At 60.0% G+C, this 115343-nt stretch carries 104 protein-coding genes and 7 pseudogenes (2 of these 111 cut by a window edge); 64 read left to right on the forward strand and 47 right to left on the reverse strand.

The genetic code is table 11. From position 1 onward, the window contains the following. Positions 1–362 carry the 5' portion of an ABC transporter substrate-binding protein gene (locus tag ACGYLY_RS22550; protein ID WP_395285029.1) on the reverse strand. 973 nt of this gene lie to the left of the window's left edge, so only the first 362 of its 1335 coding nucleotides appear in the window; it begins with the start codon at positions 360–362; its stop codon lies beyond the left edge, outside the window. Positions 363–523: 161 nt separating this feature from the next. On the opposite strand from ACGYLY_RS22550, the gene ACGYLY_RS22555 reads away from it, so the two are divergent. Together ACGYLY_RS22555 and ACGYLY_RS22560 are read left to right on the forward strand one after the other, a co-directional pair. Further along, complete coding sequence (locus ACGYLY_RS22555; RefSeq protein WP_395285030.1) at positions 524–1630, forward strand: TrmB family transcriptional regulator; 1107 nt, start codon at positions 524–526, stop codon at positions 1628–1630. Beyond that, the gene (locus ACGYLY_RS22560) at positions 1630–3531 is read left to right on the forward strand and encodes an MGH1-like glycoside hydrolase domain-containing protein (protein ID WP_395285031.1); all 1902 of its coding nucleotides are present in this window, start codon (positions 1630–1632) and stop codon (positions 3529–3531) included. Before ACGYLY_RS22555 ends, ACGYLY_RS22560 begins: the two co-directional genes overlap by 1 nt. Here ACGYLY_RS22560 and ACGYLY_RS22565 read toward each other — a convergent pair whose 3' ends face one another. Continuing rightward, positions 3532–4692: an MFS transporter gene (locus ACGYLY_RS22565; protein ID WP_395285032.1), complete on the reverse strand. Its 1161-nt coding sequence runs from the start codon at positions 4690–4692 to the stop codon at positions 3532–3534. It lies immediately after the preceding gene. A gap of 174 nt (positions 4693–4866) precedes the next feature. On the opposite strand from ACGYLY_RS22565, the gene ACGYLY_RS22570 reads away from it, so the two are divergent. From ACGYLY_RS22570 to ACGYLY_RS22585, 4 genes are all read left to right on the forward strand, one after another. Further along, positions 4867–5883, forward strand: a complete 1017-nt coding sequence (locus tag ACGYLY_RS22570) for an alcohol dehydrogenase (RefSeq protein WP_395285033.1) — start codon at positions 4867–4869, stop codon at positions 5881–5883. A gap of 593 nt (positions 5884–6476) precedes the next feature. Further along, the gene (locus ACGYLY_RS22575) at positions 6477–7343 is read left to right on the forward strand and encodes a ParA family protein (RefSeq protein ID WP_395285034.1); all 867 of its coding nucleotides are present in this window, start codon (positions 6477–6479) and stop codon (positions 7341–7343) included. Between the two features lie 140 nt (positions 7344–7483). Next, the gene (locus tag ACGYLY_RS22580; RefSeq protein ID WP_395291286.1) at positions 7484–7714 is read left to right on the forward strand and encodes a hypothetical protein; all 231 of its coding nucleotides are present in this window, start codon (positions 7484–7486) and stop codon (positions 7712–7714) included. 66 nt (positions 7715–7780) lie between these two features. Further along, on the forward strand, positions 7781–8020 hold the full coding sequence (locus ACGYLY_RS22585; RefSeq protein ID WP_395285036.1) for a hypothetical protein: 240 nt from the start codon (positions 7781–7783) through the stop codon (positions 8018–8020). Positions 8021–8097: 77 nt separating this feature from the next. Here ACGYLY_RS22585 and lonB read toward each other — a convergent pair whose 3' ends face one another. Together lonB and ACGYLY_RS22595 are read right to left on the reverse strand one after the other, a co-directional pair. Continuing rightward, entirely contained in the window at positions 8098–10149 is a 2052-nt protein-coding gene (gene lonB, locus ACGYLY_RS22590) for an ATP-dependent protease LonB (RefSeq protein ID WP_395285037.1), read from the reverse strand. Positions 10150–10290: 141 nt separating this feature from the next. Further along, positions 10291–11259 carry an ABC transporter permease gene (locus ACGYLY_RS22595; RefSeq protein WP_395285038.1) on the reverse strand — a complete coding sequence of 323 codons (969 nt, stop codon included), beginning with the start codon at positions 11257–11259 and terminating at the stop codon, positions 10291–10293. A 170-nt stretch (positions 11260–11429) separates the two neighbouring features. Here ACGYLY_RS22595 and ACGYLY_RS22600 point away from each other — a divergent pair, with 170 nt between their 5' ends. The 5 genes from ACGYLY_RS22600 to ACGYLY_RS22620 all read left to right on the forward strand — a co-directional run bounded on the left by ACGYLY_RS22600 (position 11430) and on the right by ACGYLY_RS22620 (position 17680). Next, positions 11430–12620 (forward strand): ABC transporter permease, encoded by a 1191-nt coding sequence (locus ACGYLY_RS22600; protein ID WP_395285039.1) that lies wholly within the window; start codon positions 11430–11432, stop codon positions 12618–12620. Further along, positions 12621–13691 (forward strand): ABC transporter ATP-binding protein, encoded by a 1071-nt coding sequence (locus ACGYLY_RS22605; protein WP_395285040.1) that lies wholly within the window; start codon positions 12621–12623, stop codon positions 13689–13691. It abuts the gene before it with no gap. Further along, positions 13688–15037 (forward strand): ABC transporter ATP-binding protein, encoded by a 1350-nt coding sequence (locus ACGYLY_RS22610; protein ID WP_395285041.1) that lies wholly within the window; start codon positions 13688–13690, stop codon positions 15035–15037. Before ACGYLY_RS22605 ends, ACGYLY_RS22610 begins: the two co-directional genes overlap by 4 nt. Positions 15038–15087: 50 nt before the next feature. After that, on the forward strand, positions 15088–16536 hold the full coding sequence (locus ACGYLY_RS22615) for an RtcB family protein (RefSeq protein WP_395285042.1): 1449 nt from the start codon (positions 15088–15090) through the stop codon (positions 16534–16536). A gap of 85 nt (positions 16537–16621) precedes the next feature. Then, positions 16622–17680 (forward strand): hypothetical protein, encoded by a 1059-nt coding sequence (locus ACGYLY_RS22620; protein WP_395285043.1) that lies wholly within the window; start codon positions 16622–16624, stop codon positions 17678–17680. 257 nt (positions 17681–17937) lie between these two features. Here ACGYLY_RS22620 and ACGYLY_RS22625 read toward each other — a convergent pair whose 3' ends face one another. After that, positions 17938–18699, reverse strand: a complete 762-nt coding sequence (locus ACGYLY_RS22625) for a hypothetical protein (protein WP_395285044.1) — start codon at positions 18697–18699, stop codon at positions 17938–17940. A gap of 136 nt (positions 18700–18835) precedes the next feature. On the opposite strand from ACGYLY_RS22625, the gene ACGYLY_RS22630 reads away from it, so the two are divergent. The 4 genes from ACGYLY_RS22630 (at position 18836) to ACGYLY_RS22645 (ending at position 21981) form a co-directional block, all read left to right on the forward strand. Then, positions 18836–19216 carry a hypothetical protein gene (locus ACGYLY_RS22630; RefSeq protein ID WP_395285045.1) on the forward strand — a complete coding sequence of 127 codons (381 nt, stop codon included), beginning with the start codon at positions 18836–18838 and terminating at the stop codon, positions 19214–19216. A 247-nt stretch (positions 19217–19463) separates the two neighbouring features. After that, positions 19464–20675 (forward strand): kelch repeat-containing protein, encoded by a 1212-nt coding sequence (locus ACGYLY_RS22635; protein WP_395285046.1) that lies wholly within the window; start codon positions 19464–19466, stop codon positions 20673–20675. Between the two features lie 353 nt (positions 20676–21028). Further along, positions 21029–21547, forward strand: coding sequence for a transcriptional regulator (locus ACGYLY_RS22640; protein ID WP_395285047.1), 519 nt, complete (start codon positions 21029–21031; stop codon positions 21545–21547). Between the two features lie 89 nt (positions 21548–21636). Continuing rightward, entirely contained in the window at positions 21637–21981 is a 345-nt protein-coding gene (locus ACGYLY_RS22645; protein WP_395285048.1) for a hypothetical protein, read from the forward strand. 212 nt (positions 21982–22193) lie between these two features. Here the strand turns inward: ACGYLY_RS22645 and ACGYLY_RS22650 are convergent. Both ACGYLY_RS22650 and ACGYLY_RS22655 read right to left on the reverse strand, forming a co-directional pair. Beyond that, a pseudogene (locus tag ACGYLY_RS22650) lies at positions 22194–23066 on the reverse strand (thiolase C-terminal domain-containing protein); the annotation flags it as partial. Between the two features lie 80 nt (positions 23067–23146). Further along, positions 23147–24322: a CaiB/BaiF CoA transferase family protein gene (locus tag ACGYLY_RS22655; protein WP_395285049.1), complete on the reverse strand. Its 1176-nt coding sequence runs from the start codon at positions 24320–24322 to the stop codon at positions 23147–23149. Positions 24323–24427: 105 nt separating this feature from the next. Here ACGYLY_RS22655 and ACGYLY_RS22660 point away from each other — a divergent pair, with 105 nt between their 5' ends. The 7 genes and pseudogenes from ACGYLY_RS22660 (at position 24428) to ACGYLY_RS22690 (ending at position 31233) form a co-directional block, all read left to right on the forward strand. Next, on the forward strand, positions 24428–25264 hold the full coding sequence (locus tag ACGYLY_RS22660) for an amidohydrolase family protein (protein WP_395285401.1): 837 nt from the start codon (positions 24428–24430) through the stop codon (positions 25262–25264). Positions 25265–25377: 113 nt separating this feature from the next. Continuing rightward, the gene (locus tag ACGYLY_RS22665) at positions 25378–26994 is read left to right on the forward strand and encodes a glycosyltransferase family 39 protein (protein ID WP_395285050.1); all 1617 of its coding nucleotides are present in this window, start codon (positions 25378–25380) and stop codon (positions 26992–26994) included. 39 nt (positions 26995–27033) lie between these two features. After that, positions 27034–27672, forward strand: coding sequence for a helix-turn-helix domain-containing protein (locus ACGYLY_RS22670; RefSeq protein ID WP_395285051.1), 639 nt, complete (start codon positions 27034–27036; stop codon positions 27670–27672). A 260-nt stretch (positions 27673–27932) separates the two neighbouring features. Continuing rightward, positions 27933–28079 (forward strand): DUF2080 family transposase-associated protein, encoded by a 147-nt coding sequence (locus ACGYLY_RS22675; RefSeq protein WP_231186616.1) that lies wholly within the window; start codon positions 27933–27935, stop codon positions 28077–28079. A gap of 3 nt (positions 28080–28082) precedes the next feature. Further along, positions 28083–29297, forward strand: a pseudogene (locus ACGYLY_RS22680) (RNA-guided endonuclease InsQ/TnpB family protein). A 76-nt stretch (positions 29298–29373) separates the two neighbouring features. After that, the gene (locus tag ACGYLY_RS22685) at positions 29374–29733 is read left to right on the forward strand and encodes a group 1 truncated hemoglobin (protein WP_395285052.1); all 360 of its coding nucleotides are present in this window, start codon (positions 29374–29376) and stop codon (positions 29731–29733) included. 219 nt (positions 29734–29952) lie between these two features. Further along, positions 29953–31233, forward strand: coding sequence for an MFS transporter (locus ACGYLY_RS22690; RefSeq protein ID WP_395285053.1), 1281 nt, complete (start codon positions 29953–29955; stop codon positions 31231–31233). A gap of 58 nt (positions 31234–31291) precedes the next feature. On the opposite strand, the gene ACGYLY_RS22695 is transcribed toward ACGYLY_RS22690, so the two are convergent. Next, positions 31292–31702 (reverse strand): hypothetical protein, encoded by a 411-nt coding sequence (locus ACGYLY_RS22695; protein WP_395285054.1) that lies wholly within the window; start codon positions 31700–31702, stop codon positions 31292–31294. A 156-nt stretch (positions 31703–31858) separates the two neighbouring features. Further along, positions 31859–33019: pseudogene (locus ACGYLY_RS22700) on the reverse strand (RNA-guided endonuclease InsQ/TnpB family protein); the annotation flags it as partial. A gap of 227 nt (positions 33020–33246) precedes the next feature. Between ACGYLY_RS22700 and dpsA the strand changes: the two are divergent. Then, a complete protein-coding gene (gene dpsA / locus ACGYLY_RS22705) occupies positions 33247–33792 on the forward strand; it encodes a DNA starvation/stationary phase protection protein DpsA (protein ID WP_395285055.1) in 546 nt (181 codons plus the stop codon). A 69-nt stretch (positions 33793–33861) separates the two neighbouring features. Here the strand turns inward: dpsA and ACGYLY_RS22710 are convergent, their stop codons facing one another. Further along, positions 33862–35166 (reverse strand): orc1/cdc6 family replication initiation protein, encoded by a 1305-nt coding sequence (locus ACGYLY_RS22710; protein WP_395285056.1) that lies wholly within the window; start codon positions 35164–35166, stop codon positions 33862–33864. Between the two features lie 922 nt (positions 35167–36088). Then, complete coding sequence (locus tag ACGYLY_RS22715; protein ID WP_395285057.1) at positions 36089–36253, reverse strand: hypothetical protein; 165 nt, start codon at positions 36251–36253, stop codon at positions 36089–36091. Between the two features lie 142 nt (positions 36254–36395). Here ACGYLY_RS22715 and ACGYLY_RS22720 point away from each other — a divergent pair, with 142 nt between their 5' ends. The 3 genes from ACGYLY_RS22720 (at position 36396) to ACGYLY_RS22730 (ending at position 39516) form a co-directional block, all read left to right on the forward strand. Continuing rightward, positions 36396–37175, forward strand: coding sequence for an SDR family NAD(P)-dependent oxidoreductase (locus tag ACGYLY_RS22720; protein ID WP_395285058.1), 780 nt, complete (start codon positions 36396–36398; stop codon positions 37173–37175). Positions 37176–37350: 175 nt separating this feature from the next. Beyond that, positions 37351–38949 (forward strand): class I adenylate-forming enzyme family protein, encoded by a 1599-nt coding sequence (locus ACGYLY_RS22725; protein WP_395285059.1) that lies wholly within the window; start codon positions 37351–37353, stop codon positions 38947–38949. Positions 38950–39153: 204 nt separating this feature from the next. After that, positions 39154–39516 carry a hypothetical protein gene (locus ACGYLY_RS22730; RefSeq protein ID WP_395285060.1) on the forward strand — a complete coding sequence of 121 codons (363 nt, stop codon included), beginning with the start codon at positions 39154–39156 and terminating at the stop codon, positions 39514–39516. Between the two features lie 36 nt (positions 39517–39552). Here ACGYLY_RS22730 and ACGYLY_RS22735 read toward each other — a convergent pair whose 3' ends face one another. After that, on the reverse strand, positions 39553–40527 hold the full coding sequence (locus ACGYLY_RS22735; protein ID WP_395285061.1) for a lysostaphin resistance A-like protein: 975 nt from the start codon (positions 40525–40527) through the stop codon (positions 39553–39555). Positions 40528–40648: 121 nt separating this feature from the next. Beyond that, positions 40649–41305, reverse strand: coding sequence for a CHRD domain-containing protein (locus tag ACGYLY_RS22740; RefSeq protein ID WP_395285062.1), 657 nt, complete (start codon positions 41303–41305; stop codon positions 40649–40651). Between the two features lie 184 nt (positions 41306–41489). Between ACGYLY_RS22740 and ACGYLY_RS22745 the strand changes: the two genes are divergently transcribed. Both ACGYLY_RS22745 and ACGYLY_RS22750 read left to right on the forward strand, forming a co-directional pair. After that, positions 41490–42386 (forward strand): SDR family oxidoreductase, encoded by an 897-nt coding sequence (locus ACGYLY_RS22745; RefSeq protein ID WP_395285063.1) that lies wholly within the window; start codon positions 41490–41492, stop codon positions 42384–42386. Between the two features lie 62 nt (positions 42387–42448). Beyond that, a complete protein-coding gene (locus ACGYLY_RS22750) occupies positions 42449–43033 on the forward strand; it encodes a cysteine hydrolase family protein (RefSeq protein ID WP_395285064.1) in 585 nt (194 codons plus the stop codon). A 33-nt stretch (positions 43034–43066) separates the two neighbouring features. Here ACGYLY_RS22750 and ACGYLY_RS22755 read toward each other — a convergent pair whose 3' ends face one another. Beyond that, a complete protein-coding gene (locus ACGYLY_RS22755) occupies positions 43067–43960 on the reverse strand; it encodes a hypothetical protein (RefSeq protein WP_395285065.1) in 894 nt (297 codons plus the stop codon). A gap of 162 nt (positions 43961–44122) precedes the next feature. Next, positions 44123–44569: a DUF4112 domain-containing protein gene (locus ACGYLY_RS22760; protein WP_231186600.1), complete on the reverse strand. Its 447-nt coding sequence runs from the start codon at positions 44567–44569 to the stop codon at positions 44123–44125. A 401-nt stretch (positions 44570–44970) separates the two neighbouring features. On the opposite strand from ACGYLY_RS22760, the gene ACGYLY_RS22765 reads away from it, so the two are divergent. Next, entirely contained in the window at positions 44971–45453 is a 483-nt protein-coding gene (locus ACGYLY_RS22765; protein WP_395285066.1) for a hypothetical protein, read from the forward strand. 27 nt (positions 45454–45480) lie between these two features. On the opposite strand, the gene ACGYLY_RS22770 is transcribed toward ACGYLY_RS22765, so the two are convergent. From ACGYLY_RS22770 to ACGYLY_RS22800, 7 genes are all read right to left on the reverse strand, one after another. Beyond that, positions 45481–45765, reverse strand: a complete 285-nt coding sequence (locus ACGYLY_RS22770; RefSeq protein ID WP_395285402.1) for a serpin family protein — start codon at positions 45763–45765, stop codon at positions 45481–45483. Next, entirely contained in the window at positions 45762–47015 is a 1254-nt protein-coding gene (locus ACGYLY_RS22775; RefSeq protein WP_395285067.1) for an RNA-guided endonuclease InsQ/TnpB family protein, read from the reverse strand. The genes ACGYLY_RS22770 and ACGYLY_RS22775 overlap by 4 nt, the downstream gene beginning before the upstream one ends. A 94-nt stretch (positions 47016–47109) precedes the next feature. Further along, complete coding sequence (locus tag ACGYLY_RS22780; protein WP_395285068.1) at positions 47110–48312, reverse strand: serpin family protein; 1203 nt, start codon at positions 48310–48312, stop codon at positions 47110–47112. Positions 48313–48390: 78 nt separating this feature from the next. Continuing rightward, a complete protein-coding gene (locus ACGYLY_RS22785; RefSeq protein WP_395285069.1) occupies positions 48391–48858 on the reverse strand; it encodes a MaoC family dehydratase in 468 nt (155 codons plus the stop codon). A 62-nt stretch (positions 48859–48920) separates the two neighbouring features. Further along, positions 48921–50375: an MDR family MFS transporter gene (locus ACGYLY_RS22790; protein WP_395285070.1), complete on the reverse strand. Its 1455-nt coding sequence runs from the start codon at positions 50373–50375 to the stop codon at positions 48921–48923. Positions 50376–50463: 88 nt separating this feature from the next. Further along, positions 50464–50904, reverse strand: a complete 441-nt coding sequence (locus ACGYLY_RS22795) for a universal stress protein (RefSeq protein WP_395285071.1) — start codon at positions 50902–50904, stop codon at positions 50464–50466. A gap of 126 nt (positions 50905–51030) precedes the next feature. Then, a complete protein-coding gene (locus ACGYLY_RS22800) occupies positions 51031–52425 on the reverse strand; it encodes a sodium:calcium antiporter (protein WP_395285072.1) in 1395 nt (464 codons plus the stop codon). Between the two features lie 282 nt (positions 52426–52707). Here ACGYLY_RS22800 and ACGYLY_RS22805 point away from each other — a divergent pair, with 282 nt between their 5' ends. The 4 genes and pseudogenes from ACGYLY_RS22805 (at position 52708) to ACGYLY_RS22820 (ending at position 56213) form a co-directional block, all read left to right on the forward strand. Beyond that, entirely contained in the window at positions 52708–52893 is a 186-nt protein-coding gene (locus ACGYLY_RS22805; protein WP_231186592.1) for an HVO_2922 family protein, read from the forward strand. 455 nt (positions 52894–53348) lie between these two features. Then, positions 53349–54614 (forward strand): orc1/cdc6 family replication initiation protein, encoded by a 1266-nt coding sequence (locus ACGYLY_RS22810; RefSeq protein ID WP_395285073.1) that lies wholly within the window; start codon positions 53349–53351, stop codon positions 54612–54614. Between the two features lie 165 nt (positions 54615–54779). Then, entirely contained in the window at positions 54780–54950 is a 171-nt protein-coding gene (locus ACGYLY_RS22815) for a hypothetical protein (protein WP_395285074.1), read from the forward strand. Positions 54951–54989: 39 nt separating this feature from the next. Continuing rightward, positions 54990–56213, forward strand: a pseudogene (locus ACGYLY_RS22820) (RNA-guided endonuclease InsQ/TnpB family protein). A 787-nt stretch (positions 56214–57000) separates the two neighbouring features. Here the strand turns inward: ACGYLY_RS22820 and ACGYLY_RS22825 are convergent. After that, positions 57001–57984, reverse strand: a complete 984-nt coding sequence (locus ACGYLY_RS22825; protein ID WP_395285075.1) for a BtrH N-terminal domain-containing protein — start codon at positions 57982–57984, stop codon at positions 57001–57003. Positions 57985–58231: 247 nt separating this feature from the next. Between ACGYLY_RS22825 and ACGYLY_RS22830 the strand changes: the two genes are divergently transcribed. Then, positions 58232–59056 (forward strand): M99 family carboxypeptidase catalytic domain-containing protein, encoded by an 825-nt coding sequence (locus tag ACGYLY_RS22830; protein ID WP_395285076.1) that lies wholly within the window; start codon positions 58232–58234, stop codon positions 59054–59056. A 97-nt stretch (positions 59057–59153) separates the two neighbouring features. Here ACGYLY_RS22830 and ACGYLY_RS22835 read toward each other — a convergent pair whose 3' ends face one another. Beyond that, the gene (locus ACGYLY_RS22835; protein ID WP_395285077.1) at positions 59154–60428 is read right to left on the reverse strand and encodes a sulfite oxidase; all 1275 of its coding nucleotides are present in this window, start codon (positions 60426–60428) and stop codon (positions 59154–59156) included. Positions 60429–60724: 296 nt separating this feature from the next. On the opposite strand from ACGYLY_RS22835, the gene ACGYLY_RS22840 reads away from it, so the two are divergent. Both ACGYLY_RS22840 and ACGYLY_RS22845 read left to right on the forward strand, forming a co-directional pair. Next, positions 60725–61549, forward strand: a complete 825-nt coding sequence (locus ACGYLY_RS22840) for a M99 family carboxypeptidase catalytic domain-containing protein (protein WP_395285078.1) — start codon at positions 60725–60727, stop codon at positions 61547–61549. A 399-nt stretch (positions 61550–61948) separates the two neighbouring features. Then, positions 61949–62083: pseudogene (locus ACGYLY_RS22845) on the forward strand (RNA-guided endonuclease TnpB family protein); the annotation flags it as partial. A gap of 116 nt (positions 62084–62199) precedes the next feature. On the opposite strand, the gene ACGYLY_RS22850 reads toward ACGYLY_RS22845, so the two are convergent. From ACGYLY_RS22850 to ACGYLY_RS22865, 4 genes are all read right to left on the reverse strand, one after another. Then, entirely contained in the window at positions 62200–62637 is a 438-nt protein-coding gene (locus ACGYLY_RS22850; RefSeq protein WP_395285079.1) for a VOC family protein, read from the reverse strand. Positions 62638–62659: 22 nt separating this feature from the next. Continuing rightward, positions 62660–64273, reverse strand: a complete 1614-nt coding sequence (locus tag ACGYLY_RS22855; RefSeq protein ID WP_395285080.1) for a long-chain fatty acid--CoA ligase — start codon at positions 64271–64273, stop codon at positions 62660–62662. 130 nt (positions 64274–64403) lie between these two features. Further along, a complete protein-coding gene (locus ACGYLY_RS22860; RefSeq protein ID WP_395285081.1) occupies positions 64404–65720 on the reverse strand; it encodes a hydroxyacid-oxoacid transhydrogenase in 1317 nt (438 codons plus the stop codon). Between the two features lies 1 nt (position 65721). Beyond that, complete coding sequence (locus tag ACGYLY_RS22865) at positions 65722–66525, reverse strand: N-acyl homoserine lactonase family protein (RefSeq protein WP_395285082.1); 804 nt, start codon at positions 66523–66525, stop codon at positions 65722–65724. 210 nt (positions 66526–66735) lie between these two features. Between ACGYLY_RS22865 and ACGYLY_RS22870 the strand changes: the two genes are divergently transcribed. The 4 genes and pseudogenes from ACGYLY_RS22870 to ACGYLY_RS22885 all read left to right on the forward strand — a co-directional run bounded on the left by ACGYLY_RS22870 (position 66736) and on the right by ACGYLY_RS22885 (position 71681). Beyond that, positions 66736–67362: a trimeric intracellular cation channel family protein gene (locus ACGYLY_RS22870; protein WP_395285083.1), complete on the forward strand. Its 627-nt coding sequence runs from the start codon at positions 66736–66738 to the stop codon at positions 67360–67362. Positions 67363–67489: 127 nt separating this feature from the next. Then, positions 67490–67699 (forward strand): hypothetical protein, encoded by a 210-nt coding sequence (locus tag ACGYLY_RS22875; RefSeq protein WP_395285084.1) that lies wholly within the window; start codon positions 67490–67492, stop codon positions 67697–67699. A gap of 367 nt (positions 67700–68066) precedes the next feature. After that, positions 68067–69229, forward strand: a pseudogene (locus ACGYLY_RS22880) (RNA-guided endonuclease InsQ/TnpB family protein). A 157-nt stretch (positions 69230–69386) separates the two neighbouring features. Next, on the forward strand, positions 69387–71681 hold the full coding sequence (locus ACGYLY_RS22885; RefSeq protein ID WP_395285085.1) for an AAA domain-containing protein: 2295 nt from the start codon (positions 69387–69389) through the stop codon (positions 71679–71681). A 120-nt stretch (positions 71682–71801) separates the two neighbouring features. On the opposite strand, the gene rdfA is transcribed toward ACGYLY_RS22885, so the two are convergent. Both rdfA and ACGYLY_RS22895 read right to left on the reverse strand, forming a co-directional pair. Next, entirely contained in the window at positions 71802–72419 is a 618-nt protein-coding gene (rdfA, locus tag ACGYLY_RS22890) for a rod-determining factor RdfA (protein ID WP_395285086.1), read from the reverse strand. A 220-nt stretch (positions 72420–72639) separates the two neighbouring features. Then, positions 72640–73257 (reverse strand): class I SAM-dependent methyltransferase, encoded by a 618-nt coding sequence (locus tag ACGYLY_RS22895; protein ID WP_395285087.1) that lies wholly within the window; start codon positions 73255–73257, stop codon positions 72640–72642. 159 nt (positions 73258–73416) lie between these two features. On the opposite strand from ACGYLY_RS22895, the gene ACGYLY_RS22900 reads away from it, so the two are divergent. Further along, positions 73417–73632 carry a hypothetical protein gene (locus tag ACGYLY_RS22900; RefSeq protein ID WP_395285088.1) on the forward strand — a complete coding sequence of 72 codons (216 nt, stop codon included), beginning with the start codon at positions 73417–73419 and terminating at the stop codon, positions 73630–73632. Then, positions 73629–74036, forward strand: a complete 408-nt coding sequence (locus tag ACGYLY_RS22905) for a metal-dependent transcriptional regulator (RefSeq protein ID WP_395285089.1) — start codon at positions 73629–73631, stop codon at positions 74034–74036. Before ACGYLY_RS22900 ends, ACGYLY_RS22905 begins: the two co-directional genes overlap by 4 nt. A 176-nt stretch (positions 74037–74212) precedes the next feature. Here ACGYLY_RS22905 and ACGYLY_RS22910 read toward each other — a convergent pair whose 3' ends face one another. Further along, positions 74213–75028: an IclR family transcriptional regulator gene (locus tag ACGYLY_RS22910; protein ID WP_395285090.1), complete on the reverse strand. Its 816-nt coding sequence runs from the start codon at positions 75026–75028 to the stop codon at positions 74213–74215. Between the two features lie 526 nt (positions 75029–75554). Continuing rightward, positions 75555–76811, reverse strand: coding sequence for a Zn-dependent hydrolase (locus ACGYLY_RS22915; RefSeq protein WP_395285091.1), 1257 nt, complete (start codon positions 76809–76811; stop codon positions 75555–75557). Between the two features lie 156 nt (positions 76812–76967). Here ACGYLY_RS22915 and ACGYLY_RS22920 point away from each other — a divergent pair, with 156 nt between their 5' ends. The 9 genes and pseudogenes from ACGYLY_RS22920 (at position 76968) to ACGYLY_RS22960 (ending at position 86503) form a co-directional block, all read left to right on the forward strand. Beyond that, on the forward strand, positions 76968–78608 hold the full coding sequence (locus ACGYLY_RS22920) for an ABC transporter substrate-binding protein (RefSeq protein ID WP_395285092.1): 1641 nt from the start codon (positions 76968–76970) through the stop codon (positions 78606–78608). 14 nt (positions 78609–78622) lie between these two features. Then, positions 78623–79582, forward strand: coding sequence for an ABC transporter permease (locus ACGYLY_RS22925; protein WP_395285093.1), 960 nt, complete (start codon positions 78623–78625; stop codon positions 79580–79582). Beyond that, positions 79582–80469, forward strand: a complete 888-nt coding sequence (locus ACGYLY_RS22930; RefSeq protein WP_395285094.1) for an ABC transporter permease — start codon at positions 79582–79584, stop codon at positions 80467–80469. Before ACGYLY_RS22925 ends, ACGYLY_RS22930 begins: the two co-directional genes overlap by 1 nt. Further along, on the forward strand, positions 80466–82598 hold the full coding sequence (locus tag ACGYLY_RS22935; RefSeq protein WP_395285095.1) for a dipeptide ABC transporter ATP-binding protein: 2133 nt from the start codon (positions 80466–80468) through the stop codon (positions 82596–82598). Before ACGYLY_RS22930 ends, ACGYLY_RS22935 begins: the two co-directional genes overlap by 4 nt. A 252-nt stretch (positions 82599–82850) precedes the next feature. Further along, entirely contained in the window at positions 82851–83888 is a 1038-nt protein-coding gene (locus tag ACGYLY_RS22940) for an NAD(P)-dependent alcohol dehydrogenase (RefSeq protein WP_395285403.1), read from the forward strand. Between the two features lie 229 nt (positions 83889–84117). After that, positions 84118–84261: a hypothetical protein gene (locus tag ACGYLY_RS22945; RefSeq protein ID WP_395285096.1), complete on the forward strand. Its 144-nt coding sequence runs from the start codon at positions 84118–84120 to the stop codon at positions 84259–84261. Further along, positions 84236–85474: an RNA-guided endonuclease TnpB family protein gene (locus ACGYLY_RS22950; RefSeq protein ID WP_395285097.1), complete on the forward strand. Its 1239-nt coding sequence runs from the start codon at positions 84236–84238 to the stop codon at positions 85472–85474. The genes ACGYLY_RS22945 and ACGYLY_RS22950 overlap by 26 nt, the downstream gene beginning before the upstream one ends. A gap of 28 nt (positions 85475–85502) precedes the next feature. Continuing rightward, a pseudogene (locus ACGYLY_RS22955) lies at positions 85503–86081 on the forward strand (RNA-guided endonuclease TnpB family protein); the annotation flags it as partial. 32 nt (positions 86082–86113) lie between these two features. Beyond that, positions 86114–86503 carry a hypothetical protein gene (locus ACGYLY_RS22960; RefSeq protein ID WP_395285098.1) on the forward strand — a complete coding sequence of 130 codons (390 nt, stop codon included), beginning with the start codon at positions 86114–86116 and terminating at the stop codon, positions 86501–86503. Positions 86504–86539: 36 nt separating this feature from the next. Here the strand turns inward: ACGYLY_RS22960 and ACGYLY_RS22965 are convergent, their stop codons facing one another. Next, on the reverse strand, positions 86540–86944 hold the full coding sequence (locus ACGYLY_RS22965) for a hypothetical protein (RefSeq protein ID WP_395285099.1): 405 nt from the start codon (positions 86942–86944) through the stop codon (positions 86540–86542). A gap of 143 nt (positions 86945–87087) precedes the next feature. On the opposite strand from ACGYLY_RS22965, the gene ACGYLY_RS22970 reads away from it, so the two are divergent. Both ACGYLY_RS22970 and ACGYLY_RS22975 read left to right on the forward strand, forming a co-directional pair. Beyond that, positions 87088–87453: a hypothetical protein gene (locus ACGYLY_RS22970; RefSeq protein WP_395285100.1), complete on the forward strand. Its 366-nt coding sequence runs from the start codon at positions 87088–87090 to the stop codon at positions 87451–87453. Positions 87454–87565: 112 nt separating this feature from the next. Then, positions 87566–88600, forward strand: coding sequence for an LLM class flavin-dependent oxidoreductase (locus ACGYLY_RS22975; protein WP_395285101.1), 1035 nt, complete (start codon positions 87566–87568; stop codon positions 88598–88600). Positions 88601–88619: 19 nt separating this feature from the next. Here the strand turns inward: ACGYLY_RS22975 and ACGYLY_RS22980 are convergent, their stop codons facing one another. After that, positions 88620–88754 carry a transporter gene (locus ACGYLY_RS22980; RefSeq protein WP_231186562.1) on the reverse strand — a complete coding sequence of 45 codons (135 nt, stop codon included), beginning with the start codon at positions 88752–88754 and terminating at the stop codon, positions 88620–88622. Between the two features lie 127 nt (positions 88755–88881). On the opposite strand from ACGYLY_RS22980, the gene ACGYLY_RS22985 reads away from it, so the two are divergent. Next, complete coding sequence (locus ACGYLY_RS22985) at positions 88882–90645, forward strand: exonuclease SbcCD subunit D (RefSeq protein ID WP_395285102.1); 1764 nt, start codon at positions 88882–88884, stop codon at positions 90643–90645. A gap of 21 nt (positions 90646–90666) precedes the next feature. Here the strand turns inward: ACGYLY_RS22985 and ACGYLY_RS22990 are convergent, their stop codons facing one another. Beyond that, positions 90667–91626: an acetamidase/formamidase family protein gene (locus ACGYLY_RS22990; protein ID WP_395285103.1), complete on the reverse strand. Its 960-nt coding sequence runs from the start codon at positions 91624–91626 to the stop codon at positions 90667–90669. Positions 91627–91735: 109 nt separating this feature from the next. Here ACGYLY_RS22990 and ACGYLY_RS22995 point away from each other — a divergent pair, with 109 nt between their 5' ends. Then, complete coding sequence (locus ACGYLY_RS22995; protein WP_231186559.1) at positions 91736–91882, forward strand: hypothetical protein; 147 nt, start codon at positions 91736–91738, stop codon at positions 91880–91882. Here ACGYLY_RS22995 and ACGYLY_RS23000 read toward each other — a convergent pair whose 3' ends face one another. Further along, the gene (locus ACGYLY_RS23000) at positions 91883–93010 is read right to left on the reverse strand and encodes a CobW family GTP-binding protein (RefSeq protein ID WP_395285104.1); all 1128 of its coding nucleotides are present in this window, start codon (positions 93008–93010) and stop codon (positions 91883–91885) included. Positions 93011–93489: 479 nt separating this feature from the next. Here ACGYLY_RS23000 and ACGYLY_RS23005 point away from each other — a divergent pair, with 479 nt between their 5' ends. The 6 genes from ACGYLY_RS23005 to ACGYLY_RS23030 all read left to right on the forward strand — a co-directional run bounded on the left by ACGYLY_RS23005 (position 93490) and on the right by ACGYLY_RS23030 (position 100044). Continuing rightward, entirely contained in the window at positions 93490–94260 is a 771-nt protein-coding gene (locus ACGYLY_RS23005; protein WP_395285105.1) for an IclR family transcriptional regulator, read from the forward strand. 126 nt (positions 94261–94386) lie between these two features. After that, positions 94387–95388: a Bug family tripartite tricarboxylate transporter substrate binding protein gene (locus tag ACGYLY_RS23010; RefSeq protein ID WP_395285106.1), complete on the forward strand. Its 1002-nt coding sequence runs from the start codon at positions 94387–94389 to the stop codon at positions 95386–95388. Positions 95389–95408: 20 nt separating this feature from the next. After that, positions 95409–96827 carry an FAD-dependent tricarballylate dehydrogenase TcuA gene (gene tcuA, locus ACGYLY_RS23015; RefSeq protein ID WP_395285107.1) on the forward strand — a complete coding sequence of 473 codons (1419 nt, stop codon included), beginning with the start codon at positions 95409–95411 and terminating at the stop codon, positions 96825–96827. Next, positions 96824–97357 (forward strand): tripartite tricarboxylate transporter TctB family protein, encoded by a 534-nt coding sequence (locus tag ACGYLY_RS23020; RefSeq protein ID WP_395285108.1) that lies wholly within the window; start codon positions 96824–96826, stop codon positions 97355–97357. The genes tcuA and ACGYLY_RS23020 overlap by 4 nt, the downstream gene beginning before the upstream one ends. Continuing rightward, the gene (locus tag ACGYLY_RS23025) at positions 97357–98865 is read left to right on the forward strand and encodes a tripartite tricarboxylate transporter permease (protein WP_231186553.1); all 1509 of its coding nucleotides are present in this window, start codon (positions 97357–97359) and stop codon (positions 98863–98865) included. The genes ACGYLY_RS23020 and ACGYLY_RS23025 overlap by 1 nt, the downstream gene beginning before the upstream one ends. Positions 98866–98901: 36 nt before the next feature. Then, positions 98902–100044 carry a PrpF domain-containing protein gene (locus ACGYLY_RS23030; protein WP_395285109.1) on the forward strand — a complete coding sequence of 381 codons (1143 nt, stop codon included), beginning with the start codon at positions 98902–98904 and terminating at the stop codon, positions 100042–100044. Positions 100045–100167: 123 nt separating this feature from the next. On the opposite strand, the gene ACGYLY_RS23035 is transcribed toward ACGYLY_RS23030, so the two are convergent. From ACGYLY_RS23035 to ACGYLY_RS23050, 4 genes are all read right to left on the reverse strand, one after another. Then, positions 100168–101571: an RNA-guided endonuclease InsQ/TnpB family protein gene (locus ACGYLY_RS23035; RefSeq protein ID WP_395285110.1), complete on the reverse strand. Its 1404-nt coding sequence runs from the start codon at positions 101569–101571 to the stop codon at positions 100168–100170. Then, on the reverse strand, positions 101571–101963 hold the full coding sequence (gene tnpA, locus ACGYLY_RS23040) for an IS200/IS605 family transposase (RefSeq protein ID WP_395285111.1): 393 nt from the start codon (positions 101961–101963) through the stop codon (positions 101571–101573). The genes ACGYLY_RS23035 and tnpA overlap by 1 nt, the downstream gene beginning before the upstream one ends. A 288-nt stretch (positions 101964–102251) precedes the next feature. Next, on the reverse strand, positions 102252–102434 hold the full coding sequence (locus ACGYLY_RS23045) for a hypothetical protein (protein WP_395285112.1): 183 nt from the start codon (positions 102432–102434) through the stop codon (positions 102252–102254). A gap of 98 nt (positions 102435–102532) precedes the next feature. Beyond that, positions 102533–102961: an OsmC family protein gene (locus ACGYLY_RS23050; protein WP_395285113.1), complete on the reverse strand. Its 429-nt coding sequence runs from the start codon at positions 102959–102961 to the stop codon at positions 102533–102535. 172 nt (positions 102962–103133) lie between these two features. On the opposite strand from ACGYLY_RS23050, the gene ACGYLY_RS23055 reads away from it, so the two are divergent. Then, positions 103134–103895 carry an IclR family transcriptional regulator gene (locus ACGYLY_RS23055; protein ID WP_395285114.1) on the forward strand — a complete coding sequence of 254 codons (762 nt, stop codon included), beginning with the start codon at positions 103134–103136 and terminating at the stop codon, positions 103893–103895. 683 nt (positions 103896–104578) lie between these two features. On the opposite strand, the gene nagZ is transcribed toward ACGYLY_RS23055, so the two are convergent. The 4 genes from nagZ to ACGYLY_RS23075 all read right to left on the reverse strand — a co-directional run bounded on the left by nagZ (position 104579) and on the right by ACGYLY_RS23075 (position 109804). Next, positions 104579–106210, reverse strand: coding sequence for a beta-N-acetylhexosaminidase (nagZ, locus tag ACGYLY_RS23060; protein WP_395285115.1), 1632 nt, complete (start codon positions 106208–106210; stop codon positions 104579–104581). A gap of 4 nt (positions 106211–106214) precedes the next feature. Then, positions 106215–107381 carry an exo-beta-N-acetylmuramidase NamZ domain-containing protein gene (locus ACGYLY_RS23065; protein ID WP_395285116.1) on the reverse strand — a complete coding sequence of 389 codons (1167 nt, stop codon included), beginning with the start codon at positions 107379–107381 and terminating at the stop codon, positions 106215–106217. Positions 107382–107518: 137 nt separating this feature from the next. Beyond that, positions 107519–108694 (reverse strand): hypothetical protein, encoded by a 1176-nt coding sequence (locus ACGYLY_RS23070; protein ID WP_395285117.1) that lies wholly within the window; start codon positions 108692–108694, stop codon positions 107519–107521. A gap of 63 nt (positions 108695–108757) precedes the next feature. Continuing rightward, positions 108758–109804: a serine hydrolase domain-containing protein gene (locus ACGYLY_RS23075; protein WP_395285118.1), complete on the reverse strand. Its 1047-nt coding sequence runs from the start codon at positions 109802–109804 to the stop codon at positions 108758–108760. Between the two features lie 93 nt (positions 109805–109897). Between ACGYLY_RS23075 and ACGYLY_RS23080 the strand changes: the two genes are divergently transcribed. Next, complete coding sequence (locus tag ACGYLY_RS23080) at positions 109898–110578, forward strand: HAD family hydrolase (protein WP_395285119.1); 681 nt, start codon at positions 109898–109900, stop codon at positions 110576–110578. A gap of 544 nt (positions 110579–111122) precedes the next feature. Here ACGYLY_RS23080 and ACGYLY_RS23085 read toward each other — a convergent pair. From ACGYLY_RS23085 to ACGYLY_RS23095, 3 genes are read right to left on the reverse strand one after another with little or no spacing between them, the layout of a single operon-like run. After that, entirely contained in the window at positions 111123–112295 is a 1173-nt protein-coding gene (locus ACGYLY_RS23085) for an anhydro-N-acetylmuramic acid kinase (RefSeq protein ID WP_395285120.1), read from the reverse strand. After that, complete coding sequence (locus tag ACGYLY_RS23090) at positions 112292–112531, reverse strand: hypothetical protein (RefSeq protein WP_395285121.1); 240 nt, start codon at positions 112529–112531, stop codon at positions 112292–112294. The genes ACGYLY_RS23085 and ACGYLY_RS23090 overlap by 4 nt, the downstream gene beginning before the upstream one ends. Further along, the gene (locus tag ACGYLY_RS23095) at positions 112518–113363 is read right to left on the reverse strand and encodes an SDR family NAD(P)-dependent oxidoreductase (RefSeq protein WP_395285122.1); all 846 of its coding nucleotides are present in this window, start codon (positions 113361–113363) and stop codon (positions 112518–112520) included. Before ACGYLY_RS23095 ends, ACGYLY_RS23090 begins: the two co-directional genes overlap by 14 nt. 118 nt (positions 113364–113481) lie before the next feature. On the opposite strand from ACGYLY_RS23095, the gene ACGYLY_RS23100 reads away from it, so the two are divergent. Next, positions 113482–115343: the 5' portion of an ABC transporter substrate-binding protein gene (locus ACGYLY_RS23100; protein ID WP_395285123.1), read on the forward strand. The gene runs 115 nt beyond the window's last position; only the first 1862 of its 1977 coding nucleotides appear in the window; the start codon lies at positions 113482–113484; the stop codon falls past the right edge of the window.

A 115343-nucleotide genomic window follows, 5' to 3' on the forward strand; every position in this document is an offset into this window, starting at 1 on the left:
GAGAGGAGACCCCCGCTGCCAAGTTTTTGCATCGGCGAGAGGCCGAACTCCGCGACCGTCGGGAGCGTGTCGGATGCGCGGGCGGACGAAATCCGGGTCGGCAGGTCGTCTTCCTTGACCGCGTTCATCGTGACCTTCGCCTCGTGGCTCGATTCGAACGAGTCGAGGACGCCGTTGATGACCTTCTTGCGGTCGTTCTCCACGTTGCTCGTCCAGAACGTGATGTCCTTGGATTCGCCGTCACTGCCGCTGCCGCCGAGACTGCCGAGACAACCGGCGAGAGCCGTTACGCCGGCCGCTCCGCCGAGTGATTTCAGAACCGTACGCCGCGTTTTTTCCCCGTGTTTGTGGTCTCCTGTCATAGGAACTCTGTCCTACTCAACCATGAAGAATAAGACATATATAAATCTTGCTCATAGGTTTGATACAGGAGTGAATATGAGAATTCGTATGGTCGGCACGAGGGACAATTCCGAGATCCGGTTGGAAGATTCAACACGATAGGATGGCAAGGAATACACAGATGGACACCGACGAACTTCGCAACGGACTCCGAGAGACGGGGCTGTCGACGTACCAAATCGACGCGTACGTCACCCTTCTCTCCCTCGGGAGCGCGTCCGCGACGTCCCTCGCCGAGCAGGCGGACGTTCCGCGGTCACGGATTTACGACGTGCTTCGGGACTTGGAGGAGGACGGTTACGTGGAAACGTACAAACAGGACGCACTGCGTGCGCGGGCCAGCGAACCGACGGACGTGCTCCAGAACCTCCAATCGCGGGCGGAAACCCTCACGAACACGGCCACCGAGATTCGAAACCGGTGGCAACAGGCGGGCGTCGGCGGCCACCGAATCAGCGTCCTCAAACGGGTCGAGACGGTCATCGAACGGGCCGAGGAAGCGATACGTGACGCCACCAATCAGGTGCAACTGTCGGTGACGCCCGAACAGTACGAAACGCTCGCCCCCGCCCTCGAAACCTGCCGCGAGAACGATGTCTTCGTTTCCGTGTCGCTCAACACGAGCCACGAGCAACCGACGGACCTCCCGAGCGAGGAGGCGTTGAACGGCGTCGTCACGGAAGCGCGCCACCGCCACCTCCCCGCGCCGTTCCTCGCTCTGGTGGACCGGAAGATAACCTGCTTTGCGCCGCACACCGACCCGGTGGAGCAGTACGGCGCGGTGTTCGAAGACGAGACGCTCTCGTACGTCTTTCACTGGTACTTCGAGGCCGCGCTCTGGGAATCGTGGCCCGTCGTTCACACGAGCCACAGTGAGACACTACCCGCCGAGTACGTGAACATTCGGCGCTGCATTCGAGATATCGCACCGCTCCTCAAGGAGGGGGCGACCATCACTGCCACGGCCAGAGGCCGGGAAATGGGAAAACGAAACGTCGTGGCGCTCACCGGGGAAATCACGGACGTGTTGTACCCCAACGGGGACCTTCTGGACGCGACACAGACGCCCTCGCTCTCCTCGCTCGCGGGGCAAGCGACTATCGTCATCGAGACGGACGAGGGCGAGTACGGTATCGGTGGCTGGGGTGCCGTCCTCGAAGACGTGGAAGCGGACAGGATAATCATCGAAACGGTGAGTTATCCCGACGACGAGGAGGCGGATGCTTAATGCTACCCGACGACTGTGCGCTCGCCGTGGATTCCGGCCGACAGATCATCGTGGACTCGCGGGGGGACGTCACCCCCGAAACGCCCGAAACCGGCGTGTACGAGTCCGACCACCGGTACCTCTCCACGGTGGAAATCGAGGTCGGAAACGGCGAGGAGTGGACCGTCCTCGGCCGCGAGTCCCGCGATCGGGGCGTGACGACGACGCTCGCCAGTCCGACCGTCGGAACCGGCCGTGGCGAACAGCGACCGTGGACGCTCGGCAAACGACTCGAACTGACGGAGACGGGCGTTACCGCCACGGTTCGACTCACGAACAACACGCAAACCGCACGGGAGACGGACCTTGCGTTCGACCTCACACCCGATTTCGGCCACGTCTTCGAGATTCCGGCGTTCTTCTCGCCGCGGAAAAACCAAGACAGGCCGATAACGGTGGAAGAGGACGCGACCGGTTGTACGTTCGTGGGAACCCTTGCGGACGGAACGGAACGACGGGTGAAAGTCGGATCGGAGTCCGACTTCGAGGTGTCCCTTTCCGACGAGTCGGCGACGTTTTCGGCCGCCGTGACGGTTCCCCCCGCATCGACGCACGCGGTCGAACTCGACATCGTCCTCCCGGCCGGCCGGCGAGACACGCCCGAAATCGAAGCGGACGTCGATTACCCGCAGTACGATTGGCTCGTTGAACGGGCTGCAGAAACGCTCGGCGCGCTGCTGCTCCCGTGCGGCGTCCCGGCGGCGGGCGCGCCGCGATTTCTCGCGCCGTTCGGCCGGGACTCGATAGTCGTTAGTTATCAACTGCTCCCGTACGATTCGAGCGTCGCGAAGCGAACGCTCCGGTTCTTGGCCGACGAGCAGGGGACGGAAACCGACGATGCCACCCTCGAAGCGCCCGGCCGCATCATGCACGAGAAACGACACGGCGACCTTCCGGCCATCGGCGAGAGCGTCCGAACGCCCTACTACGGAACGGTCGACGCGACGCCGCTGTTCGCCGCGCTGTTCTCGGACACGGTGGCGGAAACCGGCGACGATTCGCTGTTCGATTCGGTGTACCCCCACGCCAAGGCGGCCGTCGAGTGGACCCTCGGCGAACTGGACGAGGAGGGTCTCCTCTTCTACGAACCGCACGACCACCCGCGAGGACTCACCCATCTCGGGTGGAAGGACAGCGCGGAGGCGCTCTCGTATCCCGACGGAACGCGCGCACGGGGGGCGATTGCACTCGCAGAGGTTCAAGGGTACGCCTTCCGAGCGCTGACGCGGTTCGCGCCGCTCGCCGAGCGTCGGGACGATTTGACGCTCGCCAGGACGTGCGACGACGCCGCGAAAACGCTCGCCGCGACGTTCGAGGAACAGCTGTGGCTTCCCGAGGAGGGATGTTACGCGCTGGGAATCGACGGCCGAGGCGTCATCCCGAGCATCGCGTCGAATCAGGGACACGCGATTTGGGGCGGATTGGGGAGCGACGAGCGAGTCACAGAGGTAGCGGAGCGACTGACGGGCGACGACATGCTCACGTCGGCAGGGCTTCGAACGTTTTCGGCGTCACACGATTCGTTCGACCCGCTCTCGTACCACCGCGGGAGCGTCTGGCCGCACGACACGAGCATCGCCGCGATGGGGTTCGCGGAGCGGGGCCACCACGAAGCGGCCGAATCGCTCGCCGTATCGGGGCTGACGGCACTGTCCGACACTGTTCGGGCGGACTTTCCGGACCGTCTCGGCTTCCCGGAACTCATGGTCGGCTTCGACGGGGACCTGTCGGTAGGGACGGTTCGCCACCCGGACGCGTGTATCCCGGCGGCGTGGAGCGCTGGGAGCGTGTTCGGCTTTCTGCAGATTGTAGCGGAGTCGAACAGGGAAACGGCAGACGCGATAGCCGAATTGGTCCGGTAGTCACGCCGAACGACGGACGACGAGGAGGAGTATCGCCGCGACGCAGGTAAATCCGGCCAACAATTCCCACCCGGTTCCGTAGCCCGACCGTTCGACCAGCAAACCGAAGACGGGCGGAGCGACGAGGCCGCCGACGTTGATGGCGGTCTGCCCGCCCGCCGTCGCGGCCCCGATGTCATCGTCATCGACGAGGTTGCTCAGACAGGAGTAGAACACGCCGGTCGAACCGTATATGGAGAGGCCGAGTCCGGCGAAGACGACGAGCGCGAGTGAAAACGACGAGATGCCGACGGCGAGCGCGGCAAACAGGACGACGCCGCCCGCGATTTGCACGAGGGCAACGGTCGCCGACCCGCGGGCACCGCCGAGTCTGTCGGCGGCGGTTCCGGCACCGACGCGGGCGGCGCTTCCCGTGACCTGCGTGAGCGCCAACACGATACCGCCGACGGCGGTCGTTTTGCCGAGTCCATCCACGACGTAGAGTACAATGTAGCCGAGCATGGCGAAGATGGACGCACCGAGGAAGAACCCGGCGGCGACCAGCAACAGGTACGTCCCGTTCGACCTGAGTTCGGAGAAGTCCGGCCGCGACATCTGCCCGTCGCCGGACGACCCGCCGTAGACGGTGGCGAACCCGAGCGCATAGCCACCCGCGATGACCGCGATGACCCAGAAGCCGAGTTGCCACGCCGCGACGGCTGCGACGCCGGTAATGACGAGCGAGGCGACTCCGCTCCCGGCCGTAACGCCGACCTGTTTCAGCCCCATGGCGAGGTTCTGTCGCCCGTTCGGGGCGCTGGCGATGATGCCCCGATTCGACGCGGGCATCGCGGACGAGTAGGCCGCACCCAACGCGACGCCCGCGACCAGCAACCACGCGTACGAGGTGGCGACGGAAACGCCGACGGTGGCGACGGCGAGACCGACCAATCCCACGACCATCACGCGTTTTTCGCCGTAGCCGTCAACCGCGACGCCGCTCGGAAACAACGCGAGCGTGTAACCGAACAACGCCGCCGTCAGGAAAAAACCAACACTCGAGGCTGACAAGGAGAAGGCGTCGCGGACGACGCCCGTCGCGGCGAAGATACTGTAATAGCAGAGGCTCGCCGCGGTTTGCCACCCGGTAACCGTCGCAACCGACCGCCAGCTTTTCGACACGAAAGTAGATTCCTCGTCGAAAACCACTCGCGGCGGGGCGGTAAATTTGACGACAGCGGCCAACGATGTACCGTTCTTCCGACGCGGAAATCGACGGAAATCGGTCGATATTTCCGGTTTCCGACGAGATTGGCATTTCCACTTATCCGTCTCGGAGCCGTGGATCGAGGTGGTATGTCAGAGACAATGCGAGCGATCGAAGTGGACGAACCGGGAGGAGAGTTCGAACTCGTGGAACGCGATGTTCCCGAACCGAATGCCACCGAGGTCCGCGTCGAAGTGGAAGCCTGTGGCGTCTGCCACAGCGATTCCTACGCGAAGGAGGGCGGCTATCCCGGCCTCTCCTATCCGCGAATTCCGGGCCACGAAATCGTCGGTCGGGTTGATTCGGTCGGCGAGGACGTGGAGCTGTGGGAGGAGGGCGACCGTGTGGGGGCAGGATGGCACGCGGGTCACTGTTTCGTCTGTGAGGCCTGCCGTCGCGGCGAGTTTCAACAGTGTGAGAACGAGGAAATTCACGGCGTGACGGTAGACGGCGGATACGCCGAATACGCCATCGTCAACGCCGAAGCGATCGCGGCCGTCCCCGACGAACTCGACTCGGCGGACGCCGCGCCGCTCCTCTGTGCTGGAATCACGACGTACAACGCGCTCCGGCACACGGACGCCAGACCAGGCGATCTGGTCGCGATACAAGGCATCGGTGGTCTCGGCCACCTCGGCGTGCAGTACGCCCGACAGGCCGGGTTCGAGACGGTCGCCATCTCGCGCGGCATCGACAAGGAGGAGTACGCCCGCGAGTTGGGTGCCGACCACTTCATCGACGCCGAAGCGAACGACCCGGCGGAGGAACTCCAGAAGTTGGGCGGTGCGAAGGTCGTCCTCGCAACCGCACCGAACGCCGATGCGATTTCGTCGGTCATCCCCGGCCTCGACACGGACGGGGAAGTCGTCGTCGTCGGCGTCCCCGGTGAACCCATCGACGTTTCCGGGGCCGCCCTCGTCGGGAGCCGTGGCGGAGTGAGAGGATGGGCCTCCGGTCACGCTCGCGAGTCACAGGACACCTTGGAATTCAGCGCGCTCCGGGACATCACGCCCGAAGTGGAGACGTTCGACCTCGTCGACGCCGACGACGCCTACGAGCAGATGATGGAAAACGAGGTTCGGTTCCGCGCCGTATTGGAACCCTGAGCCGGGTCCATTTTACGGACAGTCCGAGCGGACCTTCGGTTCGACAGGTCTCGACGCGACTGCGAACACGAACCACGAATCGCGAGCAAAACCCATCTGGGAAGACCAACCGATGGTACTGTTCATAAATACTATAAAGTAATATTTAACAGTAATACTAACCAGGGACACTGTCCAAAAATACTGGCTGACACTGTTTGGAGACTCTGAACGAGAAATCAAACGGTCGGGCCACATGAACACATAGAGCAGTGAGACTTGGGCCGTGTGACGAGCCGAATGACTGGGAAAGTGATGAAACGAAACCGACCGGAAAGCGTCCAAAACATCCAAAATCCAAGAGTAGAGAGATAATACTCCCGAGACAGATGGGAGAGAAACACTGTCCAGTAATACTGAAAGAGCAGGACGTTCGAGAGCACGATTCAGTAAGGGAGTTGAGGGAGTGTCGAAAGACCACCCACTCAACAGCACTGACGAGAGACAACGACCAGTAATACTTTTCAACAATTCTGTGTGAAATTACTATCCAGTAATACTGCATGGTGCGTCTGACTAGTGTTTTTATGGGTTGCTTACGATGGGATTCGTGTATGATTCCGTATACGGTTTGGTCGGAGGCGGGAGGAGTCGGGAAGACGACGTTCTCCGTGAACCTCGCGGCCGCACACGCCCGGCGGGGACAACGGGTGCTCGTCATCGACATGGATCCACAGGAGGGTGGACTGACACACCACTTCGGCGCGGACGAGTATCGCTCGGACGCGAGCGTGGACAACATCGTCCGACATATGGTCGAGCGGCCGAACGGCGAGTTCGACGACCTCATCGTGAACGTCGGTGAGAACTTGGACCTCGTTCCGGGCCACAACATGCTCGGGTCGCTCGAACAGAACCTCACGCGTGCAGCCGAGATGGAACAGTCGATGCACGATGCGAACTACCGCTGGCCGAAGGAGAAACAACTTCGACGCGTGCTCACCGATGCGAACGTTCCGTCAACCTATGACGTACTCATCATCGACCCCCCGGCGACGGTCGGACAACACATCTATAACTCGATCTACGCGACATCGAACCTCCTCATCCCAGCTGAGCTCAGCGCAAAAGGTGAGCAGAGTGTCGAGGGGCTTCGGGATGTGGTGAGCAATATAGAGGATACGCTCGGCGACATCGAAGTCGGCATTTTGGGAGTAGTTCCGAACAAAGTCAGTGGGACGAATGTCCAGCGGTCGGTACTGGATGAGCTCAACGAACAGGACCTTCCCGTCGCACCCGTCTCAATACGTGAACGAGGGTCAATGCTCGGCGAAGCATGGCAGAACCAAGTAAGCATTTTCGAGTTAGCAGACAGCGACGAGTTCCGGTTGCGGGAGTACGAGGAAACCACGCTCAAAAAGTTCGATGAGCTGGCAGCGTTCATCTCTGAGCAGTTTACCACACAGGAGACGGTAGCATGAAAACCGGTGCATCCGATCCATTTGGCGACGACGAAACGGAGATAGAAGAATCGAAAATGGCTGACAAAGAAGGTGTGACTGAAGAGCAGACCGAATCAGAAACACCAGACAGTAATACCGTTCAGTTTGAACGATCAGACTTGCCGTTAATACTTCGTCGAGACACTGTCAAGGACGAACGCGAGAGCGTCCACCAGCTGTTCGTGCAAGACTCCACCGACGGGCATGCCAAGGACGCTGAGCGGGAGTTGGAGTCGCTCATCGGCGACGACGTCTACCGACTCGACGCCCGGGAGGCGATCTACCTCGCCGGCATGCGGAACCTCGACACCGCGGCGGACATCCTCCGTGAGTGGGGTTACGACCTTTAACGCTGGAATATTAGTACACTCTGTTAGCCACAAAGAGAATATACGTTCGACATGAACAGAACGGACATGGCAACGCTCAGTGACGAAGACGAAGGGAAGTTTCTGATGGACGCGGACGGCGAACAACTCGGAATCGTGACCGAGGTGAAGGACAACACGGCTTACGTCGACCCGGACCCCGGTCTCGGGGAAGCGTGGTTGGAGGCGTTCGGATGGGGAAGCGTCGATGACGATGACCTGACCGTTCCCGGGGAGGTTATCGATACCGTGACCGACAAGGAACTCCGCGTCGAAGCGGACCTCTGAGAGCGGGAAATTCGGTCGCGGAATCGACAGTCGGTCTTTTGTAATGTTCGGAAAAAGCGATGGCTTGTCAATCGACGTCAGGGACTTGGATTCGGCGAGCCGTGGTCCACGGATGAGTCGAGTGCCGTTCCAGTGATGTTCCGAACCTTGGCGGTGAGTCGTTCAATTTTGGACTCCCCGACGAGCGCGACTTCGAGGACTTCGCTGATGTGCGAGACGGGGACGATATCGACCATCTCCTCGTACTCTTCTTCTATCATCACGTCCTGCTCGTTGGCCTTCGGGATGATGACCGTCTCGATACCGGCCTTCGCGGCGGCCTCGATTTTGTGCGTGACGCCGCCGACCGGGAGCACGTCGCCGCGGACTGACAGGGAACCGGTCATGGCGATGCTCTGGTCGATGGGAACGTCTTCGAGCGCGCTGATGACGCCCGTCGCCATCGTCACCGACGCCGAATCACCTTCGACACCACTGTAGGTTTGGACGTACTGGATGTGGATGTCCTTCCCCTCGATACTCTCGTCGCTGAACTTCTTGATGATGGCGCTGACGTTTTGGACCGCCTCCTCGGCTATCTCCTGCAGTTTCCCGGTGGCGATGACCTGACCGGGACCCTGTGATGGCGCTATCTCGGTCATGATGGGGAGAACGCGGCCACTGTCTTCGCCCATGACGGCCAAGCCGTTCACGCGACCGACCACGTCGCCGCTGGCGACGGTGAGGTCGTAATCCTTCCGCCGTTCGATATGCTGGTCAGCGATCTGCTGTTCGATGGAGCGCGAACGCTGTTTGGCCTGCAACACGTGGTCGCGCGTCGTGTTCTCTGCGTCCTCCGCGCGAGCGATGTCGCCCGCGACGCGGACCAGTCCACCGAGGTCACGCAGTTTCAGCGTGAGGTGGTCCTTGCGCATCGCCCGGCGCTGGGCTTCGTGAATAACCTCCTCAATACCGGCCCGGGTGAAATGTGGAAGATTTCCGTCCTTTTCGACCTCTTGGGCGACGAAACGCGCGTACTTGCGGCGCATCTCCGGCGTGTCGTCGATGGTGTCGTTCATGTACACTTCGTAGCCGTATCCTTTGATACGCGAACGGAGCGCCGGATGCATGTTCTCCATGGCGTCGAGGTTCCCCGACGCGACCAGAATGAAATCGGTCGGGACGGGTTCGGTGTGAACCATCGCGCCCGAGGAGCGCTCGGACTGACCGGTGATGGAGAACTCGCCCTCTTGAATCGCCGTCATCAGCTTTTGCTGACTGCGGATGTCGAGCGTGTTGATCTCGTCTACGAACAGGACACCTTTATTGGCTCTGTGGATGGCACCCGGTTCCACGCGATCGTGGCTCGGCGTTTCCATCCCGCCGGACTGGAACGGATCGTGGCGCACGTCGCCCAGCAGCGCACCCGCGTGGGCTCCGGTTGCGTCTTCGAACGGGACGGTGGTTGTCTCGGAGTTGTCGACCAACAGGTTCGGAATCACGCCGTCGGTTCCACGTGAGTTGTAGTTGAACAGGAGGTAAATGAGCGCAATCGCGATGATGCCGTACAACGGTTCGCCGGCGAGGAATATGGAGTATCCGGCGACAATGGCGATGACCGTCCACATCAGGAACGTGCGCATCCGACCGCGTTTTCGAAGCTCCTCCCTGTGGGCGTCCATTATTTGCCTGCCTTTTCCAGCGGGAACGGTTCGGACCAACGGTTCGTTTCCGTCGTCAGGATTGTGGTAGACGAGAACGTCCTGTAATTCCTCTTTCGGAAGCAACTGACTCATCGCTTTGGCCAGCATTGATTTGCCGGTTCCGGGCGTCCCAATCATCATCACGTGGCGGCGTTGTGTTGCTGCCTTCACCACGGTGTCCCGTGCCGCATTTTGGCCGATGACCTGGTCGACCAATCGGTCGGGAATCGGAATCTCCTCGCTCGTTTCGACATCTAGTCCGCCGAGAAGGTCGTCGTCCGTTTCGGGGTCGAAGTCGTCGGCGACCAGTGCATCATCGATGTTTTTTCCGAGGACGTCACCGTCCGTCGCGGAGTCGGGTTCGTCATCGGGGTCGGACTCCTCACCGGCGGGGTCGGGCACCGTCTCCGACGGGGAAGGGTCGTCAGTATCGTTTGAGTGCCTCATACTACAATATCGTTGATATAATATCCGTAACGACGACAGATATACTTTCTGAAAGGAGTGGTGTTTCGTTGATACTTTACTTCCGAACGGGAGAACACGAACGCTCGAATCGTGACGATGGCGGAGAGGATAAACCGCCCGTCACTCAGAATCCACGCGCGGGTCGAGACCCAAGTACGCGAGGTCCTGGAGGAGATTGCCGACGATGCCTGCGAAAGCGATGACCATGGCGATGCCAAGAATGAGTGGGAGGTCACGTGCCTGAATCGCCCGCAGTCCGAGAGAACCGATGCCCGGAATGCCGAGGACGGATTCGAGGACGAATACGTTCACGACGAGTGTTCCGATGAGGTCCGCAAAGAACAACGAGAGAAGGGGAATCGCGGCGTTTCGAAGAATGTGTTGTGCGACAAGCCAGTTCGTCGCCCCCTTCGCTCGAAGCAGTTTAATGAACTCGCGGTAGATGTGTTCGCGTGATTCCGCCCGAGCGTATCGCAGCTGCCCGGCGAGGAGGCTTGTCCCCAAGATGACCGTGGGGAGAGCATATCGTACGACATCCGCCGGGACGAACTGGGTGGCGAATGTTGTGACACCGAACAGGCCAGCGGCGACGGCGAGCCAGTAGTTCGGAATCCCGAACCCGATGTAGGAACCAGCGGTTACGATCCGTTCGATCGCAGTACCGGGGTTCAATGCGGCGTACACGCCGAGACCGATGCCGCCGATGAGCGCAAATAGCATCGCCGGAACGACGTATTTGAGCGTCGCCGGAATCGCTTCTGCAAGAACAGTCAGCACGGGCGTGTGAAGCGAGTACGAACGCCCCCACTCGAGCGTCGTGATATCGACCATCCAGTCCACGTAGCTCTGCCAAATGGGCTTGTTCAGGTCGTGTTCGGCCTTGTACTCCTCGATGGCCTTCTGTACCATCTCTTGGCGCTCGGACATGTTTGCGCGCTCGGAAGCGGCCTGTCGTGACGCTCCGTGGGCGACCGAGGCGATGCCGGGATCCGCAGTGAGCGCGATGAACCCGAACGTGACCGACAGCACAAGATAGAGGGCGAAAATGGAGAACGCGGCCCGTCTGATGACGTAGGAGCGACGACTCATGGAGTTCGACATCGAACGATTATGTGAAATATACATAACCGTTTTGGACCGGAAACGTGTAAATTCGATATCTTTTTACCGTGAGGAAAGATATCACGGCGTACTACGGCTATGTCATTACCCACGACTCGTAAATCGAAACCCTCCTCACCGCGTTACGGTGACGATTCGTGAGTGCAGACGCGGGTTCATCAACGGGCGAAACCCCGCTCGACTCCATCGACTGGGAGAGTCTCGAAGGGAGGAGTCGAACGGTCCCGTGGCGTCTTTTCGCCTTCGTGGTCGGACTCGTCGGATTGTATCTGCTCTACCGCCACACGAGTTCGCACAACGTTGGCCTCATCTACTGGTGGGAACCGACGAAGTTAACATGGCTGTTCAGGCTGAGCCTGCTCGTACTCGTCTGTTTCGCCGTTCCGTCCTTCCTTCGGAACTCCGCGAGAAACCGTCGATACTGGCGGCAGTTCCGCACCAACAAGGTAGCAGTCGTCTGTCTCGCGTATTTGCTCGTGTTTGTCCTCCTCGCGCTGGTCGGGCCGTCGTTGATGGGGCGGCCACGAACCCACATCAACGCGGCCCGTCAACCGCCGTTCCTCTTCAGTGCCAAGGAGGGAATGGTCACTGCCGATTGTATCGGCCACAGCGTCGGTGGCTACTGTCAAGGGTCGCTGACCTATCCCCTCGGAACGAGCACGCTGGGACAGGACATGGTCGAACTCGTCCTCTCGGGAATGCACGTCAGCCTCCAAGTCGCCGTTATCACCGCCGTATTCATGATACCGCTGGCAACGGCGGTCGGTCTCGTCGCGGGCTACAGTGGAGGCGCCGTCGATACGGTTCTCATGCGATACGTGGACGTCCAACAGTCCGTTCCGACGTTCGTCGTCTACCTCATCCTCGTTTTTCTCACCGGGCCGAGCCTCTTCGCGTTCGTCGTGGTTTTCGGCCTCTTGAACTGGGGAAGTATCGCTCGCCTCGTTCGAAGCGAGGTGATCCAACGACGCGAAGAACCGTACATCGAAGCCGCGAGGAGCGCCGGAGTGAGTCGCCTGACCGTCCTCCGAAAGCACCTCCTACCGAACGTCTCGAACACGGTCCTCATCGGAACAACCCAAAAGATTCCGCAACTCGTTCTCCTCGAAACGGCGCTCACGTTCATCGGAATCGGGGATGTCGGCCGATGGATGCCGTCGTTCGGGGAGACGATATCGGTCGGCATCAACTCCCATTTCTACACGGAGCCGATGCAAGTCTGGTGGATATGGACGGTTCCCGTTGTCGTCCTTGTCGTCACCGTCGTCGCGCTGAGCGTCGTCGGCGATACGCTCCGCGATGCGTTCGACCCGCGGGGTGACGTGTAGATGGCTCCCCTCCTCTCGGTCAACGACCTCCGAGTGACGTTCGATACAGATCGCGGACTCGTCCGGGCACTCGACGGCGTGCAATTCGACGTGAATCGCGGTGAGACCGTCTGTCTCGTCGGCGAAAGCGGGTCTGGGAAAACCGTCGCCTGCGAGTCGTTGACGCGACTTGTTCCGACGCCACCGGCACGGCTCTCCGGGATGGTGGCGTTCGACGGCCGTGATCTGTTGTCCGCCGAGCGATCCGTCCTCGAATCAATTCGAGGTAATCGAATCGCGTACGTCTTTCAGAACCCACAGGACGCGCTCGACCCGGTGTATACGGTAGGAAGTCAACTGGTGGAGACCATCCGGCTCCATCGAAATGTCTCAAAAAAGCGCGCACGGCGTCGGGCGATGGAACTTCTCGACAATGTCGGGATTCCGAATCCAACCGAACGGTTCGACGAGTACCCGCACGAATTCTCCGGCGGGATGAAACAACGCGTCGTCATCGCCATGGCGCTGTCGTGTGACCCCGACCTGCTCGTCGCCGACGAACCGACGACGGCGCTCGACGTGACGACCCAATCCGGAATTCTCCACCTCCTCCAGACGCTGCAAGCGGAACACGACATGGCGATTCTGTTCGTCACGCACGACCTCGGCGTCGTCGCCCAAATCGCCGACCGCGTGGTCGTCCTGTACGCCGGGAAAGTGATGGAGCGGGGCGACGTCTTCGACATCTTCGACCGACCGGCCCACCCCTACACGCGGGCGCTCCTCGAAAGCGTCCCGAGAAGGGGTGTAACCCCGAAACCCATCGACGGATCTCTCCCTGATCCGACTGACCCGCCCGAAGGGTGCCGGTTCCACCCCCGATGTTCGCACGCGACGGAGGACTGCCGGACCGGAGATTCCCCCGTCGTGCGGTCTGTGGACGGAGACAGCCACGAAGTGTCGTGTGTGTACTACGGCGAGGGTTACGACATGAGTGAACTGAGTGACGCGGACGGAGCGCACGGCCGAGCGAACATGAATCAAGCCACTTCACGGTCCGACACCACCGAACTCGGCAGTGATAAACGATGAAGGGAACCGAGAAATCGAACGAGCGAGCGATGCGAACGGTGGAAGACGTCCTCCTCTCCGTTCGAGGACTGAAAAAACACTATCCCATCACGACGGGGTTGTTAGCTCGCGAAACCGGTCGCGTCCGTGCGGTCGACGGTATCGATTTCGACCTTCAGCGGGGCGAGACGCTCGGACTCGTCGGCGAATCCGGCTGTGGCAAATCGACCGTCGCTCGGACCGTCGTTTCCCTCGAAACGCCAACGGAGGGGCGGATAGAGTTTCAGGGACGGTCGCTCGAATCGCTAACAAAGGGCGAGCGAAAACGACATCGGCGACGGGTGCAGATGGTGTTCCAAAATCCGGCCTCCAGTTTCGACCCGCGGATGACCGTCAGCGAGTCCATCGCTGAACCGATGGTCACCCACGGCCTCACCGACACCGAGCGGTTGTCGGAACGAGTCGCGACGCTGTTGGATCTCGTCGGGCTTGCCGAGACAAAGCGGGAGCGCTACCCACACGAACTGTCCGGCGGCGAAAAGCAGCGTGCTGCATTGGCGCGAGCCCTATCACTGAATCCCGACCTGCTCGTGTTGGACGAACCCGTCTCGGCGCTTGACGTGTCCATCCAAGCCGAAATCCTCTCGCTCGTCGAGCGGTTGCAGGATGCCTTCGACCTCTCGATCCTCCTCATCAGCCACGACATGAGCGTCGTTCAGCAGCTCTGTGACCGCGTCGTGGTCATGTACCTCGGTGAAGCCATCGAGGACGGGCCGACAGAAACTCTGTTCGAGGACCCGAAACATCCGTACACAAGGGCGTTGCTCGAAACGGTTCCGCGACCCGACCCCCACCACAGAAGCGAGATGGTCGAACTGTCCGGCGATGTCCCGGACCCTGCCTCACCGCCGCCAGGATGCCGCTTTCACACGCGGTGTCCGAAGGTCATCCCGCCGGAGGAATGGTCGCTTTCGCAACCGACGTGGAACGCGGTGTTTTCGCTCCACGTCGCACTCAGGGACGACGAGTTCAGCCTCGAATCCGTCCGTGGACGGGCGGCCGGAGGAACTGATGGGAGAGACTCCGTTTCGCGGGAGGACCTCGAATCGGAAATCCGGCGGGAATACGGGATTCCCTCCACGCTCGATGGACAGGACGAGGAGGCGGTCATTTCCAACGTCATCGAAACTGCAATCGATGGGAGAGCCTCCGACGCGGCAGAACTGCTCGCCGAGCGGTTTTCAACGGTGTGCGAACGGACACATCCGGAACGACGGGGAGTGGACGGACGGGCCGTCGCATGCCATCTGTACGATAGCGATAGGGACGTGAGCGACCCCGACTTCGAGCCGGGAGAGACGTGGTGACACACCTCAGCTACCTTGATGGCGCTGCGACGTTTCGAATCGGATAGAGAATGCCTATCGAGTTGAACGGGTCACGGACAACTGCCCGCGTGATGGTCGAAGACGAACAGCTCGTCGAATCGGGGTGTTTAGCCCAAATTCAGGAGCTCATCGATCATCCGGCGTTCACCGAACCGGTGCGGATAATGCCGGACACTCACTGGGGCGCGGGCGCGCCCATCGGATTCACGATGCCGCTCCCGGACCGCGTGGTACCGAACATCGTCGGCGTGGACGTCGGCTGTGGAATGTGCGCGACAAACCTCGGCGACGACCTCCCCCTCGCGGATGCGGAGCGCGAACGCCGCGTCCGCGACGTCGTTCCGATGGGCCGGGACGTTCACGACTACGACGACGCGCCACATCTCGTGAACGAGTTCCCCTTCAAGCGGGCGAACGAGGTGTTTGATGGGTTCAACGCAGCCTACCGAGAGCGCTTCGGTCGGGACATCGACCCCATCTCGTTCGACTTCGACGGCTACGGCGCGGCGTACTTCAAAACCCTCTGTGAGCGCGTCCTCGCCGGACAGCGGCAGGGAATGGGCTACGTCATCAAGAGTGCCGGGACGCTCGGTGGCGGCAACCACTTCGTGGAGTTCGCACGCAGTCAGGAGTCGGGTGACTACTGGCTCGTCATCCACAGTGGGTCGCGCTACCTCGGCATGGCCGTCGCCCAACACTGGCAGGGACGCGCCTCGGATTACCGCGCGGCCGAACAGATACGGGACGCAATTCCGGACGGCTACGAAGAATTCCTCAAGTTCGACCCCGAAAGAGCAGGCGACGGCGAAATCTTCACGTGGGTCACGGGCGGCATGGGCGAATCGCACATCCGTGCCGAACGGATTCGGGAGGCCTTCGACGGCGGCGACATCGAGGACGCCTTCGACACGCTCTCAGGGTCGAATCTCCGCCCCGATATGGAACGAAACGATGACCTCGACTGGCTGGACGGCCGGGAGGCACACGGCTACTACGTGGACATGCTGTTCGCCCAGCAGTACGCCCGCTGGAACCGGGAACTGATGAGCGACGCCATCTGTAGCGCGATCGGCGTCGAACCGATCGAACGCTTCCAATCGACGCACAACTACATCGACTTCCGCGACATGACGATTCGGAAGGGCGCGACGCCTGCCCGCGAGGACCAGCGACTCGTCGTCCCGTTCAACATGGCCGACGGGTCCGTCATCGCCCGCGGGAAGGGTAACGAGGAGTATCACTCGACTGCCCCGCACGGCGCGGGTCGGACGATGAGTCGCGGTGACGCTTTCGACACGATTTCGATGGCGGAGTTCGACGAGGCGATGGACGGCGTCTACTCCGAATCGGTGGTCGAGTCGGTCCGCGACGAAGCGCCGATGGCGTACAAACCGGCCGACGCGATTCGAGAAGCAATCGAACCGACCGCCGAAATCGAGGAGCGGTTGGACGTCGTCCACAACCTGAAAGCGAAGTAAACGATCACGGGTCGGATGGCCCGAGGGATTCTGCCTTCCGTGCGTATAGAACTAATAGGGCCCCAACGAATCGCCCACCAGGGAAATGACATCTTCGAATACTTCCTTCGACTCGATTCCCGGTCTACCGCGACTTCGACGGTCAGCACACCGAATCGCGCCAGCAATCGGACTCGCCTTCCTTTCTCCGCTCGTCGGGGAGTATCTCCTCGGGAATACATCGATCGTCGCACTCGTCGACATCTGGTTCTTTCTGCCGATTTACGGCGGTGGGGCGGTCCTCATACGCGAAATCACGCGCCGTTCGGGGCGTGGATGGCCGACCGTCCTCCTGCTGGGGTCGGTCTTCGGAGTGATACTAGCCGGACTCATCGACCATTCACTATTTCATCAGGACTTTCAGGGACGGATCGTCCGGAGCCCGGCATACATCCCCGCGGTAGGGATTAGTGCCGAGAACGCCCTCGTCTTCGTGGTCGGTCACGTCGTCTGGAGTATCGGCATTCCGATACTCCTCGTCGAATCGTTCCTTCCGGAACGACGAACGACGCCGTGGATCGGCAAAACCGGATTGGTGATTACGGGCCTCCTGTTCCTCGTCTTCGGGACTCTTCTCGAATACGGAATTCGACTCGAGGAGGGATTTTTTCCGTCGACACCGCAGGTGGTTGGAACGGTCATCGTAGCCGTTGTCGTGAGCGTGGTCGCCTTCACGGCCGACGGGCGGTTCGTTGGACGGAACGATCGGCAGGCACCGAACCCGTGGGTGGTCGGTATCGTCGCGTTCGGTGCCTCCAGCCTCTGGATGGTACGACCCGATATCGTCTCGGTTACCACATCGGCTCTCCTGATTGAATCCGTTCAGGAGTGGCTGGCCGTCGCGTTCGGGATACTATTGATTGGAGCGATGATACTCCTGATCGGAAGCTGGTCGCAACGAACGGACTGGGGTGAGATCCATCGGATCGCCCTCGCGGGTGGAGCGATGCTAACCTACGCTTGGATCAGTTTTGTATTGGTTCCGTACGGTGGAGTTTCGAAGACGGTCGATTTGGTCGGTGACGTCGTGTTCACTCTCGGTGCGGTTCTCCTCATCATCGTCGCCGCTCGTAGGGTGCGTCGGACGGCAGAAGAGAAGCTCTGATTCACTCGCCCACCCCGTCGTACAGAACGATCCAACCCACCGAGTTGGACGACGACCACCCCTTCTCAGGTGGTTCCGTTCCTCTCACTTCGTTCACTCCGGTACCTGCGGGCGATAGCCGTCGTTCAGCGAGACGCAAAGCGTCTCGCCAGCCCCAGTCCTCGCCCGCTTCACCGAAACGAGACGACCGATAGATGGTCGCCTCGTTTCGCCAACGCGCGCCACGATAGAAGTCCGAAACAAGCGAACTGAAGGCGTTACTCCTGCGATTCCGGCGCGTAGGTATCCCCGGTGATGAAGACGGGGAGATCGGTGTCGCGCGCTTCGCGGTCGATGCCGTCGAGCCAGGTTCGCACCTTCTCGTGGAGGCCGCGTTTCGTCCGGAAACCGTCGTACTGCACGTCGTAGCCGTAGGGTAGTTCGTTCACCGTCGCGCTGCTGAACGTCTCGTCCAGATAGAGGCCGATTCGCTGGCCGGGTTTGTGCGTCGTCGCCGGATTGCCGCGCCGGAGGTGAAACTCGCCGAGGATGGCACCGGTTTCGGTTCCGACGCCGGTCGTGAGGCCGCCCCGCGTGAACAGGAACAACACGGCGTCGCTGTGGGCCGCGAACGCGACGGATTGGGCGAGCGGGTCCATTCCCTCGGCGGCGTCACCCGCCGCATTCGCTTCGCCCGCCTGTTCGTGTGTCGGGATGTCGATGTCGGTGGCGATGAACGCCCGGCAGTCGTGGCGTTCGCGGAGTTCCCGACAGAAATCGCGGAGCGCGCGTTCCATATCACCTCGGCCGTCGTCGGTGACGTGGCGGTCGGGGTCGAACAGCGGGTCGTCCTGAAACGGCGTCTTCAGTTCGTCGCCGTCGTCGTAGGCGTAGACCGCATTGAACGCGGTGTAGGGACCCATAACGTACACCGTGAAATCGTTGTGGCTTCCGAAGTTCGGCGGAGTCGGTGCCTGCTCCGCCAAGATGTCGGCTATCGGCCGACCGTCGTACCGAAAGTTCGTCTCTCCGTCGAACATTTATTCGTGGTTTCGAGGAGGCGAGGAAATAGCTACCGACAGCGGAATCGACAACCAAATATGACATTAAAAAACAAAGAAAAAGTTCAGTTTAATCGGTAGGCTGATGTGTCCCGGCGTTCTATGTACATCCATCATGGCCGCAGAATCGACACCGACCCCGGACGACGAACGGGACATCGAAGAGTACGTGGACCAACGACTGTTCGGCGACAGTTTCGGCACCCTTGCCGACCACGTCGCACGCAAAGCGGCCCTCGGCGACGCGCGGCGCTACTCCGTGCTCTTTCTTCTCTACGAGCGCGAGGAACTCTCGCGCAAGGCGCTCGCGGACGCCATCGACGACCCGAGTTTCGACATCACCCACCACATGTGCGAACTGATAGACGCGGGTCTCATCGCCCGGACCGGTGCCCCGGAGGGTGCAGACGGTCGGCAGACGTTCTACAAAATCACGCATCCCGGTCGGCAGGAAATCGAATCGGATTACGAAAACGTCACGGGACACGCCCCGTAGCGCCCGCTGTAATCGAGCGAGCCATCCGGCGCAGAAGGGACTGATAACCGAAACGAAATCGACGATAGTTCTTGCAGTTCACCGTCATCGACCGTCCGTTCATCGTCGGGACATTCTGGAGATTACACGCAGATATCGTCAATGTTCAAAAATAAAATCAACGCGTCCCGCTAGTTTCAGCATTAATTTCAAGATAGAACGATTAGAAATCGAAACCGTCAATGCACACCGCTCGGTGTATATGCCGATGCGTTCCAGACGCCGTTTCCTGCAGGCGGTGGGAGCAGGTGTCGCCGTCGGGATAGCGGGCTGTAACACCGAACGGCGAGACGCCCCGAGGACGAAAACGGAAACCACCACGTCAGAGACCACCACGACGGATACCACTACCACGACCACTACGGCAGGGGAGGAGACCACGGACCCGTCGAGCCGGCTCGGTTGGTCTGCCGCCGCGCCGCTCCCAAGGCCACAGAGCGACGTCGGAAGCGGCGTCATCGGCGGAACGTTGTACGTGTTCGGCGGTATCGAATCGGACCAAGGGCTCGCCGCGGTCGCACGGACGTACGCTTTCGACACGGCGACTGAGGAGTGGAAACGCGAAGCGGATCTCCCCCGGGCGCTGTGGGGGAACGCCGGGGTTGCCACCGAGGACGAGCTCTTCAGTTTCGGCGGCGCGCCCGCTGACAGCCCGTACGAAACCGGCGAGCCGCCATCGGACGAGATTTTCGTGTTCCGGCCCGGCGACGGGTGGGAGAACCTCACCGAAGCGATGGACTGTCGCTGCCCGTATCGGAATTTCGGGATGCGCGGTGTGTACAACCCCGAAGACGGCCTCATCTACTGCGTCTCCGGGGGAACGGACGTGAGTACGCGTGATACCGCCACGAATCACGGCGCGCCGTACGGGAGCGTTGGAGCATACGACGAGTACCGCGTTTGGACGTTCGACCCAGAGCGCCTTCGGGTCGTGGACGACGAGTTCACACGATTGCCGGAAGCGAAGCGATGGTCGTCAATCGCGTTGGTCACCGACGACGACGGACCCGCGATTTACGCCATCGGTGGCTGGCGCGGGAACAGCGGGCCGACGGACTCGAACGTCCGAATCGACCCGCGCACCGGCGAGGTGACGGCGATGCGGCGAACGCCGCTCCCGGGCATGTACTCGGCGAACACGAACCCGGTCATCGACGGACAGGTGTTCCTCTCGCACGGCCTCTTCACGCGGGGAGGGTACACGATGGACAGCTATCGAGTGTTCTGCCACCGCTACGACCCCATGAACGACGAATTCCACACGGACCTTCCGAAAGCGTCGCACATCCGAGTGGGCGCTGCGGACGGCGTAATCGACGGCATCCTACACATCGTCGGCGGTCACATCAAGCCGTTTCAGGGCGACAAGGGGCACGACGCCGTGACGTACCACGAACGGTTTCGCCCGGAAAACGACTGAATCAATCGTATGTCGCGATATTATCGGGACGAAGATGAACGGTAGTGTTTGGGCGATACTCTACCAGTAGTAGTTCAACAGGGCTGCTATCTTTCAAAAGACAGTTCTATGTGGATTGCTGGATACACAGCCTGTAGTCACCACTAGCCCTACTTATCACCCCATTCATGCATAAGCTTATATTTTTATTATTATTATTATTTAGAAGAGGTCTGAAACTGACATTAGGTATAGATGTCGAACGTACCAGCCTCTGAGCACATACAGGAGATTCGTCTCCAAAGGATCAATTGGATCTCCAATATATGTTGGCCGAAGAAAGAAATATATGTGTCACACTCATTGTATGGGGTATGACGGACGACACTCACCGCGATGGTCCACCCCCGTTCGATAGGCCCTTCGAGGGTGAAGATACGAAACAACGCATGTACAGCGCGGTGCTGCATGCCCGAGAGCCGATGACCGTCTCGGAGATTGCCGAGCGGGCAAACTGCTCGGAAGAATCAGCGCGGACACACCTGTCCTTCTACGCCGACCTCGGCATCGTCATTCACCATGAGGGCCGGCCAGTTCGGTACGAGCGTAATAATGACTATTTCGAGTGGCGGCGAGTCAACATACTGGCACGGGAGAACACCGTTGACGAATTACAGGCCCACGTGTCAGAACTGACCAACCGAATTGAGGAGTACCGTGACAAATACAACGCTGACTCACCTGCCGAAGTCAACGCCCTCGAATTCGACGCGACACAAATTGACGACGTATACGTGGACCTCGGCGACTGGGCCACCGCTATCGAGGAGCGCCACCTAAACGAACGTGCTCGGAGAAAGGTCGCAGGGTCCACGGCCCCATCACACAGCTGACGATGGTGCCAGTAGATGACGGCGCGAGCCCAGCGCCGATAGACCGGTCGGTGTTAGAGCGAATGCAGTCTCGATTCGTTGGCAGTCGTATGATTGCGTCCGCAGAGATAGTCGAAGAGGGAAACCTGTACCTCCATGTTCAATTATCCCGAGAGTATTACCCGGGAGAGGTATCAGCTTGCTTTGAGATTCGCTGGTACCGAAACGATGACTTCAACGTCCACTACCAAGAACAGCGGCGGGATACCGAGTGGAAATGTCGATGGGACCGGCATCCGAACACGCACAACTCACGCGACCACATCCATCCGCCGCCGGCCGCGAGCCGTAATGATGCTGAAGACGCTCAGTGGCCGTCGGATCATCGGGATGTGAGCCGCCTCGTCTTTGATCGCATTGAGAAACGTATAGAGACACTTTGGGAGCAGCGATAGGAGATGGACTTTCTCGTCGTTTTTAAGGAGGACGCTGGTAGAATATATTCACATCTACTTACCGAAAATCTGTTTTCGATTGTAGCTCTCGGACTGAATAAAGAAATCGCGCTACTAACTACTATTGATTAGCAATGTGTTCACTTAATGGTTTGTACCCCTGCCTATCGGATTCAACCCCGGGGTCAAGCCCCGGGGCATTCTCCTAAACCGCCTGTAAAGCAGTCGTGGACTTCGGCGACGTCGACATCGTCCACGGTGACTCCGGCCTGTCCGTAGGCCTCCACGGCGGCGTCACGGGCGGCCCGCGTTTCGGGAAGCGACACCTTGTCCGCCAGCGGCACCGCGTCGGTTCGGTGTCCGATGCCGGTAACGGACACCGGTTCCCCTGAGAAACTGTCCGCGAGATCGTCCGAGACGACGAGGACGGCCGAGGCACCGTCGGAGAACGGACAACAGTCCATGAGGTGGAACGGGTCGGCGACGACCGAACTCTCCAGCACCGATTCGACGTCGGTGTCGCGGCCGAAGTGTGCCTTCGGATTGAACTGCCCGTGGTAGTGGTTCTTAACGGCGACTTCGGCGAGTTCCGCCTCCGTCGTGCCGTATTCGTGCATGTGGCGCTTCGTGAGCAGCGCGAACACGCCGGGGAACGTCAGCCCGGTCGGTTGTTCGTACTGACGGTGAGACGCGCCCGCGAAGATACGCGTCATCTCGCCGGTTCCGAGCCCCGTTTTCGGGGTACAACGTTCGACGCCGCCGACCAAGACGACGTCGTGGATTCCCGATTCGACCGCCTGCACGGCGTGTTTGAACGCGTTCGAGGAGGTCGCACACGCGTCCTCGAACCGCTGGCAGGGAATTCCCTGTAGCCCGGTGTGCGTCGCCAGTTTCGGCGCGAGGTGGGTGTCGGATTCCGTTTGCCCGCCCAATGCGTTTCCGAGATAGAAGGCGTCGATTTCATCTCCCGCGATACCCGCATTGTCCATCGATGCGAACGCGGCGTCCGCGAACAGTTCCTCCAACGGCCGGTCATGCGGGCCGAACGGCGTCATTCCGCCCCCGACGATGGTAGCTCGTGTCACTACACCCCTTTCCCTCGAGGAGTGTCAATAACCCACCGACCCACCGTGTGGAGTAGAGCGAAAAACAAGGGCAAATCCCGTCAGTTCTCCTCGAGCTCCTGGGTCAACCCTACAATCGTGTCAGCCGAAATCCCCGCCTCGCGGAGGATGCTTTCGGTGTGTTCTCCGTGTTTCGGGAATTGCATCGGAACCGACGGACCGTTCGGGTTGAACACAGGAAATCCAATTCGAGGTGGAACGTTACCAGTCTCGTCATCTGATTTGACGGCCATTCCACGTGCATGTGCCTGTTCGTGGTTGAATGCTTCAGAAACCGTGTAGACGCCGCCGACAGCCGTGTCCACGTCGTTCAGTTCATCGAGCCATTCCGCCATTGATTTCTCCTCGAACACCCCGCAGAGGGTGTCCCGCACAGCCGTGCGAACCGCCGAGTCGTCGCTCAGGTGCCGGTCCACTAATTCGGGGTGGCCGACGGCCGAACAGAGCGCCTCCCAAAACTTCGGTTCGAGCGCGGCGACCGTGAGGTAGCGGTCGTCGGCGGTACGATAGATATCATAGCAGGGAAATTGGCCGGTTAACATCGTTCGTCCCGGTCGTGGCGTCGTTCCGGCGAGCGCGCCACTGGCGAATACCTGTGCGAACGATAGAATCACGTCGGTCATCGCCACGTCGAGGTATGTCCCGCTGGTTCCGTGTTCCCGCGATAGCAGCGCGCTCACGATGCCGAACGCGGCGAACAGCCCGCTCGCCATGTCGACCATCGGATAACCCGGAATTGTCGGTTTCGAGTCCTCGTCCGGGCGCGTCATGTCGAGAAGGCCGGTGAGTCCAGCATAGTTCAGGTCGTGACCAGCCCGACTCGCGTTCGGTCCTGTCTGACCGTACCCCGAGAGTGAGACGTAGACGAGGTTCTCATTGTACTCAGTCAGCGTCTCGTAGTCGATTCCCAACCGCTCCGTGACGCCGGGACGGAACGTCTCGAAGACGACGTCCGCCGTCTCGACCAGTCCGTAGAATGCCTCGCGCCCGGCGTCGTCCGAGAGGTCGAGGGAGACGCTCCGCTTGCCTCGGTTGACCGCCTCGAAAATCTCCCCGAACCCGCTCTCGCCGATGGGTTCCATCGACCGGGCGTAGTCGCCGCGTCCCGGTTCCTCGATTTTGACCACCGTCGCGCCGAGGTCGGCGAGGAGTTGCGTCGCGTACGGGCCGGGCAGGAGTCTGGAGCAGTCGAGAACGCGCACGTCATCGAGTCGCATACGGGGAGAAAGCGGGGGAGCGATAAATCGTTCAGGGTCACGGGCCGGCGGAGGAGAAATGTGATGAACCCAATCCTTCAAACGATTCGCCCCCAATCGTGGTGTATGGCCGTTTCGGGAACCATCGACGCACACGTTCACCTCATGCCACCGGGACTGATGGCGGCGATTCGGGAGTCCCTCTCCCGGGAGGCTGGGTGGACGTTCGACCATCCGACGGAACGCGAGGCGATGGAAGCACACTTGCGCAAGGCGGGAATCGAACGGTACGTCGCGCTTCCCTATGCGCATAAACCGGACATGGCGGCGGAGTTGAACGATTGGGTGCTGGCGGAAACGAACGCGTCGGAGATGGGGATTCCGTTCGCCACGGTACACGGAGAGGACGACGTCGAACGCGTCGTGAAGGAAGCGTTCGAGTCGGGTGCGCGAGGGCTGAAGTTCCAGTGTCCGGTACAGGAGTGCGGCCCGGCGGACCCGCGCCTTGACCCGGCGTTCGAGTTGGCCGCCGAGTACGACCGACCCATCATGTTTCACGCCGGGACCGCACCGATGTTCGAATCGAGTCCCCACGTCGGGGCAGACCAGTTCGAGGAGTTCGTCGAATCATACCCCGAAGTGCGCGCCTGTGCGGCCCACATGGGTACGTTCGAGGCGGACTCCTTCATGGACTTCGCGCGGGACCACGAGTCGGTGTTTCTGGACACGACGATGGCGCTCTCGCCGCGCTCCGCGGACGTGTTGGGGTTCGACGCCGACGAGATCCCCGACGAGGCGTTGGTCGAACTCTCCGAATCGGTCATGTTCGGCACGGACTTCCCGAACGTGCCATATCCGTACGAGGAGGAACGGCGGGGACTGATGAAGCGTGAGTTACCCGCGGACACGTACGAGGACGTCTTCCGCCGAACCGCGGAGCGGTTTTTGGGTGAACGGGCGTAAAAAACGATCGTGAGAAGGGAAGTAGCAAGCGGACGGCGACCCGTGCCAAGCGTTCCCACAATCGGTCAGCAGCGTTATTGTATGCCGCTGTCTCCTCCCGCGTAGAGTCCCGAATGAGTCCCTCACGCAGCATGGATAGCAGACTTCCCGGCGACGACACACCCACTCGGTCGGACCGTTTGTGGCTCGGTGTCGCGCTGGGAGTCGGCATGGCCGTGTTCGTCTCCTATCTCCTCCTCTACCGCTATCCCGCACACGGTGCGGGACTGTACTTCGCGATGGCAGACCAAATTCGCTCGCATGGCTATCGAATCCCCCATACGATTTCCGGGTACACTGCCGATGGCGTCCCGTTCGCGTATCCGCCACTCGTCCCGTACCTCATCGCCATGGTCCGCGATACGACGGGACTTGACCGCATCACGCTCGCTCGGTACGTGCCGGGACTGCTGACGGTCGCGTACCTCGTTCCGTACTACTATCTCGCGCGGGAACTCCTCGAGTCGAAGTCGAGCGCCGGTATCGCCGCGGTCGTTCTCGCGACGACGCCCGTCGCCCTCAAGTGGCACCTCGCCGCCGGCGGCATCCTCCGTTCGGTGGGGTTCCTCTTCACGCTAACAGGGCTGTACGCGGGCGTTCGGATGTACAAGCACGGAGAGGAACGATGGCTCCTCCCGTCGATGGTGCTGTTCGGCCTCACGGTACTCACCCACCCGGTGTACACGACGTTCTTCGGGGTGAGCTATCTGCTTCTGTTCCTCTCCTTCGACCGGTCGCGTCGCGGGTTGGTGTCCGGTGTCGCCGTCGCAGTCGGCGGAATCGCGCTCGCGTCGCCGTGGTGGGTTCACGTCGCTTCGGTTCACGGCCCGGGGACATTCACCGCCGCGGCCGGAACGCACGCCGGGCTTATAGGGGGGATTCCGCGACTCCTCGGCTCGTTCGTCTATCCGCTGTTTCCGAGCGTCGACTGGCCGTTCTACGTCCTCGCGTTCGGCGGAACGGTGTGGCTGTGTTACCGACGGCGCTTTTTCCTCCCCGTCTGGTTGGTTGCGACGGGCTACCTGCTGCGGCAGAACCGGTTCCTCTTCGTCCCTGGCGCGATGGCCGCCGCGGTTTTCGTCGTAGATGTCGGCGTTCCGATGGTGCAAGAGAAGGCTGGGACGAGAATCGGCACGCCGTCCCGCCGTCACTTGCTCCCGTTGTTGTTGCTCGTCTGTTTCGGCATCGCGGCCGTCGGGAGCGGGGCGGTCACGACGGGCGATGCGGGTCCGGCGGTCAGGAAGGGCGGAGCGCTCCCGGCACCGTACATGAACCAAAACGACGAGCGGGCGATGGAGTGGGTGACGAAAAACACCCCGCGTTCGGCGCGGTTCGTCGTGCTGGGCGACGCCGCCGAGTGGTTTCCGGCGTTCACCCACAGAACGAGTCTCGTCAGTCCGTGGGGCGTCGAGTGGCGGGGGAAAGAGCGATTCGAACGCCAGAAGGAACTGTACGACACCATCTCGGCCTGCGGAAACGCTACCTGTCTCTCGCGGAAGCTGGCTACCGAGAACGTCCGACCGGACTACGTCTACGTTCCCAAGGGTAGATACACGATACGCCGCGATGACCGCGTCCAGTCGGCGGCGATGCGGCGAACGCTCGTCGAATCGGAGGAATATCGCCTCGCGTACGAAAACGACGGCGTGATGATATTTCGGACGAGCGGTCGTCGGTCTGGAGAGCGATGAACTGATTCGCTTTTAGGTTCGCGGTGGATTCGTCTACATATGGTCTCCGGAATTTACGTCCAACTCGCGGTGAGCGACGCGGACGGGTGTCCCGCCGCAGCCATCAGCGAGGGGGCGGAAATCGAGTCCTTGACCGTGGACCGACACGCCACCCGGACCGCGACCGAAGTCGTGGGTGAACTAACTGTGGACGATGCAGATAGCCTCGGTACCGAACCGGACGGAGCGACGGAGGTGTTCGCCGACGACACGAAATCCGTGTATCGGTACAGCCACGACGACAAGTGTCCGTGTCAGCGCCTGCCGAATCACGGGTGTCCCGTGCGCACCCTCCGGGCGGAGTCAGGACGCCTCCTCGTGTCGTTCATCGCTCCGGACCGCGAAACGCTTCGCGGAGTCGTCGCCGACCTGCGTTCGTGTTGTGGGAGCGTCTCGGTGAACCGCCTGACACAGTCTGGGGATACCACCGAACCGTCGTTGCTGTCGGTGGACCGCGCGGCGTTTACCGACCGACAGTACGAAGCGCTCGAAACGGCCCACGAGATGGGATACTTCGAATCGCCGAAGGGGGCGACCGCCGAGGAGGTCGCGTCCGAAATCGGGATCGCCGCACCGACGTTCCTGGAACACCTCTCGGTCGCTCAGACGAAACTTCTCGACCAGTTGCTGTCGACTTAGGATGGGGGGGACGTGCCGTGTTCCCAACCAACTCGGTTCGAATGCGCATTCTGTTAACTGAATAAAGGAACTAAGTCCCCTTTTCAAAGAGCAACGCGAACGAGTAGGGAAGGGGTACAGAATTCACAAGAGTGACGCTCTGTACGCAAACGAGTCCCTCGAGTCTCGTCGACGCTGTTATCGTCTATCTTACACTGTACTTCAGCAGTTCTACAGACCTACCGGTATCTTAATATTTATCTATAGTCTATACAATAATAATAGATCGGTTTGAAATTGAGGAACATGAAGTCCTGGACGGTACCGCCAAACCGTCCGGAAACAGCGCCCACGTCATCATTCCTACACGTTGGCGTGGAGCCGACGTGAAAGTCGTTCGTGTCTCTCACCCCGATTCCGACGAATAGTCCATGCAGTACAATTACAAATATCGACTCGAACCACCGAACGGCATCTGCCAAGAGCTTTTGCGTCATGTCGATATTTGTAGGCAACTGTACAACCATTGCTTGTTCAAACTCAACGGATCCAACGACATTCCTGCCCGATACAAGCTACAGGGGCAACTCCCCGGCCTCAAATCGTGGTGGGATGACCTCCGGGACGTTCACTCGAAGGTGTTACAGATGGTCGTCAAACGCGTCTACGACAACCTTTCGACGCTGAAAGCGCAGAAAGAGAACGGACGCGCTGTCGGGATGGTCAAGTGGAAGCGACCTCGGGACTATCGTTCGCTCACATACAATCAAACCGGCTTCAAGCTCAAGAATACGAGCGGTCGGCCAACATTATGGTTGAGCAAACTCGGTGAGATACCGATTCATCTCCACCGAGATATTCCCGAGAACGCAACCATCAAACAGATCACAGTCAAGCAAGAACCGACCGGCAATTGGTTTGCCACGTTCGCGGTTGATATTGGTGAAGAAACGCCCGAGAAACCGGACATTCCCGAGAAGTGTGTTGGTATTGATGTCGGCATAGTCAAGTACGCCCACGACACCGATGGTCACGCTGTCGAATCGCTTGACCTTCGGGACGAACGTGAGCGATTGGAACGTGAACAACGGAAGCTCTCTCGGAAGCAACACGGATCAAACAACTACGAGAAACAACGACGGCAGGTGGCAAAGTGTCACGTCAATATCCGTCGGAAACGTCGAGATTTCTTGCACAAGTTGTCAAACTATTACGCCCGAGAGTATGATCTTGTAGCCGTCGAAGACCTGAACATCGCCGGAATGATGCAGTTCGATTCGAACTCGCGCAATCGAGCGGCCGCCGCATGAGGTACGTTTCTGCGGATGCTCAACTACAAGTGTGAACGCGAAGGAACGCACTACGTTGCTGTAGACCCACGAAACACAACGAAAGAATGTGCGTCGTGCGGTATGAAGATAGCCAAACCGCTGTGGGTGCGTGAACATTCGTGCCCATCGTGTGAATTTGAAGCGGATAGAGACGCGAATGCGGCATGGAATATCCTTGCCCGCGGTCTGAAGAAGGTAGGAGTGGTTCACTCCGATTCAATGCCTGTGGAGACTGCGCTCCCTACGGACACCGTCGTGTCTGCAAAGCGCGTCATCGAAACAGGAAGCCCCCTCTGCAACGCACAAAGTGCGTAGGGTGGGGTAGTTCATATAAGCCCGTGTATGGTAGTGAAAGGCGTCTTCGGAATCCGCACCCACGCTAGCGGTGACGATGTCACAATCAGTCTATCGCGAAATCGGTGGCCGAAGCGCGGTCGAAGTCGTCGTCGCGGATTTCTACGACCGAGTGTTATCCGACGAGCGATTGATTCCGTACTTTGACGGAATGGACATGGACGAACTGCGCGCTCATCAAATCCAGTTCATCAGTTCGGTCGCGGGCGGGCCGGTGGAGTACTCGGGTGCGGACATGCGCGAAGCACACGCTCACCTCGACATCGACGAAACCGACTTCGAAGCGGTCGGCGCGCACCTCGAAACCGCGCTCCGGTCGAACGACGTGAGTGAGGAGAACATCGAGAAGGTCATGGACGAAGTCGTCGCGCTCAAAGAGCCGATTCTCGACCGATAGTCGTCGCATCACGCCGGTAGCTTGGTCGGAAAACCGACGGGAGGGCGATGGAATGACGACGGACGACAGTGGGGAGACGGGAAGACCGACAAATACCGTCACCGAAACTGCCGTAAACCGTCCGTTTATCCCTCCGAACGGATTGTCTCTAGCCATGAACGGAGATTCGTTTTCGCGCTGTTCGAACACGACGGAAATCGGAACGACGGTGGGTACGGAGTGAGCAACGACCACGACACCCGAACGGTCGTGCTCAGCCTCATCGCGGGCGTCTTCTTCGGCGGCGTCGGCGGCGGTGTCGCCTTTCCGACGCTCCCGCGCCTCGGTAGCCTCCTCGGTTTTTCGGCGCTGACCGTCGGTATCATCCTCGCAATCAATCGCTTCACCCGAATGCTGTTGAACACCCCCGCCGGGACGATTCTCGACCGGTTCGGAACCCGGCGACCCATGCTCGTCGGCTTCACGCTCCAGGGGCTCGCACCGTTCGGCTACGTCCTCGGACTGACGGACTCGTGGACGAACGGAGTCACCGGAGTCCTCCCGCTGACGGCGACCGCCGCGAGCGCCACGACGTTCGCCGGGTCGCGCGTGCTGTGGGGCATCGGGTCCGCGTTCGTCTTCGTCGGCGCGTTCAGCACGGTGACGAAGGTGACGACGCGGGAGAACCGCGGAAAATGGACGGGGTACCTTCGCGGCGGCCAGAGCCTCGGTTTCCCCGCGGGGTTGGTCGTCGGCGGACTCGTCGCGAACCTGTACGGGTTCACTCCGGCGTTCCTCGTGGCAGGAGTTGCCGGGTTGTTCGCCGCGCTCGTGGCGTTTTTCGTCCTTCCGGATTTGAACCCGACCGTCGAGAACGACACCGGACTCCGCGAGATTCCGGGTATCGTGGCCGCCGACGTTCGCGTCCTCTCCGTGGGCGTGGTGAACTTCGTCGTCCGATTCCTCTTCGCAGGGGTCCTCCTCTCGACGGTCGTCGAGTACGCTGCCGTCGTCGGCATCCGCATCGGCTTTCTCGACGCGACGGGAATCAGCGGCGTCGTGATGGCCGTCAGCGTGCTGTTTTCCAGCGGAACCACGCTGGTAGCCGGACCGGCGTCCGACCGCGTTTCCAACCGCGCGTTCGTCTCGATTCCGTCGCTCGGCTTTCTCGCCGTCGGGTTCGGTCTGCTCGCACTCGTTCCGTCCCTCCTCGGAACGTTCGTCGGCGTGGCCGTCATCGGCATCGGCGTCGAGGCCGTGAACATCCCCCTCCTCGCGTATCTCGGCGACATCAGCCCCGAGGACGACGTGGGAAAACTCGGCGGCGTGTACAACGTCTTCGGCGACTTCGGTTCGACGGTCGGCCCGCTCGTGGCGCTCCCCTTCGCGGTTCGGTTCAGCTACACCACGGAGTATCTGGGTTGTGTGCTGTTGGTGGTTCTGACGGGAGTTCTCGCTTCGCTCACGTTGCTCGGTAACGAAGGCAGCCAGCGCCCCATCTCCGTCCCCAGCGACGACTGAGGGCGGTTTCAGTCGGTCGGTTCGACCGTTGTTCGGTCGGTTCGACCGTCTTCTTGGGTCAGGTGTCCCGCACCGCCGTCCGAAGGAGTCCAGCGGAATCGGACTCCGACGGAGTTCGTATCGATAGCCGCAACTCCCAATCGTTGGCATCGACCGAGCGCGCCCACTCTATCGACACCGAACCGGAGTGAACGCGGCGGAGTTCGATGGCGAGCGGAAGCGTCGGGAGATACCGGTCGTCCCCGTTCAACGCGTACTCGGTGAGTCGGACGAGCCAGTCGCGTGAGGATGTCGCGATGTCCACGGCGGTAAGTCTGTAGTCGGAGACGATTGACACCGAAACGAGATATTCGAACACGGTCTCCATCGTCGCCCCGTTGTCGACGGTCGGCGGCAATCCGTCCGCCGCCGCCGACAGCACGCGACCCTGTTCGTCCTCGGAAAGCCGGTCGGTCAGCTCCTCGACCATGCTTTCGAGCAGGACGAGACAGAACTCGTCGCGGTCGGTAATGGACTCGGCGGCGTCGAGATAGACGTCCTTGACATCCCCCTGTGCCTTTAGGCGTAGGAATCCTCACGTTGGGGGTCTCGGCTCATGCCGATTCACCACGTAAGCGACTTTCCGCTATACCGGGAGCGTACTCTGGTGTGTGCGCACTTCTTTGGAACTGTCGTGAGGGTATGGCGTCCCCGACCACTCGTGGTCGTTCCACTCGAATCGCACGGGCCGTGCCATCGGCCTTGGTTCGTGTTCTTCGTCTTGCTGTCTCAGGAACGTCTCTGACGCGGCGAGGTCGGCGTGACCGTCGAATCCACATGGGCAGGTGAGCGAATCTCCCTCTCGGATCGTCCGATCAGTTGATCTACACGCCGGACATGTCTGAGAGGTCCACGCTTCCGACGCTTCTTCGACTCGGATTCCGTACTCCTCGGCGGTACATTTGAGGCGCTCGATGAACGCACGAAACGCCCAGAAGTTGTGCGTCTTTGCGTTCGCTCGCACCGACCAGTGAGTCGAAAGTACTCCCGTGAGCTTGCCTACCCAGATCGTCGAGACTCCCTCGTCGTACAATCGCTCGACAAGGTCTCGGATGAGTGCGTTCTGCAGATGGTCACGCCTGTTCGTCCGACCGCGATACAGCGACCGAATCCGCTTTGATGAGTAGCGTTTCTCGGTGAGTTTTGACTGTAGTCGAGCGATTTCGAGTGTCGTCTCTCGAAATCGCTTGAATTGGTCGCGTCCGTGGTAGAGGTACTGCTTTCCAGTCGTTGTACTGCAAGCGACGAGGTTGTTCGCACCAATGTCCAGAGCAGCGGTTTCGTCCGCTAATAGTGTTCCAAGTCGAGAATGAGAATCCGCCACCTCGACCGGCTGAAATGCCCTGTATTGATCCGATACTTCGTCATACTTGATCTCCAACTGGCACTGCTTCCCCTCCCACCGTGGTTCGCCCGCAACTTCGAGGCGAAGGCGCTCTTGATATCCAAGGCCGTACTTGTCTTTCAGGTCTTCGCCGACAGGGATTTCGAGACGCGACCGATCGCTGAACTCCAGCGTGTAGGAATCGTTGCGGATGTGAATCATGAGCATCCGCCCGTCCTCTTCGTTGCCGCGATACCCCGGCAGATTCGCATCGGGGTTATCCTCATCGAAAAACGACCGCCATGCTTGGTCGTTCTTGCGAATGACGGTTCGAGTCGTCGCGGCTCCGAGGACGTTGTTGTAGCGACCGTAGCAGTCGTCGGCGTCCCAGACGCTGTCGCCGTCGAAGAAGTGTTGTCGGCGGTTGGCCGATTGTGCTTATCGCTTGACCTCCACCTAAAGACGCAGGTATGCGCTCGTATTCATATCAACCGACCGAATTCAACATATATGAGGTGTCCAAAACGGAGAGATAGCAACCCACAGACGTTCGAATAAGTTTAGGCTATCCAAAAAATCTTAGGTCATCCAGAAAAAAACTTTTGACTTTAGAAAGGTATATGTGTCTGGCGCACGCAGTATTAGTTGCAATGAGCATTCAGGAGGAAGTTCGGCAGGAAGCCGGTACGGTCGAGGAGAACCCGCTTCGCCTCGACGTCGACAAGGCAGAACAGGTGATCGACGCGTTGAATACGGACCTCGCGGACGCATACGTTCTCTACCACCAGTTACACAAACACCACTGGAACGTCGAAGGTGCGGAACACCTCCAGATCCACCTCTTCCTGCAGGAAGCCTACGAGGAAGTCGAGGAGGCAGCGGACGAAATCGCGGAGCGCGTTCAAGCGCTCGGCGGCGTTCCCCACGCGAGCATGACGGCGCTCTCGGCGGCTTCGACGGTTGAACCCGAGGACGAGGACGTCTACGACATTCGGACCTCGTTCCGGCACGACTTGGGCATGTACGGCGACATCATCGAGAGCTACCGCGAACACATCGAACTCGCGAACGGACTCGGTGACTACGCAACCGAGGAGATGCTTCGGGAACAACTCGAAGACATCGAAGAACACGCACACACCATCGACCACTACCTCGAAGACGACACCCTCGTCCTCGAATCCGCGACGCACTGAGCGGATTTTACGATTTTAAACCCACAAGTAAAACAAGTCGAGTATCTCGGTGACTGATTTCGAGGCCGTTCACCAGTCTTGGACGCGGCGCTGGTCGAGATTGTCATCCAGTTCCGTGAATCTGTTATCGTCGATGAGAATCTCGTACACGATTTGGGAGTCCTCGACGAGCCGATTGAGCAGATTGATACCGCCCGAACGACCTCGATTTTCCTTTTGGATATCGATGAGACCGAGAAACGCCTGTTCTTTCAGGATATCACGAAATCGCCGCTCGGAGAGCGTGTCCAATTCGATAGTCTTGCAGATGTTCGAATACTGGCGATAGACGAGTTGCGTGGCGAACTCCTCCTGTGCCGAGTTGTTGGTGAGAATCGAAAGCGCCAACAACACCGCTTTTGCCTGTTGTGGAACCCCCTCGATGAGTTCCTTGAAGCGGTCCTTTTCCGCTTCGGTACGCGCTTCGCGGACGTGGGTTTCGGTCACCTGCTCTGCATCCTGCTTGTACGCCAAGTTTCCGGAGTGACGAAGGATGTCGATCGCTTTCCTCGCATCACCGAAGTCCTGTGCTGCAAAGGCCGCACAGAGGGGGATGACGTCGCTCGTCAACACGCCGGATTGGAACGCGTCCGTCCGATTTTCCATTATCCGTTCCAACTGGGTGGCATCGTACGGTTGAAACGCCATCTCCTTCGGCTGAAGGCTCGACTTCACCCGTTCGTTCAGATCGTCCGCCCATTCGATCTTGTTGCTGATCGCGATGACTCCGATACGACAGGATGTACTGCCGGATTCGCCGGCCCGAGAGAGTTTCATCAAAATGCTATCGTCGATCATCAAATCCGCTTCATCGAGAATGATGATGACGACGTCGTATTGGAGATCCAAGACGGTCCAAAGGCGTTCATAGTAGGCCGCAGTGGAGAGACCGGTTTCAGGAACGCGAAGTTGCGTCACATTCGGTTCGTTATAATGGCGTGCAAGCGTCGATACGGCCTGAGTCTCCGTACTATGCGTCGAACAATCGACGTATGCCGTACCGATGCTGACGCCGTCCTTCGCTAACTCCTTTGCACGTGATGTGACGTGGCGGGAGACGAGTGATTTCCCGGTTCCGGTTTTTCCGTAGATGATCACGTTTTCGGGGGAGTGTCCGTTGACGGCACTTCGAAGCTCCTCTGCCAGCATTCGAATTTCGTCATCTCGACCGACGATACGGTCGGCGCTCGGAACGTGATCGATTTCGAGCAAACTCTCGTTCGCGAAGATGTTATCCTCTTGCTCGAAGATCTCGCGAGCGACATCGAACCCGTCATCACCCCCGTCCGTTCGAAGTCGGGATCGGCGAGGCTCGTTCACGCGGGGTAAATTCATACACCAACTAACTGTAACGACTTACATAAATCCTTAGGTCGTTACACGACCTTGTTTCCGATGTTAATTCCAACGATAGCCGATACTGTAGCCACTTAGTGACGGATCTCGTAGTCGATCGGGTTACGACTGTGTTTCCGACGTTCGTTCCTCTGTCCACCCCTTGATTCCGATGTTTTTACCGACTTCAAGCGTTCTTCCGATGTATTTCGGCAGGTTCTCACTCACATCGAACCATCCTTCGTTCCGACGTTTGAATCGAGTTGGCCCCCTCTTTTCCGATGTTCTTAGAAATTCATCGAAGAAAGTATTTTCTACCCCCTCCCCCCGCGTTTCCGACGTTATCCTCTAGTAGGGACGCTAGAGGGAGAACACCCACACCCCCCGTGTTTCCGACGTTTCTTCTAGGGACTTTTGGCGACCATCTACGACCAGCAAAGACGCCATAGAGCTCTCTAGTCGCTGTTCCATCCCTCCAATCGCTGTTTCACCCCTCTAGTCTCCGTTTCGTCGGAATGCCGGAATTCCGTCCACCCGTTTTGCCTCTCACTGGTCGGTCCGACAAAGCCGCTCCCGTAGAATCTCATAGAACGTCGGAAACGTGGGGTGTGTGTGCTTCCCCTACTCTCCCCGACGAGATATCGAAGCCGTGCCCGACAGAACGTCGGAAACACGGGGGGTGGCCGAAGTATCACCGGCGGTCTCACCCGATTAACGTCGGAAACGTGGGGTGGTCACCCCCCGGCCGGCGGAGTTCTGTACGCGTCTCAACCGCCAACGGGATGAATCACCATCCCAGACGATGCAGTCGAGACGTGATGAATGGTACTCGCGCAATTCGAAAGGTGTCACCGTTCATCAAGTCCGATAGAAACCACGTTTACGAGAGGGAAAAGCGGAAGAAAACGGCCCGGGTTCGAAGTTAGCGGTGTGACGAGACGACCACGTCAGTCGAAATCCACCCGTCCGTGTTGCCATCTTCGAGGAAGACGAACCGTTCGGGGCGCGTTTCACAGAGGTTGATGTCCGGCGTCGTCGGGGTATGAGCGTGGGTCGCTTCGTCAACGGGCCGTGAGTTGACAGCCATCGGAGATTTTTAGGGAGGCCTAAAACAAAAAGGATTCGATTCCCGGCCGGTGCGAGTCGGTTCGTGATGCAGGTCGGGTCAGCGCGAAGGCGGGCGTGAAACCGGAAAAACGGTTTTGTAACCTCCTCCCGGAGATAGTATCGTGACGGTACTCGACGCATTCAAACTGGACGAGCGAGTGGCGATCGTAACTGGCGGGAACCGCGGTATCGGTCGTGCTATCGCGACGGCCCTCGCAGAAGCGGGTGCGAACGTCGTAGTTGCGAGTCGTGACCAAGCGCAGGCCGAGACTGCGGCGGGGGAAATCGAAACGAAAACCGGTGCCGAAGCGCTCGGAGTGGAGTGTGATATTACCGACGAGGGTGCGGTGACCGCGATGGTCGAGGCGACCGTCGAGCGGTTCGGCGGCGTGGACGTACTCGTGAACAACGCCGGAATCGTCGTCCACGAAGCCATCGAGTCGATGACGCTCACCGAATGGAACGACGTCATCGAGACGAATCTGACCGGAACGTTCCTCTGTTCGCGCGCCGCCGGGCGGGAGATGATGGACGACGACGGCGGCGTCATCCTCAACGTCTCCTCCATGTCGGCGTCCATCGCGAACTACCCCCAGCGGCAAGTGGCGTACAACGCGTCGAAGGCGGGGTTAGAGGGATTCAAGACGCAACTCGCGTCGGAGTGGGCGGAGCACGGGATCCGAGTGAACAATCTGGCTCCGGGGTACGTCGCCACCGACAACGCGGACCAAGGCGCAGAAGTCGCGGAGGACGCCGTCGAAACCTGGACGGGAGAGATGCTACAGGACGAGATGGCCACGCCCGAGATGCTCGGGCCGACGGCGGTGTATCTCGCGAGCGACGCGTCGGCGTACATGACTGGGGAGACGGTGGTGCTGGACGGTGGCTACACCGTCCGATAGTATCGTCGTTGTATTCCGTCAGATAGCGCTGCCGTTGGATCCCGGTCAAAAGTGCTGAAAAATGTCGGGCGACGGTTCGTTCGGACTTGAAAACCGTGTTTTCCCTCGCGTGGTGGCTGCTAGCAAGAGTCGAAATCTTTACCCCGTCTTCGGGGAATGATGTGGATGACAGTTCATGAAGAAGGAAATGACGACGATGGATTTCCTCGACCGCGCCGTGGACCTCTACGACGACGTGGTCGGCGTCATCGCGGACGACGGCACGGAGTACACCTACGCGGAGTTCGACGAGCGGGTCAGTAGCCTCGCGAACGTACTCGCCGAACACGGCGTCGAACGGGGCGACCGCGTGGCGATGCTCGCATCGAACACCCACTACTTCCTCGAAGCGCTGTACGCGACCAACCATCTGGGCGCGGTGTACGTCCCGATGAACTACCGCCTCGTTCCGGAGAACTACGAGTACATCCTGAACGACTGTGCGGCGTCGGTCGTCATCGCGGATTACGACTTCGCGGGGAAGGTGGAGGCCGTCCGCGACTCGATTCCGGCGGAAACGTTCATCGGCTACGAGGCCGACGAAATCGACGGCGACTGGGAGGACTACATGTCGCTCGTGGACGAGGCGTCGGTCGACCCGCCGGAACGCGCCGACATCTCGGAGGACGACGACGCCAGCATCAACTACACGTCCGGGACGACCGGCGACCCGAAAGGCGTCGTCCGAACCCACCGAACGGAACACTGGCACGCGCTCGTCCTCAACCAGCACATGGAGATTCGGGACGACGACACGTACCTTTGGACGCTCCCGATGTTCCATTGCAACGGGTGGGGCCACACCTACGCCATCACGGGCACCGGCGGCACGCACGTCTGTCTACGGAAGTTCACGCCGGAACGAACGCTCGAAAAGATTCGGGACAACGACGTGTCGTTCATGTGCGGCGCGCCGACGGTCCTCAACCGGGTCATCGCCTACAAGGAGAACAACCCGGACGTGGAGACGACCGGCGACAGGGAAGTACGCATCGCCACCGCCGGGAGCGCCCCCGCGACGGCGACCATCGAAACCGTCGAGGACGAAATCGGCTGGCGCATCATCCACATCTACGGCCTGACCGAGACCGCACCCATCATCACCACGTCGAACTCGCCGCGCCGCCTCGCCACGCGCGGGCGCTCGCTCAAGGTCAAACAGGGCAGCGAGACGCTCTGTACCGACCTCCGCGTCGTCCACGACGACGGCACCGACGTTCCCGCAGACGGCGAGACGATGGGCGAAGTCGTCGTCCGCGGCAATCAGGTGATGGACCGCTACCTCAACAAGCCGGACGCGACCGAAAAAGCGTTCAACGACCGCATTTCGGGCTACTTCCACACCGGCGACCTCGCCACCATCGACGAGGACGGGATGATTTCGATCCAGGACAGGAAGAAGGATATCATCATCTCGGGCGGGGAGAACGTCTCCTCCATCGAAGTCGAGGACGTCCTCTACGATCACGACGACATCGCCAAAGCGGCCGTCATCCCCACGCCGAGCGACGAGTGGGGGGAGTTGGTGACGGCCGTCGTCGTCCCGAAACCGAGCGTCGAACTTTCCGAAGACGACGTGGAGGCGTTCTGCCGCGAACGAATGGCCGGATACAAGATTCCGCGCAAGATTCTGGTGCAGGAGGACCTTCCCGAGACGGCGACCGGGAAGGTACAGAAGTACCAACTGCGAAAGGAGTTCTGGGAGGACGAGGAGCGACTTGTCGGTCAGGGATAGGCTAAGAGCGACAGAGACGGATTTAGGGGCCGGATAGGGGCGGTCCAGATTTTTCTCGGCATGTCGAGCGAACGGACTGAACAACCGACAGACACACCATGTCTGAGAGCGTTATGGCCCTCGGGGGAACAACAGTGAGCCGATACGACATGAAGGCGGAACGAGTCGAAAGCGAACGAGAACGTACGAGAGGGGGACGATGACATGGCGTTCATAGACACGCTAATCGTCTTCATCGTCAGCCTGCTCATCGGCGGTTTCGGTATCTACGTCGGCGCGAGGGTGACGACGGAGTACGCGGGAAGCTACGGCCACGCAATGATCACGGCGCTCATCGGAGCCGTCGTGTGGGGCATCATCAGTTTCTTCGTCGGATGGATTCCGATTCTCGGGGCGCTGTTGGCGCTCGTCGCGTGGATCGGCGTCATCAACTGGCGATATCCCGGCGGGTGGGGGACGGCCATCGTCATCGGACTGGTGGCGTGGTTCGCGGCCGCAATCGTCCTCTATCTGTTCGCGCTGTTCGATATCGTCGCCTCGGGGGCGCTCGGAATTCCCGGCGTCTGAGTCACCACCCCGAGAAATGTCGACCTTCAGTAGTAGTTAGCGGAGTTCCGGCGTCCAGACGGACGAACACAGCGAGAGTCGCGTTTCGCGTGAGCGGACCCACCACGCGATGGCGGCCGTTCCGACGGCGATAGCGCCGACGCCGACGAGACCCGCCTCGGGGCCGAACGGTCCGCCAGTGAACACGCGCGGGCCGACCTGTTCGGTCGCGACGACGGTCACGGGCAGGCGAAGCCCGCTGACCGAAAAGCCGTAGACGCTCGTCTGAAACAGGTTCCACGAGATGTGCAATCCGATGGAGAGACCGAGTTCGCCGGTCAACAGATAGCCGGAAGCGAGCATGATTCCGGCGAGGACGATGACGAACGTACTCGTGAGCGTCGCGTTCGGGTTGAACACGTGTCCGACGCCGAAGAGGATCGAAGAGCAAAGCGTCGCAACCGCAACCGCCGCGTCGCCGGACAGCCACCGGAACCAGCGGAACCCCTCGGCGAGGTTCGTGAGGAGATAGCCGCGCACCAGCAGTTCCTCGCTGATGCCGACGAAGACGAAGAGGAGGACGGACGTGCAGAAGACGACGACGAACGACAGGCCCGAAACCGTCCGGAAGGTGCCTGTGATGCGAATCCACCCCAGCGCGAGTTCGACCACGAATATCGCGGTCATGAGCGCCGCGCCGAGAGCGAGGCCGAAACCGAAGTCGAGCCACCAGGACCGCGACAGGTGAAGGCCGAAGTCGGCGAACCGTCGCCGGTCGATGAACCGCCCGACGAGGTACGTGAACAGGACGACGACGACGAGTTCGAGCGACGTTTGAAACAGCAGGGTGCCGAGACGCCCGAACGACGCGAACTGGAACCCGACGAAGACGGACACCAACACCGGACGAAGCGAAAACGCCGCCGCGAGCGAGACGATTCCGAACACGATTGCGGCGACGACGAACCGCCACGGGAGGCGAAGGCGTCGGTCCGCCGCGTTCCAGAAGACGTTCTTTATCGAAGCGAGCACTGCGGGAGACTACGACGAGGTGGCTGTTAATTCTTGAGCCGTCGAGAGTTTCGATTCACATCGTCAAACTTTGATGAAAAGGAGGAGAATACGGAATTTCCGTATCGTGACCTCGGCGGCGTTATCGGCACTCAGTTTCGGAGAGATTCACGTCGAGCGACGGCATCGTACTCGCTCCTTCGCCGCCATTGGCGCCGATGCTCGTTTCGAAGCCGACATCGACCGCTTCGACGGGGGAGATTTGGTCGCGAATCTCGCCGTCCGGATACGCTTTCGAGTGGACGTTGACGTAGGTCTTTCCGCCGGCAATCTCCGTCGTGAGGTCGTCGAGCGAGGACCCTTCGTACGGTCCGACCAAATCGTCGTCGGAAATCGTTCCAGTAGCGACCACACTACCGCCGAACAGGTGCTGTTCTTCCGTGGCGTCGCCGTCGACGAGATTGACGATGTGTGGACCGCTTTCGCCCGATTCTCCCGTATGGATGTGCGCCTTGGTTACCGGTGCGTCGAGTCCGAAGGCGAGGAGGCCGTATTCGAGTTTCTCGTCGGTCGTCCGACGGAAGACAGCGACACCTCGTCCGTTGCTGTCAACCGGGGGGACTTGCTTCTCCCCGGTCAGCAAACCCGTACTGTAGAGTTCGGTCGATGGTGGCTCTTCGGAGGCCGAGTTCGAATCGGTTTCGTCGTTTCCGGTGACGACACCGGCGCTGATGCCACTGAGAGCGACGGTTCCGAGACTCAGGAGTTTGAGCGTTTCTCGCTTATCGGTGTCTGGCATTGTGGGACCGATTCAGTAATCGGTTCGGAATTACTAAGATATTGTTGCCACATATTTGGACATGATATAGTGAATATATAGAATGATATGAACACTGTTCTATTCACGACAGGGACGGACGATTACGTATCCATTCTTCGATGCGTCGATACGCATTCGGTCCCGGATTCCGAAGGGACATCACATGCCTTCAACCTTGGATCGGAATCTCGACGGAAACGTCGTCCTGATAACCGGCGGCACGAGCGGAATCGGTCGGGAAACGGCGCTCGCGCTCGCGGACCGCGGTGCCTCCGTCGCAATCGTCGGTCGGAACCGCGAACGTGGACGGGATGTGACGCGCGAAATCGATAGGAGAAACGGCGACGGGTGGGCGGAACTGTACGTGGCGGACCTCGGTTTGCAGGAAGGCGTCCGCAACCTCGCAGCGGAGTTCAGGAATCGACACGGCAGACTCGACGTGCTGGTCAACAACGCGGGGACGTTCCGCAACCGGCGGACGGAAACCGAGGACGGCGTCGAAGCCACGTTCGCCGTCAACCACCTCGCGCCGTTCCTGCTCACCCATCTGTTGATCGATTTGCTCGTCGAAAGCGCGCCCGCTCGAATCGTCACCGTCACCTCCGAACTGCACGAACGCGGCACCATCGACTTCGGCGATTTGGGTCGCGAGAACGAGTACGACGACATGGAGGCGTACGCCCAGTCGAAATTGGCGAACGTCCTGTTCACACGCGAAATAGCCGAGCGGCTCCGCGGAACCGGCGTGACCGCGAACGCCGTCAACCCCGGTTTCGTTCCAGAGACGGCGTTCACCCGCGAAGCCTCGCTTCGCGGACGACTCACCCTAGGTCTGTTTTCGATTCTTCCTCTGCCGTTCACCAAGAGCGTCGAGGAGGGTGCGGAGACGGTTATCATGGCCGCGGCATCACCCGAGATGGCCGACGTGACCGGTGAATATCTCAGCGACGGAAGGATCGCGGAATCCTCCGAGGAGTCGCGTGACAGGAACGTCCGAAAGCGGTTGTGGGACGTGAGCGCCGGGTTGGTCGGGATTTCGCCGGAGTACCCGATTCGGTAGTCGAGCGATATCGACTGGAACCGTTTTGTCCGCTCGCTTCCAACCACCATCCGGGGGAGACCATGACTGACGCACTGCTAGTCATCGACATGCTGAACGACTTCGTAACCGGGAAGATAGCTGCCAAGCGGGCGGAGAACGTCCTTTCGCCGCTCGACCGACTCGTGACCGCGGCGCGCGAGAACGGCGTTCCGGTCATCTACGCGAACGACGCCCATCGGCCGGAGGACTTCGAGTTGGACGTGTGGGGCGAACACGCCATGCGGGGGACCGAGGGCGCGGCGGTGATTCCCGAACTCGAACCCGAGGAGGAAGACCACGTGTTCGAAAAGCGCACCTACGACGCGTTCTACGGGACGGGGCTGGACGAACATCTCAGAAGTCTGGGCGTGGACCGAGTGATCCTGACCGGCCTGCACACGAACATGTGCGTTCGCCACGCGTCGGCCGGGGCGTTCTTCCGCGGTTACGACATCCTCGTCCCGGAGGATTGCGTCGAGGCGTTCAGCGAGGAGGCGCACGCGGAAGGGCTCGAATACCTGAAAGACGTGTACAACGCGGAGATAACGACGGCGGACGAACTCATCGAAGAGTGGAAAAAAGCCGCGTCGGCCGACGCGGTGAGCGACGAGGGAACGGTGCAGTGATCGACCCGGCGAACCAGTAATCGATGCGGTGAACTATCGTCGGCGGAGGGATCGAACCGTCTCTTGTAGCCGCTGAAGTGACGGAAGAGGGTCCTGGGTCCTCGTTTCCGCGGTCGTTGAGCTTTTCGAACCCGCAGCATCGGGTGTCCGAGAATCCGAACGCGACACGTCGCGCGTCGTGGTCCGCGGCCGCGATTCGGTTTCGGGTTCGGGTTCGGGCACCGTTTCGGCCCGTTCTGCTTCCGCTTCCGACCGCCACGTTGGAAGACTTACAGGAAGGTCGATGGAGATGTTCGACGCGACTACGCCGGTCAGCAGACCCGTCGAGGACGCCAGCACCGCGGTTTGGAGTTCGAGACGCCCGAACCCCTTCGGGTCGAATTGCAGGAGCGTCCACACCAATCCGGAGACGAACAGGACCACCCCGGCGGCGGTCAGCCATTCGTTCGTATCGGACGCGTCTTCCCGGCCCGTAATCCGCATCACGGCGATGCCCGTGACGAACTGGAGGGCGAACACCGTCGCGAGAAACCCGAGGACGGAAACGGCCGCGAACGGGTCCCACGACGGAAACACGGACGTGAACCCGCCGAGGATGTCGGCCGGGACGAGACCGTCGACGAACCGGAGGACCGCCACGAGAACCGCGGCGGTCACGGCGTCGATGACGCCGAGAATATCGACGAGCAGTCCGATTTCGCCGTCGAGGAGCGCACGCGCGAGGTCACGAACCGTCCGACTCCCGGCGAGTTCCGCGAGGAGGAAGAGGCCGAACGGCGGAATGGCACCGAAAACGAGGGCGTACCGTGCGAGACGGGAGGGAATTTTGCTCCGGCGCGCGCTCTGCACGACGAACCAGACGATGGCGGCGAGCGGAACGAGTGCGAACGGCGATTCGTGGAGGACACCGATGGTCGTCTCGAACATGGAGGTGGGCAGTCGAACAGAGCATGGCAGTTCCGCGTAGAGAAACTTTCGGCTCCGATCGGGAAACCGAAACTATCAGTTCGGAATGAAATAGTGGACGGGGACGCCCACGGACTAGCAGTCGGACTGGAACGGTATCCCGGCTTTCGGTTCGAGGGTGAGCTATTCGATTTCGATTTCCACGACCTCAGGGTCGTCGAAGTCGTCGTCGAGCGGGTCGTGAGCGAGGTCCTCCAGCACCAGTTCGATGTTTCGCACGTTGGCCTTCCACACTGCGTCGATGATACCGCCGACGATGGGAAGCGAGCCGCCGACCACGTCGATGCTCACGTTCGCTATCATCCGGAGGAGGGTGGTGAACGAGACGCCCAAGCGCGCCGCTTCGAGGACGAGGTACAGCGACAGACCGGCGCTGATGACGTCGCCGACGCCCGGAAGCGCGCCGAGAATGGGGTCGAGACCGATGCGGAAATCGGTCCCCGGAATGCGCATGAAGTCGTCGAAGACGCGCGCGACGGTCCGCATTCGGTCTATCGCCGCACGGTCCAGCGTCGGCGGTAACTCGCCCTCGAAATCGAACTCCTCTTTCAAGTCCGAATGGTCGTTCATGGGTTCATCTGATCCCGAAACGCAATAAAGCCGACGGCAGTATCGAGGACGAGCGTTCGGCTTCGAACGGCGCTCACACGGCTCTCGAGAGGCGTTCGTGCTGATACGTACCGCCGAACTGGAACGCGCCTTCCGACGAAAATTCCGCCACAAAGCATTTGCATGATTCGCCGAGCCTTTCACACGTGACGATAGTGTCACGGCGTACCGAACGATAACGGCGTGTGACCGTCAAAAAAACGAGCGGATAGCCGCTCTCCGTGCTATCGTCACAATGCCTCTGACTTCCGATACCGATGCGTCTTCGGGCGCATCGGTTTTCCTGATTCCGACGAGTCCGTGCCGATGGATGATGGTATATGTACACAACCATCATGGTTTTGCACGGCGTACGGTCGTACATGTCACGGAGGATCGTGGTGGAAACCGCGAGAACGGAGCGCGGGGACCACCAGTGGCTGGAGACGTTCACCGATTCGCCGGGTCGCGGGGACGAGTACGACGCCGTCACGTCGCTATCGTGGAACGGACCGGAGCGAAATCAGGAGGGGACGTTACGCCGCGGGAAACTGCCGAAGCTCGATTTACCGTCGTATCTGAACTACTGGTACTACCACCTCAAGTGGGGGCTGAAGAAGGAAGGATTGGTCTCCAGACTGTACGTGCCGAACATCTACGAGGCCGATGCGGAGTACATCGAGAAGTACTTTCCCTACGTGACCGTCGAACGGATACTCGAACGGCGGGGATGGCGACAAACGGACGAGCGACGCCTCGAAGATGGACGTATCCGATACACGTGGACGAAACCGCAGAAGCGCGAACCGGTCAGCGAGTCGGCAAAGCAACTCGTGACGAGGGTGCGACGGAGACGGGTCACGTGAGGGATGTCAGTGAGAATTGGGGCATGCTCACTCGGAGCGACCAGCGGCCGCATCGACCACGCGGCCGAGAAAGAGGACGGTATCCGTCGGTTCGTGGCGAATTAGGAACAGAAACGGTCGATTCACGGCCATTTCGAACGGGTTCATCGGTGCCGACGTGACGCCCACCTCGACGGCCGTCGCGGCCGCCGCCTCCGTTCCGTTCTCGTCCACGTCGATGACGCTCTTGTAAACTACCCCACCCTGCTCGCTTGCGGGATACCCCGCTCGCTCCCTGAGGGTGGGGCTTTGATGTGGACTCCCGGCAATCAGTCACCAGCAATTGGCCGGTGACTCTTGCCGTTCACCATCCCACCATTCACACGCACGTCTACTGGTGCGTCTACGCTCCCCGACGTGGGCGAGGACCGTAGTCTGTGGTGTCGCTTTCGAGCATACCGTAGCCCAATGTTTTTCGCCGCGTTGTAGTCCGCATTCACTTCATAGCCGCACTTCTGGCAGTGGAAGTGTTCGCCGTCGCGGTTGCACTCGTGGGTGAACCCACAGTCCGTTCGAGAACAGCGTTGAGACGTGTGGTTCGGTACAACCTGCTTCGCCGTGACGCCGCGTTCTGGAGCCTTGTACTCGACGTACTCGAACAGACGCCGGAACGCCCAGATGTGGTGCCACTTCGCGTGTGGAAGCCGTTCGCGGATATCGGTCAACTCTTCAAACACGATTACGTCACAGTCGTTCTCGACGGCTTCCGTGATGATTTCGTTGGCGACTGTGTGGATGTACTGCTTTCGCCATGCTTCTTCGTGTTTTCCGAGGCGTAGAAGCGCGTTGTGCGCGGCTTGGCTGCCGCGCTGTTGCATCTCACCACGTCGTTTTTCGAACTCACGGCACCAGTGGTCGTAGTCATCGCCCTGCCAGAACGTACCGGTTGAAGCGACCGCGAGGCTGTTAACGCCGAGGTCGATCCCGAGGACTGTTTGGTGCTCGGTGTCTGTCGAAACCTCCGGGTCGTCTTTACCATCACTGTCGTACTTTCGAGTGGTGATGTGGAAGTAGAACTCGTCGGTCGCCTTGTCGTATTGAAGTGTACTCGCTCGGAACTCGTGGTCTTCCGAGAGGACGTATCGTTCGTAGGGCGTGGGACTACTCGCCGGCAGTTCAAAGTCGCACTCGACACGTCCGTTGACGGTCGAGAGGGAAACACGGTCGCGGTAGAAGGTCGCACTGCGCTTGTCGTAGACCATGCTCCACGATGTGAACTTCGGTTGGCTCACTCGTTTGCCTTGTTTCCACCGCTCAACGCATCCTTTCGTCGCTTGCACGGCGCGTCGGATGGCTTCTTGAACGAGATTCGCGGTGAGGTCTGTTTCTGCCCGCAACTCCTTGTAGAGTGCGTTTCGTGCCGTTGTGTTGGCAGTGATGCAGTTTTTGTAACTGGCTTCGTCCCAGCAGAACTCGCTCGCACGGTTTGCACAGTGAAGGAACTGGCAGGCGGATTCGTGGAGGTCGTCGCGCCGCTCTTCAGGAACAGTGAGTTTAACCGCTGCAGTTCGACGCACCTCCATGGTTCAGATTATAACCCAACGGTACTTAAATATAAAGAAGTCGGGTAGCGCCCGTACTGCGGTTGTGTAATCCTGTGTCGGTTTCCTCTCCGGCCTACTCGCTCACTTCGTTCGCTCCTTGAGGCCGGAGGCTCCACCTCGCACTATGCTGAAGGACGCTGTCGATGGAGAGGTTCTCGCCCGTCTCCCCGATGTCGGCCATTCCGCTGAAGTCGGCACTCGGGGAGAACGCGCGTGACATTCCGAGATCCGAAAGCGTCGCGCCGAGGTCGAGCGACGATTCGAGGGAGAACTTCGGCAGCGAAATCGACCCGTCGGTTCGTTCCATCTCACCCACCAAGGTCGCCAATCGGTCGGCGGAAAGCGAAGCTGCGAACTCCTCGAACGTCCCTTCTCTCGGAAGGAGGACGACCATCTCGACTTCGTCGCCGACGTACGGGAGTGCTATCAGTTGATGTCCATCGACGGCGGCGTAGGGAAACGAATCCGATTGGGACATGATCGGCATCTTCGATTTCGTGCCGTCGAGGGCGGTGAACGGTCGCCGCTTCGTGTTCACTTCGGGGAACGTGCTATCCCACGTCGCCCAGAAGTAGATGGCGTTGGTGAGGACGAGTCGCGTCCGCGCGTCGAGGGCAGTTTTCGGCAGCAGGTCGGGAATCTTCCCGTCCGTTCGGTCGGCGACCCATGCGTTGATGGTTTCGGTGGCGTCGTCGGCATGCTCCTCGAAGTCACAGACGTGCAGACTGGCGTCGTAGTACGTCCGAAGCGTCGTGAGGAAATCCTCGCGCCACGGGTAGTCCTTCTGCCCCCAAATCGCGTTCGCGGTGGTCAACTGGAACGGGGTCCCCTGCTTTTTCTCGGTGTCCGCCCGTTCGGCGGTGGTTTCGAGTCGCTCGGCCGTTTCGCCGAACGCGGCGTGGAGCGGCTCACCGTCGAAGGGGAAACGGAGGGCGTTCGCCATTCCGTCCCGCGTCTCGCCGCGCGCACCGGCGTACGTCATCGCCAGCGCCACGGAAGCGCTGAACGGGGAGAGGAACTGGTTTTCTTTCGGATTCTCCTCGGCGAGCGAGGAGAGGAGCGTCAGGCCGAACTCGGCGTTTCCGCGAGCGAGCGTTTCGATGGCCGTCTCGTCGGTCGAAACGGAGTTCGACTTCTCGGTTCCGGTCAGCGTTTCGGGGTCATTTTCCGAACCATCGGATGCCGGGGAGGCGGAGGACGAAAGACAGCCCGAAAGGAGCGTTCCGGCGGCGAGCGCGCTGGAGAGGGCGAGAACGCGGCGGCGGGTGGGTGCCATATCCTCAGTTACCCGTCGACGAACAAATATGTACCCAAGACTCAAAAAACCGTTTGAGATATCACGTGACGGAGTGGATTACGAGTCGTCCGCTCGTTCACCGTTTCGGCGCGCGAAGAACACCTTCGGTTCCATCGTGAGTTTCGTTTCGCCGTCCTCGTTTTCCATTTCGAGGGAGAAGGAAACGAGGCCCCGAGTCGGGTCGCTTTCGAGCGGTCGTTTGTCGGTGACTTCGAGCGTGAGCGAGAGGGTTTCGCCTGGCTTGACCGGGGCGGGCCACGTCACGGATTCGACGCCGGGCGAGCCCAGACTGCCGCTGTTTTCGAAGAAGTTGTCCACGAGAATTCGCATCGAGATGGCGGTGCTGTGCCATCCGCTGGCGACGAGTTCGCCGAACATCGACTCGGCGGCGGCGTCCAAATCGACGTGAAATTCCTGTGGGTCGTACTGTTCCGCAAAGGAGAGGATCTCCTCCTCGGTGACGGTGTAACTGCCGAACGATTCCCTGTCGCCGACGACCAAGTCCTCGAAATCCCGGTTACTCATGCACGATGGTTGGCGGAGGCGGGACAAATAGCCGAGGGCTGGGGAAATCGACGTGCTGATACTCAATCGCCCGTCGTCGGCGAGGAAGACGACTCGCCGCGGCCACGTGGGATGTAGTAGGCGAATCCGACCGCGAGGAGGGACACGACGACGGAGAGCGCGAAGACGGTCGTCAACCCGTCTGTCAGAATCGTCGCCAATCCGGCGGGCGGCGTGGCCGAACCGAGGAGACGCTGTTGGAGTTGACCGAGGTTCGAAACGCCAGAAATCGTCGTCAGTCGGTCCCGGATGACGAGGTTCAGGGCGAACCCAAGGAGCGCGACGCCCATCGTCCCGCCAAGGTTGCGGAAGAACTGCTGTGAGGAGGTGACGACGCCCATCTGTGCCGTCCCGAAGTGGTTTTGAATCGCCGTCAGCAGCGGCGGTGTCACCATCCCCATGCCGACGCCCATCACGAACACGTTGACGACGATGACCGGGAGCGACGTTCCGGCAGTCCAGAGGACGGTTGCCGCGCCGAAACAGAGGACGAGAAGAACGGTCCCAACCGTGGCGAGTCGCTGTTCGCCGACGCGGTTTACCAGTCTCCCGGAGAGAAAGCTCATGCCGGACCAACCGATGGAGATGGGAAAGACCGCCAGCGCGGCACTTCCGGCACCGCCACGAACGCTTTGGAGGTAGAGCGGGATGTACGTAATCGCCGCGAACAGCACGAAACTCGTGAGAAACCCGGTCACGTTCGTCGTGATGAACACCGCGTCGTCGAACATCGACAGCGGAACGATGGGTTGGGTCGCGCGCCGTTCGACGGCGTAGAACAGGCCAAGGCTCACGATTCCGACGGCTATCAGCGGCAGTGCCAGCGAACTCGTCGTTTCGAGCAACTGGAGGCCGACGAGGAGCGTCCCGACGGCCACCGAGAGAACGGCCGCGCCGAGGAAGTCGATGTCCCGGTCGGCGCTCCCGGTTGATTCGTCTAGCGAGACGGCCACGAGGAGGACGGCCAGTAGGCCGACCGGGACGCTGAGGTAGAACACGCCGCGCCAGCCGACCGTTTCGACGATGACGAAACCGAGGAGTGGACCGACGACGCTCGAAATCCCCCACACGGTGCTTCCGAGACCGATGGCCCGCCCGCGCTCCTCGGGCGGGTACACCACGCCGAGGATGGTGTACGGGATGGCGAACATCGCGCCCGCGCCGATACCTTGGAGCGAGCGGAACGCGACTAATTGGAGCATGCTCCCTGCCGCCCCGCACAGGGCACTCCCGGCGACGAAGATGGCGGCGCCGACGAAGAATAACCGCTTTCGGCCGTAGATGTCGGCGAGTCGTCCGTACAGCGGCATCGAAACCGCCGCGAACAGCATGTAGGCCGCGAAGGCCCACGCGTACAGTTGCAGTCCCCCGAGCGACTGTACGACGGTCGGCATCGCCGTACTCACGATGGTCCCGTCGATGGCTGCGAGGAAGATCCCGAGCAGAACGCCCAGCGTCGCGAGCCGTCGATCTGTCATAGCGGTTCTTCGACAGCGGCGGGGAAATAGCCGACCCACAGGAAAGACGACGGGAGCGAACGTTCGCGTCCTGTGGATTCGAGATCCCTCAGCCGTGGTGTTCCGTCAGGTTGACCGCCAACACTGGAACCGTCGTCAACCGGATGACGCGCTCGGTGACGCTCCCGAGTACGAGATGACTGACGCCCGTGTTCGCGTGCGTTCCCATCACGATGGCGTCGATGTCGTTCTCCTCGGCGTAGTTCACTATCTCGTCGGCGGGGTTGCCGCTCACGATCGCCGTGTTCGTTTCGAGGCCGGCACGCTCGGCCGACCCTTCTATCGAGGAGACGGCCGTTTCCCCGGACGTCTTCAGATCGTCGTGAACCATGGACTGTGTCGATTCGGAGAGCGACTCCGCGAGTCCGGAATCCACGACGTGAAGGACGTGGACCGTCGCACCCGTGAGTTCGGCGAGCGAAATCGCTTCCTCGACGAACTGCTGTTCACCGCCGCTACCATCCGTCGGAACGAGGATCGAGTCGTACATCGAGTGGTCAAACGTCGGCAATCGAGATAGTGGTACTGCTTGCTTCACGGGTATCGAACGGACAAAATGGGGGATCGGCGGTTTTCCGCGGTCTCGCCGATCGGTCGATTCGCGGAGTATCGGCCGTTAATACGTGTGTTCCGACTCGTCCCTGTTTTTACCGACCGCCCCGCGGACCGAGGACGCGGTCCGTCGAACGAGGAATCGGACGTTTTCGCGGCGGCGGACGAACAGCCACACACCGAGGAGGACGTAGACGGCAGTGTAGGCGTACAGCAGCGTCAGACTGATCGAAGCAGCGGCCGGTTCCGAAACGGTTTGAAGCACGATGAACTCCGAGACGACCTGCGAGACGAACAGGACGAGGAGCGTGAGCGCTTCGCGAACGTCGATTTCGAAGTTCACGAGGACGCCGAGCGCGAAGAAACTCTGTGCAGCGGTGATCCAGATTTCCGCGGCCTGTTTCTGGTCGAACGAGAGCGTTCCGATGCTTCCCGAAGCGATGCTGTAGACGACGGCGAGGGTGCCGATGAGGAGCGTCCACTGGTTGAGCTTCGAGGAGATGAGCGCGTTGAATCCCGCCGTCGAACGTGCCTTGTTCACCAGATAGAGGACGACGATCAGTTCGGGCGACTCGGAGGCCAACGGGGCGATCCACTGAATCATGAAGAACTCGGGGATACCGAACGACGTCCCGAGCGTCTCCAAACTGTGGGCGAACGGGTGGACGGCCTCGAAAATCATGTAGCCGGAGTAAGCGAAGAGACCAAGGACGATAGCGACACGCGACCCCTTCGAGAACGACTGAAGATAGCCGGGAACGCCGCCATGGGCGGTCTCCTCTTCGACGTCGCCGCGGATGATGACGCCGACGTAGAGGACGTACAGGCCGACGAGGAAGAGCGTGTCCGCGATACCGATGCCGTTTCCGAGCGGAATAAAGAACGCATACACCGTCGCGACGAGCAGGAACGTGATTTCGAGGGCGATGTTCCGATCGATTTTGACGGCGTCGGCGAGGAAGCCCGAACGATGAACGACGGACGAATTTCTCGACTGCTTCGCTCTGTATATCGTGTAGAGAGCGATTCCGGACCAACCGAGCCCGATGAGAATTCGGTTCGCACCGGTCATGTTCGCGACGGCGAGGTTGGCGTCGTGACAGGCCCGCGCGAGCGTCCCCGGGTCCCCGCTGGCGATGGCTTTTGCCGACAGTTGCTGGCAGACCTGCGCCGTCGCTCCGTTCGCGCCCGCGTTCCACGCATAGTAGGCGTCGACGGCGTACTCCGGTGCGACGGCCAGAATCGCCAAAATCGCTATCGCGAAGCCGCGGGGAACGTCTTTCTCGGCAGTTTCGGCACCCCACGCGAGCATGAACGAAGCGCCGACGATGGCGAGACCGGTCATCCCAACGATGAGAAGGGCCGGCGGATCGGATAGCGGATCGAATCCCCCCACGACGAGCCATGGAAGTGTGAGAGCGACAACCGCACTGATCGCAAGTAGTGGTCGTTTCTTCATGATATCTGTAATTCGGTCCTATGTCAAAAAACACAAGATAAACCAGATAGTGCTGTTTTCACGGGAGAGAAACCCTGTGTGTCGATTGTAGGGGTGAAAAGAGCCAAAGAGTCAATTTGGCGGATAGAGCATCTATCATGGCCCATATCGGCAGGTATAGCGATAGCGAGAGGTATTGTCAGCGTACGCTCCCGTTTGTAGTCATATTTTTGATGTGGTCACCATTCACGGATGGCGGATGAGACGGCCCTTTTTAATTACCGGTCGGACGTAAGGCGAGACATGCCGAGCGAACCCCAATTCGAACTGTACGAGGATAACGCCGGAGAATGGCGCTGGCGGCTCGTCGTCGCGAACCGTAACATCATCGCGGACAGCGGCGAGGGCTATTCGTCGAAGCAAGGAGCAAAGCGAGGCATCGAGAGCGTCAAGAACAATGCATCCAACGCACGTATCGTCGAAAAGTAACGAGGGAGAGCGGCGAGACAGAAACGGTTGGTGTCGTACACATTGTTCGTATGTGATGTCCACTCAAAACCGTCACATCGAACCGTCGTTACACTCTGGACGAGGGGTGTCCAACCGTTCAAGTTCACAACACCTCGTATCCGCTAACCATCGCCGTCATGTACGGAGGAGTGCGAAAGAGGTCCGGCGAGAAGGTGCTTGACCGATTTATTCTCCTCCGTCTATTCCCTTTTGTCCGTTTCCTTCTGTTTCCTTTCGTCTGTTTCCTTCTGTTTCCTCCGTCAGTTTCCTTCATTCTGTTTCCTTGCGTCTTTCACTCTTTATCGGGTAGAGGTGATAGGGATGTTATACTGGCGACTTACGTCTATTTGCCTTTGAATTCTACGGATATACACTCTACACGTTGTGTGTGTGGAAGGCGTAATTATTTATACCACGCGCACGCTGGCTGTCGTATGTCCGATGAGCCTCCTCGTCTCTCCGATTTCGATACCACGGACGACCCGGCGAGCGACCCCTTGTTCAACGTGGACGATGACACCGCGACGCAGGTGTTCGAACGAAAGGAGTTGCTGAAGGTCGGTCACGTGCCACAGAGTACGCGCATCGTGGGTCGGGACTCCGAAATCGAGTCCGTCGCGGCCGAACTCCGACCCATCGTCAGGTCCGATCCGCCGAACAACGTCATGATTTACGGCAAAACCGGGACCGGAAAGTCGCTCGTCACACGGCACGTCACCGAGCGAGCGCGACAGGCCGCAAGAGCGCAGGAAGTCGCCGTCGGAACCGTCTACGTGGACTGTGCGCAGCACAATACCCACACGCGCGTCGCGCGGTCCATCACGCGAACGCTGAACCTCGACGAAACGGGGATATCCATCCCACGGACCGGTATCGGAAGCGGCGAGTACTACGACTATCTGTGGGAGGTTCTCGACCGCTGTTACGACGCTGTCATCATCATCCTCGACGAGGTTGACCGCCTCGAATCGGATGACGTGCTGATGCAACTGTCACGTGCGCGCGAGTCGGGAAAGGCCGACTGTCATCTGGGAATCGTCGCCATCAGCAACAAAATCGAATATCGAGATCGATTGAACGAGCGGGTGAAAAGCAGCCTTCGCGAGGAGGAGTTCGTGTTCCAACCGTACGATGCGAATCAACTACGGGACATCATGGAACATCGGCGCGACGCATTCAAGGAGGGCGTCCTGACCGGGGACGTGATTCCGTTGACGGCGGCGTTCGCCGCACAGGAACACGGTGACGCTCGCAAGGCGATCGAAATCCTCCGTCACGCGGGGGAACTCGCGGAACGACAGGGCGACGAACTCGTCACCGAGGAACACATCCGCGATGCGCAGGAATGGGCGGAGGTGGACCGTTTCGAGGAGTTGCTCCGCGGGTCGACGACGCAGGTGAAGTTCATCCTCTACGCGCTCGCACTTCTGACGAAGGAAAATCGGGGTTCGGAGTTTTCGACGAGTGAGATTTTCAGCCGGTATCAACGGATTTGCAAGGAGTTAGAGGCGAACGTGTTGAGCGAGCATCGAGTGTACGAACTGCTCAAAGAACAGGCGTTTCTCGGCGTCGTAGAATCGACCCGAACCGGCGGTGGTCGCGGGCAGGGAAGCTATCTCGAACATCGACTCGTGCAGGATACCGATATCGTCCTCAAATCCGTCCTCCGCGACAGTCGATTCGACGGCGTCGACGAGTAGACGGCCCGCCTCGAACTCCGACGCTTCCGATCGAAGGAGTGCTCATACTCGCACGGGAAGAAGGAGAGGAGGATAAAGATAAGTGTGAAGAACCATTGTCAGACGTACGGCGGACACCCCTTGTCCAGAGTGTAATAGCGACGAAAGGGAGATATTCGTTCGGAGATGTCGAAGGAATCTGTAATAGGCAAACCGAAGGAATATTTCCTTGAAGAGCGGAGAAGGACCGTTTCATCGGCGGTCAAGGCGGATACCCCGACCCTTGAGGTCGGGGAGGAAGCCGACAATCCCCTTCACGAACCACGTTCGATAGCAAGGCCGACTCCCCACACTTAAGTAAATACTATTAAATATCTTCAAACTCACTGATGAAGTATGGAGGTTGTTCGGAACATCCAAGTCAAACTCGACGTTTCCAACGAGGACTACGAAGTCCTCGATGAGACGTTCAAGTAGTTCCGACACGCGGCCCAACATGTCGCTGACCACGGATGGGACGACAACCCCTACAACATCACGGACACCAAGAACACGCTCCACAAAGAAACGTACTCTGACGTTCGTGAGAAACTCTCCTTATAATCCAGTCTTGTTCAATCCGCGAGGAATCTCGCGGCGACCGCACTCGGGAACTGCAAAGACCGCAAATTCGACGGAAACAAAGCCAGCAAACCCACGTTCCGTGGAAGTGTCGTAGTGTACAACGGTCGCACGATAACGTACAACGACGACCACGTATCCCTCGCCACCATAGACAAGCGTGTGACCGCCGAATACGTCACACCGGTCAACAAGGACGGCACGCCGTTCGCGAAGTACAGGACAGATGAGTGGGAGAAACGCGAAGCAACGCTCCACAAGCGCGATGGCACGTACTACCTCCACGTCGCCGTGAAGAAAGAAGCCGAACCTGATTCTTGCGACGAAGAATCCGAGAACGGAGTGGTTCTCGGTGTTGACTTGAACGTGGATGGATGCGTCGCTGTCACCAGCACGGGAGCGTTCCTCGGCAACGCAGACTACCTCAATCACCGCCGCGACGAATACGAACGTCGGCGCGGGAACCTGCAACAGACAGGGACTCGTTCCGCACATCTCACCATCAAGAGCATCGGGTCACGGTTCGCCCGGTGGAGTGCGGACTACCTCCACCGAGTCTCCAAAGCGATTGTACAGGAGGCTGTGGAGAACGATTGCACGGCTATCGCGTTCGAGAACCTGAAACACATCCGAAAGCGCATCTCGAACGCTTCAAAGTTCCAGCAATGGGCGTTCCGTGAACTGCAACGCCACGTCGAATACAAAGCCGAGGAATACGGCATTGACGTGGACGACGTTGCACCTGCGTACACGAGTCAACGATGCAGTCACGGTGAGTGTGGGTTTACACACGAGGACAATCGTGATGGTGACGAGTTCGAGTGCCTGAAGTGCGGGAAAGAATTGCATAGCGATTATAACGCCGCTCGGAATATCGGGTGGCGTCTTATCCAGCACTGGCTCAAGTCTGGTGCTAGACGAGCCACGAGTCAGCTGGCTCTGAAGTCAGGGACAGTGAACGCGAACGGTCGATTTAGACCTACCGCTTTGCGCGGTTAGAGCGGGAGTCCACTGACAAGCCTCGGGGCTTGACCCCGAGGCAGTTGACTTGGAGACGTGTTTTGAGCGGAAAAGAGAAGAGGGAGAGAGGACACACACCCCTCGTCCAGAGTGTAACGGTGGAAGGGGTGGGGTGATGGTGGGCGGGGCAGGTGGAAGTCAGGAGTGGGATGGACGTAAACGAAGACGAAACGGTTCAGAGCGGTTCATAGAAGGAGGATATCGAGCGATCGTAACAAAGGCGTTGTCAGATTGTCAGTTCGAACGGTAGCCCGAATTACTTGTTGGTGTGGTAATGTAAAGAGGGATAAGATGACAATATAGGAATAGTATGAGACGGTTACAAAGTTATCGTACGATTCCGTAAGATTTTATCCTACTCGCAATGCAGAATTAAACCAGTATGTATAATACAATAGAACGCGAAAAGTCTATTAAGTTAAATTCTATTTAATAAAAGACGAATAACTATTCGTCTTCGACCTCGCTCCAGTCGAAGCGACGCATCCGATGTCGGTTTCTAAAATCACGTTGTTATGCTATCGTATCCCACCTCCGATCGTTTTTGTCTCTCTTTTTCTCACTTCCTTTCCCATCACTAGTTCCTCTCCCCGTCTCCAATTACTGTCCCCTATCCCGATTCCCTGTTACCCTTCCTGTACTCTCCGTGCTTCCTCCCCCGCCCACCCTCCACCCACCCCCACCCTTTCCCCGTTACACTCTGGACGAGGGGTGTGTGTGCACACAAGTATATAAAATATCTTTCATTTGGTTGCTCATCTCGATTTTACAGGTCCGCTCGAAGTTCGATGAAGAGGCGTTCCTCGCGGTCCGCGAGCGTCGTCGCCTGCTCGCTCGCCACCTGGAACAGTCGCCGCTGCTCCGCTCCGTCCGTCTCACTCGCCCGTTTGAGCGTGTTTCCGAGTTCGGTCCACTCGTCCGCGACGGCGTGGAACCGCTCGGAAACCTCGCCGTCGAGTCCCAGGTCCGTCCCGACCTGGTCGAGAAAGTCGGCGTACAACCGGCGGAACGCACCGCCGCCGGTGCCCCGCCGTTCGATGTTCTGATAGGCGAAGCGGGCACACCAACTCGCGTCGTCCAATTCGGTCCACGTCGGAAGGTCTTCGGCGAACCGCCGAATTCCGTCGACGCCCTGCGATTGCCACCCGCCTTCCTCCGACGAGAGCATGAACTCCGCCGTCCGACGAACCGCTTTCCGTGCAGCCATCGTGCGGCCGCTCTCGATCGTCGGGTCGGTGACGACGAGCCATCGGTTGTCGAGCGGGCCGAACCCGTAATCCGAATCCCACGCGTCTCGGAGGTGGGAACGGGGCAGTCGCTGTATCGTGTCGAACTCGCTGTCGGAGAGGAGCACGTCGTCGCCGTCGACTCCGACACAGAGGAGGATGTGGGGACCGAAGTGAGTGTCCGTTCCGAAGTAATCGAGGTAGTAGAGGTCCACGAACAACATCGCCGGAACGTCGTCCGCGAGTGCGCTCTCGACGGAACGCCACGCCGTCCCCCACGATTCCCCGCTCGATTCCTCGTAGTCGATGCCGAGCGTCTCGAAGAACCCTGTCTCCAACTGCCCGTTGCGACCCATAATGAGGCGGCTCGCCGGGCCACGCTCGTAATATCCGAACCCAAGTCCTGCACCAAGTCCGAAACAGTGCGATTCGTCGAAGCCCCAGTCGTAGTAGTCCGATAGGTTTCGAAGCGACGAGGAACCACAGTGTGCCCCCGGAGTGTGGGCATACTCGGAGAGTTGCATGTCTAGTCGATAAACTCGCCGAATTAAATAGTGAACGTCTTCATCTTTCGAATTGGCGATCTCGAGCTATCCCTCAACGCCCGGCTGATGTATTCTTGCATTGTCACTTTCTCATGCGAAACCGGTACTGTCTCACTGAATTTACAAAATTTACCAACTCAGCAAATAGATTTTATCCTATGTCAAATCTGTAACTACTTCTAGAAGGGTATAGAATTAAGTGTCATAGTCTACAATCGACAATGCGATGCAAAATAATAAGGGCAGGAACGGTGTGGTATCTGATATTACTCGGCGTTCGTTTTTACGTTTCACGGGTGCCGCAGTTACTACTTCCGCTTTTCTCGCAGCACAGGGAAAGAGCAACGCTGCGATTCGGACCAAATTTACCATCCGCGAAGATACGCCGGACGAAACTGATGTTTACGTAACCGATACGCAGAAATCGGGGCCGACAGCGGTCGTGGTGGGCGGCATACAAGGCAACGAACCTGCCGGTTACAAAGCAGCCCGTGATATCAAAACGTGGTCGATAGACCAGGGAACCCTCGTCACGATTCCACAGGCGAATCCGGTTGCGAATCGACGCGGCACCTACTTCAACGATAAGGGAAACCTCAACAGGAAATTCCCACCGGGGAAGACACCCACAACACCGCTTGCACGGGCAATCTGGGGCGTTATCGCATCGTACGATCCCGATGTCGTGATCAATCTCCACAGTTCAAGGGGTATTTATCAAGAAGACGTTGGTCCGAATGGCGTTGGACAGGCCATCTATCCCACGACCGCTTCGGGTGCTGCTCAAGACGCAGCCAACACGAAAGGGTATATGAACCTGTACCACCTTGACGATTCGCTTCCCGACTACTATCGATTTAAGCGCGGCAACCTGATCGGTGGAACACGTCCGCTGCTCATTCACAAGGTTGATGCTGATCTCGGTGAACCGGGCTTTATCGTCGAGTCGACCCGATACGGAACGGATCTACAAACGCGTACGCGTTGGGAACTCAACATCGTTCGACACCTACTCGGACGACAAGGAATCCACCGAACGTACGAAAATTGAAATCGGAATGATGTCGGTTGCATGGCTATTCAACCGTCCGTGTCATTCGAAACCGTCACTTCACACGCTATCGTTCCGTCTTCGCCCCTTGAATCGGTCACTTGTCTCCCCGAGATTTAATTTGCACTTCGACGCCGTTCGGTCGGTAGGCGTTCGCCGCGTAGCCGCCCTCGTTCCACGGATAGGTGTCCTCCGGAATCTCCGCCCAATCGTCGAGGACTTTGATGCTGGATGGTTGTGTCCGTCCCTTCTCGTCGGTTGCACGCGAGAGCAGCGTGACCGTGCTTTCTGTCTCGGACTTTGGCTTCCACGTATGGGTGAACAAGCGCCATGCGCCGCTGTAGTTCGGGCCGTACAAGTCGGCGTCGTGCCACGACTCGCCGTCATCCGTCGATATTTCGACCCGAGTGACCTTGTCGTCGCCCGCCCACGCCACGCCTCGAATCTCGACCCGTCCGTTCGCGTCGGGCGTCACCGGGTGTCCCCCGTCCGGTTTCCCGATGAGCGACATGACGTTCTCGTCGAAGGTGTACGGATATTCCACGTCGCCGACGAGTTGGTCCCACGTGTCCGCCGTCGGGACCGTCTCCTCGATGTCGGGTTCGGCGTCGGCCGGATGGATGCGGTAGGCACCGTGTTGCCAGTAGGTGTAGGTTCGTCCATCCTCCTCGTCGGCGAACGTCGCATCGGTGACCATCGTGTCCGTTATCCGAAGCTCTTCGACCCACTTGACGCTGTTCGTCCCGTACCACCCGGGGACGACGAGTCGGACGGGATAGCCGTGTTCGACTGGAAGGGTCCGTCCGTTCATCTCGTCGGCGAGGATGCAATCGTCGAGCGCCTTCGCCAGCGGAATCGATTTGACGTACACGTCGTCGTCCGCAGGGACGTCCCCGCCGACGGCGGTGAGCCAGCGCTCCGAATCGTCGTTCACGTCCACCCCGCAGTCTTCGAGCACCGCCCGAACCGGCGTTCCGCTCCACATTGCGTTCCCAACGGCTTCCCATCCCCACTGAACGCTTCCTGTTTCCGGGTCGTGTTGTCCGCGGTTGTTGCCGGCACATTCCATCGTGTGTGCAACGGCGACCGTCGGATACTCCTCCCGGAGCGCCTTCATTGAAAGGGATTTTTCGTCATCGACATTTGTCACCCGAAGTTGCCACGACTCCGCATCGGCGTCCGGCATGTCGTTTCGGTGGCAGACGAAGTGCTCTTCTATCGGTGTCAACCAATTCGCAAACGTCTGCCGATTCGCCGCACCGACGACCGTGTATCGGTCCTCTTCGTCACGTGCTTCCCGTGTCCCCGATTTTCGTTCGAGAATTTCCTCGATTTCTCCGCGGCGTGAATTACCCCGTCCTCCATCGCTCATGTATGGTATCCTCAATCACTTATGCCAAAATCGTTCCGGCGTGATATACAGACGGTTTTTTCGCGACGCTCGGTCATCATCGTTCCAGCAAACGGCTTCTGGAACTCTCGTGGGCTATCGGCTGTGCACTTGACTCTTTTCTCCACTGATCAGGCCATTCATATATATTATATTATTTTAGTGCTTGAGATAATCCACCCAACCAATTGGCTGATGATGCCTGTTCGATATTACGTCTCCCATTAGTAACGGATGTTTGCACATAACTAATTGCTTTTATCTATTGTTTTGCTACGATGTCAGATAATGAGTCAAGAGGCGAACTTAGATTCGATCGAACACGGCGTTCGTTCCTTCGTCATGCCGGAGTAGCGGCTACCACTTCAGCATTTCTCGCTATGCAAGGAACGAGTCAAGCTGCCATTCGGACCAAATATACTATCCGCACTGACACGCCGGACGAAACCGATGTCTACGTAACCGACACGCAAAAATCGGGACCGACGGCAGTCGTAGTTGGTGGAATACAGGGGAACGAACCTGCTGGTTACGAAGCAGCGGAAGATATCAAAACGTGGTCGATAGATCAAGGTACACTCATTACGATTCCGAAGGCAAATCAGGTCGCAATTCGTCGCGACACCTACCATAATGATAACGGAAACCTCAATCGAAAATTCCCGCCAGGAGAGACGCCTACGACACCACTTGCACGGGCGATTTGGGGTGTTCTTACATCATATGATCCGGATGTCGTGATCAACCTCCACAGCTCTAAAGGTATTTATCGGGAAGATGTCGGCCCGGATGGTGTTGGACAGGCTATCTATCCCACGACTGCTTCCGGCGCTGGTCTAGATGCGGTGAACACAAAACAGTATATGAACCAATACCACCTCGACGAGTCGCTTCCTGACTACTATCGGTTCAAACGAGGTAACCTGATCGATGGGGACCGTCCGTTACTCATCCATAAGGTCGATGCCGACCTCAACCAGCCAGGGTTCATTGTCGAGACGACTCGATACGGAACAAGCCTTCAAACGCGTACGCGTTGGGAACTCAATATTGTCCGGCACCTGTTAGGAAGAAATGGGATCCACCGAACATACGAAAATTGATATTAAGTAGATTGAACTCCGAAGTAGATGGTCCCTGAACGGGTTCTTGCCACTATTCTACAGAAAACACAATGAGAGTGCCTCAGGGTCTGATCACGAGGGTAAATCGCGTACCTTGCTTCAGACTTGTTCCGTGCGGTTGATGTATCATTCCATAGTCTGACTGCTCATCTCTCCGGTCATCCCCACATAGAACGACCGTTCGCTAAAGCCACTGCCCTAGAACACTTTCGCCAACAACGGCTCGTGCAGTTCCCATATCTCTTGGGCGCTGTCGCTCTTAATCATCCGAACGATTTCGCTAAGCGTGTTTCAGGTGTTCTACAGGAACAGGTGTACGTGGTCGGGAGCAATGTGCAACGAGAAAATGTCGTATCCGTACCGTTCGACCACAACTAGGAGAACCAATGCCAGAAAGTAGCGCGATCAAAGCGCCGTATCCGGTGGAAGGTACTCGACTTTCAGCACAAGCTTTCGACGTGGCTGGTCAAAGCGTACGACGTAGTCGCGGTCGAATACTTTGATGTGAAGCCGACGTCCTGTCCTGCCCCTGTAACGAACACTGTTTTGTCTTCAAGCTGCATACGTGCCTCTTGGTAGCTAAAAACTTGCTTTTTCGTACGAATGGAAAAGATTCGGCGTCGAAACGGCTATAGTTGGAGGAGTTCGACCGCGTTTCCGTCCGGGTCCCGGAGGAAGCAAATCCGCGTTCCACTGCCGGTCATTTGCGGTTCGCTGATGGTTTCCACGTCGTCCGGTAGGTCCGCGTAAAATCCTTCGATGTCGTTGGTCTCCAACCCGAGGTGTATCGCACCGGTTTCGTACACGTCCTGGTCGTGTGTGTCACTTGCTTCGGTCTTTTCTCTTTCCTTACTCTCGTATTCGATGAGTTCGACTCGGGCCGTCTCGCCGCCGAGCTGAGCGAAGTGACCCGTTATCGCTCCGCTCCCAATGGCCGTCGAGAGTGCGTCGTCAGAGAGCGTGTACTGGTCAAGCAGTTCCAATCCGAGGACGTCTCGATAGAATTCGATCGCGCGGTCGAGGTCGGTGACGGAGATTCCGTGGTGGTGTACGGTCTGTTGTGCCATGGGTCCCCCTTCTCGTCCTCCTTCAAAGGTCTTGGTCTCCCGGCGACCGTCCATCCCGGCTTTCGAGGTGGAACTTCTGCACTTTTCCCGTCGTCGTCCGCGGCAGTTCGTCCACGAACGCGACTTCACGGGGGTGTTTGTACGCCGCGAGTCGTTCGAGACAGTACTCCTGAATCCCGTCCACGGTCACGTCCGCGTCCGGCGTGAGGACGACGAACGCTTTGACCGTCTCGTTGCGGCGCTCGTCCGGGATGCCGACGACGGCGGCGTCCGCGACGGCCGGATGTTCGAAGAGGAGTTCTTCGACTTCGCGCGGGTAGACGTTGTAGCCCGCCGTGTTGATCATGTGTTTCTTGCGGTCCACGACGTAGAAAAAGCCGTCCTCGTCGGCGTACCCCACGTCGCCCGTGTGGAACCAGCGCTTTCCGTCCGCCTCGGTGAACGCGGCGGCGTTCGCCTCGGGGCGCTCGTAGTACCCCTTCATCACGTTCGGTCCCGCGACGACGAGTTCGCCGGTTATCTCGTCAAGGTCCACGCTGCCCTCCTCTACGGGGCCGCGTTCTACCGGGGGACGTTCGACGAACTCGTCGTCAACGATTCGGGCGGAGACGCCGTCGAGCGTCGTGCCGATGCTGCCGGGTCGCCGGTTTCCGACGTGGTTCGCGTGCGTGACCGGACTCGTCTCGGTCAGGCCGTAGCCCTCACACAGATCGACGTCGAACCGGCCCTCGAACGAGCGGCGAACCTCCTCGGGGAGGCCGCTTCCGCCGGAGTTCGCGAACCGCACCGACGACAGGTCGAACTCGACGTCGTCGGGCAGATTCGCGAGATCATTGTACATCGCGGGGACGGCGTGTATCAGCGTGAGGTCCGCGGACTCGACCAGCGACGCGGCCGCCGTCGCGTCCCACGTCGGGAGCGGGTAATAACTCCCGCCGTCGAACAGGGTGGCGTTCATCGTCACCGTCATCCCGTAGATGTGGAACAGCGGGAGGACGCCGAGATGACGGTCGTCCGGCTGAATCCCGTCCGGGATGGGGTTCGTCGCGGCGTCCGCGTCCCACGCGAGGTTGTGATGGGTGAGGAGAACCCCCTTCGGGGTTCCGGTCGTTCCCGAGGTGTACGGTTGGACGGCGATGTCCTCGCCCGATCTGTCGGCAATCGGACGCGTCTCGTCGACGAGAAACGCCTCGAAACGACTGTCGGCGTCCCCCTTCCTCTTACTCTCACTCTCTGCCTCACCCTCATCCTCCCCGACGGTGACGACGACGTCCACGTTGGTCTCCTCCCGAACCGCATCGACGTGCTGGACGAGGCCGGGGAGCGTGACGACCGCTTTCGCGCCGCTGTCCCCGAGGAGGTGGCGCAGTTCCCGTCGTTTATACTGTGGGTTCATCGGGACGACGACGCCGCCCGCCCTGAGCGTCCCGTGAAACGCCGTCACGAACTGCGGGAGGTTCGGCAGGTAGACCGCGACTCGGTCGTCGACGCCGATGCCGTGCTCTGCGAGTCCGGCCGCAAACTGCCCTGCTCGCGTCCAGAACGTTTCGTAGGAGGTCTCCTGCCCGTCGTAGACGAGTGCCGGTGCGTCGCCGCGTTCGGCCGCCGCGTTCGCCACGTGGTGAACGAGATTCATGCGTCGTCCCTGCCATTCGACCACACCGTCAAAAGCGTTTATCGATGGTGTCCAATAACCGAAACAATACTACTATTGGAAACATAAACCCGAAAAACGGTTATCTCTGTCAATACCTCCTATCCGTGTCTTACGGCTCCCAGTTGTGCAGCGCGTCCACGAAGATGTCGTGGACGTCCTCCTCGACGACCGGTCTGGGGTTGCAGCGAAGCAACCGCGCCTGCGTTTCCACAGTCTGTTTCGCCAGCCAATCGACGTCGTCCTCCGTGATGCCCGCGAGTTCGTTGAGGCCGCTCGGCAGGACGTTCAGGTCGCGCTGAAGTTGAACGTACTCTCCTTTCAAGGCATCTGCGGCCTCTCGGGGACTCATCCCCGTCGTATCGACGCCGAACCGACGGGCGAGCGAGGCGAAGCGTTTCGGGTCGCTCGCGGAGTTGTAGTCGATGGTGCTCGCCGGGGTCAACACTGCGATGGTTTCGCCGTGGTAGGTGTGATACTTGTTTCCGACGGGATAGGCCATCGCGTGACAGAGGCTCGCTCCTGCGGTCAATCCGGCAACCGCACCGAACAGCGCGCCCTGTAACATGTTCTCGCGCGCCTCCAAATCGTCCCCGTTGTGAACCGCCTTGCGGACATTGTTCGACAGCAGGTCGATTGCCTTCTCGGAAAACATCTCGGTGAGCGGCGTCCGTCCGGCGTACACGGGACGCTCGGCGGGGTCGGTCGGCCGCAGAAGCGAATCGTACTCGTGTGTCGTGTAACCCTCCATGGCGTGCCCGAGGGCGTCCATCGCCGTCTTCGCGGTCAAATCCGGCGGGAGCGTGGTCGTGAGCGTCGGGTCCAGTACGGCGGCGTCGGCGCGGATGTGGTTGCTGGAGATTCCCTCCTTGATCTCCTTTTCCTCCACCGAGAGGATGGAGACGGGCGAAATCTCCGCCCCGGTTCCGGCCGTCGTCGGCATCAACACGAGCGGCGGGCCGGACTCCGTCAGGGGTTCTCCTTCGCCGGTCGGTTCGGCGATGTAATCGAGCGGCCCGCCGCCGTTGGCGATGACCGCGCGCGTCGTCTTCGCGGTGTCCATGCAACTCCCTCCGCCGAGGCCGACGTAGAAGTCGTATCCCGCTTCGCCCTTTTCGTCGCGGACGAAATCGAGACAGTTCTCGATGGCCGCGATGGACGGTTCGCGCTCCGATTCGTCGTAGACATCGACGGCGAATCCGGCGTCTTCGAGGTGCGTTTGGACGCGTTCGACGTGGCCGATGTCCACGAGGTTCCCGTCGGTGATGACGAGACCATGGGCGTCCTCGTCCACTCCCAAATCGTGCAACTGGAACGCCAGTTCGTCCGTCGCGTCCCGACCGAACCGAATCTGTGGCATCTGGATGTGCCAGACGGTTTCCGGAGAGAGTTCGTGGGACGGCGCGGAGACGGAGCGTTCGTAGCTCATCTCAGGGCCATCCTCCCTGAACCTCCTCGAACTGGTCCGGGTCGTGGCCGTACACGACCTCGGCGTCGTGTTTGCGCTCTATCTCCTTCAGTTTCTGGAGGCTGTCGAACCAATGACGGTGGCTCCAGAGGAGCCCGGCACCGAGCGGAACCTCGTCGTCGTAGTTCTCGGTTTGATAGATTTCGTCGCCCGCGAACGCGACCGTTCCGGCATCGTCGAGGTGAACGACCGTTCCCGTCAGACCGGGTGTATGACCGGGGAGGTGGACGAACTCGACGTCCTCGAAGTGGGTCTCCCTGTCTCGATGCATCACCCGCCAGTTGAGGTCGTGGTCGAAGTCACCCAGGACGTACGCCGCGCTTCCCTCGTCCGTTTTCGTGCTGTAGTAGGCGAACTTCAACTCCTCTTCGTGGACGAACACCGGCGTGTCGGTTCCGTCGAAGTGGTGCAGGCCGCCTGCATGGTCGAGATGCAAGTGGGTCTGGAACACGTAGTCGATGTCGTCGAGGTCGTACCCCGCATCCCCGAGGTCGTCCCGAAGGTCGTGTTCGCCCACGTCGTGCGGATAGAACGCCTGTTTCAACCCCTCCGGCCAGTGACCGTCGAGTGCCTCCTCGTGGTTGCCCGTATCCCAGAGAATCGTTCCCTCCGGGTGGTCGATGACGAGGTTGAACACCGGTATCTCGATGTAGTCGGTGTCCGGGTTGGGTTCGTCGTGGCTTCCGAGCGTGTTTCCCTCGATGAGGTAGTTGAGGTCACACTCCAGTCCGCCCCGGTCGATGACGTCGATGGTTGCATTAACCATGGCTAATAATCATTGTCTTATGAAAAGAGCGTATCTTACCGTCGAACACATGTCCGACAACGAATATATAATATCCTGAGGGGATGCTGTAGAACAATTGTCTGATAGTGTGTGAATGTTGAACTATGGGGTGTGTTGTCGGGCAATTCGTGCCGGTTCGAGAGCAATCGCTGGCATAATATCTCCCCTCTCGAAATAGCGGATACACCGATGCTTTCGGACCAACTCTTCTCCATCGCGAACGCCATCGGTCTGGTCGCCTTCGCTCTCGTCGGCGCGAGCAAGGCGATTCGCGAAGGGTTCGACCCGTTCGGGGTCACGGTTGTCGGCCTCGTCACCGCTTTCGGCGGTGGTACGACCCGCGACGTGTTGGTCAACCGCGTTCCGCTCTCGCTGCAAACCCTCTCGAACATCGGATTCGGCGTGGTTGGCGTCTCCATCGCCATCGTCCTCTCCCTCCTGTATCGCGAACCTGACCAACATCCGATTTCGCTGGCCGCCGACGCCGTCGGACTCGCCGCCTTCACGACCGCGGGTGCCATCGTCGCATCCGGGGTCGGCGTCTCCCCGTTCGGCGTCGTCGCGGTGGCGACTATAAACGCCGTCGGCGGGGGGGCGATGGCAGACATCCTCCTCGACCGCTCGCCGTTCGTGTTGGTTCGGGACTTCTACGCGAGTTGTGCCGTCCTCGGCGGCTTTGCATACTGGTGTCTGTTGGCCCTCGGGGGGGATGCCAACGTCGCGGCCGGCGGCTGTGCAGGAATCACGCTCCTGACGAGGGTCGTGGCCGTTCGGTTCGGTTGGCGGCTTCCGACGGTTCGAACGAACCCTCACTGAGTGGTACGGGATTCGCTTTCGTGCTCGGTAATATTGCGTAGCTCTCAGACATCTCCCCGATTCTCGTTTCCGGTAAACTACTCTACATGTAGGAAAATTCTATGCTTCTTTCCCGTTTCGATTCCGTATGGACGATTCCGACCTCGACGAGCGACCCGACCGAATCGAGCGACGACAGATGCTCATTCTCGCCCTGCTCGTCGTTCCGTATTTCGTTGACATCGCCACACTCAGCAACGTTTGGGTCACCGGTGTTCTCGTGACCGCGGTCGGTTTCGTCGTCTTCGTGATGGTCGTCATCGTCCGCAGACGCAACCGAAGTACGACGAACGGGTAGACTGGAGTTCCCGTCCGATACGGACACTGCCAATGGGGTCGGTGCATTCTAGTTTCTGTCTAACAACTCGTCGTGTCTCTTGGGCACCTCGGAAAATAGACAATAATTTGACCAGATATCGAACTAGCCAGCTACGTGACCACTGACCATCACACCGGTCGTTCTCGCTGGCAACTAATGTCGCGATCTCGACGTCCGTCGTCTCCCCCGCTTCCGAAGCGAAGGGCCTATTTTCCTTTGAGGGGAGAATCTCGCCGTTTACGGCGGGAATGAATCGACACTATTCAACGCAATCCACCGATGACACTCAGACTGGATATACAACGCCAATCCGTACCATTAAGTTACTTGTTCGAATAGGCTATGTATGGTGATTCAGGTCACTCGCACCTACGTTGGTTCCATCCAGAACCACCAACAGGTCCAGAGTGGCTTGGACTCGCTCGGCGACTCCGCCTCGAAAATCTGGAACGTCGCACGATGGACAGCAGACCGCGTATGGGATGGAATCGGTGAAATTCCAGACGAAGGCCCCCTGAAATCGTATATGAAGAACCAGTCGTGCTGGAAAGACTTGAACGCACAATCCAGTCAGAAAGTCATCGAAGAACTTTCCGACGCATTCCAGTCATGGTTCGACCTGCGCCACAAGTACGACGAGGCGAATCCGCCCGGCTACCGCAAACACGGTGACACTCGACCACGTTCGACGGTCACGTTCAAAGAAGACGGGTTCAAACACGACTCCGACAACAACCGCGTCCGACTCTCGAAAGGCTCCAACCTCAAAGAATACTGGTCGGACTTCCTGCTCTGCGAGTACGAAACTCGCCCCGACGTTGACCTCTCAGAAGTCAACACAGTGCAGAACGTTCGAGCCGTCTGGAACGGTGACAAATGGGAACTGCACTTCGTCTGCAAAGTCGAACTCGAAACCACCAACTCGGCAGGTGACGAAGTTGCTGGAATCGACCTTGGCATCAAGAACATTGCCACGGTCGCCTTCCCCAACGAATACGTTTTGTACCCCGGTAACTCCATTAAACAGGACAAGCATTATCTCACCAATGCTGAATACGACACGGAAGGAGAGAACGGCCCGTCCGAGAAGTCGATGTGGGCACGCTCGCGGTGAGTTGGCCCGAAAACGTGCGAGAGTCCGACTGGGGCAAGACTGGCAACAAGAAACTCCATACGTGGGCGTTCGACCGCGTATACCAGTACCTCGAATACAAAGGCGAAGAACGTGGTGTCGAGGTGCTGAAGAAAAACGAGTGGGACACCTCGAAGACGTGTTCACGGTGTGATGACGACACGAAGTCCAACCGGAAGCACCGTGGTTTGTACGTCTGCTCGTCGTGTGGGTTAGTCGGGAACGCGGATTGTAACGGAGCGGAGAATATGCGCCAGAAGATAACTCCGAGTCCTCACGGTGAGGATAGGAGTAACGGCTGTGTGGCACAGCCCTCGACACACGTGTTCGATACCCGGAGTGGGTTGTTCGCCCCGCGAGAACAGGTCGTGTCGTAGACCGGCAAATATCCCACTGCGGGACGGGAAGCCTCGCCGTTTATGCCGAGGAGGATGTCACATCGACCGTGTTCGATACCTACGACAGCACCCCACGGCCGCTGACTGTCATGTGAACCACGGACCCCGAGACGCACCACCATTGACCCACGAAATCATGACTCCCGAACCGAATCCCTCCACGAGGACGGCGGTCGATGACCTGTCGCAGGCGTGGAACCTACGTGATTCGACGCTTCTCCGCTCGGACGGGGAACCGATGCAGACCTCCCGATTCGACCGGAACATCTCGCCCGACCGTTTGCAGGAGGCGCTCGACCGCGGGGCGAAGACCGTCCGCGAGAGCGCTCCGAACCGAGACGGGTACGCCGTCCCGTTGCACGAGAACGGAAACCCGACGACGACGAACGAGTACGTCCTCTGGCGACCGGACTCGGCGCAGGTGGGGTGGTACGACACGAGTTTCGGCATCGACGGGACCGTTCGGTTCGTCTCGGTCGAGACGGCCTCGGAGACGACGCTGAGCGACCGTCTCAGGTTTTGGCATCCGGAACTGACTCCCGTGTCGGAGGACGAACTGAAGGCGTTCGAACTCCCGAAATCGGAAGTGAGACCTCAGTCCGACCTCTCCGCGGACGAGCGGCGTGCGTTTTTCGACGAACTCCGCCAGTTCGTCGAATCGGAACGGGAAACCGAACAGCGGGCCAACCGCGAACGATACCGAAAGGAGGGGTTGGCAACGCTCGCAGCGCGGGGAGTCGCGTCCGGGCCGTTCGTCTCGCTCGGAGCGAACGACCGACCCGTAGAACCGACGTACTCGTTTCAGATTTCACCGGAGGACGACGACGGGGACGTCGACCTCTTTCGGGACGAAGAAATGTACCCCGAGAGCGTCTTTCTCGTCGACACGATGGGCGAATCGGACGACTTCCCCATCGCCGTCGAAATCGTCTCCGTCGACGGGCCGACGCTGACGCTCAAACCGGACGCCAGTTGCGAACGCTCCGGCGTCGAGGAACTCCTCACGGCCAACCGAAGCGAGTTCTGGCTGACGCATCTCCTCAATCCCGTCCCGTTCGAGCGGCGGACGGAGGCGATTCGAAAAATCGAGTCGACCCCGAAAAAGCGGGACCTGATAGTCGGAAACCGACCCGTCCGATTCGAGGCCGACGGGCTTTCGGTCCCCAGCGCCGACATGGAGTTGAACGAATATCAGAGACAGGCCCTGAAGTGGGCCGACGACGCGAAAGACATTCTCTGTATCCACGGTCCACCCGGAACGGGAAAGACCCGGACGTTGACGGCGTACGTGCTGTATGCGGTCCAACACGGCGATTCGGTGTTGGTGACGGCACACTCCAATCAGGCCGTCGACAACCTCCTCGTCGGGGACAGCGCGGTGGGGGACCCGGAACCCGACACGCTCCACGCCGCGGTCTGTCGGGCGAGGGAGTCCGATGAGGGCGGCGACGGGAACGTCTCCGGGGACGGACTCAGTATCGCCCGCGTCGGTCGCAACTCGAAGAACGACGTGGTTCGACGGAACTACACGAATGCCCCCGTCGCCGAAGCGGACATCGTGGCCGCGACGACGAGCGGTACCGCCCAGTTCGACATGAACCGGTTCGACGTCGCCGTCGTCGACGAGGCGACACAGGCGAGTCGCCCCGCGACGGCCATCGTACTCGACTGTGCGCGAAAGCTCGTTCTTTCGGGCGACCACAAGCAACTACCTCCGTACTGTGCCGACGAATCGATGAAGGACGAACGGCTACACGTCTCACTGTTCGAGTACCTCCTCGACCGTTACGGGACTGACGTCTCGGTTCTCCTCCGGCGGCAGTACCGGATGCACTCGGCCATCGCCGAGTTCCCCAACGCCGCGTTTTACGACGGGAACTTGGAAACGGCGGCGCGAAACCGCGAGTGGAGAATCGACGACCTCGAATCGCTCGTCGCCATCGACGTCGCCGGCGACGAGCGACGAGAATCCGTCGGCAACTCCGTTTATAACCCTGCCGAAGCACAAGCAGTCGTCGCGGAGGTGACGAAACTCGTGGACGCGGGCGTCGCCCCGAAGGACATCGGCGTCATCTCGATGTACCGTGGACAGGTCGGCGAAATCCGCTCACGACTCCGTCGGACCGACGAGGACGCGGGCCGTGTCACCGTCGATACGGTCGATTCGTTTCAGGGAGGTGAACGCGAAGCGGTCGTCGTCTCGTTCGTTCGGAGCAACGACGCCGGAAACGCCGGGTTCCTCGAACTCCCTAATGAGGGGCCGCGCCGCCTGAACGTCGCGCTCACCCGCGCGAGAAAGCGCCTCGTGTTGGTCGGCGACTGGGAGACCCTCGCGTCCGTCTCGCCGAACAGTAGGCCGGAAAACAGTTGTGCACACCTGTATGCCGAACTGGCCACGAAACTTGAACGAGAGGGCCGTTTCGTGAACTGAATCGGATACTCTTCGGTCCCCGTTCGAGCCAATCCTCCGACGGTGCCCGCCCGCCGGACGACGGTCATTTCTCGATCGTGGGGCGATGTTCGCCGTCGACGGTGGCTTCTTCACGACCGCTCAGTCCGATGGCTCACACTCACAGCCGCCGTTTTCGAGGAGGTTCTCCACTGTGTACGACTGCCCGCACGTATCACAGAGGACGCGGATATCCACGAAGACGTCGAAATCCCCGAGCGTGAGGCGGTCCGTATTGACGAGGTTCGTCAGCGTCGTTTCCGTGACCGCACCGATCTTCGTTCGCAACCGCTGTATCGTTTCGCCGCTCTTTTTCACTTGATCCGTTTCGGTTTCGCCCGACTCGTACTTGACGCCGCGGTGTTTCGTCAGGTAGGTGTGTATCGCCTGATGCGTAACGAAGTCCTTCTCGATTTCCTCGATGGAAATCCCCTCCCGAGCGAGCGAATTCTTCGTTTCGATGCGTACACCGCGACTCACCGAATCGTCTGTCAACAATCGGTAGGTGTTCTCGACCTCTCCATCTAACGACGCCACTCCGGCCTGTTCCAGCGCTGCGCTTAGCACGGCTCGGTTGAACACGTCAGCAAGATCACGAAGGCTGAACTGGTTTCCGTCTTCTCCCGTCCAATCCGCTTCGAGTCGTTCGCCCATCCCGGTTAATTCGTACTCGTTAATGACCCGCTGAACTTTACTCTGCGTGGCCGAGTTTCTGCTCATACTGTACTGTAGTCCTCCTATGACGTTTGATTGTTTCGGAGAGTGCTAGTATCGTCATCATCGTGTCTTTTCACACCTAATACTGCCATTTCTGACCCGTTACGTGCGTAGTCTCGTAACGTCGTATCGTCGTTGCTTCTCCCATTTTTCAGACGCTCATTCGACTCTCGAGCCTGACTTTCCCTCCACGTTCGAATCGAAAGAACACGAATTCCAATTGTCAAAGCACCCGAAACACGCGAACCGTGTCGCGTTTGCTAGGTTCGCAGACGAGTTGTGCGAGGCCGAGGTCAGAGAAGACCTGTTTCCAGTTGCGGTAGTACAGCGGGAAGTCGTCGTGAACATAGCTCACTTTCTCATCCCCGCGGCCCCGTTGTGGACTGTTCCCCTCGTTTTCCGCGGTTATCACGAGGTCGGACGCGACGCGGCATATCTCCTCGAACACCCACTCGTTGTCGGGATGGATGTGTTGGAGCGTCTCCACCGAGTACACCACGTCGAATGTATTGTCGGGGAATTCGGGGAGGATATCCTCGATTGCGCCGGTTCGGAACGTCCCCGTTGCGGCGAGTTTCGGATGCCGCTCGGCCATTACGTCGAACGACTCGTCGTTGATGTCGATTCCGGTGAGGTTCGTGTATCCGTCGTCGAGGAGGTGGGCGAGGTGGCGACCGGAACTGCAACCGACTTCGAGAATCGCGGCTTTCTCGGGAACGTAATAGTCGAACACGCTAGCGAGGGTGTTGGTGACCTCGTTCGGGCCGATTTTGGCGTAGTACGCGGGCGAAAAATCACCCGTGCGCTCCGCCCAGTCGCGGCGGTTGTCGTCGGGGTCCATAGGTATCGGTCTCGCGGCCGGGAAGTTAAGCCTCACTCCACGTGCCGCGTAATGACGCCGGAGGGTTCGATTCCGGTAAAACCCCCGTGTCAGCCGACCGCATGTTTAGGATGACCTAATAATCGAAGCAACTATTACTATTTAGGGTGGCCTAAAAACATGGCGGAGAGTGACACGCTCTACGAGACACCGACGCGACACGACTACGTCAAGTATGGCGGGACGGTCGTTGGTGGCGGTGGATTATCCGGTCTCTCGACGGCTACCAGCCGTCACCATTGGTTGGACATCTCGGTTCTGGATTCGGGAGAGTCGACCCTCAGGCGAAACGCCCACTTCGAAAATTTCCGACTGATGTCACTCGACGTACGATGAAGGGAACTACGCGGTATCTGTTGGCCTTGTACATCCTCGCACACCGGGAGGAGCCACCGATTTCACCGGGTGCCGTCGCCGAACTGCTGGATAAATCGCCTGCGTCGATCACCGGGATGTTTCAACGGCTCGACGACGAGGGGCTCATCTCCTACGAACCGTACGAGGGTGCGACACTGACCGAGACGGGACGCGAACGGGCCGTGACGCTTCACGAATCTTACGTAACCGTCTCGTGGTTCTTCAGAGACGTTCTGGATCTCGATGCGCACGAAGAGGAAGCGATGGAACTGGCGGGGTTCTTGAGTCCGACCGTCGCCAAGCGACTCGCGGCGACGCTCCCTTGCGAAACTGAATTCGAATCTCCGTCTCAATCTTCGTCGATCACGGAGGACAAGTTGTAACGCGCTCTACCGCGCAGTTACTATAGCGACATGAAGTTTATTGCCTCTTCGTGACGCTTCTACTGGACCCTTCCTTTCGCCGATTCGGTCGCCATTACAATCTTACTCATGTAATGGTGTCTGCCGGGGACTGCTCGTCGATACTTCTCACCCACGGAAAACGGAGCGTACAGCCGTCAGATGAACTTCGGGTGATCTCCTTCCCGCTCCGCCATGTTGATGTTCACCTCGATGACGTTCGCCGCGTTCGTCACCTTCTCGACTATCATGTCGTGATACTCCGTCTCGTTCATCCGGTTGGTCGGCCCGGACACGCTCACCGAACCGAGGACCCGACCGCTTCTGTCCAGCACCGGCGCGCCGATGGCTTTGAGTCCCTCGATCTCCTCCTCGTCGTTGTACGCGTATCCGCGCTCCCGGATTTCTTCGAGTGCAGACAGCAACTCCTCACGGTCGGTAATCGTGTTCTCCGTCTTGCGAACCAATCCGTAGCGGTCGACGATGGCGTCTACCCTGTCGGACGGAAGCGATGCGAGGATCGACTTTCCGGTCGCCGAGAAGTGCAGGTAATCCGGCTTCTGTAGCTTGGTCGTCTGGTAGTTGCTGCCGACCGCTTTGTCGCCCCGGACTTTGTAGAGGTTCACGCTGAGGCCGTGTTGTTCGGTGGCCAGGTGGGCGTACTCCCCCGTCTCGTCGGCCAAACTCTCTATTTCCGGTTTGCCGATGCTGTACAGTTTGTTCTGGTTGCGAACGTACTCGCCGAGGAGGAGGAACTGCAACGACAGCGAGTACGTGTTTCCCTCTTGGACGACGAACTTGTTCTCCCGCAGCGTCGTGAGGTGATTGTAGACGGCGCTTTTCGACATATCGAGGTGGTCGGCGAGTTCGGTGACGCGCGCGCCGTCGAACTCCTCCAACGCCTGAATCACGTCGAACGCTCGCGTTACCGTTTTCAAGGTACGCGACGAGCCGGTTTCGGTCGGATTTGTCATGACACACGATACCAATCATGGTCGTAAAAGCGTTTGTATATGGTGCAGACGTTTCCGAAATCTAAAACCGATAGCAGTGAGCGCTTCTTAGGACGGTATTTCTGTTTCATACATTGTTGGCTTCTCAAAACCGCCGTAATCGGCCGATTTCGGAAGAATTAGAATCGTCTGGCCGACGATGTGCGTTCAAAATACGTGCAACCGGCTTGTGGACATTTAGTGGATTGACGGGTTGTTTTCTACGGCGTTTCTGTTATATAATCGTAGACGCACGATTTATGGTGTCTCGGGGGTCGTGCGTGTGGTGATGAATCTCGGTCTTGTTCTCCATCGGTGCAACCCACGAACCGAACATGAGATGGACCGTGCCCAGTCGAAGATCGGCGGTTAGCCGGGACATAAACGGTCTGATGGCCGATATCCTGCGTTGGCGCTCGCTCAAATGGGCGGACTGAAAACAGCTGAAACCCCTCCGCCTATCGGTATCCCTGCCGAAACGAGTCCGATTTGTCCGTCTGTGAACGGGCTACTCGTCGGCGCTGGCGAGCCGCGTTACCGCCCCGGCGAGGACGCGCGTCGATTCGGCACAGTCCTCCCACTCGGTCCACTCCAACGGATTGTGGGAAATCCCGTCCCGTGACGGGGCAAAGAGCAAGCCAGCATCGGTGACGTTCGCGACGTGCATCGTGTCGTGGGCGGCACCGGAGTGGAGCGACAGCGTTTCGATGCTCGCGGCCTCCCCGGCGGCTTCCAGCGCGGCGCGACAGCGGTCACTCATCGGTACGGGGTGACGATTCCACGGTCGCTCGAACTCGGTCGTCACGTCGCGTTCGGTTTCGATGCGGTCGAGGCTCCGCTTCGCACGCTCCACGACGTACTCGATTGAGTCCTGCTCGATATCGCGGATATCGAGGCTCATCTCGACCCGTCCCGGAATGACGTTCGGTGCACCCGGTCGCACGTCGAGTTTGCCGACGGTGGCGACGGCCGTGTTCGATTCGGTTTCGACGCGCTCGTTCGCGGCGGATTCGACGTCGAGAACGAACTCGCTCGCACCGGCGAGGGCGTCCGACCGGTCGCGCATCAGCGTCGATCCCGCGTGGTTCGCTTCGCCGGCGATTTCGATAGCACAACGGGAAAGTCCCGTTATCGTCGTCACGATTCCGGCCGGGACCTCTGCGTCTTCGAGACGTTCGCTCTGTTCGATGTGGAGTTCCAGCCACGCGTGCCACTCGTCGGCGGCGACTCGCCCCTCGCCGAGGAAGCCGATGTCGTCGAGGGCGGCTTCCAGCGTCACACCGGAGTCGTCTTCGAGCGCGAGCGCCGTTTCGAGGCTCATCTCCCCGGCAGCGACGGCGGACCCGAGCAACCCACCGTCGAACCGCTGGCCTTCCTCCTCGGTGAAACAGACGACGTCGACCGGGCGGGCCGGTTCGACGCCCGCGTCCTGCATCGCTCGAACCGCCTCTAACGCGGCGTACACGCCGAGTGGCCCGTCGAAGATGCCTCCCTCGGGCACGGAGTCGAGGTGGCTTCCCGCGGCGACTGCGGTCGCGTCGGGGTCGGCGCTTTCGGGCGTCCATCGGCCGACGATGGTCCCCACTCGGTCCACGCGAACGTCGAGACCCGCGTCCCGCAGTCGCTCGCAAAAATATTCTCGTGCGTTCCTGTCTGCCTCCGTTCCGGTTAGGACGGTCCGACCGTGACCGTTTTCGACCGCGACCGACCCGAACGCCGCGTTAGCCTCGATGTCTCGTCGTAGCCGTTGCTCACGTACCTGCATGCGTACCAACCGCAACGTGGCCCACCCGCCTATTTGACTGTTTCCCAACCGTACATCGGATTTACACTTTCGGCTATCCGCGTTTCATTTCACCCATCTAACCATATCGTTGCAGTTTTCATAATCTTTATCACTGGTGGTTGTGTGCGCTATTCTATGCCAAGCGATAGCAATAGCCGCAATATTGAAAAAAATAGCGACACGGGCGGTCACGGACGCGTCGACCGCCGGGCGTTCCTTGCCACGACGGCCGCCAGCGTTCCGGTTGCGCTCGCCGGTTGTCTCGGCGGAGGCGACTCCGGCGACGGCAACGGTGACGGGAGCGGCGATGGAAACGGGGATGGAAAGGCGAAGATGGGCGGAACGCTCCAGTGGGGCGGTGCCGTGCCCGTGCAGGGACTCGATCCGCACCTCGAAAGCGCCGCCGCGACCAACCGCGTGCTCGAAAACATCACCGAACCGCTCATCCGGTTGGCCCCCGACTACTCGCTGAAGCCGCATCTCGCGAAGGACTGGTCGACCTCCGAGGACAACACGAAACTGGAGTTCACGCTCCAGAAAGGCGTGACGTTCCACGACGGCAGCGAGATGACGTCCAAAGACGTTCTCGCGACCTACGAGCGGATCGCGAACGGCGAGTACCTCGCCACCGGCTTCTTCGATTTCGTCGATTCGATGGACAACCCCGACGACCAGACGTTCGTCGTTCAGTTGTCGGAACCGTTCGCGCCGTTCCTCTCGCGGATGTCGACCGGAGAGATGCACATCGTCCCGGAGGAACAGGCGAAACAGAAGAAGATCAACGAACCCATCGGGACGGGGCCGTACCAGTTCGAGAGCCACGAGGTCGAGACGTCGTTCACGATGACGAAGTTCGACGATTACTGGGACGCCAGCGACGAGAACGGTCCCTTCCTCGACAAGATCGTCAAGAGCGAGATAACCGACCCGAACGTGCGGCTTCAGTCGTTCCGCGCCGGCGAGTACGACTTCGTCAACGGCGTCCCGCCGAAGGACGTCGAATCGCTCAAAAACGATTCGTCCGTCCGCTTCGAGAAACAGTTCCCGAAGGCGCTCGTCTACCTCGGCCTGAACTGCAACAAGAAACCGTTCGACAACAAAGACGCCCGCCTCGCGCTCGATTACGCGCTCGACAAGGAGAAGATCAGCGAGGCGGCGCTCTACGGCACCGGAAAAACGACGGCGACGCCCGCCGCACCCGGCAGCAAGTGGGTGAACCCCGACATCAAACCCCGTCCGCGTGACCTCGACAAGGCCAAAGAACACCTAAAGAAGGCGGGAATGCCCGACGGATTCTCGGTTTCGTTCAAGATTCCTCAATCCTACCCGACGCAGGTGCAGGGTGCGAAAGTCATCTCCGACCAAGCGTCCGAGGTCGGTATCAACCTCAATATCCAGAAGATCACGTGGAGTACGTGGCTGTCGGACGTCTACAGCAAGCAGAACTTCGAGGCGACGACCAGTTCGTACCTCGCGCTGACCTACCCCGACGTGTCGTTCTACAAGTTCCTCCACCCGGACGGTGCGTTCTTCTTCACGGGATGGAAGAACGACGAGTACAACCAACTCGTCGAGAAGGCCCGTCACATGTACGACGAGGACAAGCGCGCCGAACTGTACCACAAGGCGACCAAAATCCTCCACGAGGACCGAGCTGGTCACCTCCTGCTCTGGTGGCAGGCGAACCTGTACGCCGGTTCGACGGACTACAAGGGTAAGATAGGTACTCCCGACGGCTCCACGCTTCGATTCCACGACAACTGGCTCGACGGATAATTCGGAGACTCACCATGTCAATGTCTAACTATCTAATGAGGCGGTTGGGGTTCATGGTGTTAACCCTTCTGTTCGTGACACTGATAACGTTCATCGTGACGACCATCCTCCCCGGGGACGTCGCGTTGCTCATCCTTGGGCCGAACGCGACCGACAAGTCGATTCAGGCGCTGCAAGCGCAGATGGGGCTCGACAAGCCGCTGTACGTCCAGTACATCGACTGGGTGTTCGGGCTCGTACAGGGGGACATGGGAACCTCGCTCCGGTTCGGCGACCCGGTTATGACGCTCATCATGGAAAAGCTCCCGAAATCGCTCCTCCTCGCCGGAGCGGCGACGCTCATCGCGGTCTTCCTCGCGCTGCCGCTCGGCGTCATCGCCGCGGTGAAGCAGAACGAGATGCCGGACCTGTTCGCGTCGATGTTCGGATTCATCGGCGTCTCCATCCCCATCTTCCTGTGGGGTCTGGTGTTTATCCTCGTCTTCGCCGTGTGGCTGAACATCTTCCCGACGGGCGGCTACGTTCCGCCGAGCGAGGACCCCGTGGGAACATTGACCCACCTCGTCCTCCCGGCGTCGGCGATGGGGTTCGCCCTTACCGCCTACATCATGCGGATGACCCGGTCGTCGATGCTCGAAGTCATGTCCGAGGAGTACATCAAACTGGCGCGCTCGAAGGGGATGACCCAGCGCGTCATCGTCCTCAAGCACGCACTCCGGAACGCCATCATTCCCGTCATCACGGTCATCGCGTTCCAGTTCAGCTACGCGTTCGGCGGCGTCGTCGTGCTGGAGCAAGTGTTCTTCTGGCCGGGCATCGGCAGGCTGACGCTGACTGCCATCCAGAGCCGCGACATACCCCTGTTGCAGGGTTGTATCGTCGTCGTCGCGCTGATGTACATGCTCTCGAACCTCGCGGCCGACATCCTCTACGGCTACTTCGATCCGCGGATTCGCTACGGAGGTGATGAGTGATGGCGACTTCGACGTCGAACTCGACGACCACGTCCGCGCGGATAGAACGCTTCCAGCGGTTCACGCGGCAGTTCAGGAGCAACACCAAGGCGATGATCGGACTCGTCATCGTGTTGTCGCTCATCGTGGTCGCGATTTTCGCGCCATTCATCGCCCCGTACTCGATTTCACACACGTCCGTCGCCGACCGCACGCAATCGCCGTCGATGGACCACCCGTTCGGAACCGACGACCTCGGTCGTGACATCTTCAGTCGCGTGGTGATGGGGAGCCGGATTTCGCTGAAAGTCGGGTTCGGTGCCATCACCGGCGCGCTCCTCGTCGGGACCATAATCGGACTGGTGTCCGGTTACTACGGCGGCATCATCGACGAACTGCTGATGCGGTTTATGGACGCCGCGATGTCCTTCCCGCCCATCCTCCTCGCGTTGACGTTGATGGTCGTCCTCGGTCCCGAACTCACGAACGTCATCATCGCGCTGGCGTTCGTGTACACGCCGTACATCGCTCGCGTCGCCCGAAGTGCGACGCTCTCCGAGCGGAACGAGGCGTACGTGGAGTCGGCCATCGCCCGCGGCGAGAGTAACTCACACATCATCTTCAGCGAAGTGCTGCCGAACTGTTCGGCTCCGCTCCTCGTGCAGGGGTCGCTGAACATCGCCTTCGCGATGCTCGCGGAGGCGAGTCTGTCGTTCCTCGGCCTCGGCGCGCAACCGCCGACGCCGTCGTGGGGACTGATGATAAACAACGGGAGCGGGTTCATGCAAACCGCGCCGTGGATCATCATCTTCCCCGGAATCGCCATCGCAGTCACCGTCATCGGGTTCAACCTGCTCGGCGACGGCCTGAGAGACGTGCTCGACCCCAAGGTGGATTCGATAGAATGAACGGAAACGACGCAGACGGCGGGTCCGCCCCCCTCCTTGACGTCCGAGATCTCCGGACGGAGTTCCTGACCGAGGACGGGACGGTCGTCGCCGCCAACGACGTATCGTTCGCCCTCGACACGGGCGAGACAATGGGATTGGTCGGCGAGAGCGGGGCCGGAAAGAGCGTCACCGCGCGCTCGCTGCTCCAACTCGTCGATAGCCCCGGCGAAATCACCGGCGGCAAAGTCGTCTTCGACGGCGTGGACCTATTGGGACTCTCCGAGGCGGAGATGCGCTCGGTTCGCGGGAACAAGATCGCGCTCATCCCGCAGGACCCGATGTCGTCGCTGAATCCGGTGCTCACGGTCGGCGAACAGATCGTCGAGACGATTCTGCACCACCAAGGCGGCGACCGGGAATCGGCGCGCGAACAGGCCATCGAGGTCATGCGCGACGTGGAAATCCCGGACGCGGCCGAGCGCTTCGGCGACTACCCGCACGAGTTCTCGGGCGGGATGCGCCAGCGCGTTCTCATCGCCATCGGTCTCTCGTGCAAGCCGGACCTGATAATCGCCGACGAACCGACGACGGCGCTCGACGTGACGACGCAGGCAAAAATCCTCGACCTCTTGAACGAACTACAGGAGGAAAAGGGGATGGCCATCCTGATGATAACGCACAACCTCGGCGTCGTCGCCCAGACCTGCGACCACGTCGGCGTGATGTACGCCGGAAACCTCGTCGAAACGGCGGAACTCGACGAACTGTTTCGGAAACCGCGGCATCCGTACACGCGCGGCCTCATCGACTCGATTCCGCAGACGGACGTGGAGTACGACGAACTGCCGACGCTGGCCGGGTCGATGCCGGACCTCACCGACCTGCCCAGCGGGTGTAACTTCGCGCCGCGGTGTGAGTACGCGACCGAGGCATGCCGAGCCGATGGCAACCCCCCGCTCGAACCGGCCGCGGGAACGACATCGAAAGCGGCGTGTATCCGCACGGACGAAATCGATCTCAGTCAGGGATACACCCCCACGGAGTCGGGCGGCGAGCGGAAACGCATCGACCGCACCGGCGAACCGCTGTTCGCGGTGAAAAACCTGAAAAAGCACTTCCCGGCCGGCGACGGGTTCCTCGGCGACCTCACGCTCACGCGCTCGGACGGCGGCCTCCCGACGCTCGAACGGCGGGCCGTCAAGGCCGTCGACGGTATCGACTTCGAGATTTACGAGGGTGAGACGGTCGGCCTCGTCGGCGAGAGCGGGTGCGGTAAATCGACCGTCGCGCGCACCGCGCTGAAACTCCTCGAACCGACCGACGGCGAGGTTTACTTCGAGGGCCAGCCGATTCACGAGATGAGCGGGTCGGAGGTACGGAGCCTCCGCCGCGAGATGCAGATGATATTCCAGGACCCACATAGTTCGCTCAATCCGCGAAAGACCGTGGGTCAGATCATCGGTCGCGCGATGGAGAAACACGGCATCGCGACCGGCGAGGAGAAGCGGGAGCGAACCCGCGAGTTGCTGACGCGCGTCGGCCTCTCCCCGGACGCGCTCCACAAGTATCCCCACCAGTTCTCGGGCGGGCAACAACAGCGCATCGCCATCGCGCACGCGCTGGCCGTGGAACCGAAGCTCATCGTCTGTGACGAACCGGTGTCGGCACTCGACGTGTCCGTGCAGGCCCAGATACTGAACCTGCTCAACGAGATTCAGGCGGAGTACGGTCTCTCGTACCTGTTCATCTCGCACAACATCGGGGTCGTCCGACACATCTGTGACCGCATTGCGGTGATGTATCTCGGCAAAATCGCCGAGTTCGGGACGGTCCAACAGGTGTTTTCGGCCCCGTTCCACCCCTACACGGAGAGCCTCCTCTCGGCGGTTCCGCACGCCAATCCGGGGAAGAAGACCGACCGCATCCTGCTCGAAGGGAGCGTTCCGAGTCCGATCAACCCGCCGTCCGGTTGTCCGTTCCAGACCCGATGTCCGAAGAAAATCGGCGACATCTGCGAGCGGACCGAACCGGAACTGGAGGAAAAGGCGGACGGCAGCGACCACCGGATTTCCTGTCACCTCTCCGTCGAGGAGATGAGCGAACGTCGGTCCTTCGCCGGAACGGTCGAATCTCCGACCGACGACTGAGTGGCCGAATCGATCGACGTTTTTTGAGCGGTACTCTCCCGGCGAGTGTCTCGTTTCGCCCACCGAGCCCTCGCCGATACGTGGTTTTCTCCCCGAATCTCTATTATTGTCGCGAGAATCACTTCATTGACTTAAATACTGTTCCCTCCAATCGGGCGTGGAAAATCCGACACCGACCAACGATTCGGGAATTCGATTGAAGTAGGTGGGCGTGGAACGGCGGTCGGGGGAGTAATCGTGCAAGCATACTGTATGCGCTCCATCGGGGAGACCGGCTTTGTCGAAAAGGACCGACCAGAAGCGGGGCCGAACGACGCCATCGTTCGACCGACGAAGGCGTTGGTGTGTACCTCCGACGTTCACACCGTCGGCGGGGCCATCGGCGAACGCGAGGACATCACGCTCGGCCACGAGGCGGTCGGCGTCGTCGAATCTGTCGGGGACGACGTCGAGGAATTCGAACCCGGGGACCGCGTCGCCGTCGGAGCGATAACCCCGGATTGGGGGTCGCTGGCCGCCCAAGACGGCCATCCGTCGCAGTCGAACGAGGCGCTCGGCGGGTGGAAGTTCGCGAACGTCAAGGACGGCGTGTTCGCCGAGTACTTCCACGTGAACGACGCGGACGCGAACATGGCCCACATCCCGCCGGGCGTCAGCGACGAGGCCGCCGTGTACGTGACGGACATGATGAGTACCGGCTTCAGCGCGGCCGAACGCGCCGATATTCCCATCGGGGGAGCGGTCGCGGTATTCGCGCAAGGGCCGGTCGGACTGATGGCGACCAAGGGAGCGTCGCTTCGCGGTGCGGGGACGATAATCGCCGTCGAAAGCGTCCCCGAACGGCAGGAACTCGCCGAGTTCTACGGTGCCGACGAGGTGATCGATTTCACCGAGGTCGAGACCGTCGAGGCGATCATGGACCTGACCGACGGGGAGGGTGTCGACGCCGCAATCGAAGCGTTGGGTTCGAACGTCACGTTCGAACACTGCATCGAAGTTACCAAACCCGGTGGCGTCGTCTCCAACGTCGGCTATCACGGCGAGGGTGAGTACGTCGACATCCCGCGAGCGGCGTGGGGCGTCGGCATGGCCGAAAAGGACATCGTGACCTCGCTCTGTCCCGGCGGTCGCCTTCGATTGCGGCGACTGCTTCGGTTGCTCGAAACGAGGAAGGTGGACCCGACGCGCATGACGACCCATCGGTTCGACTTCGACGACATCGACGAGTCGTTCCACCTCATGGACACGAAAGACGAGGGAATAATCAAACCCCTTATCGACTTCGAGTGAGGCTCGTCGGGGGAACCGATGAAATAGTCAATATTTCGCTGACACCATCGAACTCTAGACGGAATAATTATGTGTTCGATGAGTTGTGGGTACGGTAGACTATCTTCCTATGAGGAGAGAATCCGACACATCCCACACTAACCACGTTTCATCACTGAGCCTGGATGTTAACCGTTGCTTTTGACTTACGTAGAAACTTACGCTTAGATGGATGAGAGCCGACTTCGATATGGAACGAGGGGGGCCACTTCACGAAGCCGTGAAGAAATACGCCCGCGACCACGGGATACGCCACTCCCGAGCGTACCCCGAACTCCTCCGCAAAGGACTCGAATCCGAAGGCTACGATGTCAACGACACAGACAGCGAATAAGACACTGGAAGCCACGCTCGCGCCACCAACGGCGCACAAAGACCACCGGCTTCAGCGTACCGTGGCGACGTATCGCCGTGCCCTTTTCGATTCTTTCGAAAGTGGCGCGGACACGCAAACGGCGGTCAACGATATCGTCACATCGTACACGCTCACGTCCTACGCCAAAGACGCGCTCAAGTCGTATGTCCCGAAACTTCGGGATACGTACAACGCTTCGGAACTCAAAGACGACCATCCTGTTCGATTCACGAACCGAGGATGGAAGCTCGACCATTCCGAAGACTGCAAACACAAGTTCTGTTGGCGCGTTCCGCAAGCCGGACGTGGGAACGCCTTCTGGATTCCGCTCCGCATCAACCCCGCCCAACGCGAGTTGTGGACGGACCTGTTCAACGACGATGTGAAAGTTGGCGAGTTCCGACTCCAAGAACACCGGACAAACTGGGTTCTTCACGTCACCGTTGAGTACGAAGTCGCGGAACCAGACGTGCCGGACGACCCAACGCCGGTCGGTTTCGACATCGGCGAATCAAAGCTCTTGGCGGGCTGTGCCTGTCAGGACGAGACTCCAATTCAACCGATGCTGTTCGACGGTAGTCGTGCTCGACACCTCCGCAAGGAGATGTTCACGACCCTTCGCCGTCTCCAAAAACGTAACGCCGACTGGCGAATTGACGAGCGATTTGACCACTATCAGAACGCACTCACAGATATTGTCGAGAAAGCGTCTCGGCAGGCTGTTGAGTACGCTCGCGGCTTCGTGAATCCCGTTATCGTCCTCGAAGATTTGTCGTTCATCCGCGAACGATTGGATTACGGTAGGTACATGAACCGCCGCTTGCACGCATGGGCGTTCGCCCGACTTGCCGGGCGTATCGAGGACAAAGCGCGTGACGCTGGTATTCCCGTCCGATTCGTGAATCCGGCGTATACATCCCAAACGTGCCACGCGTGCGGACACCTTGGATATCGTGGCAAACAAGCTACGTTTCGGTGTACGAACAGTAACTGTTGGGTAACGGAGTATCAAGCAGATATTAACGCGGCGGCGAACATCGCCAGTCGTGTAGACCCGTGGGGTGAGAGTCTGTCGTTGAAACTGACGGACAATGACACCCCACAGGATGGGAGCACGTGTGACAGTGCCACAGGACACCGCACGCCGAGTCCGAAATCCGGACAGACGACGCTTGCGGTGTTTCAGTCCTGAAACCTCTATAAGACTTCCCTTGTAGGAAGCCCCGACCTTCAGGGCGGGCGAGGATGTTACGTACTACCAGAACCGACTCACGGACATAATCGAGAAGGTGTCTCGGGAGGCCGTCGAGTATGCCAATCAGTTTGGAAACCCCGTTATAGTGATGGAGGACTTGGCGTACATCCGTGAGTCGTTGGATTACGGGAAGTACATGAACCGACGCCTGCACTCGTGGGCCTTCGCTCGGTTGCAGGGACGTATCGAGGACAAGGCGAAGGATGCAGGTATTCCGGTTCGGTACGTCCACCCGCAGTACACCTCGAAGACGTGTCATTCGTGCAAACACATCGGGTATCGACCCCGGCAAGCCGAGTTCAAGTGTAAGAACCCGGAGTGCCATGTATCGATGTTCCAAGCAGACATTAACGCGAGTGCGAATATCGGACGTCGCGTAGACCCGTGGGGAGAGAGCCTGCCGTGGAAACAGGTAGGCGATGACTCGCCACAGGACGGGAGCCGTAGTGACACGGCCACGACTCAGTGTGAGCAGAGCGAGACGTTCTCGCAGATGACACTCACAACGTTTCAAGAGTCGAAACCCACTGCCAGCGACGGCTAAATGGTATTCCCACTGTGGTGGGAAGCCCCGCCATGAACGGCGGGGAGGATGTCACGCAACGACGAGATCTGCTCCGTACCGGCGGCTTACTCCTCGGTGGCGGGATGGCCACCCTCTCCGGTTGTAGCAGTGCGCTCGGGGAGTTCACTTCCTCGCTCTCCGTGACCGACACCGATTCACGGGTCACGGGGTTCGGAAACGTCGTCATCACCGCCACCGTGACGAACGATTCGGACGAGACGCGTTCGGGAACACTCAGCCCGACCGTGGAGGTGGACGGCGGAAGCACGTACGAGAAATCGGTGAATGTCATCGTCCCGGCGAACACGTCGAAGGAGTATCGAATCGAACTGGACATCGATTTCGGCGAATCCCTGTCCGCGAGTCGGTATTTGTACGATATGTCAGTGAAGTCGGACTGAACGAACGAAAACAAGTCCGTTGACCCTGCGGGACGGCTACGAATCGGATTCGTCTCCATCCGTGCCGGAAGCGTCGTCCTCTCCCGCGTCTTCGTCGAGTTCGTCCCCACCATCGAGTTCGTCCGCTTCCTCCTCCGTCGTGGACTGTACCTCCTCGATATCGATATCGGTCCCGAGTTTCTCCTCGTCGATGGCCGATTCGAGCGTTTCTCGCTCCGTGATGGCACCGATTCCATTCTCGTTCACCGCCGACTGAATCGTTTGAGCGTCGATCGCCCCACTGACGTCCTTCCGTTCGACGGCTATTTTGACGGCGCGCCGCACCGCGACGTAGCCTACTGCTCCAGCGCCACCGGCCATCACGGCACCCGGAATTCCGTATCGTTTGTATCCGAACTTTGCCGCCTTCTTCCCGACGCTGAGTGGGCCAATACCAAACATGCCTTTGGCAACTACCGTCGAACGGGCCTAAGGATTCGGCCTGCATGTTCAACGAACCTACCCGTTTGCTCTCGGTTCGCTAACGGCCACCGTCGGCGCACAGAACACGGAAAAGGGAGGGCCGCGTAGTCGAACGCAACGCGATGACACGGACGCTCACGCTCCCGAACGGAGAGGAGGTATCCGAGGACGAGATCATTCTCTACAACGGCTATCCGTACCGATTCCAGCTCGTGGACGGAGACGACTACGAGTTCGTGTTCTCCCCGTTGTACTGGGGCGGCAGCGGAATGGATATCCCGTTTCCCGACCGCGACGCGCTGGTCGAACAGTGGGAGAGCGATTCGCGGGGAACCCTCACGGACGAGGAGTGGGACGGGTGGATTCGGGATGCGCGCCGCGACCCGCAGTTCACCGATGACGAAATCGACGAAATCGCCCGCCAACTCGGGACGACCGGGACAACGGACGGTCCCTTGGACCGACTCCGTCGGCTACTCGGCTTTTAAAGAAAATACAGCGAGAGTTCCACGGGTCACCCGACTCGTGGTCGTTTACCGGAAACCCGTTCGAAACTTCCGCGGTAGTCACCGTTATGGGTGCAGGTTCGCAACCACGAGTATGGACCTCTCGCTCGTCGACCTCGCACCGATTCCGGAGGGCGGAACGGCAACGGAAGCGTTCGAGAACACGGTCGAACGCGCCCAGCACGCCGAGAAACTCGGCTACTCCCGCTTTTGGGTGGCGGAACACCACGACTTCACCGACCGATTGGCGAGTACGACTCCCGAAGTGCTGATGGGAAACCTCGCCGCACAAACGTCGGACATCCGTATCGGGTCGGGAACGGTGTTGCTCAACCACTACAGTCCGTACAAGGTGGCCGAGACGTTCGGCGTCCTCGACGCCCTCGCGCCCGGCCGAATCGACTGCGGACTCGGCCGAGCGACCGGCAACCCCGTCTCGGACTTCGCGTTACGGGAAGACCGCAGCGAACGCCGTCAGCGGAACGACCACGCCGAAAAGATCGAGGAGGTGGCGTCACACCTCTACAACGGATTCGACGACGACCACCGGTTCAGCGAGCTGTCGGTGGCGCGGTCACGCGACGGCATTCCGGACGTCTGGGTACTCGGGTCCAGTCCGTCGAGCGCCGCAATCGCGGGCGAACTCGGATTGCGGTACTGCTTCGCCGCGTTCATCAGGCCCGAACCCGCCGTCCGCGCGTTCGAAGTGTACCGGGAGCGGTTCCAACCGTCCGAGTTCGGCGCCGGCCCGGACGAACCACACGGGATGCTCGCCGCGAACGTCACCTGTGCCGAGACGGACGAGGAGGCCGCCAGACTCCGCTCGGTCTCCGAGGCGACCCGGCAACGACTGCGCCGCGGACAGATCGACAAATCGCCGATTTACTCGGTCGATGCGGCCATCGACGAACTCGGCCACGTTCCTGATCCGACGCCGGACACCATCGTTCCGGGCGAGTGGCCGCGTTCGATTTCGGGCAGTCCCGAGACGGTCCGGAACCTGCTGGAGCAGATGACCGCACAGACGGACGTCGACGAGGTCATCGTTCAGAACCAGTTCGCGGACCCAGAGGACGAACTCCGGTCCCACGAACTCCTCGCGGACGCCGCCGACTTAACACCTCGGTGAACCGACCGCCGGGTGACGCTTATTTTCCGGTCACGAGACGGAGTACGGCACCGATGACGAGCGTGATGACGCCGAGAATCGTCGCTATCGGCGGGATGGGAACGAACAACAGGACGATTCCTGCGAGCATGACCATCGTCGAGAGACGAACCATATCACCGTCATACCATCCGACGTCCGTTATGGATTGTGGCGGAACGCCGCCCTCGTTTCGCCGCTGGCAGCCCCTCCGTGTGAACGATTTATTACCAGCAGAGACGTAAACTATCCCACATCGAACGATGGCGAAACCACCGGAACTCATCCGCGACACCGACGGCGCATGGAAGTTGGCGGGGTCGTTTCACAGCGGCCGATATCAGTTCGGCGTGACGCCCGCGGGAAAGGGCCTCCTCCGCGACGAACTCGGCTACGACGATGGCGATACGGTCCCGTGGAACTGCTTTCGGGCGCTCGTCTACACCGGCGATGCGTGGCTCCCGTCCGCGACGGACCGTCCCGTCGAGACGGGCGACGATTTGGCGCGACCTGATGAGGGAATCGAGATACCGGACGCGGATGCCCGTGCTCTCGCCGAACTCGTGGAGACGAAACCACTCGGCGAGCGGCAACGGGACGCGCTAGCGAACCACGTCGCCGAAACGAAACTGAAACCGTTGCTCTCCATCGACGGACGTTCCGAGAGTGAATCCTCTTCCGACGGAAACCGCAACGAAGCGACTCCATCCGATTCCCCGTCTTCGACACGGAGGACTCCCACGAAGGTTCTCCACGTGAGCGACTCATATCTCAAACCGGGTGGCACGGAAGACACGGACGGAGTTCACGGACTCGCGGGGTTCGACGCGGCGATAGACGTGGCGCTCGGCGAAGACGTCGATGCCGTCGTTCACACGGGAAACCTGTTTGCGAGTGCTACACCCCCGGATGCCGTCGGAGCCGCCTGTGCGGACCGACTGGACCGCCTCGCTCGGAACGACGTTCCGTTCTTCGTCGTCGCCGGTCGAAACGAGACGACGGACACCGAAGCCCTCGACGCGCTAGTCGAAACGACGCACGCCCGTCGCCTCGGAACGACGCCAGTGAACGTCGGCGGCGTCGTTCTGTACGGTATCGACCACCGTCCCGATATGGCGACGACGGACGAAACGATTTCGCTCGCGAACCCGGACGAACGATGTCTCAAACTCTGCTGTGTACATCAAGCGATTTCCCCGCCCTATTCCGAATACGGTGCGGACGTGGAAGCGTACGAACTGACGGTCGAACGCGTCGACGGTTGGATAGACGCGCTCCTCTGTGGCGGAACCGACCGCGCCGTCGAGTGGGAAGGCGACGACCTCGGCGTCTATTACGCGGGAACCACCGACGAAACCCGGGTGCGCGAGGACGAAGCGGAACCCCTCGTGAACCTGTTCACTGCCCGCGGTGAGGAGATGGAGCGCGAAACGATTTCGCTCGACGGGTACGATGCGGACGAACGGAATCACGAGCGAAGGGAGGAACCGAACGACGAAAGACGGACTCGTTCCTGGGACGGCCGACGACCGGCATCACCGACGACCGATGCCGCCGAGGACGTTCGACCAATTCTCACGGCGACCGGAACCCTCGCGGCGACTCTCGACGGGACGGAGAGTCCCGACTTCGACGACTATTCGACGGCGGACCTCGCGGACATGTACGCGCTTTTCTCGGCCGTCCGGGGTCAATTGGAAACCATGCGAACCGATGTCCGGGACGTGCTTTCTTCCCGCGTCGGAGAGGGTGAAGAGGTTGCGGGATCGTTTGGCTCCGTCGGCGGCTATCGACGGACCCGGAAGTCACTCAGGGACGACGAGACGGTCCTCTCGACGCTCGAACGGCACGGCGTCCGTAGAGAGGCCGTCGTCACCGAACGAATCGACGAGACGAAAGTCGAGGAAATCATCGAGGAGAAGGACCTCGACATCGACGAGTCGACGCTTTACGACGTTACTGAAAACAGCTACGTCCGCCGAAACGACATCGACCACGACGCGCTTCGACGGTCGTTCGAGAAGTAGGAGGACGGCACCGAAACCCGCTTACTCAGGGAAAATCGACTGTGGCAGATACGCCGATACGACCCAGTTCGGCGCGTCCACCACTTCGTTGATTTTCAGGTCCACGATGGCCGAACACAGCAGATACGCCTCCGAACGCGTCAATCCGTGATTTCGGTGAAGGTGTGTTATCATGTGTCGAATCGCCCTCTTGCTGGCGTCCATCAGGTCGTCGCTGATGCCGGTCGTCGCGTACACCCGACCGCCGTGGGTCGCCGAAAACGGCCCGTCCGTCTCGAACTGCGGTTGTTCGATGTCCATTCCCGAAACGAGTCGGAGTCGAGCCGTCACCGTCATCGGCGCTTCGATGCCCGTGACGCACACCTCGCCGTCGCCCTGTGCGCCGTGGCAGTCGCCGATGCTGAACCGCGCGCCCTCCACTTCGACGGGGAGATACAGCATCGAACCCGCCGTCAGGTGTTTCACGTCGAGGTTGCCGCCGACCCGACGCGGGGGTGTCGTGCTGTGTTCCCCACCCTCGACGGGGGCGACGCCGAGATTGCCCGGGAAGGGCGCGAGCGGGACTTCGATTCCGTTCACGAAGCGTCCGACGTCGCCATCTAGCTCCCAGACGTGCAGTCCCGGGTCGGGAAACTCCTCGGGAAGCAGTCCGGTTTCCCTGTCGCCACCGTAAAAGTACGAGAAGCCGATTCCCTCGTGGTCGAACGAGAGGAGGTCCACCGCGAGTACGTCGCCGGGTCGCGCCCCCGCGACGTCGATAGGGCCCGTCAGGGCGTGACCCGGAAGCGACCCGGCGAGCTCGGACACGTCCTCGACGGTCGAATCCGCATCGAGTCGGTCGTTCGTCGCGTCGCGGCAGTCGAATCGCAGTACATCCCCGGATTCGACGGTTCGAATCGGATCGTGATCGCGACTCCAACTCGTGTGGATGTGCTCGTCTCGGGCGGGAATGTGGTGGTCGGGCGTGGGAATTGATGGCATTGGAGTACAGTTCGGTAGAAACAGGAGCGGTATAAAACCGTTCGTGCGCGATACTTCGAAAGCGGTCTCTCACAAACCGTTATGCCGTTTCAGCGCTTTTTATCGAACGATGTGCCAATACTGTTCCGTCCGCGAGGAGGGGTGGACCCAACTCCTCACGTACGACGACGTGTATCAGCGTGCCGTCGGTTCCGGCGGTGACGACGAGTACGGATTCCACGAATCGTGGGACGACCTCCGCGATCAGCTCGCGTAGTTACCGTCGCGGGAACGGTCCGTCGGCCCCATCCCACTCGGATTCCGATTCGTCGGTTTCGACGAGACAGCGGTCGAGTTCGGCCGTCACACCCGTTTCGTCGATGTCGGTCCCGATGAGGACGAGACGGGTTTCCCGCTCGTCCGGCGACCACTCCCCGATGGGGCCACACCGAACCGAGGGACCTGCCTGATTCAATCCCATCGCGTTCCCGTCCCAGCCGGCGACCCAGCAGATTCCTTTGGTTCTGGCAATGTTCCCGTCCCAATCGTCGAGCCACGCGTTCAACCGCTCCGGATGGAACGGCCGTTCACGTTCGTAGATCACGGTTTCGATGCGGTCTGCGACCGACCCTTCGGAGTCGTGGGCGTGCCCTTCGTGGTGTTCGTGGTCATGGTCGTGACCGTGGTCGTCTCCGCCGACCGCTAACGCGCGCTTCCATCCCGGCGACCGTCGCGCATCGTCGAAATCGAACCGCCCCGTTTCTAGGATTTCGTCGGTCGGCACCGCCGCGTACTCCGTTCGAACCAGTTCGGCCGTCGGTTGCAGTTCCCGAACGAGGGCCGCCACTTCGTCGAGGGAGTCGTCGGAGATGGAATCGCACTTGTTCAGCAACAGCAGGTCACAGAACTCGACGGTTTCGACCAGCACGTCGGTCAGCGGCCGCTGTCCGTTCGCCACTTGGTCATTCAACTGGCCCGTTTCCGTGTCGAACGCGTTGGCGAACCCGACGGCATCGACGACCGAGACGACGGTGTCCAGTCGATACTCCTCGCTCGGGTCGAGTGCTTCGCCGTCCATTCCGAGCAGTGTCCTCGCGAGCGGAATGGGTTCGCTCACGCCCGACGCCTCTATCAGGAGGCAGTCGAAACTGCGGTCGTCGAGTCGGGAGAGCGTCGTCCGGAGGTCGTCCTGTAGCTGACAGCAGATACAGCCGTTGGAGAGGTCGATGACGTCGTCGCTTTCACCCTGTATCAACTCTGTATCGACGTTCATCTCCCCCACGTCGTTGACGACGACCGCAACCCGTCGGTTCCCCGGGTCGCGGAGGACGTGATTTATGAGCGTCGTCTTCCCCGCCCCGAGACAGCCCGTTACCACCGTTATCGGCGTTCGTTGATCCCCCATGATGTACCATTCGAGCCGGTGCGTGATAGGAGTTGATCGTATGATTATTGATAATTATGCGGTCGGACGCTTGCTATAGTAGCCGTATCGTGTATGCCGCGCGCGATTAATTGCAACTAAAAATAATTTAATTTAATAAGAATCAACATGAAAAAATATATCCACTATATATTATGACAAAAATTATCTTGAATTATACGGGGTTTTCTCGTTCGTGATTTGTAACGGGGGTACCACCGTCACGAACGAAGTTCCAACAGTATCTGAACGGATGTAGACGTAATGTGGAGATATATCGATAATAGGAATCTATACGTGTATATATCGTGAAAAACTAAATACTGCTGTCTCACATATCGTGAATAGCGTTTCACCACGATATTCGAAAAATTTCGGCGAATATTCGTGTCTCAATCCGATTTACGCCTTTATCAGTTGATTCACAAAGCGTAAATAGCTCGCCTTGGTATTCGCTGACGATGGTGGGTGATTCCTCCCCGAGTCGTCCGTTAAAAACCGTCGAGACTGCCGTCGATATCGTGGACGCGATTCAGCGGTCGGACGGTGCGGACATTCAGGAACTCGCTCGGGAATTCGACCTCGCACAGAGTACGGTCCACGGCTACGTGAAAACGCTCGAAAACCGCGGCTATCTCACCGTCGAGGACGGCGAGTACCACGTCGGATTGGAGTTTTTGAACAAAGGTGGTCACGCCCGAAAACGAAAACGCGAGTACGATTTTATAATCAGTAAACTGGACGATTTGGCCGAACGAACCGGTGAGCGCGTTCAATTCATCGTCGAGGAGAACGGTCGTGGGTACTATATCCACACGTCCATCGGCGAGAACGCCGTCCACGTCGATGCCCACATCGGAAAGAAAATCCATCTCCACGCGAGTTCGGCTGGGAAGGCGATTCTCTCTACCCTTCCGGAAGAACGCGTCCACGAAATCCTCGACCGCTGGGGGTTGCCGGAGTATACTCAACACACGGTTACGACCCGTGACGACCTGTTCGACGAACTTCGGTCGATTCGGGAAGCGGGCTACGCGATGAGCAAACAGGAATCCATTACTGGGCTTCGGGCGGTCGGTGCACCGATACAGCCGTACGAGTCAAACCCAATCGGTGCGATCAGCTTTTCCGGCCCGGCGCATCGTCTCACGGGCGACTGGTACGAGGAAGAAGTCCCTAACCTTGTCCTTGGCGTCGCCAACGAAATCGAGCTTGATCTCAAATATCAGTAACCCATCTCGTTTCGAGGAACTGTACCTGCTCGTTCCCTTTTACGATACTCGAATTACCGCTTCGCTGATGGATAGGTCGTTGGAACGTAATTATTAAATACTAGTTCGAGAAGACCGTGTCTGTTGATGACTGGTAACAAGAACCGTATCACACGGCGAAACTTCCTGGCAGGTGCGGCGGCGAGTAGCTCACTTATCGCGGGATGCACGAGCAGCGGCGGCAGTGGCTCGTACCCGAGCAAGGACATGTCCTACATTGTCCCGTTCAGTCAGGGTGGTGGAACCGACACGTACGCTCGAAAAGTGGTTCCCGAAATCGGCAACGAACTCAACGTCGGCGTCGCCATCGAAAACGTCCCCGGCGCGGCGTCGTTGAAAGGGACCGGCGAGATACTTCGGGAGAAATCCGATGGTTACACGTTTGGTGGATTCAACCCCCCATCGACGCCGATCTCCTACCTCGTCCACGAGCCGAGTTGGGATATAACGAACCTCGTCCCGGTGGCCACGTACGCACGGACGCCGTACGCCATCTTCGCCCGTCCCGAACTCGAAATAGAAGGGGTGAAGGATTTGACGAAGCGGTACCAGAACGGCGACCTCTCGAAGTTCGCGGGTCTCGCTCGCGGTGGCATCGTCCACGTCGCGGCGAATGTGATGAAATCGGAATACGACTTACAGTACGAGAAGTACATCGGCTACGACGGCGGCGGTCCGGCCATCAAAGCCGCCATCTCCGGCGAGGTTCCGGTCGTCGCGACGACCGACACCGCCGCGATGAGCGCCGTCGATTCCGGCGACTTGGAAGCGATTGCCATCCTTTCGAGCGAGGGGAGTAGCGTGTTCAAGGACGCGCCTTCCCCTTCGGACGAGGGATTACCGAGCATCGACTACATCGGTCAGCTGACCCGTTGTATGTTCCTTCCGAAGGGAACGGACACGGAAAAGCGGGACACGCTCGAGGACGCCGTCAAATCGGCTCTCACACACGACTCAGTTCAGGAGTGGTCCGACAAGACCGGAAACATCGTCGAATTCGGGGGGCACAAGAAGGCAAAGAAGGCCCTCAACGGCTCCATTGAGACGATTCCGAAGAAAGTGGACCTAAAGAAAATCGCGAGCGAGTAATATCATCATACCGCATTTACATGACGCTACAATATTCGGAGACACACGAGTACGACGTCGCCGTCGTCGGGAGTGGAACAGCTGGATTGGTCGCCGGGCTTCGCGCTGCGGAACTCGGATACTCGGTCGCAGTGCTGGAGAAAGCCCCGAAGGAGCGGCAGGGCGGGCACACGCGTTTCAGCGAGTCCTTCCGCGTCCCGTCCGTCGGAACCGACCTCGAACAGTACGGCTACGAGTTCGCCGTGGACGACTACGCCGAGGAGGATTTCTATCGTGACATCATGAGCCAGACGAGCGGCAAAGCCGACGAGGACTTGACGACGACCCTCGTCGAGAACGCCGGTGAGACCGTCGAGTGGTTGACCGCGGCGGGCGTCGATTGGCGCATGGAACCGCTCGCGGTGGGGTACACCGCCGCTCGGACGTGGTTCGACGGCGAGGAGTACGTCGAAACGCTCACCGCTACCGCCGAGGAGGAGGGTGCGGACTTCTGGTTCGAGACGGAGGCGGCGGCTCTCCACCGCGCCCCAACCGGCGAAATCGACGGCATCGGCGCACGAACGCCGGACGGACAGATCGAATTCGACGTGGATGCGGTCATCCTCGCGGCGGGTGATTACGGTTCCAGCGACGAGAAACGCGTCCGTTACTACGGTCCCGGATACGACGAGATGAACGTCCGGGGCAGTCGATACAACACCGGTGAGGCGCTGGTGATGGCGGAATCTGCGGGTGCGAACCTCGTCGGGCAGTGGGGCGGCGCACACATGGCGCTCATCGACGCGGCGTCGCCCGACGTCGAAGGCGGTGCGAACCGCGTCGATGGCTACCAGTACGGCGTCATCCTCAACGACCACGGCGAGCGGTTCGTGGACGAAGGGGAGGACGCCAGAGCACACACCTACGCGAAGTTCGGTCGAAAAATCTTCGAACAACCCAATCACGTCGGCTTCATCGTCCTCGATTCAAAAGCACACGACATGGTGCGGGCGACCGGCCCGTCCGACCCGGTTCAAGCCGACGATTTCGGGGATCTGCTCGCGGAAATCGGCTGCGGTGACCCCGCCTCCGGTGTCGATACGATTCGGGAGTTCAACGCCGCGTGTGACCCGGAGGGGTTCGACCCGAAGACCCTAGACGGTAACACCACGGACGGATTAAATCTCGAAAAATCGAACTGGGCGATTCCGATCGACGAACCGCCGTACTTCGCGTATGCTGTGACCGGCGGCATCACGTTCAGCTTCGGCGGCGTGAAAACCGATACCGAAGCGTCCGTCATCGACACCCGGGATAGGTCCATTCCAGGTCTGTTCGCCGCCGGAAACAGCACTGGCGGGTTGTTTTACGACAACTATCCGGGCGGGACGGCACAGACGAACGCGGCGGTATACGGCAAGATAGCGGCGGAATCCACGGACGCATACATCCAATCATGAGCAACGAAGAAAACTCGAACGTCTTCGAACGCAACCCGGCGACGCCCGTCGCGGAGTTTATCCGGAAAGTGGACGGTGCCCCGCTGTTCTTCTGGTTTCTCATCGCCATCGCCGGGTACATGTTTATCACGGCAGCGGAGTTCTCCGCGTCCGCACAGTTGTTTCCACGGTTGACCGCCGGGACGGTGCTCGTCGCTGGTGCATTGAGACTGGCGACGACACGGTTGAATCTCGGCATACGGCGTAGCGAAAACGTCGTGTTGAGTGGACGCCAGACGGAGGAAGTGGAGGAGTCCGACGAGGACATCTCCCTCGAACCCATGCTCTTTCTGGGTCTGTTAGTCATCGGCTACGTGCTCGGCGGCTTTTTCGTCGGGTTGTTCTGGCCGACACCGCCGTTCGTCTTCATCTATCTACTGTACAAACGGCAACCGCTCTGGCGGACGGTGCTACTCACGGTCATCATGACCACCGTCGCCTACGGCTTCATGACACTCATGAACCTCGACCTGATGACGGGGGGATTCTGATGGCGGATATCGGTATCCTCGTCGAAGCGACGAAAACGATTTTCGCGTGGCCGAACGCCCTGCTCATCCTGCTCGGCGTTCTCATCGGCATTATCGGCGGTGCGCTGCCCGGCGTCGGCGGTGCACTCACCGTCGCGATAGCGATGCCGTTCACGATCGGAATGGGAAGCACAAGCGCCATCGTCTTCCTCATGGCGATTTACAACGGCGTGATGTACGGCGGTAGCATCTCGTCGATACTGTTCAACGTTCCGGGGGATTCCTCCGCCGCCGCGACGGCGATAGAGGGCTATCCGATGACGAAACAGGGGCGTGCGATAGACGCGCTGACGATATCGGCCCTCTCGTCCGGACTCGGCGACCTCTTCGGCGCCATCGTGATCATCCTCCTCATGCCGGTGATGGTTTCGTTGGTGCTGATGTTCGGAACGCCGGAGTACTTCCTGATAGCTGTCTTCGGTCTCTCGCTCATCATCGTCGTCTCCGACGGGTCTTTCCTCAAGGACGTGATGGCGGGCGGATTCGGTGCGCTCATCGCCACCATCGGCGTCGCACCGATGTCGGTGTCGGAGCGGTACACATTCGGCATGCTCGGACTGTACGACGGCGTCGACTTCGTCGCCGCACTCATCGGCATCTTCGCCATCTCCGAAATGTTCCGACTCAGTCTTCGGGACGGCAGCATCTCCCGTGACGGCGATGTCGACGTGAGCGGGAGCGTGAAATCCGGTATCGCGGACGTCCTCTCGAAACCGCTCACGTTGATCAAATCGTCCAGTATCGGCCTCCTCGTCGGTGCGATTCCCGGTTCGGGTGGCTCCGTTTCGACGTTCATCGCCTACGGTGAGGCGAAACGGTCGAGCAAGGACCCGGACGAGTTCGGAACCGGTGTCGAGGATGGGGTCATCGCGACCGAGTCCGCGAACAACGCGACCGTCAGCGGGGCCTTGATTCCGACGCTCACGTTCGGCATTCCGGGGAGCACGACGACCGCCGTTCTCATCGGGGCGCTCATGCTCCACGGACTGCGTCCGGGCCCCGCTCTGTTCGACGAACAGATCGGATTGACCTACTCGATCTTCGCCACGCTCGTCGTCTGCAGCGTCGTGATAATCGTCTTCGGGTTACTCGTCGTCAGATGGGCTGGATACATCACGACGGTCAACACGGACCTGATAATTCCGGTTATCATCTGCCTCTCGGTATTGGGAACGTACTCGCTTCACTCGAACTACATCGACGTGTTCGTCGTTCTCGTGATGGGGTTCGTCGGGTATCTCATGGATTCCTACGGCTACTCACTCGTGGCGTTCCTGTTGGGACTCATTCTCGGGCCGATAGCCGAGGAGAACCTCTATCGGTCGCTCCAACTGAGCGGCGGCAGTTTCGATATCTTCCTCGCAACGCCGTTGCGAGTCGTGCTCGTCGCGATGATCGTTTTCGTCGTCGTCGGGCCGTACGTGCGACCGCTATTCGACCAGCTGCATCGGCGCGCAACCAACCAGTGATTTCTCGATAAATTCACTTTCCAAACTCAGAAAACAATGGACCAAGAGACGATTCGCTGTGCAATAGTACGGGGCGGAACCAGCAAGGGAGTCCTCATCGCGAGCGGTGAACTCCCGGCCGAACACCACGACGAGGCCATCCTTTCGGTATTCGGGAGCCACGAACCGCGACAAGTCGACGGGCTCGGCGGTGCGACTTCGACGACTTCCAAACTCATGATTGTCTCGCCGAGTTCCCGTCCCGACGTGGACGTGAACTACACCTTCGGACAGGTCGGCGTTACGGAACCGCTCATCGACTACGGCGGGAACTGCGGCAACATGACGACGGCGATAGGGCCATTCGCGTACGACGAAGGACTCATCGACGCCGCTCCCGACGCGAACGGTCGCGTTTCGCTCTCACTCTACAACACGAACACGGAGACGAAACTGGAACAATCGTTCCCGGTGGACGGTACGCGTGCAGCATCGACCGGTTCCTTCTCCATCGAAGGCGTCCCCGGGACCGGTGCGCGCGTCGATACGACGTTCGTTCACCCGGGCGGGTCGAAGACGGGGTCGCTCTTTCCGCTCGGGGATCCGACGGTCACGCTCGAAACCGAACACGAGCGTATCGACGCGACCGTGTTGGACGTGACGACGCCCGTCGCGTTCGTTCGAGCGAGCGACCTCGGACTCGACGGGACCGAGGACCCATCCAGCGTGGACACGGACCCACGACTCCTCGAACGAATCGAGCGGATTCGGGCACACGTCTGTGCCGAACTCGGTCTCGTCGATGACCCGGACGGCGCGACGCGGGAATCGCCGGGCTATCCGAAACTGGCGTTCGTCTCCGGACCGCAATCGTACGGGACTGGGGACGGACGGGTGAGAGCGGAGGAAATCGGCCTCACGGCGAGGATCATGAGCATGCAGTACCTCCACCCGATTTACGCGGTGACCGGAGGTGCGTGTACGGCGGCGGCGGCGCTGCTCCCCGGAACGATTCCGAACGAGGTCGCCACCGCACACGAAAACGAAGTGACGCTTGGGCATCCACGGGGGACGATGACCGTTTCGGTCGCCATCGAGTCCGACTCCGTTCGTTCCGTGACGGTCTCACGAACGCAACGCCGTCTCATGGAGGGGACGGCGTTCTACACGCTGCCGGAGTCGTCGCACTCGGACGAGTAGGACTTAGGCTGTCGAGGCGAACGAAATCGGCCTTTTTCTTTCAGCAATACTATTCAGTATGACTATGGGGTTTTTCTATTGTTGCTGTATAGTATTACCGAACGATATGACTAGATGTCGTTGTCACCGAACCCGGTTCCACGATTCGGTGGTAGACGTCCGCTCTAAGCTTTCGCTCCAGCGCCGCCGCCGCCGATGGCCGCACCGCATTCGTTGCAGGCGACCAAGTGACATCCTCCCCGTCGTAAACGACGGGGCTTCCCCTCCAAGAGGAATACCAGACTGGCTGGTAAGGTTTTTAGACTCATACGCGACAAGCGTCATCTGCGTAGGTGCGCTCCGCTTGGGTGGTCTTACGGCAGTGTCACAACCGCTCCCATCCCGTGGCGAGTCATCGTCACACGTTTTCCAAGTGCAACTCTCTCCCCACGGGTCAACCCGTCGAGCAATGCTTGCTGCGGCACTGATATCCGCCTGAAACGTCGAAACGTGACAGTCGTCGTTCGTACAGCGGAACTCCGCTTGCGAACCGCGCTTTCCGATGTGGCCGCATTCGTGGCACGTTTGACTTGTGTAGGCGGGATTGACATATTCGACCGGGATACCAGCGTCCGTTGCTTTGTCTTCGATACGGCCCTGTAGCCGCGCAAAAGCCCACGCGTGAAGACGCCGATTCATGTACTTGCCGTAATCCAGATTCTCACGGATGTAGGTCAAATCCTCCATCACGATTATCGGATTCTCGAAACCGGTGGCGTAGTCCACTACTTCGCGGCTGGCTTTCTCCACGATGTCCGTGAGTGCGTTCTGGTAGTAGTCGAATCGTTCGTCAATTCGCCATTCTGCATTGCGTTCTTGTAGTCGCTGAAGCGTGGTTGACATCTCCTTGCGGAGGTGTTTCGCACGCTTGCCACTCCAAAGAACGGGTCTTGTCGGCGTCCCGCGCTTGAGGGCACAGCCCGTGATTAGCGCAGTCTCACCGATATCAAGCCCGATTGGTGTGGTGTCACCGTCGGTTGTCGGTTCGTCAATCGAGTACTCGACGGTGACATGGAGTACCCAATTCTTCCGGTGTTTCTGTAGCCGTATCTCACCGGCTTTGGCGTCTTCGTTCAGTAAGTCGTACCACAGTGATTCTTGCTCGGGGTTAATCCGAAGCGGAATCCAGAAGTTCGTCCCACGTCCCGGTCGCGGTGCCCACCACGTGAACTCGTATTCACGTTCATCCGAGTGGTCGAACTTTGCGGCTTGGTTCGTGAGTCGGAGCGGATGCTCGTCGTCAATTTCACGAGCATTGTACGTTTTGCGGAGTTTCGGGACGTAGCTACACAACGCGGCTTTTGCCTGATACGGGAGGTCGTAAGGCGTCACAATGTCACTGACGCCACCCATCGTATCCGCGCCGGAATCGAACGCTTCGTCCAACGCTTCGCGGTACGTTTCGAGCGTATCCTGTAGTTTCTCCTCCTTGTGAGTAGTCGGTGGGGCAAATGTCGCTTGGAGTGTTTTGGTTGCCGTCGCAGACATCACTGATTCTCCACGTAGTCCATGAGAACGTCGATGCTCACTTGCCCGGTACTTGCGAGGAAGTACCCCGGTTGCCAGAACGAATCCTTGAGCGATTGTTTGACTTCGGGGTATTCACTGCGGATTTTCCGTGACGTGACGCCTTTCATCGAGTTGATGAACTTCGTCATGTCGGTGGTTGGTTTCGCAGTGAACAGAATATGGATGTGGTCGCTTCCACCGTTGACGTTCTGGATGTCAACGCCAAAGTCGCCTGCGAGGTCGTTCACTACCTCTCCGATGCGTTCGCTGATTTCATCGGTGAGTACGTCTGCGCGATATTTTGTAACGGTCACAAAGTGATATTGGAGCGCGTAGACGGTGTGCGACCCGGTTTGCAGGTTGTACTTCATTTGGCCTCATCGATATCTATCGGCCAATTGTATTAAAGCTTACTCCGTGGGGTATTCAGTGTGCTGTAGTCGTGGTTTGTGGAATGGAGCTTACGCGATTCACGCCCGCCGTTTACGGCGGAATTCTCTCGCTGTTTAAAGATAGAACCGTTTCGAGGCCGCGAAAAAGCCGGTCGTGGTGTCCATCTCCACGAACTCGACATCGGACTTCTCGGAGAGCGTCGCTTCGCATTCAGGGCAGTGTACCATATCCATCGATTGTGGTGTCAGATTAAATCTGTTTCTCTTTCAGGCACCTCCACCCGCCTTCGCGCCTGCCACGCCGCTCCCTATCGTCGTGCCGCAGTTGGCACAGGTAACGACGTAAAATCGCTTCGAGGCCTTCAGAAATCCGGTTTTTGCGTCCATTTCCACGAACTCGACGTCCGATTCCGCTTCGAGGGTCGAACCGCAGTCAGGGCAGTGTACCATATCATACATTTCGTCCGAGGTGTTATATTACCTACGGAAAATATAAAAGCGAAACGTCCGCGAACGCCCGTCGGTTTCCGAAAACCGCGTTCGCGCCGTTAGCTTTCCAATGTCGCGTCGAGCGTGATATCCGGCCCCGCGAGGGCCTTCGAAACGGGGCAGTTCTCCTTTGCGTTCTGTGTGAGTTCCTCGAAGGTGTCCTCGTCGATGTCCGGAACGTCCGCCGTCAGCGTCAGGTCGATACGCGGGATTTCGAAACCGCCGCCGTCGGCCTGTTCGAGGTGCACGTCCGCCTCCGTGTGGAGGCTGTCCGGCGTGTACCCTTCCTCTTCGAGGAACGCGGTCAGTTGCATCGAGAAGCACCCGGAGTGGGCCGCTCCGATGAGTTCCTCGGGGTTCGTTCCGGGTTCGTCCTCGAACCGTGTCGGGAATCGGAACGTCCCCTCTATCTGTCCGCTCTCCGTTTCGAAGTCGCCGCTTCCGTCCTTTCCGCCCTGCCACGTCGTGTCGGCTTGTCTTGTGGTCATCGTCACCCCGGAGTACAGTCGGCACCCGTATGGAAGTACTGGCCCGCCGAGTTGGGTCCCCGTTTGGGGTTCGAGCGCACCGCCTTCCGAGACGGCTTTTTCGGATTGCCACCGTTTCGGTACGAAGGAAATTATATAACTCCCCTCCGGGAAAGGAACGGACGTAGAGGGCATGACCCGCGACTCAACCACTCCCGTCAGAACGACCGCACGGTCGCTCGACATCATCGACACCTTGCGCGAACTCGACGGTGCCCGTCTCACGGAAATCTCCGCTCACCTCGACCTTCCGGACAGCACGGTGCACAACCACCTCCGAACGCTCGTCCAGCGGGGATACGTCGTCCGGGACGGGAACACGTATCACGTGAGCCTTCAGTTCCTCGATTTAGGCGAGTACGCCCGCTCCCGGCGCAAAGTGTACGAACTCGCCAGTTCCGAAATAGACGAACTGGCGGCCGAAACCGAGGAGTCGGCGAACCTTCTCGTTGAGGAGGACGGAACGGGCGTGTACATCTACAACGCGCAGGGGGGAAACGCCATTCCGCTCGACACCCACCCCGGAAAGCGCGTGCCGCTCCACGCGACGGCCCTCGGAAAGGCCATTCTCGCATTCCTCCCGGAGAGCAGGATGGACGCCATTTTCGAGCAAACGGGATTGCCCGCGCGGACGCCGAAGACGATAACCGACCCCGACGAACTCCGAACCGAACTGGCGACGGTTCGTGAGCAGGGCTACGCCGTCGATGACGAGGAACGCGTCCGCGGCGTTCGCTGTCTCGCGGTGGCGATAAAGAACGAGAACGGACAGGTCATCGGGGCTATCAGCGTCTCCGGCCCGGTGAGCAGAATCGAGGGCGAGTTCCGAGACCGATTGTTGGACGGTCTTCGCCGCGCGAAGAACATCATCGAACTGAAACTGGCACACGCGTAGGGATCATCGAACGTCGAAATTAACGGGAAAGCGTCGCACAGATCCGTGGAATCGCGTCTACTCACGAGCGAAGCGTATCGCGTATCCAGGTGGCGATAGTATTGCACAAGTATCGGGATATCAACCGACGCGTTCCCTACTGTTTCCGTCGTTCGTAAACAACGACGGATATCAAATCTACTGACAATTGATCGTAAGGACGAGCGTATACTCGGCAACGCGATACGCCACATTCCTTCGAAACCGGATGACTGTGGTATTGGTGATCCATATTTGGTTGCGATTTTCCACGACTTCGGAGTACATCACCGACTACGAGTGTCGGAGCTGCCGAACTATAGTTGACAATTGATGTATCCCCGAATACGGCCATCGAAGAACGGAAGTTCCATGATGTATTTGCCATCTAATATTGATTCATTGGAACAATACTAGTGCGGTGTTCGGTGCTGGCGGCGGCCAAATGAGTCGGAGTCTCGAAACCCGTCTCCGAGCGGACATGGTAGGGCGGCGACGTCTCCGCTTTCGAGTCTTTCCCGTCCTCCCATCTCAGTATTCTCACTTAGTAATACTCTCAGGTAATGTTGGAGGGTAAAACTTCGAAGACTCTTGGAAAAACACGCTGAAAAGGTTACTGAATTGGTTTTCCGAACAGTATATTTGGGCAGTATTGCCAATCGGTTTTACTCCCTGTTCCCCGGAATCGTCACCGGCAACCGACCGGTCGGGGTCCGTTCTCCGACCAGCAGTTCGACCGCGGCGGCGAGCGACGCCGCCGTGTCGTCGTACGTCGTCAGGTACGTCTCGACCTCCGGCATCGCCGAGAGGTCGTAGGGATTCCGGGTCGCAACGACGATGGGGTTCGCGCCCCGCTCTCGAAGGGTATCGACGACTGTCACTTGGTCGGGATTCGAGACGGCGTTCGACGTGCAGACCACGGTCGAACGATCGGCGACGGCGACGCTTTCGCTCGGCGATTCTCCCGGCGCGAGGACGGTGCTATCGACTTCGACGCCCGCCGCCGCCAGCGTCGACGCGAACGCGCCGTCTCGGTCGGTCGTCTCCTCGGCGCGCGACCCTCGTCCGATATCGAACTCGTAGACGGAAACGCGACCGGTGACGGGAAGTTCCCCCGACTCGTCGCGGACGAGCGTGACGCTGCGCTCGGCGATTTCGTGTGCGACGGACCGACACCCCGTCACGGCCTCGTCCCATTCCGTCTCGTCGCCGACGTACCCCGCTCCGTGCGCTCGCTTGGCGCGGAGGACGCGTCGAACCGCCGCGTCGATGCGGTCCTCGGAAACCCGCCCCGATTCGACCGCTTCGATGACGGCGTCGATGGCGGCGTGCTGTTTTGCCGGCGTGTGCGAGACGAAAATTTGGTCACAGCCCGCTTCGACCGCCTGCACACAGCCTTCGACGGTTCCGACACCGTCGGCGATGGCCTTCATCTCCATGCAGTCCGTGAGGACCAGTCCGTCGAAGCTCAACTCCTCACGGAGGAGCCCCGTCACGACGCGCGCGGAGAGCGTCGCCGGTCGCTTCGGGTCGTCCGTGATGGTCGGAAACGCGACGTGCGTCGTCATGATGGCCCCGATACCGCGGTCGATGGCGCGGCGGAAGGGTCGCAGTTCCACCCCGTCGAGGCGTTCCCTGTCGTGGTCGATGACCGGCAGGTCGAGGTGGGAATCGACCGCCGTGTCGCCGTGGCCGGGAAAGTGCTTTCCGCAGGCGACGACCGCCGAATCTTGTAGCCCCTCGGCGAATGCCGACCCCAGTTTCGCGACTCGGTCCGGTCGCTCGCCGAACGACCGAACCCCGATGACCGGGTTGTCGGGGTTGTTGTTCACGTCGAGGACGGGTGCGAGGTCGAGATCGACGCCGAGCGCGCGCAGTTCCCGTCCGACGGCGTTCCCGGCGCGGAAAGCGAGGTCCGGGTCGTCGACCGCACCCAGCGCCATCGCGCTCGGCAGTTCGGTCCCCCACGAGAGGCGTGCGACCCGGCCCCCTTCTTGGTCGATGGACAGGAACAGCGGCGGCTTCCCGTCCGGAACGAACCCTTGCAGCGTGCGTGAGAGGGACCGGAGCTGGTCCGGGGATTCGACGTTTCGGCTGAAGTAGATGAGGCCGCCGAGGTTTCGCTCGGAGACGAGCGTCGCTATCTCCTCAGTCGGCGTCGTTCCGTCGAACCCGGCCACGAACAACTGGCCGACCTTTTCGGAAAGCGACAGGGACGATACGTCGGCTTTGAAATCCGTCGGGGAAGCTGGCGGATTCGTCGATTCCGCCGACTCCGGTTCGGTTATTGAACTCATGCTATCAGTACCGTAGGTACTCCGCCCGAACGTCGAGGAATTCGTTTCGGTCCCCTTCCCAACTGCCGACGATGGTGTCGACGACTTCCCGGGGTTCCGCCGTCGGGTCCGCGGTGTCTATCGTCTCGCGGAGGTAACTTCCTCCGGCCAACTTGTCGATGAAGTAATCGTCGTCGTAGACTATCCACTCGCAGTCGTCGGACCCCATGAACGCGGAGGCGAGAACCGTCAGACCCACCGTCACGGGGTCGATGGCGTCCCGGTCGAGGACGTGAATCTGGACGCCGGTCACGTTCTCGCGTTCGTGTTTCGAGAACGTCGGCGAGAAGTACGCCGGACGGAAGGCGACGCCGTCCAGCCCTTGATTCGAAAGCTCCGCCGCCCAGTCGTCCGCGTCTATCCACGGCGCGCCGACGAGTTCGAACGGCTTCGTCGTCCCGCGTCCCTCCGAGAGATTCGTTCCCTCGAAAAAGCACATTCCGGGGTACAGCGTCGCCGTTCCCGGCGTCGGCATGTTCGGCGACGGGTACACCCACGGCAGGCCGGTGTCGGAAAACCAGTCCGTCCGCGACCAGTCGCGCATCTCGACGACGTCCACGTCGGCACCCATGTCGAACTCGCCGTTGAAGTACGTCGCCAGTTCGCCCACGGTCATCCCGTGGACCATGGGAAGTTCGTACGCGCCGACGAATGAGGCGACGTCGTCGTCGATTCGATTACCCGCGGCGGGAAGCGGTGAAATCGGGTTCGGTCGGTCGAGGACGACCATCCGTTTGTCCGCCTCCGCGACTCCTTTCAGCGCGTATCCTAACGTGTAGATGAGCGTGTAAAACCGACAGCCGACGTCCTGCATGTCGTAGATGACGGTGTCGACGCCGGCCATCATCTCCGGCGTCAGCCGTTTCTGTTCGCCGTAGAGGCTCTTCACCGGAAGCCCGGTACGCTCGTCGGTGCTGTCTTCGACCTTCACCCCCGCCTGTGCGTCGCCCCGTAGCCCGTGTTCCGGCCCGAAGAGCTTGCGGAGGTCGAACTCGTCGCGGGCATCGAGCAGGTCTATCGTCGTGTTGAGGTTGCTGTCGGTTCCCGACGGGTTCGTGATGAGTCCCAATCGTTCCCCGTCGACCGTCTCGGAACGGTCGTTCAACAACCGTTCTACGCCGAGTGTTACCATATCTTCGGCAATGCGTTATCCCCTTAAAAAACCCCATGTGGCGTGCGATTATCTGTCAGGGGTGTAACGAGACGGACACGGACACCATCTCCGTGTCCACTCCCGTCTCCTGTGTGTCCCTTCTCACCCGTATCGCTTCAATCGCTCGTCGGCGCGACGGCGACGTCGAACCAGTCGAGGTGGTCCTCGCTCAGCAGCGCGTGGTTGTAGACGTGGAGTTCGTCGCCGAGACCGCCGACTTCTCCCACGAACCGCCGCCACTCCTCTTCGGTCCCGAGAACGCCGGGGTCGAGGGTGACCCCGACGTCGACCGGCACGTCGACGGCATCCCGATACGCACGAACGCGACGCCGTGCGATGTCACGGTCGTCGGTGTAACAGAGCGCGACGATGCGGTCGAGGTGATTGCTGACGCGGTCGAGGACGACGCCAGCGGGCCACCCGTCGTTCGGTTCGCGGCCGAGGCCGTCCGACGCCGAGTAGGTCAACGCGACGTCGCCGCTGGCCGCCGCGATGCGTTCGAGGAACGCGGCGATGACCGACGCGCGGAACTCGAAGAGGTCGGCGAGGACGGGGCGTTCCTCGACGAGGCGGTCCAGCGATTCGACTTCCGGCGTCGGCGTTCGAAGCACGTCGCGGGCGAGCGACCGGACGACGTTCCGAGCGCGGTCGAAATCGACTTCGTGACTCGCCGCTCGCTTTTCGCAGGCCGAACAGAAACACTGCGAGAGGAGGATTTCCTCGGGTTTGCCGCGGACGACCTGATTTTTCGCGTGGCCGAACGTGGCTCCGTGCGGGTGAAATGCGCTCGGAAAGCCCAGCGATTCGAGGTTGATGGCCGCGATATCGTAATCAGCCAACGACCACACGACGTCCTCGAAGTATGCGTGTACCTCGGGATTGGACGGACAGAACGCGTGGTCGTGAGCGTCACCGAACGCGCTTTCGATGCGGTACTCGGGGTTCGACGCGCCGAGGTTCGAGTTGTGGAAACAGACCAGCCACGCGGTCACGTCGATACCCGCCTCGGTCAACCGTTCGATGACGGCCCCGAACGGGTCGGCGTGGCCGTCGATTTCGTTCACCGGCGGGTCGATCGGCGTGTCGGCAAACCGCTCCGGGTCGGGTCGGAAGTAGCAGCCACCTTCGTACGATTCGAACAGATCGTTGGGAGAACGCGGGTCGAGCGTTCGGATGGAGTGGTAGTGCGCGGCGACGGTGACGCTCGTCACGCCCAGTTCGGCGAGTTCCCTCCTCGTCGTGTCGGGCGATCGTGCGAGCAGACGCCACGGATAGCTCCAGACTGCGACCATACCAGCCAACGTTCGCGCCGTGTAATAAATATTCCCCGATAGGGGCATGAGTAGAAAATCGGCTCAGTCGAAGCGTCCGGCGGCGACCATCGCGTGGAACCGCTCGCGGAAGCGGATGAGGCCGGTCCCCTTTCCCTCGTACACCTGATTCGTGAGCAGGACGGCGAACCGGTCGCGGGCGTGGTCGAGCCACAGCGACGTCCCGGTGTAGCCCGTGTGACCGAGTCCGACCCGCGACCAGTTCGGCGCGGGGTACGTTTCGTCGGCGAGTCGCCACCCGAGGCTGTGACGGGTGTCAAGGTCCGGCAACCAGTCGTCCTGTAACCGCTCGATTGTCGCCGGAGAGAGGAGCGCCCCGTCGGCGGCGAGGTACGCCCGCGCGAACGCCGCGAGGTCGTCGACCGTCGTGAACAGGCCAGCATTCCCGCTCTGGCCGTTCATCGCCCATCCGAGCGGGTCGTGGACCTCTCCGCGGAGGACGCGGTCACGGTACTCGTGGTCGTAGGTCGCGGCGACGTTCGAGGTATCGGCGAGCGGTCCGAGTCCGGAGGACTCCATTCCGGCGGGGCCGAACACGTACCGTTCCGCGAGTTCGCCGAGCGAGGCGTCGGTCGCCCCGCGAAGCGCCTCGGCCAGATGAACGAAGTTGAGGCAACTGTACTCGTTTCGACTGCCGGGTTCGGCTTCGAGTATCGAACGGTTTCGAAGCCCCTCCAACACGTCGCTCGGCGACTCCCACGACTCGGAGAACGCGTACGGCTGAAAGCCGGAACTGTGAGTTAGCAGGTCGAGGAGTCGCACCTCGCCGCGCCGATAGCCGTTGAGGGAGGGGACGTGTCGCCGGAGTTCGTCCGAGAGGGTGATCTCCCCCGCCTCGACCAACGAAAGCGCCGTCGTCGCCGTCACGACGGGTTTCGTCAACGACGCGCCATCGAAAACCGTCTCGCGGGTCATTGCCTCCCCGCGCTCGGGGTCGCGTTCGCCGACGATGCCCACCGCCTCGATTCCGTCCGTCGTTCCGACCGCCGCCACGGCACCGGGATACGCCCCTTCCTCCAACCCGCGGGCGAGAACCGCTTCGAGCGACGAATCTCCGTTCGACTGTCTCATTCCGCTGAACGAGGGAGGCGGACCGTCTTAGTCCCTTCGTCGTCCTCCCGCGGTGAACAACCTATTTGTCGTTTCCGACTCAAGGCATCACGCATGACCTACGATTCGCTGTTGTTCGACGTGGACGGCGTCCTTCTCGCCTTCCACCCCGACCACCCGACGGTTTACCGACAGGCCGTCGTGGAGACGTTCGACGCGTTCGACCTGTCGCCCGACGACGCCGACGTCGATGCCTTCATCGCCGGTGCGACGGTGGAGGGAATGCGGGTAGTGTGCGACGACCACGGCGTCGATTTCGAGCGGTTCTGGGCCGAGCGCGAGGCGAACGCGTCGAGCCTCCAGTCCGGGATGATGGACCGCGGCGAGCGGGTTCCCTACGACGACTGTGCGGTCCTCCCGGACCTCGCCGCCAACCACGACATGGGCGTCGTCAGCAGCAACCAACACGCCACCGTCGAGTACATGCTCGACCGCTTCGACTTCGACCACCTCTTTAAGACGGTGTACGGCCGCGAACCGACGGTAGCGGGCTTCGAGCAGACCAAACCCGAGACCTACTACATCGAGCAAGCCATGGCCGACCTCGACGTGAGTAACGGCCTCTACGTCGGCGACAGCGCCTGTGACGTTCGTGCCGCCCATCGTGCGGGTCTCGATTCCGCGTTCGTCCGTCGCCCTCACCGCGAAGGGTACGACCTTCCGGAGGAACCGACCTACGAAGTCGAATCGCTCACGGACCTCCGTTCGCTCCCCGACGTCGCGGACGCCGCGTAAGTCTCCGTCCGTTCCCTGTCTTTCTCGGTTTCAGGTCGTGTGTCGCCGAAGAGCGACCGCTTCGTTTCGCACCGGCTACCCCGTTTCGACACAGCCGAAACGAGGGGAAGAACCCACTGAAAGCCGTGTAACTCCGCTTCCGAACGTTCGGGGGCATCTCACTACGACGAGCGGATTCGGAGGGGTCGAAACTGCCGCAGAAACGCCGAGAGAACGACTAACAAAGGTGGAAAGGGTCTTCCGCGGCCATCGGACGGTCGTTACAGGTCTAATTTCGTAATGGGGGTTGAACGGGCCGCTCGGGTTCCATGCCGCCAGTTAACGAACATGGACATTAGTGATGAATGGGTGGTTCGTTTCGGGTCCGTCGAAAGTCCCTTCCCGACCGCCGATAACGACGATCGCCGTCCACACTGGACTTGCGGATCGACTCCTCGACAATCTACGATTCGACGTATCCGAAGGTGGAGTACCGGCGGGTCCGGGAATCGTCGGAGAACCGAACGCGTGAAAATCGGTTTGAGAAGCGTCGGCGGGCGGTTTCTCACGTCGGTGGGCAGCGTTTCCCCATGACGACCGGACGGTTTGCACCGGTCGCACCGGGAACGTTGTTCGGGACGCCGTCCAACGCCGCCGCGGCGAGGAGGGCGAACGCGGCGGCCTCCTTCGCGTCGCTTCCGACGCCGTACTCGTCGATGGTCCGGATCGGCGCGTCGACCTCGGCACCGAGCATGTCGAGAAGCGTAGCGTTGTACGCACCGCCGCCGGAAACGACGATTTCGTCCGGCGGTTTCGGCAGAAACCGCCGATACGCGTCGGCGATGGAGCGGGCGGTCAGCGCCGTTGCCGTCGCCACGATGTCCGCATTCGAGCGGTTTCGGTCCCGGCAGTCGGCGACGAACTCCCGCGCGTATCCGCGACCGAACTGCTCCCGTCCGGTGGACTTCGGTGGCTCGGCACGGAAGTACGCCTCGTCCAGCGCGTTTTCTAGAATCCCCTCGTCGACCGTTCCTTCGCGGGCCATGCGGCCGTCTCGGTCGTAGGTCCGCTCGCCACCCGTCAGGAGTTCCACGACGCCGTCGATGACCATGTTCCCCGGCCCCGTGTCGAATGCTGTCACGTCGTCGCGTCCCGCACCGGGCGGCAACGAGGTGCAGTTCCCGATGCCGCCGATGTTTTGTGCGACACGAAAGGACTCGTCGTCTGCGAGGAGGGTGAGGTCCGCGAACGGGACGAGCGGTGCGCCGTGGCCACCCACTGCGACGTCCGCGGTCCGGAAGTCGGCGACCGTCGTGACGCCCGTTCGCTCGGCGATGTAGCTTCCGTCCCCGATCTGGAGCGTCGAACGACGTCGCTCGTCGCCCACCGGCAGCGATCGGGGTTCCGGTTCGTGGCGAACCGTTTGTCCATGCGAACCGATTGCGTCTACGGTCGCGAGTTCGCGGTTCGCGGCCGACGCCGCCGCCACCGCCGCGTCCGCGAACACCGCTCCGAGTTCGACGTTCAACCGGCACGCCTCGGCGACGGTTCCGTCGTCGGAACAAACGCGTTCGAGTCGCTCGCGGAAGTCCGTGTCGTACTCGCGCGTGACGAACGACTCGACGGTCACGTCGTAGTCGCGTATCGTCTTCCCATCCCGTCGAATCAGACAGCAGGCCGCATCGACGCCGTCGAGCGACGTGCCCGACATGAGGCCGACGACGACGCGTTCGGTCACGCCGTCACCTCCCCGTCGACGCCGTCGAACGGGGCGAAAACGTTCTGTGCGACCAGTCCGTCGGGAATGGAAAAACCGGGATTGGCGCGGTTCCAAACGTCGATACCGGCGAAAAGGCTGTCGTGGTCGGTGGGTCGGCGGCACTCCGTGGTCATCTCCACGCAGTTTCTCGTCGGACTACTTATAGTTCCGTTCGCCGGGCGGTCAGGGTCGTCGTTCGGGTCAGTCGTCCCCATCGTTCTCACGTGTTCGCGTCGGAACTTCCTCGATGTCGTACATCATCGTCTCCAACCGCTGGTCGAGACCGGCGGAGAGGCCGCCGTCGACGACGAGTTCCGTGCCCGTGACGAACGACGCCTTCTCCGACGTGAGGTAAAACGCCGCCTCGGCCACGTCCTCGGGTCGCCCGAACCGCCCGACCGGATACTGGTTCAACCACTCCTCCCGGATCGGTCCCTCGGTGGTCAACTTCTCGCTCGACGCGTCGGTGATGATGCTCCCCGGACAGATGGCGTTCGAGCGGACGCCGTGGCGGCCGTACTGCGTCGCCACGATTCGGGAGAGCGCGACGATGCCGTTCTTCGCGGCGGAGTAGGAGGCCAGGCCGATGCCGAGTTTCGCGTTGATGGAGGAGATGTGGACCATCGACCCGCCCCCCGATTCGACCATCGCTGGAAGCGTCTCCCGAGCGCAGAGGAACTGCCCCTTCAGGTTCACGTCGATGACCCGTTCCCACGTCTCGTCAGTCACGTCCGCGACGTTCCCGTCGTCGAACGACCCGCCCGCGTTGTTCACGAGGACGTCGATGCTCCCGTGGCGCTCCATCGTCGCCTCGACCACGGCCGACACGTCCGCCGACTCGCTGACGTCGGTTCGCACGAACTCGGCCGCTCCGCCGGCCTCCTCGATACGGGAAACGGTTTCCTCACCGCCCTCCTCGTCCACGTCGGCGACGATGACTGCGGTGCCCGCGTCCGCGAGTCGCTTCGCGATCGCCCGGCCGATTCCCTTCGCCGCTCCGGTGACGATTGCGACCTCGTTGCTCCGCTGGTCCGTACTCGTTTCCATATGCTCCACCTGTCCCCGGACCACAAAACGGTTCGTATCCCGAGCGCGGTTCGTGTCCTCACGGAAATCAGTCACTAACCCAAACATTTTTCCGTGTTCATTTTAAATCGAAGTGAGTATGGATAACAGCAACCACGGTGCTAGCGATGAGCCACAGAGAACTCCGCTAACGCGGCGACGATGGCTCGCGCTCGGCGGCAGCGCGACGATGGCCGGACTGGCCGGTTGCGGCGGCAGCAACCCAAACGACCCGGATGTGACGATGTCGGGTACCCCCGGGAACGATTCGAGCGGTTCCAACGGAAAGAACGGGACGCCCGTCACGACCGAACTGCACATGCGCGCACCGGTCAGTTGGCAACCCAGCAAGGCCAACATCAACCCCTTCACCGACACGAAGAACACGGAGTTCTGGATGGACAACATGTGGTGGGAGTCGTTGGTCTGGCCCAACGCCAAGGGGGAACCGATGTACTACCTCGCGGACGAAATCAACATCAAAGGAAGCGGCTGTGAGGTCGAAATAAAACTCAACGACGAGTACACGTGGTGGGACGGGACGCCCGTCACCGCTCAGGACTTCCGCACCGCCGCGGTCATCACCGACTACAAGGAGAGCTACGGTCCGGACGAGACGGACGATAGCTGGGAGGTGGTCGATAAACACACGCTCAAACACCACCTCGCGGGGCCGGCCAATCCGTCGTTGCAGAAGACGGCATCCGCGTACTACACCGTTCCCGCCAAGCACGATTACTTCAAATCGTGGCTCGACAAGTACGAGGACGCGGGCGGTCAGAGCGCCGTGGAGAAGGTGACGAAGGAACTGACTTCGACGACCATCACGCTAAACGACCTCACCGAGAAGGGTCTCGGCTGTGGGATGTGGAAGCCCAAACAGCTCTCGCCGACCAACGCCGTCCACGAGAAGTACGAGGACCACCCGCGCGCCGATTGGACGAACCTGAAGACGTTCAACTGGCATCTCATCTCGGAGAAGCAGAAGGCCATTCAGGCGCTCAACGCCGGCCAACTCGACATGGGGGACAAGACGGTAAACCAGGCCAAATCCAACGGTAACGTCGGCGTGTTCAACCAGTTCGGCACGTCCAGCATCGTGAAGTTGGCCATGAACTGGAACAACGAACACCTCTCTCGCCGTCCCGTCCGTCGGGCCATCGCGTACCTCATGGACCACGACCAACTCGTGAAAGTCATCAGGAGCACGCAGGGGCTGAACTACAAACCTCGCGACACCGTAACCGGGATGTCCGTGAGTACCGGGAACCAGTGGACGAGCAAGGGATTCCAGAACAAGCTCATCGACTACGGTCGCACGTCGAAACCCGAGAAGGCGAAACGGGTCCTCGAGGACGCGGGTTACACGAAGGTCGGCGACGTCTGGGCCGGGCCGGACGGCAGTCGTGTCGAGGGCCTCACCTATCTGACACCGCCGTGGACCATCTACGAGACCATCGGGAAGTACCTGAGTCCCAAGCTCAAGGAGTTCGGCTTCGGCAACGAACTCATCATCCCGTCGAGCAGCGGTTTCTGGAAGCGCTGGACCGACACCCACGACTTCGACATGGTCAACTGGTTCTCGAAGACGTCACACCCGGCGAGCGCGTATTCCACCGTCAGCGTGGCCGGCCTTGGCAAGTTCGACGAAGTCGTGAACGTAACGGACCCGAGCGGCGACTGCAAAGTCGACCGTCGAACGCCCGACCTCTCCCAATCACGGAGCAAGAAGCTGAACCAACCCATCCGCCCGAAGTTCCCGAAGAAGGTCGGGCAGATGGGCGACGGCGGGTCGAAACGGACCCTCTATCCCGTCAAGTGGGGCAACATCATGTCCCAAACCCAGTCCACGAAGGAGGTTAAGGACCTCACGAGGAAACTCATGTGGTACACCAACTGGCAGGTCCCGCACATCGGCTTTTACGACGAGACGAGGGTGTACTGGGGCAACCAGAACAAGTT

The sequence above is a fragment of the Haladaptatus sp. CMAA 1909 genome, assembly GCF_043952005.1.
Taxonomy (GTDB): domain Archaea; phylum Halobacteriota; class Halobacteria; order Halobacteriales; family Haladaptataceae; genus Haladaptatus.

Coding starts and splice junctions, on each gene's coding strand:
- ACGYLY_RS22670 (WP_395285051.1), top strand. CDS start 27,034: ATGGTCTCCGGAATTTACGTCCAACTCGCGGTGAGCGACGCGGACGGG.
- ACGYLY_RS22730 (WP_395285060.1), top strand. CDS start 39,154: ATGGCGTTCATAGACACGCTAATCGTCTTCATCGTCAGCCTGCTCATC.
- ACGYLY_RS22635 (WP_395285046.1), top strand. CDS start 19,464: ATGCGTTCCAGACGCCGTTTCCTGCAGGCGGTGGGAGCAGGTGTCGCC.
- ACGYLY_RS22810 (WP_395285073.1), top strand. CDS start 53,349: ATGTCCGATGAGCCTCCTCGTCTCTCCGATTTCGATACCACGGACGAC.
- ACGYLY_RS23070 (WP_395285117.1), bottom strand. CDS start 108,694: ATGGTCGCAGTCTGGAGCTATCCGTGGCGTCTGCTCGCACGATCGCCC.
- ACGYLY_RS22585 (WP_395285036.1), top strand. CDS start 7,781: ATGGCAACGCTCAGTGACGAAGACGAAGGGAAGTTTCTGATGGACGCG.
- ACGYLY_RS22780 (WP_395285068.1), bottom strand. CDS start 48,312: ATGGCACCCACCCGCCGCCGCGTTCTCGCCCTCTCCAGCGCGCTCGCC.
- ACGYLY_RS23050 (WP_395285113.1), bottom strand. CDS start 102,961: ATGACCACAAGACAAGCCGACACGACGTGGCAGGGCGGAAAGGACGGA.
- ACGYLY_RS22805 (WP_231186592.1), top strand. CDS start 52,708: ATGCCGAGCGAACCCCAATTCGAACTGTACGAGGATAACGCCGGAGAA.
- ACGYLY_RS22935 (WP_395285095.1), top strand. CDS start 80,466: ATGAACGGAAACGACGCAGACGGCGGGTCCGCCCCCCTCCTTGACGTC.
- ACGYLY_RS22575 (WP_395285034.1), top strand. CDS start 6,477: ATGATTCCGTATACGGTTTGGTCGGAGGCGGGAGGAGTCGGGAAGACG.
- ACGYLY_RS22755 (WP_395285065.1), bottom strand. CDS start 43,960: ATGTTCGAGACGACCATCGGTGTCCTCCACGAATCGCCGTTCGCACTC.
- ACGYLY_RS22930 (WP_395285094.1), top strand. CDS start 79,582: ATGGCGACTTCGACGTCGAACTCGACGACCACGTCCGCGCGGATAGAA.
- ACGYLY_RS23000 (WP_395285104.1), bottom strand. CDS start 93,010: ATGGGGGATCAACGAACGCCGATAACGGTGGTAACGGGCTGTCTCGGG.
- ACGYLY_RS22865 (WP_395285082.1), bottom strand. CDS start 66,525: ATGGTTAATGCAACCATCGACGTCATCGACCGGGGCGGACTGGAGTGT.
- ACGYLY_RS22995 (WP_231186559.1), top strand. CDS start 91,736: ATGTGCCAATACTGTTCCGTCCGCGAGGAGGGGTGGACCCAACTCCTC.
- ACGYLY_RS22875 (WP_395285084.1), top strand. CDS start 67,490: ATGGACGATTCCGACCTCGACGAGCGACCCGACCGAATCGAGCGACGA.
- lonB (WP_395285037.1), bottom strand. CDS start 10,149: ATGAGGCACTCAAACGATACTGACGACCCTTCCCCGTCGGAGACGGTG.
- ACGYLY_RS22775 (WP_395285067.1), bottom strand. CDS start 47,015: ATGGAGGTGCGTCGAACTGCAGCGGTTAAACTCACTGTTCCTGAAGAG.
- ACGYLY_RS22925 (WP_395285093.1), top strand. CDS start 78,623: ATGTCAATGTCTAACTATCTAATGAGGCGGTTGGGGTTCATGGTGTTA.
- ACGYLY_RS23090 (WP_395285121.1), bottom strand. CDS start 112,531: ATGGGGACGACTGACCCGAACGACGACCCTGACCGCCCGGCGAACGGA.
- ACGYLY_RS22860 (WP_395285081.1), bottom strand. CDS start 65,720: ATGAGCTACGAACGCTCCGTCTCCGCGCCGTCCCACGAACTCTCTCCG.
- ACGYLY_RS22555 (WP_395285030.1), top strand. CDS start 524: ATGGACACCGACGAACTTCGCAACGGACTCCGAGAGACGGGGCTGTCG.
- ACGYLY_RS22885 (WP_395285085.1), top strand. CDS start 69,387: ATGACTCCCGAACCGAATCCCTCCACGAGGACGGCGGTCGATGACCTG.
- dpsA (WP_395285055.1), top strand. CDS start 33,247: ATGAGCATTCAGGAGGAAGTTCGGCAGGAAGCCGGTACGGTCGAGGAG.
- ACGYLY_RS22940 (WP_395285403.1), top strand. CDS start 82,851: ATGCGCTCCATCGGGGAGACCGGCTTTGTCGAAAAGGACCGACCAGAA.
- tcuA (WP_395285107.1), top strand. CDS start 95,409: ATGACGCTACAATATTCGGAGACACACGAGTACGACGTCGCCGTCGTC.
- ACGYLY_RS22760 (WP_231186600.1), bottom strand. CDS start 44,569: ATGAACGACCATTCGGACTTGAAAGAGGAGTTCGATTTCGAGGGCGAG.
- ACGYLY_RS23030 (WP_395285109.1), top strand. CDS start 98,902: ATGGACCAAGAGACGATTCGCTGTGCAATAGTACGGGGCGGAACCAGC.
- ACGYLY_RS22595 (WP_395285038.1), bottom strand. CDS start 11,259: ATGAGTCGTCGCTCCTACGTCATCAGACGGGCCGCGTTCTCCATTTTC.
- ACGYLY_RS22900 (WP_395285088.1), top strand. CDS start 73,417: ATGGCGGAGAGTGACACGCTCTACGAGACACCGACGCGACACGACTAC.
- ACGYLY_RS22685 (WP_395285052.1), top strand. CDS start 29,374: ATGTCACAATCAGTCTATCGCGAAATCGGTGGCCGAAGCGCGGTCGAA.
- ACGYLY_RS22825 (WP_395285075.1), bottom strand. CDS start 57,984: ATGCAACTCTCCGAGTATGCCCACACTCCGGGGGCACACTGTGGTTCC.
- ACGYLY_RS23005 (WP_395285105.1), top strand. CDS start 93,490: ATGGTGGGTGATTCCTCCCCGAGTCGTCCGTTAAAAACCGTCGAGACT.
- ACGYLY_RS22785 (WP_395285069.1), bottom strand. CDS start 48,858: ATGAGTAACCGGGATTTCGAGGACTTGGTCGTCGGCGACAGGGAATCG.
- ACGYLY_RS22905 (WP_395285089.1), top strand. CDS start 73,629: ATGAAGGGAACTACGCGGTATCTGTTGGCCTTGTACATCCTCGCACAC.
- ACGYLY_RS22970 (WP_395285100.1), top strand. CDS start 87,088: ATGACACGGACGCTCACGCTCCCGAACGGAGAGGAGGTATCCGAGGAC.
- ACGYLY_RS23035 (WP_395285110.1), bottom strand. CDS start 101,571: ATGTCTGCGACGGCAACCAAAACACTCCAAGCGACATTTGCCCCACCG.
- ACGYLY_RS22835 (WP_395285077.1), bottom strand. CDS start 60,428: ATGAGCGATGGAGGACGGGGTAATTCACGCCGCGGAGAAATCGAGGAA.
- ACGYLY_RS22830 (WP_395285076.1), top strand. CDS start 58,232: ATGCAAAATAATAAGGGCAGGAACGGTGTGGTATCTGATATTACTCGG.
- ACGYLY_RS22620 (WP_395285043.1), top strand. CDS start 16,622: ATGACATCTTCGAATACTTCCTTCGACTCGATTCCCGGTCTACCGCGA.
- tnpA (WP_395285111.1), bottom strand. CDS start 101,963: ATGAAGTACAACCTGCAAACCGGGTCGCACACCGTCTACGCGCTCCAA.
- ACGYLY_RS22625 (WP_395285044.1), bottom strand. CDS start 18,699: ATGTTCGACGGAGAGACGAACTTTCGGTACGACGGTCGGCCGATAGCC.
- ACGYLY_RS22895 (WP_395285087.1), bottom strand. CDS start 73,257: ATGGACCCCGACGACAACCGCCGCGACTGGGCGGAGCGCACGGGTGAT.
- ACGYLY_RS22840 (WP_395285078.1), top strand. CDS start 60,725: ATGTCAGATAATGAGTCAAGAGGCGAACTTAGATTCGATCGAACACGG.
- ACGYLY_RS22715 (WP_395285057.1), bottom strand. CDS start 36,253: ATGGCTGTCAACTCACGGCCCGTTGACGAAGCGACCCACGCTCATACC.
- ACGYLY_RS22790 (WP_395285070.1), bottom strand. CDS start 50,375: ATGACAGATCGACGGCTCGCGACGCTGGGCGTTCTGCTCGGGATCTTC.
- ACGYLY_RS22910 (WP_395285090.1), bottom strand. CDS start 75,028: ATGACAAATCCGACCGAAACCGGCTCGTCGCGTACCTTGAAAACGGTA.
- ACGYLY_RS23055 (WP_395285114.1), top strand. CDS start 103,134: ATGACCCGCGACTCAACCACTCCCGTCAGAACGACCGCACGGTCGCTC.
- ACGYLY_RS22765 (WP_395285066.1), top strand. CDS start 44,971: ATGTCACGGAGGATCGTGGTGGAAACCGCGAGAACGGAGCGCGGGGAC.
- ACGYLY_RS22850 (WP_395285079.1), bottom strand. CDS start 62,637: ATGGCACAACAGACCGTACACCACCACGGAATCTCCGTCACCGACCTC.
- ACGYLY_RS22855 (WP_395285080.1), bottom strand. CDS start 64,273: ATGAATCTCGTTCACCACGTGGCGAACGCGGCGGCCGAACGCGGCGAC.
- ACGYLY_RS22610 (WP_395285041.1), top strand. CDS start 13,688: ATGAAGGGAACCGAGAAATCGAACGAGCGAGCGATGCGAACGGTGGAA.
- ACGYLY_RS22795 (WP_395285071.1), bottom strand. CDS start 50,904: ATGTACGACTCGATCCTCGTTCCGACGGATGGTAGCGGCGGTGAACAG.
- ACGYLY_RS23095 (WP_395285122.1), bottom strand. CDS start 113,363: ATGGAAACGAGTACGGACCAGCGGAGCAACGAGGTCGCAATCGTCACC.
- ACGYLY_RS22615 (WP_395285042.1), top strand. CDS start 15,088: ATGCCTATCGAGTTGAACGGGTCACGGACAACTGCCCGCGTGATGGTC.
- ACGYLY_RS22815 (WP_395285074.1), top strand. CDS start 54,780: ATGTCGAAGGAATCTGTAATAGGCAAACCGAAGGAATATTTCCTTGAA.
- ACGYLY_RS22945 (WP_395285096.1), top strand. CDS start 84,118: ATGGAACGAGGGGGGCCACTTCACGAAGCCGTGAAGAAATACGCCCGC.
- ACGYLY_RS22985 (WP_395285102.1), top strand. CDS start 88,882: ATGGCGAAACCACCGGAACTCATCCGCGACACCGACGGCGCATGGAAG.
- ACGYLY_RS22695 (WP_395285054.1), bottom strand. CDS start 31,702: ATGGTCGAGGAGCTGACCGACCGGCTTTCCGAGGACGAACAGGGTCGC.
- ACGYLY_RS22725 (WP_395285059.1), top strand. CDS start 37,351: ATGAAGAAGGAAATGACGACGATGGATTTCCTCGACCGCGCCGTGGAC.
- ACGYLY_RS22660 (WP_395285401.1), top strand. CDS start 24,428: ATGGCCGTTTCGGGAACCATCGACGCACACGTTCACCTCATGCCACCG.
- ACGYLY_RS22560 (WP_395285031.1), top strand. CDS start 1,630: ATGCTACCCGACGACTGTGCGCTCGCCGTGGATTCCGGCCGACAGATC.
- ACGYLY_RS23020 (WP_395285108.1), top strand. CDS start 96,824: ATGAGCAACGAAGAAAACTCGAACGTCTTCGAACGCAACCCGGCGACG.
- ACGYLY_RS22870 (WP_395285083.1), top strand. CDS start 66,736: ATGCTTTCGGACCAACTCTTCTCCATCGCGAACGCCATCGGTCTGGTC.
- ACGYLY_RS22915 (WP_395285091.1), bottom strand. CDS start 76,811: ATGCAGGTACGTGAGCAACGGCTACGACGAGACATCGAGGCTAACGCG.
- ACGYLY_RS23080 (WP_395285119.1), top strand. CDS start 109,898: ATGACCTACGATTCGCTGTTGTTCGACGTGGACGGCGTCCTTCTCGCC.
- ACGYLY_RS23010 (WP_395285106.1), top strand. CDS start 94,387: ATGACTGGTAACAAGAACCGTATCACACGGCGAAACTTCCTGGCAGGT.
- ACGYLY_RS22640 (WP_395285047.1), top strand. CDS start 21,029: ATGACGGACGACACTCACCGCGATGGTCCACCCCCGTTCGATAGGCCC.
- ACGYLY_RS23065 (WP_395285116.1), bottom strand. CDS start 107,381: ATGGTAACACTCGGCGTAGAACGGTTGTTGAACGACCGTTCCGAGACG.
- ACGYLY_RS22920 (WP_395285092.1), top strand. CDS start 76,968: ATGCCAAGCGATAGCAATAGCCGCAATATTGAAAAAAATAGCGACACG.
- ACGYLY_RS22750 (WP_395285064.1), top strand. CDS start 42,449: ATGACTGACGCACTGCTAGTCATCGACATGCTGAACGACTTCGTAACC.
- ACGYLY_RS22800 (WP_395285072.1), bottom strand. CDS start 52,425: ATGAAGAAACGACCACTACTTGCGATCAGTGCGGTTGTCGCTCTCACA.
- ACGYLY_RS22570 (WP_395285033.1), top strand. CDS start 4,867: ATGTCAGAGACAATGCGAGCGATCGAAGTGGACGAACCGGGAGGAGAG.
- ACGYLY_RS23075 (WP_395285118.1), bottom strand. CDS start 109,804: ATGAGACAGTCGAACGGAGATTCGTCGCTCGAAGCGGTTCTCGCCCGC.
- nagZ (WP_395285115.1), bottom strand. CDS start 106,210: ATGAGTTCAATAACCGAACCGGAGTCGGCGGAATCGACGAATCCGCCA.
- ACGYLY_RS22740 (WP_395285062.1), bottom strand. CDS start 41,305: ATGCCAGACACCGATAAGCGAGAAACGCTCAAACTCCTGAGTCTCGGA.
- ACGYLY_RS22630 (WP_395285045.1), top strand. CDS start 18,836: ATGGCCGCAGAATCGACACCGACCCCGGACGACGAACGGGACATCGAA.
- ACGYLY_RS22980 (WP_231186562.1), bottom strand. CDS start 88,754: ATGGTTCGTCTCTCGACGATGGTCATGCTCGCAGGAATCGTCCTGTTG.
- ACGYLY_RS22655 (WP_395285049.1), bottom strand. CDS start 24,322: ATGCGACTCGATGACGTGCGCGTTCTCGACTGCTCCAGACTCCTGCCC.
- ACGYLY_RS22645 (WP_395285048.1), top strand. CDS start 21,637: ATGATTGCGTCCGCAGAGATAGTCGAAGAGGGAAACCTGTACCTCCAT.
- ACGYLY_RS22990 (WP_395285103.1), bottom strand. CDS start 91,626: ATGCCATCAATTCCCACGCCCGACCACCACATTCCCGCCCGAGACGAG.
- rdfA (WP_395285086.1), bottom strand. CDS start 72,419: ATGAGCAGAAACTCGGCCACGCAGAGTAAAGTTCAGCGGGTCATTAAC.
- ACGYLY_RS22975 (WP_395285101.1), top strand. CDS start 87,566: ATGGACCTCTCGCTCGTCGACCTCGCACCGATTCCGGAGGGCGGAACG.
- ACGYLY_RS22605 (WP_395285040.1), top strand. CDS start 12,621: ATGGCTCCCCTCCTCTCGGTCAACGACCTCCGAGTGACGTTCGATACA.
- ACGYLY_RS23045 (WP_395285112.1), bottom strand. CDS start 102,434: ATGGTACACTGCCCTGACTGCGGTTCGACCCTCGAAGCGGAATCGGAC.
- ACGYLY_RS22950 (WP_395285097.1), top strand. CDS start 84,236: ATGTCAACGACACAGACAGCGAATAAGACACTGGAAGCCACGCTCGCG.
- ACGYLY_RS22665 (WP_395285050.1), top strand. CDS start 25,378: ATGAGTCCCTCACGCAGCATGGATAGCAGACTTCCCGGCGACGACACA.
- ACGYLY_RS23025 (WP_231186553.1), top strand. CDS start 97,357: ATGGCGGATATCGGTATCCTCGTCGAAGCGACGAAAACGATTTTCGCG.
- ACGYLY_RS22745 (WP_395285063.1), top strand. CDS start 41,490: ATGCCTTCAACCTTGGATCGGAATCTCGACGGAAACGTCGTCCTGATA.
- ACGYLY_RS22965 (WP_395285099.1), bottom strand. CDS start 86,944: ATGTTTGGTATTGGCCCACTCAGCGTCGGGAAGAAGGCGGCAAAGTTC.
- ACGYLY_RS22710 (WP_395285056.1), bottom strand. CDS start 35,166: ATGAATTTACCCCGCGTGAACGAGCCTCGCCGATCCCGACTTCGAACG.
- ACGYLY_RS22960 (WP_395285098.1), top strand. CDS start 86,114: ATGAACGGCGGGGAGGATGTCACGCAACGACGAGATCTGCTCCGTACC.